The organism is Cohnella terricola, from assembly GCF_007786475.1.
In the GTDB taxonomy this organism is placed as follows: Bacteria; Bacillota; Bacilli; order Paenibacillales; family Paenibacillaceae; genus Cohnella; species Cohnella terricola.
This window is the reverse complement of the sequence record NZ_VNJJ01000007.1, coordinates 121,734-228,536: the sequence shown is the minus strand read 5'-3', so window position 1 is coordinate 228,536 and position 106,803 is coordinate 121,734. Positions and strand designations below refer to the sequence as shown.

Sequence of the window (106,803 nt, the reverse complement as noted above, 5' to 3'; positions counted from 1 at the left end):
GAGATTTCCCAATTCGTAAGACCCCTGGAAGAACACCAGGTTGATAGGCTCGGGGTGGAAGCGCGGTAACGTGTGGAGCTGACGAGTACTAATCGGTCGAGGGCTTATCCTAACAGGTTGGCCTGGTAAGACAAATGATACTTCACCTTTCTTTCGCTCTAAACTTTTGTTTCGTATCCGGTTTTCAAGGCATAAGCCTTGATATAGCGTATCGGTTCAAGTACTGTGCCGAATCGCTTACCATGTGGCGGCGTAGCTCAGCTGGCTAGAGCATTCGGTTCATACCCGGAGGGTCAGGGGTTCAAGTCCCTTCGCCGCTACCAACTATATTCCCATGGAGGCTTAGCTCAGCTGGGAGAGCATCTGCCTTACAAGCAGAGGGTCGGGGGTTCGATCCCCTCAGCCTCCACCATACCTATTTTTATCGCGGAGCCGTGGTGTAGAGGCCTAACATGCCTGCCTGTCACGCAGGAGACCGCGGGTTCGAATCCCGTCGGCTCCGCCATCTTTATCCCCATGCAGGGAGTACGTAAGGCTCGATAGCTCAGCTGGTAGAGCAGAGGACTGAAAATCCTCGTGTCGGCGGTTCGATTCCGTCTCGAGCCACCATTGTTTTATCCGGTATAAGCCATCCAATAGATGCGCAAGCTACCGGCGTGTAATCATGGAGGGTTAGCGAAGTGGCCAAACGCGGGAGACTGTAAATCTCTTCCTTCGGGTTCGGTGGTTCGAATCCATCACCCTCCACCATTTATTCCCTATAAAGCGAAGCAAGGCGTCCGATGACTTTTCGGGGATCACGCAATGCGAGCCATTAGCTCAGTTGGTAGAGCACCTGACTTTTAATCAGGGTGTCGAAGGTTCGAGTCCTTCATGGCTCACCAGTTTTTCAAACGACAAGCGAACGATTATTCGTTCGTTTTTTTGTTTTATCCGCTACCTACTACGAACAACCCCCTTTATTTAATTGTAAAAAGTGCAACTATTCGTGTAACCTACAGCAATTAAAGGAAGACTAGTTGCAAAATATACAACTAATTTGCCCTAGACACGTCCCAAGAAGCGCGAACCTCGTGATTAATTGTACGTTATACAACTATTACCCGATCGGAGCAAAAATTTACTGGAATAGCTGCACTTTCTGCAACTATTTTGTATAGGCGGGGGGGATCATTTTGCTGAATATGTGGTGTCACCTTCAAAGCTGCTGGAATCATCCGGCGGCTTTTTTGCGATTTTGACCATTGATTTTGAGAAATCGTCATCTCTCTGAGCGGAATTCGCCATCCGATTCGAGATTTAGCCTATATCGAAGACTCCAACCGTTCCGCTAGTCTGTAAGCGAGATGCATCTCACTATTCGACTGGCGGAGGTTGGGAAATGAAAAGACTGTTCATCGCTGTCCTTACCCTTGTGATGATCGGCACGCTGTTAATCGCTTGTTCATCTAAAGACGACAAAGCAAACAAAGGGGAAAGCACGCCATCTGCGGCTGCGAATAGCCCATCCGCGACGACGGAAGGCACGCAGAATCAGGAAGAGGGTAACGTCTATCCAATCAAGACGGATAGGACGCTGAGCTATTGGGGAGAAATTACAGGCAACCTGGTAGGCGTAAAAGCGACGCACGATGAAGTTCCGTTTTTTCAAGAATGGCAGAAGGTAACGGGGGTTAAGCTCAAATTCACGGCTCCTCCCGCCGGACAGGCGAAGGAATCGCTGAACATCCTGCTCGCCTCCGGGAATTTGCCGGATATGATCGAGTACAACTTCTTGAACGACTACCCCGGCGGACCGGAGAAGGCCATCGCGGACGGTTATATTTTGAAGCTCAACGATTTGATCGATCAATACGCTCCGAACCTAAAAAAATTCCTCCAAGACAATCCCGACATCGACAAAATGGTGAAGACGGACAATGGCAGCTACTACGCGTTCCCGTTCATACGCGGGGATGAATATCTGCGGGTATTCCAGGGACCGATCATCCGTAAAGACTGGCTTGACGATCTGGGCCTGCCAGTACCGGTGACGATCGATGAGTGGACGGATACGCTGCGCGCATTTAAAGAAAAGAAGGGAGCTTCCGCTCCGTTCGCAGTTAACAGCAAGCCTCGCTTCTTTAACGATTCCGGCAACGGGGCATTCCTCGGAGCATTCGGAGTCACTCGCGGGTTCTACCAGGAAGACGGAGCCATTAAATACGGACCGGCAGAGGCGGGATTCAAAGAATATCTGCGCCTGTTCCAGCAATGGTATAAAGAAGGGCTCCTGGACAAGAACATTGCCACATCGGACGCCAAGTCCGTCGACGGCAATTGGGCTTCCGGCCAGACCGGCGTATCGGTAGGAAACGCGGGAGGCGGTATCGGAAGATGGCAGCCGCTTGTCGAGAGCAATTCCGCGAATGCGGTATTGGTCGCGGCTCCCTATCCGGTTCTGAACAAAGGGGAGACCCCGAAATTCGGCCAAAAGGACAACGCGTATTCCAGCGGAGGGATCGTTGCGGTCACAACGGCTGCGAAAGATCCGGGATTGGCCGTAAAATTGCTCGATTACGGTTATAGCGAGGAAGGCCGGATGTTCTTTAACTTCGGAACCGAAGGCGTCAGCTACAACATGGTAGATGGATCTCCGAAATATACGGATCTGTTGATGAAAAACCCGGATAAACTGGCGCCCGCGCAGGCGATGTCGATGTACATTCGCGGCAGCTACAACGGACCATTCATTCAAGATAAGCGATATGCGGAGCAATTTTTCGCATTGCAAACGCAGAGAGAAGCGATCGGGATCTGGCAGAAGACGGACGTGGCGAAATACGCGCTGCCTCCGATAACTCCGACGCCAGAAGAAAGCTCCGAATATGCGACGATCATGAACGATATCAATACGTTGGTTGACGAGATGACGCTCAAGATCATTCTCGGAACGGAATCCGTCGACAAGTTCGATAACTACGTCGAGAAAATGAAGTCGTTAAAGCTGGATCGGGCAATCGAGATCCAGAAGGCCGCTTTGGATCGTTACAACAGCCGGTAAATCGCAAATAACGGAAGGCGGGGACGGCCGGGCCGTCCCTCCTTCATCCGATCGAGGGGAGAATCGCCCGATATGGCGAACGCGCGAATCGAGCCGGGAATGGCACGGCCGGCCGGAGACCCGAAGAGAACGAATCGGTTCGCTCGGGATTTTGCGATCAACAAGTATTTGTATTTGATGATCATTCCGGTACTTGTTTATTATGTGGTATTTCACTACGCACCGATGTACGGCGCGGTGATCGCATTCAAGAACTATTCTCCGGTAAAAGGAATCCTGGGCAGCGATTGGGCCGGGTTGAAGCACTTTTACGATTTTTTTAACAGCTACTACTTCTTACGTATTCTGAAAAATACAATCCTCATCAGCTTGTATACGCTGCTGTTCGAATTTCCCGCCCCGATCCTCCTCGCCTTGCTCATCAACGAGGTTCGGAGCAAAGCGTTCAAACGCACAGCTCAGACCATTACGTACATGCCGTATTTTATTTCGCTAGTCGTGATCTGCGGCATTATTACCGATTTTACGAATTCGGATGGCGTCATTAATCGTTTGTTCATGCTTTTCGGATACGACGGGCAAGCGATGCTGCAGAAGCCCGAACTATTTCGTCCGATCTATGTTTTGTCCGAAATCTGGCAACGAGTGGGATGGGAATCCATTATCTATATTGCCGCGCTGATGAGCATCGACATGGAGCAATACGAAGCGGCGCGAATCGACGGCGCAAGTCGGTTCAAACAAATGCTCTACATTACGCTGCCGGGAATTCTGCCGACGATCGCGATCATGCTCATTCTGCGGATGGGCAATCTGATGAACGTCGGATTCGAGAAAATCATTTTGCTGTACAATCCGGTAACTTACGAAACGGCGGACGTCATCTCGTCTTTCGTCTACCGGAAAGGATTGCTGGAGTTCGGATGGAGCTACAGCTCTGCTGTCGGATTGTTCAATTCGGTCATTAATCTCGCATTGCTGATAACGGCTAACTGGATCAGCCGTCGGGTCAACAATAGCAGCCTATGGTGAGGTGAACCTATGAAACGGGATAAAGGAATCGCGGACCGTCTGTTTGAATTTATCATCTACTCGATACTTGTCGTTATGATCGTCGTCACCTTATATCCGCTGCTCTACGTTCTGTTCGCCTCTTTCAGCGTATCCGGTGAGTTTATTACGCACAAAGGCTTTCTATGGCGGCCTCTCGGCTTCGATCTTGGAGCCTACGAGAGCGTGCTGCGAAATTCGGGTATTCTGCTCGGCTACCGCAATACGTTCTTCATCGTTACGGCGGGCGTGACCGTTAATCTGATCATGACCGCGCTGGGAGCGTACGTGTTGTCACGCAAAAACGTGTTATGGAATAACGCCATTATGGTCTTTATCGTTTTTACGATGTTTTTTTCTGGCGGACTTATTCCGATTTATTTGATCGTCAAAGGCGTTGGACTGCTTGATTCGCTCTGGTCAACAATTATTCCCTTTGCGGTCAGTACCTTTAACCTGATCATTATGCGCACCTCGTTCATGGGCATTCCCGACAGTCTGGAGGAGTCTGCCAAGATCGATGGCGCCAATCATGCGACGATTCTGCTGCGCATCGTTCTGCCTCTTTCCATGCCGGTTATCGCGGTCATGATCCTCTATTATGCCGTCGACAAATGGAACGGCTGGTTCTATGCGTCGGTGTTTATCAGAACTCGGGAATTGTATCCGCTGCAGCTCATTCTAAGAGAAATTCTAATCGCGAACTCAACGGACAGCTTGTCTGCGGGGGCTGATGCAGGCGACCGCTTCCAACTCGGGGAGACGATTAAATACGCGACCATCGTCGTCGCAACGGCACCGATCTTGTTCATATACCCGTTTGTGCAGCGATTTTTCGTTAAAGGCGTTATGATCGGATCTTTGAAAGGCTAACATCGCCGAGAGGAGAACGAGGATGAATCGAATAAAAGAGGAATTCGACGCTCAAAAAGTTTGGGGGAGGATCGTACCGAAGATCGACCGGATGATCGGTCTGATCGGAGACAAAACGCCACACGTCGCCGGAGCCGACGGCAAATACGACAATACCCGGATCGACTGGTGGACTTCCGGCTTCTGGCCGGGCATCCTATGGATCGCGCACGACATGACCGGGGATTCTCGCTATAAGGAGGCTGCTTGGCCCTGGGACGAGAGGATGGAGCGGTTCATGCTGGAGCCGAACCATTTCGACCACGATGTCGGCTTTCATTTTCTGCCGACGGCGGTGATCAAGCATAGTCTGACCGACGACGAGAACGCTATGCGCCGAGGTCTGTTCGCCGCGAACTTCTTGGCGGGAAGGTACAATCGGGCCGGCGGTTTCCTGCGCGCCTGGAACGGCGAGCATCAACGGGGCTGGTCGATCGTGGATACGGCTATGAACTTGTCACTCCTGTTCTGGGCTGCTCAACAAAGCGGGGACCCGCGATTCGCGCATATCGCGAGGTCGCATGCCGATACGGTCGTCGAGCGATTTATTCGGGAAGACGGTTCCGTGAATCATATCGTCGTGTTCGATCCGCAGACCGGAGAATATGAAGGCTCGCTAGGCGGGCAGGGCGCGGCGCCGGATTCCGCTTGGAGCCGGGGAGCTGCATGGGCTCTGTACGGAATGGCGAACGCATACCGATATACGCGCAACGAAGCATATCTTCATGCGTCGCGTCGCGTCGCGCATTTTTTCCTTGCACATCTGCCGGATGACGGCGTCCCGTATTGGGACTTCCGTCTCGAAGCCGTGCCGGAGGCAGAACCGAGAGACAGCTCGGCGGGGGCGATCGCGGCGTCGGGTTTGATCGAACTTGCGTCTCTATTACCGGAGAAGGAGGCCAGGGTGTACATCGGTGGCGCCGAACGTCTGCTGCGGTCGTTGGACCGGATATGCGGAACATGGGACAACGAAGGGCACGAAGCGATTCTTCGTCACGGCACAGGCCATCGGCCCGTCGGACAGAACGTCGACGTGTCATTGATCTACGGCGACTATTTCTTCGTGGAAGCCGTCGCCAAGTTGAACGGGTGGGTTCATCGCGTTTTCTGAGGAAACGGACACGGCCCTGCAATGCTCCGGTCCGGACGATTCGATCGTCCGGGCTTTTCGGCGTGGACGTATCGTCAATCGGATTAAACTTTTTCAATATGTCCAATGGCCGGGCGGAAAGATATAATAGGGAGCAACAAGGGAGGCGAGGAGATCCGATTGAAAAATCTATGGCGGAAACGCAAAAGCGTCTTGTTCACCTGGATCGTGTCCTATAGCGTCGTCCTGTTCGTGCCATGGGCGATCAGCCTGATTATTTATTCGCAGTCCAGCGACGCGCTGCGGAGCGAAATTCATCGCGCCAACGACTCCCTGTTAAAGCAGGCGCGGTACACGATTGATACTCAAATCGATCTCATGAAGAGACTGAATACCGAGATTACTTGGAATACCAAGCTGCAAAACCTGATGTATTCTACGAAAACGTCCGGTGACGCCCAGTACACGGCTTACCAGTTGGTGAAGGAATTGTTGACCTACCAAACCTCGTACGCTTCCATCGACGAATTTTACGTGATATGGGAGCAGGAGGGCGGAGTGCTCAGGTCTGGTAATGTGCGCGGAAAAGAAATCGCTTACAATACGATCCATGCCACGGGAGAAATCAGCTACGACCAGTGGATCGGCACACTTCGGAACACGCCCAGCAACAGTTTTCTACTGCTTCCTCATAAGGATGCGCTAGCTCCGAAAACCTCCATCGCCTACTTAACGCATTTGCCTAAGGACCTAAACGGTAGGGAGACGGGGACGGTAGTCGTCATGGCGGATCTATCGCGCTTCCAGGAGGCGATCGAAAGCATATCCGGATTCAGCGGGGGACAGGTGCTGGTTCTGACCAAAGACAACGAAGTGTTGTTATCGAATTTGCCGGATTCTTTCGATCGGGAGCGGGTGATCCGCAGTTTGTCCGACGGAGGGACGATGGAGGCGGATGATTTCGAGTTGTTTACGATCTCTTCATCCGTCTCCGATCTGAAATATGCGTTGGTCATTCCGAGCAACGTCTTCTGGGAGAAGGCTGAATACGTCCGCAGATTTACGTATGCCAGTATCGCGATCAGTATGATCGGGGCGATGGTGCTGACTTGGTTTTTCGTGCGAAGAAACTACTCGCCGATTCAACAGCTCGTCCAATCGCTCTCGGACAAAGGCTCGGGCGGATACCGGACCGACGGCAACGAGCTTAACTTTATTCAAAGGGCCATCTCCCAGACGTGGAACGAGAAAGAGCGAATGGCTTTGCAGCTTCAACTGCATCAGCACACGCTGCGCTCCAACATGTTGAACCGCCTATTGAAAGGAAGGACGGATCCTCTCGTTCCTTATGGCGAAGTATTCAAGTCGTTCGACATGAAGCTGATTTCCGATCGATTCGCGGTCATTCTGTTCGTCGTGGAGAACGACGGCAACCTTTCCTCGATCTTGCCGGGGAGCGACGAGGCCGAGCGGAGGAAGCTTGCCCAATTCATCATTACGAATGTCGTGGAAGAATTAACGGAACGCCGTCAGCATGCCGGTTACGTGGCGGAGATCGACGATATGCCGGTTTGCCTGGTGAACCTTGCGAGCGGCTCCCTGTCCGGATACATGGAGGATCTCCGCTCGATCGCATCGGAAGCCCAGCGTTTCCTGCAGCAGTTCCGACTGGACCTGACGATCTCGATCGGAGGCGTTCACGAATCGTTCGCTGGAGTCGCCGAGGCTTACCGGGAAGCGGTGGACGCCATGGAGTACAAAATGGTTCTCGGCAAGCAAGAGATCATTACGTACGAAGACATCCGCATCGACAACGACGGGGATTTGCACTTCGGTTATTACTATCCACTTCAATTGGAGCAACAAGTCATTAATTGGATCAAAGCCGGCGATTTCGCCGAAGCTTCCCGGGCGATGAACGATATCATGGAGCGGAACTTCAATAAACCGGTCGTGACGCTGACGCTCGCCAAATGCCTGATTTTTAATCTCGCGGGAACGATGGTGAAATCGATCAACGAGATTGGGGACGGGGAGAGCAGCGTGTTTGGAGGAAACCCGCTTTGGATGGATAGAATTATCGCCTGCGATACGATCCAGGAAATGCGGCATGAATTGATCGTTCTGCTCAAAGAAGTATGCGCGTTCGCCGCGGCCAAGCGGGAAAGCAACGTCTCGCAAGAGCGCGCCGAATCCCTACGGCATCTTGCCGAAAGCGTCATTCGTCATATCGAGGAATATTACGACGACGCGAACCTGAGCGTGAATTCACTAGGCGAACGCTTCGAATTGAAGGGAAGCTATTTGTCCAAGCTGTTCCGGAACGAGACCGGCGAAGGTCTGCTGGATTACATCAATAAATTCCGAATCGATCGGGCGAAACGAATCATCCGGAGCTCCCGCGATCCGATCTCGGATATCGCCAAGAGGGTCGGCTACAACGAAGCCGCGACTTTCATTCGCGTCTTCAAGAAATACGAGGGGATTACGCCGGGCAAATTCAAGGAGATGGGCTGATCGCTAGAACAAGTACGATTCATCTTGGAAGGAGTCTGTCATGAGGGGAATAACCATACGGACGGTATCCGCCCAGCGGCTGATCATCGTTGCCGTCTTCTTGCTGCTGCTCGGTTCTTGTTCCAGTTCCAACGAGGGGGTGGTCGGTTCCGACGCCTTCGCGCCCGGAACGCAGGCACCGGAAGCCAGTGGCGGGAAAAAGCTGACATACTGGGCAGAGTTAAATGGTAACGCTGCAAGCATCGTGCCACATTTTCAGCAAGTGCCTTTCTTCCGGGAATGGCAGAGAAAAACGGGGACGGAATTGAAATTCATTCAGCCTCCGGCGAATCAGGGGCGGGAAACGTTGAACGTATTGCTGGCTTCCGGCGAATTGCCCGACATGATGGAGTTCGAGTGGGATACTTTTCCCGGCGGGCCGGACAAAGCGATCGCCGACGGTTATATATTGCGGCTGAACGAAGTCATCGAACGCTACGCCCCGAATTTAAGCCGGTATTTGCGGGAGCACCCGGAAATCGACAAACAGGTCAAGACCGGCTCTGGGAATTATTACGTATTCCCTTTTATCCGGGGCGACGATAAATTGCTGACGTACCAAGGGCCAATACTCCGCCAGGACTGGCTGGACGAACTCGGCCTTCCCGTACCGGAGACGATCGATGAATGGCATACGGTTCTTAAAGCGTTTAAGGAGCGGAAAGGCGTCGACGCGCCGCTGACGTTCCTGGGTGTTCCCCAGCCGCTATTCGGATTGGGAGGCGGGGCATTCGTAGGCGCATTCGGCGTCTCGATCGGATTTTACCAAGACGAAGGCCGCGTAAAATACGGTGCACTGGAACCGGGCTATAAGTCATTCCTGGGCTTGTTCAGACAGTGGTACTCCGAGGGGCTGATTGATCGAAATATCGCGACCGTGGATACGAAGACGATGGATGCCAGTATCCTCACGGGCAGGAGCGGAGCCAGCGTCTGGAACGCGGGGGCGGGAATCGGCACATGGCAGCCATTCTTGCAGACGAAAGAACCGAATGCGAGACTCGCGCCTGCTCCATATCCGGTCCTGAAAAAGGGCGAACGTCCGAAGTTCGGACAGCGCAGCTTCGACTATGTCGGAACCGGGGGAGTCGCGATTTCCGCGAAAAGCCCCAACGTGGAAGCCGCAGCCAGGATGCTCGATTACGGTTATAGCGAAGAAGGGCATCTCTTGTTCAACTTCGGGATCGAGGGCCAGAGTTATATGATAAAAGACGGTTATCCGACCTACACCGATCTCATTCTGAACAATTCCGATAAGCTGGCTCCTTCGCAAGCGCTGGCGATGTACACCCGCGCCAGTTATTTCGGGCCCTTCGTCCAGGACGTCCGGTATGTAGAGCAGTATTATAATCTTCCGGAACAGAAGCGGGCAGTGGAGCTGTGGTCCGGAACCGACGCCCGCCTGCATATGCTCCCCCGGGTGCCTATGGAAGAGTGGGAAAGCGCCGAGTTGTCGGCGATAATGCAAGACGTCGAAACGTTGGTCGAAGAGATGTCGCTGAAGATCATCCTCGGCATTGAACCGTTGGACAGCTACGACGATTGCGTCGCGGACCTTCGCGCGCTCGGCGTCGAACGAGCCATTGCGCTTCAAGAGAAAGCGCTGAAGCGGAACGGGTTTCGTTAGGGATGGATATTCGCAGCAACGGATAGAAGCACTTAGCTCGGGGGAAAATTGAGTGCATACCGATGGTGGGAGGACCGCCGATGAATTATCTGTATGCGCTGGCGTTATCTTTTTTGATCGTGATGATACTCGTTCCGCTCTCGCGCCGACTGGCGATTCGATTCGGCTTCGTCGACCGTCCTTCCAAACGGAAGATTCATGAGAAGGCCGTCCCGCTATCCGGCGGAGTCGTCATATTCGTCGGGGCGATGACTGTTACCTGGTTGTTCATGGGCGGTCGTTCTCCGTTGTTCCAAGCTTTGCTCGTCGGCGGCTTGGTGCTGGTCGCGATCGGCTTGGTCGACGACGGCTTCAAAGCCAAAGGGCGCGAATTTCCAGTGTGGCCACGCCTGATCGCCTACATCGGAGTTGCTTGCATTCCGGTCTGGCAAGGCATCGCGATTCAAGGCATCTCTTCGCCATCATCGTCCGCAATGATTTTGTTTTCCCCTTTCGCGTCCGCACTTTTCACGATTCTGTGGATATTCGCCTTGATCAACATGCTAAACTTTATCGACGGGATCGATGGATTGGCTTCCGGCGTGTGCGTGATCTCGTCTTTGACGCTGTTTGTAGCTTCGCTTCTGTCCGCTCATGCGGGGACTGCATTAGTCGCGGTAGCGCTGGCAGGGTCATGCCTGGCTTTCCTCGCTTATAATTTCTACCCGGCTCGAATCTTCATGGGAGATGCGGGGGCGACATTCCTGGGATACACGCTCGCAGTTACGGCGATCGAAGGAACGTTGAAGGGCGCCACGCTTCTATCGCTGTCCGTGCCGATGCTTGCGCTCGGGGTTCCAATCTTGGATACGATATTTGTTTTTTCGCGAAGGCTGATCGAAGGCAAAGGGTTGCATCGGGCGGACAATCTGCATACTCATCATAGTTTGATGAGGTGGGGGCTGACGCAGGTGCAGACGGTTTCCTTCCTGTATCTCATCGCCGCCGTGTTATCGCTGTTATCCATCGTCGTCCTGCTTGCACTGCGCTGAATGTCCCCTTAAATGCGGCAATTGTGGTACAATGACGCATATATCGCAATCTCGCCGACAAGGGGCTTCAACGATGAATAAAACCAGGCTGCAGCAATTAGGGCAACTTCTAAATACGTCCGTCGTTACCAAAGTTCTCACGGAAGCGGAGTGGGTGCGGCAAGGCGGAAAGAAACACCCCGAAGCCGGGCAAATCCTTCAAACACCCGACAAATGCGTGGTTGTCACCCGAGTGCAAGGCTCGGAGCTGGAGTGCATAGACATTGACGGAACTTTATCGCCCCTCGAAGCAGAGCTGTTGGGTTGGGCGGTGAAACAGAACTCCGTTCGGCCTTCATCCGGAGCGTCCGATCTGGAGCGCCAAGCCAGACGTCTCGGGGAATGGATTCAGCAGTCGGTTACCGCCGGAGAATGGCGAGCCGAGGTTCCCGACCGAATGGAGCTTAGAAACCGTTTGTTCGACGGAATGGTCCCGTTTCTTCTATTATGTGAGCAACTGGAGGATAAAGAGCCTTCGTACGGCGAACTGGAGAAAACGATACGTACCTTCCTTGCCGACGATACGCTGCTGATTCCTTTGCGCGAGCATGAATGGCTGGTGCTGAGCAGCGACGGCATTCTGACGGAAGCTGACTCGGACGGAGACGAGATGCTGGGCCACGAAGAAACGAAGGAACTGCTTGCCTCGCTAACTGAAGGATTGCACGAGCTGATCACGAGCGAATGGGGCGGGGAATGCCATATCGCCGTAGGCGAGCCGATCGTTCCGTCGGAGAACGCCGTGCGCATTGTGGCCACGCTCAGAGAGACGATCTTCCTTGGCCGCAAGTTCCATGTCGGCATGCAGATCCATCTGCCTTGGCTCGTTCATCTGGAGAGATTGTTAAGCGGCATTCCGGAGACGGTCAGATCGCGGTTCGTCGAGGAAATGATGGGCCGACCGGATCTGTTCACCGATTCGGAGACGGTCGCGACGCTCGACGCGTTCTTCTCCATGGATTGCAACGTCAGCGAAACGGCCAAAAAATTGTTCATTCACCGCAACACGCTCCTGTACCGATTAGACAAAATCAAACACGAAGCGGGACTCGACGTCCGCTCGTTCAACGACGCGGTATTGGTGCGGATCTTATTGCTATTGTACAAAGTCACGAAAAGGAAATGAATTTTTTGTACGCTTTGTGCATAGTCATTTGGCCCGGCTCTAAGGTAAGATTAGGGAGTACCTTCAAACGAAGTTTAGGGGGAAATGTATTATGGCAGGCGTACGTTTAGAAAGCGTGTACAAAAAATATCCGGGTTCCGACAAAGCATCGGTTACGGACTTTAACCTGGATATCCAGGACAAAGAATTTCTGGTTCTCGTAGGTCCTTCCGGTTGCGGTAAGTCGACCACTCTGCGTATGATCGCAGGTCTTGAAGAAATTTCCGAAGGCAAACTGTACATCGGCGACCGTGTCGTAAACGACGTTGCGCCGAAAGATCGCGACATCGCAATGGTGTTCCAATCGTACGCTTTGTACCCTCATATGAACGTTTATCAAAACATGGCATTCGGTTTGAAATTGCGTAAATTCCGCAAGGACGAAATCGATCGCCGCGTACGCGAGGCAGCTCGCACGCTCGAAATCGAGCACTTGCTCGATCGTAAACCGAAAGCTCTCTCCGGTGGTCAACGTCAACGGGTCGCACTGGGCCGCGCAATCGTTCGCGAACCTCAAGTGTTCCTGATGGACGAACCGCTCTCGAACTTGGATGCTAAGCTGCGTACGCAAATGCGCGCGAACATCTCCAAGCTGATGAAACGTCTGGAAACGACTTGCATCTACGTAACCCATGACCAAACAGAAGCAATGACGATGGGCGACCGTATCGTCGTTATGAAAGACGGCTTCATTCAACAGGCTGCTACGCCTGACGTTCTTTACAACCACCCGATCAACCTGTTCGTTGCAGGCTTCATCGGAGCTCCGGCGATGAACTTCATTACGGGCCAACTGGTTGAAGAAGGCGGCGCCGTTCGTTTCCGCGCTACAGGCTTTAACGTTGAAGTCACTGAAGGCAAAGCGAAAGTGCTACGCGCCAAAGGTTATATCGGCCGCGAAATCATTCTCGGCATTCGCCCTGAAGATCTTCACGAAGAGCCAGTGTTCATCGAAGCTTCCCCGAACACAGTCGTTAACGCGACAATCGAGGTTGCCGAGAACTTGGGTCACGAGCAATACCTGTACCTGAACGGTCTGGGTAAAGATAACGTCATCGCTCGCGTTGACGGACGCTCCGGCCTTCGCGAGAACCAAAACATTAAGCTCGCGATCGACATGAACAAAGTCCACATTTTCGACAAAGACACGGAACTGAACGTGTTCGAGAACTAATATACGCTTAAAGCGGAAACCGTCCGGCCAAAGCCGGGCGGTTTTTTGCCGTCTGCGGCCGGCTTTGCTAAAGTATAAATTGCTTTGTCGGTTTATTTTCGATACGATAAATAGGGGAAATCAGGAAAGGAGCTGTACGATGGCCAAAAAAGTGAGAGTATCCGAGCTCGTGCAGCAATTTCACCTCGAAATTGTCGCCGGCGAAGACGGATTGCGACGTACAATCGTAACGGACGACTTAAATCGCCCCGGCCTTGAGATGGCCGGTTATTTCAATTATTATCCAATGGAACGGGCACAAATGCTGGGCCGTACGGAACTGGCCTTCCTGGAGACTTTAACGACGGAAGAACGGCGCGACCGAATGGGAAGGCTTTGCCACGAGGAGACGCCTTGCGTCATTATTACGCGGGGATTGGAAATACCGACGGAGCTCATCGAGATTGCCAACGAACGGAATTTTCCGGTGCTTCGCAGCTCGGTAGCGACGACGATTCTTCTCAGTCGTATAACGAACTTTCTGGAGAAGAAGTTGGCCCCTTCCGCGACGATTCATGGCGTACTCGTCGACGTATACGGCGTAGGCATGCTGATTACGGGAGGCAGCGGTATCGGCAAAAGCGAAACCGCGCTCGAGCTCGTCAAACGCGGCCACCGCTTGATCGCGGATGATGCCGTAGAAATCCGCCAGACGGCCGACAATCATCTGTTCGGAACGGCGCCCGATCTGATTCGCCACTTGCTAGAGATTCGCGGCCTCGGCATTCTGAACGTCATGACGTTATTCGGAGCCGGCGCTGTCAAAAATCAGACAAGCATCAGTCTGGTCGTCCGCCTGGAAAATTGGCAGCAGGATAAGCAGTACGACCGTCTCGGTCTTGATGAGGAAAAGACGAAAATCATCGAGACGGAAGTTCCGTTGCTTACGGTACCGGTTCGGCCCGGGCGAAACCTCGCGGTTATCCTGGAGGTCGCGGCAATGAATTATCGCTTGAAAAACATGGGCTACAACGCGGCGTTGCAATTCACGAACAAGCTGACCGAAGCCATCTCTGAGGACGACTACGAATAATCATTGGAGGAAAACGATGTTTACCATGCTGCTGAATCCGATCGCGTTCTCGATCGGCCCTCTGGACGTACACTGGTACGGCATCATTCTGGGCACCGCCGCTTTGGTAGGGCTGCTGATCGCTGTGCAAGAAGGCAAGCGCTTTGGGATCAACCCTGATTTTTTCCTGGATTTGATGCTTTACGGCGTTCCTTCGTCCATCATTGTAGCCCGCTTGTATTACGTGGCATTTAAGTGGGGTTACTACAAAAATCATCCTGGCGAAATCATACAGATCTGGAATGGCGGGATCGCCATCTACGGTGCGCTGATTGGCGCGCTGTTGTGCGGATTTTTCTATATTCGAGCCAAAGGGTTCACCTTCTGGCGCATCGTCGATATTTGCGCGCCATCCTTGCTGGTCGGTCAGATGATCGGCCGTTGGGGAAATTTCGTGAATCAGGAAGCGTATGGCGGGGAAGTCGAAAGATCGTTCCTGAGCGATACGCTTCATATACCGTCTTTTATCGTGAATCAAATGAACGTCGAAGGGGTCTACCATCACCCGACGTTCCTGTACGAGTCGTTGTGGAGTTTGGTCGGACTTGTCGTCCTGTTCGTGATCAGACGCCGGAACTTCCTTCGCGCGGGCGAATTGTTCTTTATCTATTTTATCTGGTATTCGATCGGTCGCTTCTTCATCGAAGCGCTCCGGACGGATAGCTTGGCCTTTAAGGGACCGGCTTGGCTCGAATCGCTCCTGAACGCGCTTTGGTCGCCGATGACAGCGTTGTTCGAACAAGGCTATCTGAATCCGGCGGAAGGCAACATCCGCGTATCGCAGTTGTTAGCCATTCTGATCGTTATTGCCGGTATCGTCCTGATTGTCGTGCGTCGGCAACTCGGCTTGGCCAAGGAGAAATACAACGATCCGCTGATCAACGTGAAAACCGGAAAACCAGCCGGCGAGGCGCGAGAAGAAACGGAGAGCACCCAGAATGACACAACGGAAGAAAATCACGACCGTCCTGTTTGATCTGGACGGCACTATCATCGATACGAATGAATTGATCATCCAATCGCACATGCATGCGCTCCGCGGCTCCGTCCCGGAAGGCTTCGGAAGGGAACAGATCATTCCGCTGATGGGGATGCCGCTGACGCTTCAGATGGAATTGTTCTCAGGGAGAAAGGATGTCGCTTCTCTCGTACATGCTTATCGGGAATACAATCTGATAAAGCATGACGAGATGGTGTCCCTGTTCCCAGAAGTTCGCGAGACGTTGGAGGAGCTGCGCGGCGCAGGCGTGCGCATGGGGATCGTGACGACCAAGAAACGCGAAACGACGCTTCGGGCGCTGAAGCTTCTGGAAGTCTATTCGTTTATGGACACAATCGTGAGCCTGGACGACGTCGAACATGCGAAGCCGCATCCGGAGCCGGTGGCCAAAGCGATCGAAGCGCTTGGCGCGGAGCCGTCCAAGACGCTGATGGTGGGAGACAGTTCCATGGACATCGAATCGGCGATAGCGGCGGGAGCCGTTCCTGTCGGCGTGGCCTGGTCCTTGAAAGGGGAACAGGCGCTGCTTGACGTCGGGGCTGCTCACATCCTGCAGCGGATGAGTGAGCTGCCGGCTTTGTGCGGGATCGGAAATGAGGGTGCTTAAGGTTGAGAAACGTTGAGCGGTATCCGGTTGAAGGGCCGAATGCGCTTTGGCAAGTCTATCGTACGGTGTCGCGGGTGAAATCGGTACGGAATTTCGTTTTTATCCAGCTCGCCCGTTATTGTCCGATACTGCCCGTAAAAAATTGGATTTACAGACGTGTCCTCGGCATGAAGGTAGGACGTCATACGGCGTTTGCGCTCATGGTGATGGTCGACGTCTTTTTCCCCGAACGGATCTCCGTAGGCGACAATTCGATCATAGGCTATAATTCGACATTATTGACGCATGAATATTTAATCAAGGAATACCGTTTGGGGGACATTCGCATCGGCTCGAACGTCATGATCGGGGCGAACGTAACGGTTCTTCCCGGCGTGACGATCGGAGACGGGGCCGTGATCGCGGCCGGCGCGGTTGTCCATAAAGATGTGGCGCCCGGCGCCCGCGTCGGGGGAAATCCCTTGCGGGAGCTAGGCGTTACAGGCAACGGTTTGGACGAGGAGAGAAATTAAGAATGCCCGGATGGAAACGCATATGCAAAATCGTCGGTTATTTGCTGCTCGTTCCGCTGCTCCTTTGTTTCACTTACCAGAACCGGTTGAACGAGTCTTCCTATAAATCTTTTCAAGAACCGCTGGATCCCGTGGTCTCCGCGAGCCATATCGCGAGCGAATACGACGTGATCGTGGCCGGAACGGACCCCGAAGGCATTATGGCGGCGGTCTCCGCGGCTCGCAACGGCCTGAAGGTGCTTCTGACCGAAGATCGGGACCGTCCGATCCTTGGCGGCCTAATGACGCTCGGATGGCTGAATTCGCTCGATCTGAATAAGGCCCCGGTGTCGTATCGATTTTGGAACAATCCCGTGTATCTAGATAAGGGACTGTTCCAGGAATGGTATAACGGAATCAGAGGCACATCCTTCGACGTCAATCACGCGGCGAATTTGTTCTATCGGATGGTATCCGCAGAGCCGAATATCGATCTTCTGATGAGGGTTCGGACAATGGAGCCGTTGACGGAGGGTAACCGCGTCGTCGGAATGGATCTAGTTAAGGAGAACGGCGAAGAGATCCGCGTTCGATCCAAGGCGATCATCGATGCGACGCAAGATGCGGACATCGCCGCCGCGGCCGGGGTGCCGTATACGCTTGGGCGCGAGGATATCGGGGAGCCAGACGCTCAGATGGCAGTAACGCTCGTGTTCAAGCTCAGCGGGGTGACCGGCAAGGTATGGCACGGGTTGAAGCAGCATAAAAATACGGGCTTCGATAATCGGAGCATCTGGGGTTACCAGGATGCGAGAGAATACGTCTCGTCCGATCCTTCCAGGGTTAAAATCCGCAGCTTGAATATCGGCCGGGAAGACGGCGATACGGTTCTGATCAATTCCATGCAGATCTATGGTATCGATCCGCTTGATCCCGAGTCGCTTAAAGAAGGTATGAGGATCGGGGAGAAAGAAGCGCCGCTCATCGTCGATTTTCTGAAAAAGAAGTTCAAGGAATTCCGCAACGTGGAGTTCGCGGGTACGGCCCCGGAGCTGTACGTGAGGGAGACACGGCATATTCAAGGCGAATATCGGCTAACGATGGCCGATCTGATGGCGAATCGTGATCATTGGGACGCGATCGCCTACGGATCTTATGAAGTCGATATTCAAAGCTTGAACGCGAACAACAAGGGATCGATTATGTTAGTTCCGGAGCAGTACGGCGTTCCTTTCCGCTGCCTTGTTCCGCTTCAGGTGGACGGCTTGCTCGTCGTCGGCCGCTCTGCGAGCTTCGACACGCTGCCTCACGGCAGCGCCCGGGTCATTCCGCTGGGGATGGCGACGGGACAAGCGGCGGGCGCGGCAGTGAAGCTGGCGCTGGACCGTGGCGTTACGCTGCGCGATCTCTCCAAGTCGAAAGACGGGATCGCCGAGCTCCGGCACCGGCTGACGAAGCAGGGGATGGATCTTACGATGCGGAGCTTCCCGACTCCGGCATACGCGAAACATAAAGATTATAAGGGCTTGCTCGCGGCGACGAGCTTATTCCTCACGATCGGCGGGTACTCGAACGACGGTTGGGATCTGGACGAAGCTTCGAATCCGAAAAGGTTCGCCAGCCAAATCCGTATCGTTCAGAAAAGATATCCGGAAGCGTTCGCCCAGACGCTTACTTCCGAATTTATCGGAGGATCGTCGTCGGACGGCCCGCTTGATCTGGATCAGGCGGCGTATACGATCGCTCTGTCCGGGGGAATTTCCGACGACAAGAAAACCGCCGTTCAGGCGCTCATGGAGCGGGGCTGGATTCGTAAGGAAACGATCGACGGTTTTGCGAACCGGAACAGCCTGACGAACGGGGATACGTTCATGATCGTTCGCGACGTGATGGAATACGGAGTCGGCGTAACATTCGATTAAGGGAAAAGCCGCTCGATGACCTGGAAGTCATCGGGCGGTTTTCGATATCCACCGAAGCTATAGCGGGATTGACTGCGCGGAAACCGCGTGGTAATATACGACTAACTTCTTCAGTTTGGCAGTATGGTAAATTGGTAGCACTTTAGTGTGATAAAGCAATTGTGGGATAGAAACGAGGGCGAGCAACGATGTCGAAACCGAAAGTGTTCGAGAAACCGACCGGCGTGAAGGATTATTTGCCGCACGCGGTCGCCAAGCTCCGCCGCATCGAGCGCAGCGTGCTGGAGTGCATGCGCCTGTGGGGTTACGAGCAGATTATTACGCCGACAATCGAATATTACGATACGGTAGGGGTAGCAAGCACCACCTCCGACCAGAAGCTTTTTAAAATGCTGAATCAGCGGGGTACGACGATCGTGCTGCGCTCGGATATGACGGGACCGATCGCCCGCGTCGTCGGGTCCTTGCTTAAAGACGAACCGTTTCCGATACGCCTCAGCTATCACGGCAACGTGTTCCGCGCGTTCGAGGAAGAGGGCGGCCGGGACGCGGAGTTCTATCAAACGGGCGTAGAGCTTGTCGGGGATGCGTCTCCCGAGGCGGACGCGGAAGTGATCGCGCTTGCCGTCGCTTCCTTGAAGGCCGCCGGAGTGCCGGAATTCAAGATCGCGATGGGGCATGTGGGCTTCTTGAACGGATTGTTCGAAGAGACGCTGCCCGGTTTGGAGAGCGAGCAAGAGGCGTTGAAAGATTGTCTGCTTCAGCGGGATTACGTCGGATACCGCGACATGATTCGCAAGTTGTCGCTTGGCGACGAGTGGAAACGGGAACTGGAAGAGATTCTTCGTCTTCGCGGCGGGCAGGAAGTATGCGACCAGGCGCTGAAACTAAGCAAGAACGAAGGCGCCCGAGCTGCGATCAAGCACCTGTGCGAAGTATGGGATGTGCTTGAAGCTTACGGCATTCGGGAGCATGTGCTGATCGATCTGACGATGATCGGGGATTTCTCTTATTATACGGGTATGACGTTCGAAGGCTATGCTTCCCGCTTGGGATTCCCCGTGTGCAGCGGAGGCAGGTACGACAATTTGCTGGGCCAGTTCGGCAGGCCGGCCCACGCGACGGGATTCGCGATCAAGACGACGCGTATTCTCGAAGTCGTGGAGGACGCGGAAGAGGTACCGGGACGGACGTTGATCGTGTACGGTACTTCGTCGCGCAGAGAGGCGCTGGAGCAGGCCGTCGGCAGACGGGAGAAGGGCGAATCGGTCATTGTCGTCGCCTATCCCCCGGACGATGCCGAACTGCTAGCCGCTAGACGGCAGAATGGAACGGGCGCTTTGGTCTATAAAGGCCACACCTATCGCGACGTCGTATGGATCGGCGCGGAAGAGGGGGGATTGGCGTGACGGATAACGGCGTATTAAAGGTCGCGATGCCCAAGGGGCGTATCTATAAACAGGCAAGCAAGCTGTTCCGCCAAGCGGGACTGCCGATTCCGGAGGATTTCGACGATTCCCGGAAGCTGATCATTCCGGTGCCGCAAGCGAACATGGAGTTCATCATGGCCAAGCCGGTTGACGTACCGACTTATGTCGAATACGGAGTCGCGGATATCGGAATCGTGGGCAAGGACGTGCTCATGGAGGAAAACAAGGATGTCTACGAGCTGCTGGACCTCGGCATTGCGAAATGCCGGATGTCGGTGATCGGGCTGCCGGATTGGAAGCCGGTCATTCATCCGCGCGTGGCTTCGAAGTACGCGAACGTGGCTTCGCAGTATTTCCGCGAGCAAGGCCAGCAAGTGGAAGTGATCAAGCTGAACGGCTCGATCGAGTTGGCGCCTCTGATCGGCTTGGCGGACCGCATCGTCGATATGGTGGAAACCGGGCAGACGTTAAAGGAGAACGGCTTGGTGGAGATGGAGACGCTGTTCCAGGTCACGAGCCGGCTGATCGCTAACCGCGTAAGCTACAGGCTGAAGAACTCGGCGATCCAAGAACTGTGCGACCGATTGGGAACAGTGATCGGGGCTTCGGTGTAAGTGGAAAGGGATAGGAGGGGCCAGGATGTATATGGGTAAAGCGGCCGATTTTCGGCTGGAGCGGGAAAACGAATACGGTTCCCCGGAGCAGAACGCGGCGGTGAAAGAAATCGTGGATGCTGTTCGCAAGGAAGGCGATGCAGCGCTTCTGCGGTATACGGCCATGCATGATAAGGTGACGTTAAAGCCGGAGCAGTTGCGCGTAACGGACGAGGAGATTCAAGGCGCTTACGCTCATGTGGAGCCGGAGTTTCTCGTAGCGCTGAGACAAGCCGCGGCGAATATTACGGCTTTCCACGAGAAGCAGAAGCGCGGCTCGTGGATGGACGTCGCCCCGGACGGCACGATGCTCGGCATGGCGATTCGCCCGCTGCGGCGCGTCGGATTGTACGTGCCTGGGGGCAAGGCGGCTTATCCGTCGTCGGTGCTGATGAACGTGCTTCCGGCCAAAGTAGCCGGCGTACCGGAGATCGTGCTGGTGACGCCTCCGGCGACCGGCGGCCGGGAAGGCATCGACCCTTATATCCTCGTTGCGGCCGCGGAGGCGGGCGTGACGGAGATGTACCGGGTCGGGGGAGCGCAGGCGGTCGCCGCGCTCGCGTACGGGACGGCGAGCATTCCTGCCGTCGATAAGATTTGCGGGCCCGGCAACATCTACGTGGCGCTGGCGAAACGCGCCGTATACGGCGCGGTCGACATCGATAGCATCGCGGGCCCGAGCGAGATTGTCGTGCTGGCGGACGACAGCGCGGATCCGCGGTACGTGGCCGCGGATATGCTGTCGCAAGCGGAGCACGACGAGATGGCGTCGGCGGTGCTCGTGACGCCGTCGCAGAAGCTTGCCGACGCGGTCGCGTCGGAGCTTGAGCGGCAAGTGGCGACGCTGCCGCGGGTCGAGATCGCCCGGAGCTCGCTTGAGCAGTACGGGGCGATCCTGGTCGTGGACAGCCTGGACGAGGGGCTGGACGTCGTGAACAAGCTCGCTCCGGAGCATCTGGAAGTGATGACGGAGGACCCGCTTGACCTGCTCGGACGCATCGAGACGGCGGGCGCGATCTTCCTTGGGCCTTATAGCTCGGAGCCGGTCGGGGATTATTATGCCGGACCGAACCACATTCTGCCGACGAACGGAACCGCAAGATTCTCCTCTCCGCTGAACGTGGACGATTTCCTGAAGAAATCGAGTTTGATCCGATACAGCAAGCAAGCACTGTACAGAGACGCCGCAGGGATCGCGACGCTGGCCCGCCATGAAGGGCTCGAAGGACACGCCCGCGCGTTGGAAATCCGACTGGAAGGCAGGGAAACGAAGTGAGCGAACAAGTACAGGGAGGCCGCGCATCGGCCGTATCCCGCAAGACGAACGAGACGGACATTCAGTTGTCCTTAGGCGTAGATGGAACCGGCGAGGTGTCGATCGAGACGGACGTTCCGTTCCTGAACCATATGCTGGACCTGTTCGCGAAGCACGGGCAATTCGATCTGAAGGTCGAAGCCCGCGGGGACGTGGACATCGACGATCACCATACGGTCGAGGATATCGGCATTTGCTTGGGCCAGACGCTCCGCGAAGCGCTGGGCGACAAGGCGGGCATTAAACGTTATGCCAGCGTGTTCGTGCCGATGGACGAAGCGCTCGCGCAAGTCGTCATCGATATCAGCAACCGACCGCACTTCGAGCTTCGCGGGGAATTCCCGGCGGCGAACGTCGGCAGCTTCACGGTGGAATTGGTGCATGAGTTCCTATGGAAGCTGGCGCTCGAAGCGCGCATTACACTGCACGTTATCGTCCACTATGGGCGCAATACGCATCACATGATCGAGGCCGTGTTCAAGGCGCTCGGACGCGCGCTTGACGAAGCGACTTCGATCGACCCTCGCGTGAAGGGCGTTCCTTCGACCAAAGGAGTGTTATAAGTGATCGCCATTATCGACTACGGCATGGGGAACCTTCACAGCGTCAGCAAAGCCGTAGAGAGAATCGGCTGCGAAGCGGTCGTAACTTCCGATCCGGGGACGATTCTCGCGGCGGACGGCGCGATTCTGCCCGGCGTAGGCGCATTCGGGGACGCGATGGCGAACCTGCGGGAAACCGGCCTTGCGGATACGGTGAAGGCGTTTGCGGCTTCGGGGAAGCCGCTTCTCGGCATTTGTCTGGGCATGCAGTTGTTATTTACGGAGAGCGAGGAACATGGAGTTCACGGGGGCTTGAATCTGCTCCCGGGCCGTGTCGTTCGTTTTCAAGGAGACTATAAAATCCCGCATATGGGGTGGAACGAATTGACTTTCACTCAGGCGAGCCCGCTTTTCGAGGGCGTCAAGCCCGGACATGTCTATTTCGTCCATTCCTACCATGTGCTGCCCGAACTGAAATCGGATTTGCTGGCCGTAACGGACTATCATCAGCCGGTAACCGCCATCGTGGGCCGCGGCTCCGTGTTCGGGATGCAATTCCACCCGGAGAAAAGCGGCGATCTGGGCATGACGCTACTCCGCAAATTCACGGATATGACGGTAAGAAAACTACTATAAATGAGTGTTCAAAAAGTTCGATGTCGAACCCGCTTCTTGAAATTCCTTCGTGATCAAAATCGGACTTTTTGAACTACCTTCACAAAGGACTGAGAGATTTGAAGTTCAGACCTTGTATCGATATTCACCAAGGCAAGGTGAAGCAGATCGTCGGGGAAACGCTTCAAGCGGACGCCTCGAAGGTCGTGGAGAATTTCGTCTCCGAACGGGGGGCGGACTACTATGCTTCGCTATATAAACAAGACGGGTTAACCGGCGGGCATATTATTATGCTCGGCGACGGCAACCGGGAGGCTGCGCTGTCCGCGCTAAGGGCATATCCCGGCGGCTTGCAGATCGGCGGAGGCATCACGGCGGATAACGCGGCAGCCTACTTAAGCGAAGGGGCTTCGCACGTCATCGTCACTTCTTACGTTTTCCGGGACGGTCGCCTGCAGATGGACAACTTGCGGCGAATCGTATCGGAGGTTGGCCGGGAGCGACTTGTACTTGACCTCAGTTGCAAAGAACGGGATGGCAAATGGTACGTGGTGACAAACCAGTGGACGAAGTTTAGCGATCTGGAAGTAAACGAAGCCAATGTCCGAGAGCTCGAAAGCTACTGCGACGAGTTCCTGATCCACGCGGTCGACGTTGAAGGGAAGCGGGAGGGCGTCCAAGAGAAGTTGGCCGCTCAGCTCTCCGAATGGGCGACGATTCCGGCCACTTATGCAGGCGGCGCGCGATCGATCGCGGATTTGGAGCGATTCCGCGAGTTAACGCGCGGCAAGTTGGACATTACGATCGGCAGCGCTCTCGATATTTTCGGCGGGACTCTTCCATATAGCGAAGTTGTGGCCTATTGCGATCCGTCGCGGTCGCCGCGATAAAGGACAATGCGGTAAGAGAGCGTGTTCAAAAAGTTCGATTTTCAGTACCGAGGCTGGTCGTTCGCCTACGGCGAACTGCTCGCCCATGCATCCGGGAAGGTTGGATGAAGACCGGTGATGAGGAAGCGATAGCAAAGTGTAGGGCTACGTGAGTACCGGAAGATCCGGCGGAATTCAAGATTCGATGTCGATTATTCTTCTTGAAATGGCATCGTAATCAAAATCGGACTTTTTGAACTACCTCTAAAAGGGGGAACGACACTTGTTAGCAAAACGAATTGTACCTTGCCTCGACGTGAAAGACGGTCGGGTCGTCAAGGGCGTGAACTTCGTGAATTTGCGGGATGCCGGGGATCCGGTGGAGCTTGCGGCGCTGTATGACCGCGAAGGCGCGGATGAGCTCGTATTTCTGGACATCTCGGCGTCGGTGGAAGGCCGGGCGACGATGGTGGATGTCGTGCGGCGGACGGCCGGGGAGATAACGATACCGTTTACGGTAGGCGGAGGAATCTCGGCGGTAGAGGACATGAAGCGGCTGCTTCGCGCGGGAGCGGACAAAATCGGCATCAATACGGCGGCGATCCGCAACCCGGATTTGATTACGGACGGTTCGCGGACGTTCGGAGCGCAGTGTATCGTGGTGGCGATCGACGCGAAGTTTAACGAAGAGTGGGGCGAGTGGGAAGTGTTCACCCACGGCGGACGCAACGCGACGGGCATCCGGGCGATCGCCTGGGCGCAGGAAGCGGAGCGCCGGGGAGCGGGCGAGTTGCTGCTGACGAGCATGGACGCGGACGGAACGAAGGACGGCTTCGATGTCGCCCTGACGCGGGCGGTGTCGGGCAGCGTCGGCATTCCGGTTATCGCTTCCGGCGGCGCGGGCAACGCGGAGCATTTCGCGGACGTATTCGCGGAAGGGCAAGCGGACGCTGCGCTGGCGGCGAGCATTTTCCACTATAAAGAAGTATCGGTTCAAGAAGTCAAAGCCGCATTGCGCGGCAAAGGAGTGAACGTAAGATGACACAGCAAACGGAATCCGCGCAATTGCAGGAACAGATCAAATGGGACTCGAACGGACTTGTGCCGGCTGTCGTGCAGGACGCGTTAAGCAAAGAAGTGCTTATGCTTGCCTACATGAACAAGGAATCGCTGGCGAAGTCGCTCGAAAGCGGCCAAACCTGGTTCTGGAGCCGTTCCAGAGGAGAATTGTGGAACAAAGGCGCTACCAGCGGCCATACGCAGCAGATCGTATCCCTGCATTACGATTGCGACGGCGATACGCTTCTCGTGAAAGTTAAGCAGAAGGGACCGGCTTGCCATACGGGAGCTTACAGCTGTTTCTACCGGGAAGGATCGGGAACGGCGAACGAACAAGCTTCGAAGGAAGACCGTTTCGGTCCGCTCAGCCGTCTCGAGGAAACGATCGCGCAGAGAGATGCCGAACGTCCGGAGGGCGCGTATACGACGTATTTGTTCGAGAAAGGTCTAGACAAGATCCTCAAGAAGGTCGGGGAAGAAACTGCGGAAGTGATCATCGCCGCCAAGAACCGCGACCAGGACGAGCTTCGCTGCGAGTCCGCCGACCTCATTTTCCACTTGATGGTATTGCTGCGCGAGCAAGGCATTCCGTTCGACGGCGTGCTTCAGGAATTGGAATTCCGGCATCGGAAGCCGGTTAAGAAAGATTAGGTGACAGCTATGACGACGGCCCAATATAAGGGCATGCCGATCGATTACCATACGCATAACTATCGTTGCGGACACGCGGTCGGAACGTTGGAGGAATACATCCTAAGCGCGATCGATAAAGGCATGGAGCAGATCGGGTTGTCCGATCATATGCCGCTGCTTCATATCTCCCACGAGGAGAATCCCGACTCCGCGATGCCGATGGACGAGCTTCCGCGTTACGTTGAAGAGTGCTTAAGCCTGAAGGAGAAATACAAAGGCCGCATCGAGGTTCGCGTCGGTCTCGAGGGAGACTATATCGAAGGCTGCGAGGAAAAGATCGAGAAAATCGTAAACGGATATCCATGGGACTACGTCATCGGTTCGGTCCATTTTCTGGGAACGTGGGACGTAACGGATTTCCGCCAAGTGCATCGGTGGGAAGGCAGGCGCATCGTGGACGTATTCGAACAATATTTCGATGCGATCCGCAAAGCCGCCGCTACAGGTTTTTACGACTACATCGGTCATATCGACGCGATCAAGCGGTTTTCCGGCAAGCCGGAGGAAGACGTAACCCCCTTGGAGGACGCGGCTCTGCAAGCCGTCAAGAAACACGATCTGGCATTCGAACTCAATTCGGCGGGTTATTATGCGCCTTGCAAAGAGATGTATCCGTCGTTAAGCATTTTGGAACGGGCCAATGCCTATGGCATACCGGTAACTTATGGTTCGGACGCCCATCACCCCGACAAAGTCGGACAAAAAGGGCAAGATGCGCAAACGATGCTGAAAAATGCCGGATACTCGCATATTGCGACCTTTGAAGGGCGTAAACGGGTGTTGAAACCTTTTTAAAATTTGGCCGAACTCATGTATAATGAGGTTGACGATAGGTTGACTGACGGTTTTCGACAAATTGCGTGTCGATAAGCTAAATATGGAGGGGCACATGTACAGCAGCAGTAAGCTTCGCATTTTTTCGGGATCATCCAATCCGCTACTCGCCAACAAGATCGCCGATAATCTCGGATTGCCGCTTGGGAAGATCAAACTTTCCCGGTTCAAGAGCGGCGAGGTCTATGTTCACTACGAGGAAACGATTCGCAACTGCGACGTATTCCTAGTTCAGTCTTTATCTCATCCGATCAACGATTATTTCGTTGAATTGCTGGTCATGATCGATGCGGCCAAGAGAGCTTCGGCGCGTACGATCAACGTCGTGCTTCCGTACTACGGATATGCCCGGCAAGAACGGAAAGCCGCTCCGCGCGAACCGATCTCGGCGAAAATGGTTGCCGACGTTCTGACGACGGTCGGCGCGCATCGGATCGTAACGATTGATCTGCATGCCCCGGCTATCCAAGGATTCTTCGATATTCCGGTAGACCATCTTACTGCGCTGGATCTCATCAGCGATTATTTGAAATCGCAAAATATCCGCAATCCGGTTGTCGTATCCCCGGACGCGGGACGAGCTTCGACGGCTGAGAAGCTGGCGAACCAATTGGATTGCTCCTTTGCCATCATGATCAAGAAGCGCCCTGCGCATAACGAATCCGTGATCACTCACGTCATTGGAGACGTCAAAGGGTACACGCCGATCATTATCGAGGATATGATCGATACCGGCACGACGATCGTAAATGTCGTAGAGGGCTTGAAGGAACGCGGAGCCGAAGATCCTTACGTGTGCGCGACGCATCCGTTGTTCTCCGGACCTGCCCTGCAACGCCTGGATCACCCGAGCATCAAGGAAGTTGTCGTGACCGACTCCATTCTGCTGCCGGAAGAACGTTCGTCCCGATTTAATGTGATCTCTGTCGCTCCTATGCTTGCGGAAGCAACCCGCATCATTATGGAAGGCGGCTCGATCAGCACGCTGTTCAAGACGAAAGGTGTGTAGAAATCCTTTCTTGCCGATAAGAGCCATTAACGAATGCTGTTTGCATTCGTTAATGGCTCTTTCCTATATCCAAGGGAGGAAGGGGTGCCTGGGAGTTTTATTTTCGGGATTACTCAGGCTGTGTTATAATCTTGGGTGACGATGTTCAACGAAGTCCAACAACAACGAGGAGGTGCCTTGCGATGAGCCAGCGAAAACGTGCGGTCAAGAACCGGCGACCCAAAGTCATTCCGATGCGTCTGGATGCGACTTTCTTCTTTGAACGAGCCGTGCAGTCGCTGGATCGATATCATTACGACAAGGCGCTCAAATATTTCCGCAGAGCGGTGGAGTACGAGCCGGAAAATCCCGTAAACCACTGCAACATGGCGGGCATTCTGTCCGAGATGGGGCGTTACGAGGAGTCGAACGTCATTCTCCGGTCGGTACTCGATCAGATCGATCCGGCCATGACGGAATGTTATTATTACCTGGCCAACAACTATGCCAACATGGAGTTGTTCGAGGCCGCGGAAGAAGCTCTTGTCCGGTATCTGGAGAACGATCTGGAGGGGCAATTCCTGGAGGAGTCGGACGAACTGCTCGACTTGCTTCACTACGAGCTCAATCGGCCGACAAAGCTAGTGACCATCAAGGCGAAAGAAAACGTATATGCGCACGATAAAGCTAGGGAATTATTGGAAGCCGGCCGCTTCACCGAAGCGGTTAAAATCCTGGAAGAAATTATTAGCCGTCAGCCCGACTTTCTAGCGGCAAGGAATAACCTGGGGTTGGCATACTACTACATGGGGCTGTTCGACAAGTCGGTAGCGACCATCACCGAGGTACTCGCGGTAGAGCCGGGCAATCTGCACGCGCTCTGCAACCTTGCGATCTTCTACCAACACTCCAATCAAGAAGAGCAATTGCGGGCACTGATCGAGAAGCTGAACAAAACGGTGCCGTTTCATCCCGAGCACGTATTCAAGCTGGCGACGACGCTAGGTATCGTCGGTGAGCACCGCGAAGCCTATCAGCATTTCCGTCGTCTTCTGAGGACCGGCGAACTGTCCGGAGAGCCGAGTTTGCACCATTTTGCCGCGATTGCGGCCGTCAACCTGAAGCGTTACGAAGAAGCGAAGAAGTATTGGCAGAATGCGGAACGGCTCGACCCCGAATCGCCGGTGCCGAAATTTTATCTCAAGAGATTGGATGCCGTGCGGGCGGGCGGGGAAAATCCGCCGACGCATTATCACTATCATCTTCCTTTCGAGGAGCAGTTCAAGCAATGGGAGCATAGTCCGGGACAAGTTACGGAAGCGATCAAAAACGATCCGCTGATCCGCTCGTCCTTTTTCTGGGCGCTTCGCCACGGGGACCGTCGAACGAAGGTTCAGGTCATTCAAGCGCTGGGTCTTGTCGCGGACGAAGAAGTGATTGAGGCGTTAAAATCCTTTCTGGTCGATCCGGACGAAGAAGACGAATTAAAGAGGGTAGCGGTATTGGTGCTGCGCTCGATTGGCGTGCAGGATTCGCTTGCGGTCACTTTCAGCGGAAGAACGTTAACGCTTGAGGCTCGGCGGAAATCCGCCAGGCTCCCTGTATGGGATAGCTCTTGGCAAGTCGTTCTCGAACACGCGCTCGAAGGCATGGCGGGCCGATACGACGTCGTACAGCAGCATGATATGATGACGTTGTGGGTCGATTATTTATCCCGGGTGTATCCGGAAGTGCCGAAGCTTCACAAGTCTACCGCTTGGGCGGCGGCTCTTGAATACTGGACGGCAAAGATGCACCGCAGAACCGTGACCTACGCGGATCTGGTCAGCCGTTATGGCGTATCGCAAGCGAGCATCAGTCGCTATGCGAATCGGATCGACGAAGCTTGCGGCATTCGGGAGAAGCTGGACTTGACGAGACAGTCTTTTAACTGAAACGGAACTGCGTGACAGGAGGAAGCATCATGCATAAGACAATCGTAATCGGAACGGGACCGGCAGGATTGACGGCAGCCATCTATTTGGCGAGGGCGAACTTGTCCCCTCTGATCATCGAAGGACCCGAACCGGGCGGCCAATTGACAACGACGACGGACGTCGAGAATTTCCCTGGGTTTCCGGAAGGTATCATGGGTCCGGACTTGATGGCGAATATGCGCAAGCAGGCGGAGCGTTTCGGCGCGGAATTCCGCACCGGCTGGATTAACAAGGTGGACATGTCCAAGCGGCCGTTCACCTTGGAGCTCGAAGGCGGAGAAACGCTGCAGGCGGAAACGCTCATTATTTCGACCGGCGCGTCGGCCAAATATATGGGTATCCCGGGCGAGAAAGACAACGTGGGACGCGGTGTCAGCACGTGCGCGACTTGCGACGGTTTCTTCTTCAGGGGCAAGAAGATCATCGTCGTCGGCGGCGGTGACTCGGCAATGGAGGAAGCGAATTTCCTGACTCGTTTCGCTTCCGAAGTGACGCTCGTACACCGGCGCGACGAGATGCGGGCTTCCAAAATCATGCAAGACCGGGCTCGCGAGAACAACAAGATTTTGTGGGGACTGAACAAGACTCCGATCGAAGTCATCGCGGGGGATCAAGGCGTAACCGGATTGAAGGTCCGCAACAATGCAACCGACGAGGAAGAAGTCATCGATACGCAGGGCTTGTTCGTGGCGATCGGCCATACGCCGAATACGAAGTTCCTCGATAATCAAATCGATACGGACGAACTCGGTTATATCAAGGTGAAACCGGGATCGACGGAGACGAACGTTCCGGGCGTGTTCGCATGCGGCGACGTTCAGGATCATAAGTATCGGCAAGCGATCACCGCAGCCGGCAGCGGATGCATGGCCGCTCTCGATTGCGAGAAGTTCCTGGAAGGTTCCTCGACGCACGATTGGAGCCAGGCTCTCTAATATTTATACCGCTTCCGCCGCCGCTCGGCGGCGAAAGCCGTTCTTTTTGCAAGTTAATACAATATTTTTTATGAGGTGTCGACAAAAATGTCAGAATCATTGTTCGTAGGCGTAGATTTGGGCGGAACCGCTATTAAGGTGGGCTTGTGCAACGCGGCGGGGAATCTGCTTCGCATGCATGAAGGACCTACGCAAGCCGCCGAGGGGGCGGACGCCGTATTAACCAACATTGCGGCCTATGTCCAAGAGCTCGTGCCTCCGGGAACGACAGAATGGGATGCCGTAGAGGGCGTAGGGATCGGCATCGCCGGATTTCTGAATATTCCCGAGGGGATCATCGACTTCACGCCGAACCTTCCTTTCAAGGACGTACCCGTTAAGCGGATTATGGAAGAGAAGCTTGGCAAGCTGGTCAAAATCAATAACGACGCTAATGTGGCGGCGCTCGGGGAAGCTTGGGGCGGCGCGGGCAAAGGAATCGCGAATTGCGTTTGCTATACGTTGGGAACGGGCGTAGGCGGCGGAATCATTTTGAATAACCGGCTCATAGAAGGATTTACGGGTATGGCAGGAGAACTAGGCCACATGTCGATCGTGGCCGATCTCGAAGCGATCCAATGCGGCTGCGGCAAGATGGGCTGCCTGGAGACGGTGTCGTCGGCAACCGGAATTATTCGCATGGCGAAAGACGCGGTAGAGCGGGGCGACCGTACGACGCTTTCCCTTGTGGAAGGCGAATTGACCGCCAAAGACGTAGTCGACGCGGCGAAAGGCGGAGACGAGGTCGCGCAGAGGATCGTCAGCCGGGCCGCGTTCTACTTAGGCAAATCGATGGCGACGGTCGCGATTGTCGTGAACCCTCAACGCTTCATCATCGGCGGAGGGGTGAGCAAGGCGGGAGAGTTCCTGTTCTCCCAAATCCGCGAAGCGTTCGACAAGTATACGCCGGAGAACGCTCGCGCCGGAGTGGAGATCGTCGCTGCCGAGTTGGGCAACAACGCCGGAGTCGTGGGTGCTGCGGGTTTGTTCCTTAGAGCTTAATTAACGCAGACGCTCGGCTCCGTCAGCCTGATGGAGTTCGGGCGTTTTTATTTTGCAGGGATCATTAAACCTCGAGAAGAGAGGGATTGGGATGGAAACGACGATAACGCCGCAGCCGACGCTCGTTATCATAACGGGAATGTCGGGAGCGGGTAAGACGATAGCCGTTCAGAGCTTGGAGGATTTGGGTTTTTTCTGCGTCGATAACTTGCCGCCGGTGCTCATTCCGAAGTTCGCCGAACTCATAGAACAATCCCAAGGACGCATTGCCAAGGTTGCTCTGGTGATCGACTTGCGCGGACGGGAATTTTTCACGGCGCTGTCCGAATCGCTTAACGATATTCGAGAGAATTACACGATCAATTACGAGATTCTGTTCCTAGACGCGACGGATTCCGTTCTGGTCCAACGCTATAAGGAGAGCAGGCGCAGGCATCCGCTTGCCCCGGATGGGTTGCCGCTCGACGGGATACACTTGGAACGTAAGCTTCTGGAAGACCTGAAAGGCTGGGCGAACCAGGTGATCGATACGAGCAGCCTGAAGCCGGCGGCGTTAAAGGAGAAAATCATCGGCCGGTTCTCGAACCTGGATTCGAACAACATCTCGATTAACGTCACTTCGTTCGGTTTTAAATACGGCGTTCCGATTGACGCGGATTTGATCTTCGACGTTCGGTTTCTCCCCAATCCGCACTATATCGATGCGCTTCGTCCGAGGACAGGGGTCGAACAGGACGTGTATGATTACGTCATGAAATGGCCCGAGACGCAGACGTTTCTCGTCAAGCTGCTCGATATGCTGCAATTTTTAATCCCGATGTACCATAAGGAAGGCAAAAGCCAGGTCGTGATCGGCATTGGGTGCACGGGAGGCAAGCACCGTTCGGTGGCGATCGCCGAATATTTGGGGCGTAGATTAGGGGCCAGCGACACGGAGTCGGTGAGAGTGAGCCATCGCGATTCTGAACGCGACCGGCCTAATTGAGGTGAAGGTATGAGCCAACAACCTACGCTCCCGCGCAATCCGCGGATCGTCGTCATTGGCGGCGGTACGGGGCTTTCCGTCATGCTGCGAGGCTTAAAGCAGAAGCCTCTCGACATTACCGCGATCGTCACGGTAGCCGATGACGGCGGCAGCTCCGGCATTTTGCGCGAAGAGCTGCAAATCCCGCCTCCCGGCGACATTCGCAACGTTCTGTCCGCGCTCGCGGACATCGAGCCGTTGATGACCGAAGTGCTGAAGTATAGATTTAACAACGGAACCGGCTTGGCCGGGCATAGTCTGGGCAATCTGATTCTAGCGGCGATGACCGATATTACCGGCGATTTCGTGACGGGAATTACGGAGCTTAGCCGAATATTCGCTGTTCGCGGACGAGTGCTGCCTGCGGCCAATCAGGCGATCGTACTCAAGGCTGAGATGGAGGACGGATCCATCGTCGTCGGAGAGTCGACGATTCCGAAGTCGGGCCTGGCCATTCGCAGAGTATTCCTGGAGCCCTCCGACGTCAAGGCGCTTCCGGAGGCGGTGCAGGCGCTGGAAGAGGCCGATGCGATTCTGTTCGGTCCGGGCAGCTTGTTTACGAGCATTATGCCGAACTTGCTCGTGCCGGATCTGGCGGAGGCGATCGTGAAGTCGGATGCGGTGAAGCTGTTCGTCTGCAACGTCATGACACAGCCCGGAGAAACCGACAACTACTCTGTAAGCGACCACCTGGCCGCCGTTCAGGCGCACATCGGCCATCAGCTATTCGATTATGTCATCGTGAACGACGGAGAAATTCCTCCGCAGGTCGAGTGCTTGTACGCCGAACAGGGCTCCAAAGCGGTGCATCTCGATCTGGATGAGGTCACGCGGCAAGGTTATAAAGTCATTGCGGACACATTGGTATTATTCCGAACTTATTTGCGTCATGATGCAGAGAAACTAAGCGATCATATTTATCATTTGGTCGAGGACTGGATGTTGAGAAAGGGGTGAAAAAGGCATGTCATTTGCGGCGCAAACGAAGAAGGAACTGACTTTGCTGGAGAGCGAGAGCTGCTGCGAGAAAGCCGAGCTGTCGGCACTGATTCGCATGAACGGCACGATCTCGCTATCGAACCGGCGGGTCGTTCTGGATATCGCAACCGAGAATGCCGCGATCTCGCGCCGGATTTACACGCTTCTCAAACGTCATTTTACGGTCGTGACCGAGCTTCTCGTACGCAAAAAAATGCGGCTCAAAAAAAATAACGTCTACGTCGTGCGCGTACCCGCCGGGGCGGAATCGATATTAAGCGAGCTGTCGATCGTATCTGAAGGTTTCCTCTTCCATCCGAGTATCGATAAGGAGCTAGTGCGCAAGCCCTGCTGCAAGAAAGCTTATCTTCGCGGCGCTTTCCTGGCCGGCGGTTCGGTGAACAACCCGGAAGGCTCGTCTTATCATCTGGAGATTGCGTCGATGTACGAGGAGCATTGCAAGGCGCTCGTCGATCTCGCGAATAAATTTAATCTGAACGCCCGGTTTATCGAGCGTAAGAAAGGATTTATTCTGTATATTAAAGAAGGCGAGAAGATCATCGAATTCCTAAGCATCATCGGTGCGCATCAGGCGTTGTTCAAATTCGAGGACGTCCGCATCATGAGGGATATGCGGAATTCCGTCAACCGGATCGTCAATTGCGAGACCGCGAATTTGAACAAAACGATCGGGGCCGCGGTGCGGCAGATCGATAATATTAAGCTTCTAGAGAAGGAAGTCGGCTTGCATAACCTTCCAGACAAGCTGCGCGAAGTGGCCGAAGTCAGACTTCAGCATCCTGATATCAACCTGAAGGAAGTCGGTGAGATGCTGAAGGGGCGGGTCAGTAAATCGGGAGTGAACCACCGGCTCCGCAAGCTCGACGAATTGGCGGAAAAAATCCGAAACGGCAGCGTTTAAACCGTATGGCGCTTTTGATTAAAACAATGTTATAATAGTTAAGAATTGTAGCACGGGAGTCCCGACTAGCGGGATGAATAAAGATAGGGGGTATCCGGTCCATGACGAGACAGCCGGTGATCGTTCGGCTTAAAACGGGTCTTCACGCCAGACCGGCGGCACTTTTCGTGCAAGAAGCCAATAAATTCTCCTCCGACGTCTTCGTGGAGAAGGACGACAAGAAAGTAAATGCGAAAAGCATTATGGGCATTATGAGCCTCGCGATTAGCTCCGGCACGGAGGTTGCAATTAGTGCGGAGGGTTCGGACGCAGAGCAGGCTGTAACCGCTTTAGTTCAACTCGTAAGTAAAGAAGAACTGGAAAACCAATAAGGTTTTCCTTGCATAAAGCTCCCTTGCGGGGGCTTTTTGCGTTTCTGGACAAAATAAGGAATGCATGAAACATTTGGTCGGGTCGTTGCGTCATAAGATCAAAACACTTTGAAAGGAGCTTGATCATGAAGCAACGTGTTATGAAAGTATTAATGGTCGCAACGGCGGCAGTCGTCATCGGGTGGTTTGGTTTCGCTAAAGGGGAGGGAAGCGTCGTGTCTGCTGAGACGGGAGCGGTGTCCGCGCAGCCGTATACGGTGACGGTCGCGGCGAAGGGTTCGGTCATGGTGGAGCCAGATGTAGCGTATTTGAGTTTGGCGGTAGAGAGCCGCGGAGCGAAGGCGTCCGACGCGCAGAAAGCCAATGCGGACAAATTCGCTGGCGTGGAGAAGACGTTGTACGAAAAATTCGGCATCGATAAGAAAGACGTGAAGACAACGGGGTTCGACGTCCAACCGGAATATAATTATACGGAGAAGGATGGCCGGGTGCTGAAGGGGTATGTCGCGACGCATTCGATTCAAGTGACTTACCGGAAGCTTCCGGAGATCGGCAAGCTATTCGACGCCTTGACGGCATCCGGGGCTAACCGCCTGGACGGAGTACAATTTTCTACGGAAAAGAAAGATCAATACGAGCTCGAAGCGCTGAAGAAAGCAATGGACAACGCGGGGGCTAAGGCCGGCGTTCTGGCGACCTCGGCCAAGCGAGAGCTGAAGGGCGTAGTGAATATCGTGCAAGGCGATGTCGTCAGCAGTCCGATTCTGTATGCGACCGCAGCGCAGGCCAAATTGAGCGTAATGTCGGACAGCGGGGGTGCTTCCTCTTCCGTGCAATCTGGACAAATCGAGATCAGCACTCAGGTGACCGTGCAGTACGAGATGAAATAGAGGTCATGTAGGGAAAATAAAAATCCGCCGTCTAGATGGCGGCGGATAATAAAAGAACGAGAGTTATGGATTAAGCCTCTTTGTATTGATGAAGTTGGCGAACGGAGAGCGCTTCTTCCAACAGTTCAATAAACTCGTCCGACAGATTCATTTTCTTGGCTTCTCTGTAGACTTCCAACAGATGCTCATCTTTCAGCGGACGAAGCAGCGAAGCTTTATCGCTTAACCGACGAGCTGCAACCATGTCAACGGAGGGGTAACTTGAACTTCCGGCAGGATGCATGTCTTCAGACGACGTGGTTACAAGGTACGGGTAAGTGCGATCGTGCATACAATTTCCTCTCTTCCGAATTTCCTAAGAGATAGCTATAACTGGGTCTAAATGGAATATCTTTTTTTACAGCATATCATGGTTTGTCCGGCTAGCAGAGAGGGCATTCAAAGTTTTGAATTTTTGTTGACAGGGTTATTGTTTTGTGATATTCACTCCTGGTACCCGCGTAACGTTCTGGCAGACCGTAAGAAGCCTCGTTAACCACCATTTCACCCGTGTAACGTTCCGGCAGACCGTAAGAAGGCTCACCCGCAACCATTTCACCTGTATAACGTTCTGGCAGACCGTAAGAAGCCTCGCTTGCCACCATTTCACCTGTGTAACGTTCTGACAGACTGTAAGAAGCCTCGCTAATCACCATTTCACCCGCGTAACGTTCTGGCAAACCGTAAGAAGCCTCGTTTGCCACGAATTCACCCGCGTAACGTTCTGGCAGACCGTAAGAAGCCTCGCTTGCCACCAATTCACCCGTGTAACGTTCTGGCAGACCGTAAGAAGGCTCACCCACCACTATTCCGCCCGTGTAACGTTCTGGCAGACCGTAAGAAGCCTCGCCCACCACCATTTCACCCGTGTAACGTTCTGGCAGACCGTAAGAAGCCTCGCCAACCACCATTTCACCCGTGTAACGTTCCGGCAGACCGTAAGAAGCCTCGCCAACCACCATTTCACTCGTGTAACGTTCTGGCAGACCGTAAGAAGCCTCACCCACCACTATTCCGCCCGTGTAACGTTCTGGGAGACCGTAAGAGCGGGGGTTGGCGGCAGTTTCGGGTGTGTAACGGTGTGGTAGGCCGTAAGAGTGTGTCCGGGAAGAGGTACTGTGGCATGTGGCGATCATTCGAAAATAAGCAATGGCGGCGCTAGGGAGAGTTTCCCTGGCGCCGCCATTTTAGATTGGTAATGAAGTTACCCGAGCTTCTCGATAACCTTGTCGATCAGGCCGTACTCGCGAGCCACTTCTGCTTCCATGAAGTTGTCGCGGTCCGTGTCTTTCTCGATGCGTTCGAGTGGTTGCCCCGTACGCTCCGAGAGAATGCCGTTGAGCTTATCCCGCAGCTTCAGGATGCGGCGGGCGCGAATCTCGATGTCGCTCGCCTGGCCTTCTGCGCCGCCGAGCGGCTGGTGGATCATCACTTCGCTGTTCGGGAGGGCGAAACGCTTGCCCTTGGCTCCCGCGGCCAGCAAGAAGGCGCCCATGGACGCGGCCATGCCGACGCAGATCGTGGAGACGTCGGGTTTAATGAATTGCATCGTATCGTATATGGCCATGCCTGCGGTGATGGAACCGCCAGGACTGTTGATGTAGAGGTGGATGTCTTTTTCCGGATCCTCGGCCGCCAGGAACAGCAGCTGAGCGATGATGGAGTTGGCAACCACGTCATTAACTTGAGTGCCTAGAAATACGATTCGATCTTTGAGCAAACGGGAATAAATGTCATAAGCCCGTTCTCCTCGATTGGTTTGTTCGACAACCATAGGTACAAAACTCATGTTTGACGTCCCTCCTCATGTGTTGGTTTTCTTATCATAGCGAATTTGCAATCAAAAGTCAAAGAAAGTCAAAGGTGCGTGACGAGAAAAGAAAAAGAAAAAAGGATTCTGATCGCGTGCAGAGGAAAGAGGTGTCCCCGGAGAGTTTACGACCGCCTTTAAAATCGAGTTGCGTCCGCTTAATCTCATTCAGACAACTCGATTTTAACCAGCGGCGGAGGGGATACCTCTTTTCGGCGCAGCCGGTTCCGGAATCCAAGCAATTGAGGTAGCGGGAAACAAAAAAACCGGTCGATTACTCGACCGGTTAGCTGATTGTATAAGTGGCGCGCCCGTGAGGAATCGAACCTCAATCTCAGCCTTCGGAGGGCTGCGTCATATCCGTTGGACCACGGGCGCTCATGTTTGCAGCAAGAGTTATTATAGGCGATATGGGGCGAAAAAGCAAGGGATATCGCGGCATTATTTTTGTATATTCTGTAGACGGGAACCCTTGCAACATGACAGAAATTTAGCTAAAATGAAGGTGGGACTTAAAATGTAGTACTGGGACATTTTTTGTCCAACGGATTTTCGCATCGTTGCCGACGATGGCCATCCGGTATCAGGAGGATAGACGGAGAGAATGCGAAAAATAATCGATATACAGAAAAAGCTGCTACCGGATCTTCTGCAGGTGCTGGAGACCAGGTACGATATCCTGCACCGGATCCATCTTGAAGGGACGGTCGGACGCCGTACGCTCGCCGCAAGCCTGAATATGACCGAACGCGTGCTGCGTTCGGAACTGGAACTGCTGCGGGCACAAGGGTTGCTCGATACCGCCACGTCGGGAATGACGCTCAGCGCGAGCGGACGACAACTGGTGGAGGAAATGGAGCCCATCGTTAAGGAACTGTTCGGACTGTCGGATCTGGAGGAAGAGGTTCGCCGTGCATTTGGGCTGAAGCGGGTGATCGTCGTTCCGGGCGACTCGGACGAATCCGATCACGTCAAGCTGGAGCTAGGCCGGGCGGGAGGCCGCGTACTCCGCGACAGCCTGTCGAGCGGTGACGTCGTCGCCGTTATGGGCGGTTCCACCATGGCTCATATGGCCAGACATTTCTCGATCCCTTCCCAGATGAAGGAAAACTGGTTCGTGCCGGCGCGCGGCGGTCTCGGCGAAAGTGTCGATTACCAAGCAAACACGATCGCTTCGGAGCTTGCCAAGCGGGCGGGAGCACGTTACCGGATGCTTCATGTGCCGGATCACTTAAGCGAAGAAGCTTACCAGACGATCATGCAGGAGCCTAACGTTGGCGAAGTCGTCGATATGATCCGGAGCGCGCGCATTGTCGTCCACGGAATCGGCGACGCGGTGACGATGGCGAGACGGCGGAAGCTGACGGAAGAGACCAGAGACGAATTAGTCAAGGACGGCGCGCTTGCCGAAGCTTTTGGATACTACTTCGATCGACAAGGCAAAGTCGTGCACCGAATGGCGACGGTCGGATTGCGGCTCGAGGATATCGAAGCGGCGGAGCACGTGATCGGCATCGCGGGCGGAGCCAGCAAAGGCGAAGCGATCGCAGCCGTGATGAGATTCGGCCACGACGACGTGCTGGTGACGGACGAAGCGGCGGCGAGGGAAGCACTGCGTCATATTTGACGGGATTCAAGTTATAAAGGCGAGTTTAGGGTAATCCTTACTATAGTGGTCTCGGCGCTTTCGCGCCTTGATATATAGATTCAAATATTTTTTCAATCCAAGGAGGAAACCAATTATGGCAGCAGTAAAAGTGGGTATTAACGGATTTGGACGTATTGGACGTAACGTGTTTCGCGCATCTCTGAACAACCCTAACGTCGAGATCGTGGCAATCAACGACTTGACGGACGTTAACACGCTTGCGCACCTTCTGAAATATGACACGACGCATGGCAAACTGGACGGAACAGTCGAAGTAGGCGAAGGCGCTCTTATCGTAAACGGCAAAACGGTTAAAGTATTCGCTGAGCGCGATCCAGGCAACCTGCCTTGGTCTTCCGTAGGCGCAGAGATCGTCGTTGAATCCACGGGTATTTTCACGGCGAAAGAAAAAGCCGAGCTTCACTTGAAAGGCGGCGCGAAGAAAGTTATCATCTCCGCTCCAGCTACGAACGAAGACATCACGATCGTTATGGGCGTTAACCAAGACAAATACGACGCTGCTTCCCACACGGTTATCTCCAATGCTTCTTGTACGACGAACTGCTTGGCTCCGTTCGCGAAAGTTCTGAACGACAAGTTCGGTATCGTTAAAGGCATGATGAACACGATCCACTCTTACACGAACGACCAAAGCGTACTGGATCTTCCGCACAAAGACCTGCGTCGCGCTCGCGCTGCTGCAGAGAACATCATTCCTTCCACGACGGGCGCAGCGAAAGCCGTATCCCTCGTATTGCCTGAGCTGAAAGGCAAGCTGAACGGCATGTCCATGCGCGTTCCTACGCCTAACGTTTCCGTTACGGACCTGGTTGCCGAACTGAAAGTTAACGTTACGGTTGAAGAAGTCAACGCAGCTCTGAAAGAAGCTTCCCAAGGCGCTTTGAAAGGCATCCTGAACTACTCCGAAGAGCCGCTTGTATCCAGCGACTACAACGGCGATCCTGCTTCTTCCACGATCGACGCTCTGTCCACGATGGTTATCGAAGGCAACATGGTTAAAGTCATCTCCTGGTACGACAACGAGTGGGGCTACTCCAACCGCGTCGTAGATCTGGCTGCATTTATCGCTAGCAAGGGCTTGTAATTCAAAGGCGTTCCCTAAGTCCCGTCCCGGATTTGCTCCGCAAACCGGGACTGAGCTTTACTATCGGCGAGGACGGGGAACATGATAGGAACACGAGGCGGGCTCCCTATAGGAGCCTAGCTTTGCGCAAGGAGATAGAAAGCCATCCGAGGAGGTTTCGACTTTGAACAAGAAAAGCGTAAGAGACGTCGACGTTGCAGGTAAAAAAGTATTCGTACGCGTAGATTTTAACGTTCCGCTAGAGAACGGGGCGATTACGGACGACACGCGGATTCGCGAGACGCTGCCGACGATCAAGTTCTTGATCGAGAAAGGCGCGAAAGTCATTCTGGCGAGCCACCTTGGCCGTCCGAAAGGTGAAGTCGTCGAGGACCTGCGCCTCACTCCGGTTGCCGCGCGTTTGTCTGAATTGTTGGGCAAACCCGTCGCCAAGTCCGACGAAGTCGTCGGCGCGTCCGTGCAAGCTCAAGTGGACGCACTGAACAACGGAGACGTGCTGCTGCTCGAGAACGTTCGTTTCCAAGCGGGCGAAGAGAAGAACGATGCCGAGTTGGCTAAAGCGTTCGCTTCCTTGGCGGATCTGTTCGTGAACGACGCGTTCGGCGCGGCGCACCGCGCGCATGCATCCACGGAAGGCATCGCGCATCATATTCCGGCCGTTGCCGGCTTGCTCATGGAGAAAGAGCTCGACGTGCTGGGCAAGGCGTTGAACAATCCGGAGCGTCCTTTTACGGCAATCGTCGGCGGCTCCAAAGTGAAAGACAAGATCGACGTCATCAATAAAATGATCGAAATCGCCGACAATATCATTATCGGCGGCGGACTCTCCTATACGTTCCTCAAAGCGCAAGGCAAAGAGATCGGATTGTCGCTGTGCGACGACTCCAAGCTCGACCTTACTCTTGAATTCATCGAGAAAGCGAAGAAACTCGGCAAGAACTTCTACCTTCCGATCGATATCGTGATCGCGGACGATTTCAAAGCCGACGCCAACAAGGATATTGTGGACACGGATCACATTCCGGCAGGTTGGGAAGGCGTCGACATCGGACCTAAAACGCGTGAAATCTACGCGGACGTCATCAAGAACTCCAAACTTGTCGTATGGAATGGACCGATGGGCGTATTCGAGCTTGAACCGTTCTCCCACGGCACGCGCGCGGTTGCGCAAGCTTGCGCGGATGCGGCGGCTTATACTGTCATCGGCGGCGGCGACTCCGCTGCAGCGGCCGAGAAGTTCCATCTGGCTGACAAAATGGACCATATCTCCACGGGCGGCGGCGCTTCGCTCGAATTCATGGAAGGCAAGGCGCTTCCGGGCGTCGTAGCCCTTAACGACAAGTAGAGGTGACAACAATGAGCAGAACACCGATTATTGCGGGTAACTGGAAAATGTTCAAGACGGCCGGAGAGGCTGCCTCCTTCGTTGCGGAAGTGAAAGGTAAAGCGGAAGTCGCCGGTGTGGAGAGCGTGATTTGCGCTCCTTTTACGGCTCTGCCGGCTCTGGTAGAAGCGGTCAAAGGCACGACGATCAAAGTCGGCGCACAAAACCTGCATTTCGAAGATAACGGCGCGTTCACAGGCGAGATCAGCGGTGTCATGCTGAAGGATCTCGGTGTAGATTACGTCATTATCGGCCACTCGGAACGTCGCCAGTATTTCGGCGAGACGGACGAGATCGTGAATAAGAAAGCCCATGCGGCGTTCCGTCATGGTCTGACTCCGATCGTCTGCGTAGGCGAGAAGCTCGAAGAGCGCGAAGCCGGCACGACGAACGACGTCGTGCGCGTGCAGACGGAAGGCGCGCTAGCGAACCTGTCCGCCGATCAAGTGGCGGCGACGGTCATCGCATACGAGCCAATCTGGGCGATCGGAACGGGCAAATCCTCGACGTCCGAGGAAGCGAACGAGACAATCTCTTACATCCGTGGCGTCGTGGCGAAGCAATTCGGCACGGAAACGGCTGCGAAAGTCCGCATCCAATACGGCGGCAGCGTGAAGCCGAATACGGTTGCGGAATATATGGGACAATCCGATATAGACGGCGCATTGGTCGGCGGCGCTAGCCTTGAGCCGGCTTCTTATGTGGCGTTAGTCGAAGGGGCGAAGTAAGATGGCAGCTCCAAGACCGGTTGCGTTAGTCATTCTCGACGGTTTCGGCCTTCGCGACAACGTTCACGGCAATGCCGTGGCGCAAGCGAAGAAACCGAATTTCGACAGGCTGTGGGATAACTTTCCCCACACGACCTTGACGGCCAGCGGGGAAGCGGTCGGATTGCCGGACGGCCAGATGGGCAACTCCGAGGTCGGACACTTGAATATCGGCGCCGGCCGTATCGTTTACCAAGACCTTACCCGGATTTCCAAATCGATTCGCGATCAGGATTTCTTCGAAAATCCAACGCTCCTCGAAGCGGTACGCCACGCCAAAAGCAACAACAAAAAGCTTCACCTGTACGGCCTGTTGTCCGATGGCGGCGTGCATAGCCACATCGAGCATTTGTTCGCTCTGCTGGAATTGGCCAAGAAGGAAGGGCTTGAGCAAGTTTGCATTCATGGCTTCCTGGACGGCCGGGACGTATCGCCGGACAGCGCGGTGAACTATTTGGCCCAGCTTCAGTCCAAGATCGAAGAGATCGGTGTAGGACGCATCGCGACCATCCAAGGCCGGTATTACGCCATGGACCGCGACAAGCGCTGGGAGCGTACGGAAAAATCGTACCAAGCGATGGTCTACGGGGAAGGCCCGACGGCCGTCGATCCGATCGCGGCTGTTAAGGAATCCTACGAGAAGTCGGTCTTCGACGAGTTCGTCTTGCCGACGGTTATCGTAGGAGCGGACGGCAAGCCGGTCGGATTGGTCGAATCCGAAGATTCGGTCATTTTCTTCAACTTCCGTCCGGATCGCGCGATCCAACTGTCGAACGTATTTACCAACGAAGATTTCCGTGGTTTCGACCGCGGGCCGGGATTCCCGAAAAACCTGCATTTCGTGTGCATGACGTTGTTCGCGGAAACCGTAGGCGGTTACGTTGCGTATAAGCCTAAGGAGCTGGATAATACGTTCGGCGAAGTACTTGTGCAGCACGGGAAAAAGCAACTCAGAATCGCCGAGACGGAGAAGTACCCGCACGTCACGTTCTTCTTCAGCGGCGGTCGCGACCACGTTCTCGAAGGAGAAACGCGTATTCTGATCAACTCGCCTAAAGTCGCTACTTACGACCTGCAGCCGGAGATGAGCATCTACGAAGTTACGGATGCCCTGGTGAAGGAAGTCGAAGCGGACAAACACGACGCGATCGTCCTGAACTTCGCCAACCCGGATATGGTCGGACACTCGGGCATGCTCGAGCCGACGATCAAAGCGGTGGAAGCGACCGACGAGTGTCTCGGCAGAGTCGTCGACGCCGTTGTCGGCAAAGGCGGCGTGGTTGTCATTATCGCCGACCATGGCAACGCCGATATGGTTATCGACGATAACGAACGGCCTTTCACGGCGCATACGACGAACCTCGTTCCTTGCATCGTGACCGAAGCCGGGCATACGCTGCGCGAAGGCGGCGTTTTGGCTGACGTAGCACCTACGCTGCTTAAGCTGATGCAGCTTCCGCAGCCGGAGCAAATGACTGGCAAATCCTTGATTAACTAACCCATACCCCACTAAAGGAGTGTTCTACTCATGACGATGATTACCGACGTATATGCACGCGAAGTATTGGACTCCCGCGGCAACCCTACAGTTGAAGTCGAAGTTCGCTTGGAATCCGGTGCCCTTGGCAGCGCGATCGTTCCGTCCGGCGCCTCTACCGGCGCATACGAAGCTGTCGAGCTTCGCGACGGTGACAAAAGCCGTTACTTGGGCAAAGGCGTTCTGAAAGCAGTAGAAAACGTAAACTCGATCATCGCGCCGGAAATCATCGGCTACGATGCCCTCGACCAAGTCGAAATCGACCAAAAAATGCTTGAGCTCGACGGCACGCCGAACAAAGGCAAGCTGGGCGCTAACGCGATTCTCGCGGTATCGATGGCCGTCGCTCGCGCGGCTGCCGAAGCGCTGGACGTTCCTTTGTACACATACCTGGGCGGCTTCAACGCGAAAACATTGCCAGTACCGATGATGAACATCGTCAACGGCGGCGCTCACGCTGACAACAACGTCGACGTGCAAGAATTCATGGTTCTGCCAGTAGGCTTGCCGACTTTCTCCGAAGCTCTGCGTGCGGGCACCGAAATCTTCCATGCGCTTAAAGCCGTATTGAAAGCAAAAGGCTTGAACACTGCTGTCGGCGACGAAGGCGGCTTCGCTCCGAACCTCGGTTCCAATGAAGAAGCGCTGTCGACGATCATCGAAGCGATCAAGCAAGCCGGCTACAAACCGGGCGAAGACATCTTCCTCGGCATGGACGTTGCTTCCACCGAGTTTTTCAAAGACGGCAAATACCACCTCGAGGGCGAAGGCAAATCCTTCACGCCGGCTGAGTTCGTGGACCTGCTTGCTAGCTGGGTAGACAAATACCCGATCATCACGATCGAAGACGGCTGCTCCGAAGACGACTGGGAAGGCTGGAAGTTGTTGACCGATAAGCTCGGCGGCAAAGTTCAACTCGTAGGCGACGATCTGTTCGTAACGAACACCGAGCGTCTGGCCGACGGCATCGAGAAGGGCGTAGGCAACTCCATCCTCGTTAAAGTGAACCAAATCGGTTCCTTGACCGAGACTTTCGACGCGATCGAGATGGCGAAACGCGCTGGCTACACGGCCGTTATCTCCCACCGTTCCGGCGAATCCGAAGACAGCACGATTGCGGACATCGCGGTTGCGACGAACGCAGGTCAAATCAAGACGGGCGCGCCTTCCCGTACGGACCGCGTCGCGAAATACAACCAACTGCTTCGCATCGAAGATCGCCTGGGCTCCACTGCGAAATACGCGGGCAAAGCGGCGTTCTATAACCTCAACAACCTGAAGTAAGATATATAGACAACTTGGTCAGACATCACGACGACAAGAAGGACGGACCCTTGCGCTTATGCGCGGTCCGTCCTTTTTATGTTACTTATGCACTAACAGAAGTTGGCCATTGGTTTGTATGGAGGAGATCGCTTCGTCTAAAGATTTCTTGCCCTCGCAGACAAGATCGAGCTCTTCCGTAACGAGCGCGCGGAACGACTCATTAAAGCCGGACGGAAGTTGGTTATCGCTCCACCGCTTGACGGCGGGCTTTAAGGCGAAAAACGGTTCAACGTCGAACTCCGGCTTTGCTTGCGCGTAGGCTTGGCGAGAGGGGATTTGAGCGTGCTCCAAACGGGATTCGAGCTTCGCGACTTCTTCGCCATTAATATATTTGACCACTTCCCATGCCGCTCTCTGATGAGATGATTTGCTGTTGATCGCATAGATCGAGGAGAGAAAAATGGCATCCGTTTTGTCCGGATTCTCAGGGTCGACCGGAACCGTAACGACTCCCCATTCGAACGGTCGGTAATTCTGGATCAGTCTCTTTCCCTGCTCGATCTTCGAATAGAAGTTGTACCCGTCTTTCATCATGGCGACCCGGCCGTTCAGGAATGGATCGTTCTCGATCTGGAAGATACTGCTCTGCAATAATTCCAGCGTAGTTGTTCCCTTGGCTACAAGTAATGTATCCGATTGATAGGCATTCAACACGGATTCGATCACTTTTCTCCAACGATCCGAATCGATCAGGAGATTGCGTCCGTCCGGACTAACCGGTGTCAACCCGAGCGTGTTGCCTACCTCCAGGATCAGATCGCAAACGCTTTGCGCGATTCCCGTTTGGTAGCCGTATATTCGCTCTTGTTCGCTCCCCTCTGCCGGGAATCTCCGCGCCAACTGCAACACGTCGTCCCAAGACATCCGGTTCGTAGGCATCTCGACGCCGTACTTCCGAAACAAGTCCGCGTTATAGAAAAGTGCGTCCGCCGAGAATTCTGGCGCCAGTCCGTACAGTTTCCCGTTTCCTCCCTCTCTTAACAAGTCGATGACCGAAGGATAAATATCGCTTAAATCAAAGTTGTCTTGCTTGATAACAGATTCAAGCTCCATCAAGCTTCCATTGGCGACAAACTCTTCGTACAGAGGGGAACTCAGCAACAAAATATCCGGCTGCTTCTCTTTTACTTGTTGGACTCTATCCTCCTTCGTCGTCACGCCGTTGACGGCAACGGGCTCGATCACTTCGAATTCAATATTCGGATATTTCATGCTAAGCAGAGACCCGAATCTCTGATGAAAGTAGTTTTCGTTGGGGAACATGATTTTGAGTTTGACGGGTTCGTTGGGATCGAAGGCCTCCAAGCCGCCTTTAGGCTCGTCTTTGCAGCCGGTCAGGGCGACGATGCCGAGGACGAGGGCGCAGATGGATAAGTATCGTGTTCGGGCAAATCTGTTCGACAGGTAAATCCCCTCCTTAAAACCAACTTAACTGCGATTGGAACAAATTACAAGCGAATAAATAAATAAAAATTGTATATTTTCCTAAGAAAATCTAATAAATGCGGCAGGTGCCTCCCTGTCTTTTCGACAAAACATTTCCCTGTCCTAGCGATACGAATCGACACCTTTAAACGATACGAAACGTTACAATAGGGTTACTTCAGGCTTTGCCAACTTTTTAATGGGAGGGAAATCTAGTGGCAAACGGCAGACGGGCACTCTTATTTGCGATTACGACAGTTGTATGCGGTTCCATTTTGCTTGCCGGATGTTCCGACAGCAAATCTGGTGGCACCAAAAAAACGATTACGATCACCTATCGGGATGACGGCGCAGGGGAGAACGGGACGCTCTACAAATGGCTTAAAGACGTTGCGGCCAAGTATTCGAACGACAAAGTGGAAATCAAGCAGACGCCGATCCAGGCGTCCGAAGGGGACTATTTTGCCAAGATTGCCCTGGCGTTGAAATCGAAAGATACGGCGCCGGATATCGTAACCGAAGACACCTTCATGATCAATTCGGATGCTAGCGCCGGATATTTGTCGCCGCTCGACGATAGGCTGAAAGACTGGTCCGACTGGACGAACGGCTCCTTCATCGAAGCGATGAAGAAAGGCGTGACCGCGAGCGACGGCAAAATATACGGGGTTCCCTACAATACCGACTCGAGGGGACTTTGGTACAACAAGAACATTTTCAAACAAGTCGGTCTTCCGGAAAACTGGGTGCCGAAAACGTGGGATGAAGTGTTGGACGCCGCGAGAACGGTCCAGCAAAAAGCGGGAAGCGACGTCGTTCCGATCTGGATGAACATGGGCAAGGCGACGGGCGAAGCAACCTCCATGCAAACCTATGAAATGCTCCTCTATGGAGCGGGGGAAAGACTGTACGACGACAAGAGCGGTAAATGGATCGTAAAAAGTCAGGGAATCCTGGACGCGCTTAATTTCGTCGCGACCGTGAACAAGGAGAAGCTGGGGCCGCCGCTGTCCAAAGTGCTGAACGGTCAAGCCGGCAACACTTCCTCCCGCGAATACTTGCCGAAAGGCAAACTGGCGATATCGCTGGACGGCTCCTGGATCCCGGGCAACTACTTGGAGAACGGCGCCGCTCCATGGCCGGAATACAAAGACGTGCTTGGCTTTGCGCCTATGCCGACGAGCAAAGGGCAGGCACCCGGCTCCATTACGCTGGCCGGAGGCTGGGCGCTGTCGATTCCGAAGAATGCCCAGCACAAAGACGAGGCGTGGGACTTCATCAAATTCGCACTGAACAAGGAGAATACAGAGAAGCTGGTCATCGCGTCCGGCAACATCACGGTACGGGCGGACGTCGCGAAAGACCCGGAATACACCAAAATGCCGTTTAACGAAATCGCGACCGATTATTTGAAGAACGCCGAATTCCGGCCCGCGCAGGACAAATATCCGGAAGTGTCGACTCAAATCCAGACGATGGTCGAGTCCGTCGCTTCGGGGACGGCGCCGGATGCGGCGGCGGCCAAATATGCACAGGATGTCACTCGGATCGTAGGCGCGGACAAGACGATAGAGAAGTAACGTTAGGCGGCTATGCTCAATCGGTTCTCGCGTTGCGGAGCCGCTTGGGCATAGCGGTTTTTCCAAACATCGGGCGCGGAGGTTGAAGTCTGCATGAGCGGTTTGGCGATAGAGATCGGGCGCGGGAAAAGAAAAAACAAATCTTGGATTTACTTTTTGTTTCCTTCAGTTGCCGTAATGCTGGTATTTTTCATTTATCCGATTTTGCTTACTTTTTTCTATTCGTTCACGAATCTGGCCTTAACAGGGGAATCCGCGAGGCAGCTCAAATTCATTGGCGTCGACAATTATATCCGAATGTTCGAAGACCCGACGGTCCGGGTCAGCATCTGGAACACGCTTATTTTCCTGGTCGGTTCCGCCGTCATTGGCCAGCAGGTGCTCGGGTTTCTCATCGCGCTGTTGATGAAGCATAAAAATCGGATGTTCCGCCGCGTCATCGGGACGATCGTGCTGGCCGGTTGGGTGACGCCCGAGATCGTCTGCGCGCTGTGTCTTTACAGTTTTTTCGGAGACGAGGGCACGCTGAATTCCATCTTTTCTCTCTTCGGTTTGCCGGCCGTCACGTGGCTATATACCGTCCCGATGATTGCGATTATTCTCGGGAATATTTGGCATGGTACGGCATTCTCGATGCTCGTGTTCCAGGCGGCGCTCGACGACGTGCCGAGCGAAATGGAAGAGGCGGCTGTCGTGGACGGAGCATCCCGATGGCAAATTCTGATCAAGATCGTTCTTCCTTTTATCAAAAGCACCATCACCACCAACATGATGCTTGTGACGCTGCAGACGCTGGGCGTATTCGGACTGATCTATGCGATGACCGGCGGGGGGCCGGGAACGGCTACGACTACCTTGCCGATTTTCATGTACAACCAGGCATTCGTCAATTATCAACTTGGCTACGGAACCGCGATATCGCTATTGCTACTGCTGATGGGGATCGTGCTGAGCTTGTTCTATATCCGCTCGATGAAAGAGTAAACCTACAGGGAGACTTCCTATGAACGCGAATCAACGTAAAATGGTCTACCGGGTGCTGCCGTATGCGATACTGACGTTGATCGGCGTCTGTTTCCTGCTTCCGCTGTTATGGGTGCTGGTCTCGTCGATCGATCCCAACGCGATGCAATCGCTCAAAATGCCCGCGCGGTTCACCGGGGCCAACTATGCCGATGTCATCGCCAGCAGAGAAAATCAGCGCGCATTCCTAATCGGGCTCGTCATGTCGCTCGGCCAAGCCGTCCTGCTCGTCATTTTGGGCTTGCTAGCCGCATATCCGCTGTCCCGATACCAAATGAAATACAAAAAGCCGTTTATGTTGACCATCCTGTTCATGACCTCTTTGCCGATTACGGCCGTCATGGTGCCTGTCTATCAGCTGTTCCTCAGTATCAAATTGTACGACAACACGTTCGGTGTCATTCTGTTCTACGTCGCTTCGGCTTTGCCGTACGGGATCTGGATGCTAAAGAACTTCATGGATTCGGTGCCGAGCGATCTGGAGGAAGCCGCCTGGGTAGATGGGGCTTCCGTATTCGGCGGCCTTCGCAAGATCATCGCCCCGCTCATGGTTCCCGGAATTTGCACGGTCGCCATCTTCACGTTTTCCGGAAGCTGGGGCAATTTCTTCGTTCCCTACATCTTGCTCAACACGCCGGAGAAATTTCCGGCATCGCTGAAGCTGTACCAGTTTTTCGGGCTATACGGGATGGTGGACTACGGCAAATTGGCGGCATTCTCCGTGCTGTACGCGATGCCTTCGGTGATTCTATACATCCTTTCGCAACGGTTTATGTCCAAAGGCTTCGGGCTGCAGGGCGGGACGAAAGGATAAGTCGGCTGATCTCAATGATTAAGATTAGCCGTCGTCTCCCCGGCAAGCTGCTCCTTGATGTAGATCCTGACCTTCTCCGTATCGGGAACGAGGACATCCATGCCGTCGATGATCTCGTTTCTGAAGGCGTTCATCTGCGGGATTTGGATGCCGCCAAGGTTGCTCGTGTCGAGCTGCATGCCGAGTCTAGCGAGCTTGAGCAGGTCGCCGGGCGGAATATTCGTCTCGATATAGGGGGCGACGCCGTTGAGGAGCTGCGGCAGCTTGAATAGCGAAGTTGTGGACTTCAGCTTGCTCGCGATGGCGGTCAGGAACTTCCGCTGGCGCTCCGATCTAGCGAAGTCGGACATGGCGTCGCTGCGATAACGGACGTATTGCAGGGCGGTCAATCCGTCGAGGTGTTGCAACCCTTTTTCCAGGTTGATATTGTACTTGGGATCGTCGCGGTTGTCGGTCCGTCGCATGTTCTTGTCGACCTCGAAGTCGATGCCGCCGAGCTCGTCGATCAGCGAGATAAAGCCTTCGAAGTCGGTATAGACGTAATAATGGATCGGCAGATCCAGCAGGTTATGTACCGTCTCCATGGCGAGCAAAGGCCCGCCGAAAGCGATCGCGGCGTTTAACCGGTTGGATCCGCGCTGCGGGATGCTGACGTACGTGTCGCGTAGCAGGGAGAACAAGTGCGTGCTCTTGTCGACGGGATCGATGGAGACGAGGATCATCGTATCCGAACGCGGCTTGGCTTTGCTCTTAACCCCTCGCGAATCTCCGCCCAACAGTAAAATGTTGATGCGTTCGTCGCCGTCCCATTCCGGGGGCTCGATCACGGCCATGGGCGTCGGCGCGCTTCCGTCCGTGGGGAGGACGACATCCGGTTGATTGTTGGCGGGATCGACGTATATTTTCCCTGCGAACGAGTAAATCGAATAAATATAATAGGCCGCCACGGATGCGAAAATAAGGAACACGCCGAGCGAGCTGTATAAGATGATTTGTTTCCTGGTAAAGCGTTTCTTGATCGGGGGTTTCCCGGCAGGCGGTTCCTGTAGATCGGGTTGAATCGGTTGAGTAGGCTGATCCATACGGTTAGTCCATCCTTTCCGATTAGCTGTCACTTTTAATACGACGAAACCCATAGGAAAGTTGTTCCAAATGGCAATGGATTCTCCAAAATGCATACAAAGAGGACAAAAACTCCTATCGTGGGAACGGATGGTTAAGCCTATAATAGAAGGCGGAAGACGACCAATCCATAGGACGGTGGAAAATCATGAGCAAACCGCAAGTGGGCATTCAATTATATTCCGTTCGTGACCGCAGCGAGAAGGATTTCCTCAGCACGATCAGAGAAATCGGCGAGATCGGCTACAAGAACGTGGAACTAGCCGGGTATTACGGGCATTCCGCGAAAGAAGTGCGTCAAGCGCTGGACGACGCGGGCCTGAATGCACCTTCCGCGCATATCGGTCTGACGGTGAACGACGCGGCGATCTGGGATAATGTGAAGAAGCAAGTGGAGTATAGCTTGGAGCTGGGGTTGAAGCGTTTTATCGTGCCGTGGTATCCGCTTGGAGACAATCCGGCTCTCGACGACGTGCACCGGATGGCGGATACGCTGGAGCAGGCGGCAAAGCTGGTCACGGAATCGGGTCTGGCCTTCGGTTACCATAACCATGCGTTCGAGTTCAAGCCGGTTGAGGGTAAACTGGTCATCGATCACCTGATGGAGAGAATTCCCGCCGAGCTGTTGTTCGCGGAGTTTGATCTGGGGTGGGTGAAAGTCGCGGGACAGGATCCGGCGGAATACGTGAAGAAGTATGCTGGACGCCTTCCCCTCGTTCACGCGAAGGACTTCAAGGAAGACGGCACGGATACGGAGATCGGCAAAGGCTCCGTCGATTGGGATTCCGCGCTTAAGGCCTGCGAATCGGCTGGCGTAGAATACATCATCATCGAGCAAGAGCGTTACGATGTCTCCTCGCTCGAGAGCGCCAAGCTGAACTACGCTTGGTTTAAGGAACGCGGTTGGATTTAATGGACGAATGAAAGAAAGAGGCTGTCCCTCAGTTCCGACTATGGGGGGAGCCTCTTTTTTGTGGCGCTATGTAGGGCGAAGGGGAATTGTATGTGAAATTTCATGTATAATCCGCGGTTTGAGCCGGAAATTTGTAAATGTATGTGAAAAATCATATATAATATGCGGGTTAGCGCCCTAATCCAGTAAATGTATGTGAAATTTCATATACAACATGCGTTTTGAACCCAAATATTAAAAATATATATGAAAAATCATATACATGGGGACAACGTCTTTGCTATGACCCGATTTCTTCGCGAAAGCCGGCGATGAGCACTTTGAAAGCCGTCCGGAAGGTCGGGGTTAATCTCTCCAGCAGCCCTTCGACCGTTTCTTCGGAATGGGCGTAAGTGGCCACGATTCCGTATATAGCGAAGAAATAGATTCGCGAATAGGTCAACAATCGTTCGTCCGCAGGGTCCAAGCTTAAGCAATTCCGAAGCGCGTCCGTCAGCAGATTGAATAGAGAGCCGCGAACCCGATTGATTTCCATCTCGGGAGCCGGATTGTCGACCCTGCCGGACTTGACGTTAATGAAGAGATTGTACGTATTCCGATTGTGGAAGCAGAATTCGATAAATGCCAAGCTCAGGTTCTCCAGCCGGGCATCTAACCCGACTTCCTCTTCCGAAAGCCGCTTCATTTCATCCATCAAGGACAGGAGCGGAGGGAGAGACAATTGCTGCAGCAACGCTTCTTTGTCTTTGAAGTAAATATAGATGGTCGTATGGGAGCATCCTGCTTCCTTGGCGATCTCCCTCATCGTTACGGCTTCATATCCTTTGGCAGAGAACAATCGTCCGGCTGCCGATAGAATGCTCGCTTTCGTTTCTTCCGACCTCTGTTCCTGTCTCGTAGCCACGTCCTCATTCCCCCGCTCTTCCACTATGCCAACATTGTAACCAATGGTTAGACTATCGTCAAACTTACCGTAATCCCTAAAACAACCCCGCAACATCCGTAATCAGAAAGAGAATAAGCAATACTCCCAAGACGGCAGCGGATAAATATGCGGCATTCCTGGACTTTCCTTGCGACGTTCTCGGAATGGACCTGACGTACATCGCAAATCCGACGACGAGCAGCAGAAGCTCCAGTCCGGCGGAGAGCCACTCGTATTTCCATATTCCCAGGCCGAGCAGCGGCAGATTGCCCCAATTGCCCGGCAGCAGCGGCAAGTCGGCGCGATGCACGAGAAGATCGAGCACCCAGTGGCTGAAAACGACCGCCCCGAGAATAACTCCCGCACGTCTGCCCCATTGACGTCTGCCCAGCCAACCGGCGATGAATGCCAGGATGAGCGCACCGAGCAACGAATGCGTATAATCCGCATGAATGATGGCTTCGCCGTAGCCGGTCCCGTGAGACTGGTCCATCGTTTCCGCCCCCGTAAGCAGCAACGGTACGAAGGCGATATCCAGCAATTGCGTTCCTACCATCAGCGCCCATAACGGCACTTCAGGCGCTTTGGCGCGAACTCCCGCGGCCAATCCGAAATGTCCTGTAAACATGGGATCCCTCAACTCCTTATCATTTATAACCATCGGTTACTAACCGTTGGTCATATAATAACCAATGGTTACATTACTGTCAACAAAAAATCCAAACCCAAATCTGGTAATATAGGGGGTGTGGTTCGGCAAAAGAAACGGAGGCGGGAATCCATGGAGATCAGGCAGCTTAAAGTGGAAGATTTCGAAGAAAGAATAGCGTTGTCGCAATTTGCATTTCAGATGAAATTATCGGAACAAGATATCGAAACCCGGCGTAAAGCGTTCCGTCCGGAGCGGGATTGGGGAGCGTTCGACGAGAACGGAGCGCTGATGTCCGCGATGCTGATCATTCCGCTGGAAGCGTGGATTCACGGCCGGAAAATCCCGATGGGCGGCATCGCGGGCGTGGCGACGTGGCCGGATGCGAGGAGACAGGGGTGCGTAAGCAAACTGATCCAGCACGCATATAAGGTCATGAGGGACAACGGGCAGACGATCAGCATGCTGCATCCGTTCGCTTTTGCTTTTTACCGTAAATTCGGATACGAATTGACGATTGAACATAAGAAATATACGCTCGAGGCGAGCCAACTGCCACCCCGGACGGAGACGCCGGGGCAAGTCAAACGCATGGCCAAGCTGGACATAGAACTGCTCGACGGGATTTATTCGGACTACGCCATCCGGTATAACGGGAACGTTGCGCGTACGCCGGACTGGTGGACGGATCGCGTGCTGAAGAAAAAAGGGACGACGGCTGTTTATTACAACGCGGAAGGCAAGCCCGAAGGTTATGTGTTCTACGATGTCGAGAACAAGACGATGACGGTTCACGAGATGGCGGCGACGAACGAGACGGCCCGCAAGGCCCTCTGGACCTATATTGGCAACCATGACTCGATGATCGGACAAGCGACGGTAATCGCGCCGATCGATGATTCGCTTCCGTTCCTGCTCGCGGATCCGAGGATCAAGCAGGAGGTCATCCCCTACTTCATGACGCGTATCGTGGATGCGGAAGCATTCGCAAAGCAATACGCATGGGAGAAGGGCGTGGGCGAGGAAGCAGTAGTGATGAAGCTCGAAGACGCTCATGCGCCTTGGAACAACGGGTTGTTCCGCCTTGCGTGGAGCGCGGAGGGCGAGGGCCGGATGGAGCGGCTGAGTGATTCGGAGGCGGGCGAGGAGACGGTTCGTTGCGACATTCAAACGCTGGTGGCGATATTGACCGGCGGCCGAAAACCGACCTGGCTGGCATCCGTCGGACGGCTAAGCGGACCGGAAGAGAGTCTGCGTTTGCTGGAGCGTCGGGTTCCGGAACGTACCCCTTATTTGATGGATTTCTTCTGAGTAGCAGGGCGCCGGCATGGGAAGTGCCATTTTCTCGCAGAATGATGAGAAGGTTGTCAACAGGATAGAGATTATGATAAAATGAGAATACTGTTTTTGTAACGGGATCTAGGGGGTGTAAGCGATGGACGTCGTACTTAAAATAATCTTGGTTGTCTTCTCTCTGGGACTTATTGCGGTCGTATTGCTTCAGAAGGGTAAGAGCGCGGGCTTGTCGGGCGCAATCTCCGGCGGAGCCGAGCACTTGTTCGGGAAGACGAAAGCTCGCGGGATCGATCTGTTCCTGCAACGTCTGACGATCGGGTTGGCGGTTGGTTTCTTCATCCTTTCTTTGGTGGTTGCTTATTTCGTGAAAAACTAGTACGGGATAAGATGAGGCAGGGAGCGCGAGCTTCCTGCTTTTTTTGTAGGTTGCGCGCGGGGTGGAAGGCTCGTCCGATTGCCAAGGCCGCAATGTGTACATACTATACGTAGGACGAGGTGATACGGATGCCGCTGTGCACGGAGCAGGAGCTGCTCAATTTTATGCGGGAGACCGCTTATAAACCGATGACATACAAAGAGTTGGAGAAACATTTCGGCATCGAGGACGCGGCGGAATTCAAAGAATTCCTGCGGATGTTGACCGAGATGGAGCAAGAGGGCAAAATTCTGCTGACCCGTTCGGACCGCTACGGCGTTCCGGAACGGATGAATTTGTTGCGGGGACGCATTCAGACCCATCCGAAGGGCTTTGCTTTCCTCATTCCGGATGATAAGGAACATCCCGATCTGTACATTCATGCGAACGACATGAAAGGGACGATGAACGGGGATATCGTGCTTGCGCGGGTGTCCGCGAAGAACGAGAACGGCAAGCTTGAGGGCGAGATCGTTCGCATCGTCAAGCGGGCGGTGACGCAGGTCGTCGGCCTGTTCCACAATCACGATAGCTTCGGCTTCGTAGAGCCGGACGACAAGCGAATCACGAAGGATGTCTTCATTAAAAGCGAGAACTTCAAAGGCGCGGTGACCGGACAGAAGGTCGTCGTGAACATTATTACTTACCCGGAAGGGCGTACGGCTGCCGAGGGCGAGATTATCGAAATCCTTGGTCATAAGGATGATCCGGGCGTAGACATTCTGAGCATTATTCGCAAGCATGGCCTGCCGGAGAGCTTTCCCGGCGACGTGCTGGAGGAAGCCGAGGCCGCGCCGGATTCGATCACGGAAGAGGAGATCGTTCAGCAAGGCCGCAGGGACTTGAGGAACCGGGTCATCGTGACGATCGACGGAGAAGACGCCAAGGATCTCGACGACGCGGTGAACGTGGAAAGGTTGCCTAACGGCAATCTGCTCCTTGGCGTTCATATCGCGGACGTGAGCTATTACGTGCGGGAGAAGTCGAAGCTGGACGAAGAAGCCTATAATCGGGGCTGCAGCGTCTATCTGGTCGACCGCGTCATCCCGATGTTGCCGCATCGGCTGTCCAACGGCATCTGCTCGCTGAACCCACGAGTGGATCGGCTGACGATGTCCTGCGAGATGGAGTTCGAGCCCGGCACGATGAAGCGGGTGCGTTACGACGTGTTCACGAGCGTTATTCGGACCGTAGAGAGAATGACGTACACGAACGTGCGTAAAATATTGAACGAAGAAGACCAGGAAGTGACCGAGCGGTACGCGGGACTGGTCGATACGTTCAAGCTGATGAAGGAAATGGCCTTGGGCTTGCGGGATATGCGGATGCGCCGTGGCGCGATCGACTTCGACTTCCAGGAGTCGAAAGTGATCGTGGACACGGAGGGCAAGCCGGTCGATATTGTCAAGCGCGAACGGTCCATCGCCGAGCAGATCATCGAGGAATTCATGCTCGCGGCGAACGAGACGGTGGCGGAACATTTTCACTGGCTGAAAGTGCCATTCATCTACCGGATACACGAAGAGCCGACGAACGAGAAGCTGATGACGTTCATGCAATTTGCGAGCAACTTCGGTTATGCGGTCCGGGGCAAGGGAAATACGGTGCACCCGAGGGCGCTGCAGACTTTGCTGGAAGAGATTCGAGGCAAGAAGGAAGAAACGGTACTGAGCACGATGATGCTGCGATCGATGAAGCAGGCGAAATACGAAGCGGAGAGCCTGGGGCATTTCGGGTTGGCCGCGGAATACTATTCGCACTTCACGTCGCCGATTCGCCGTTATCCCGACCTCGTGATCCATCGCGTCATGCGCGAGGTGCTGGAGAACGGGGGAGCGCTGCCGGAGAACCGTTACGATTCCTTGAACGCCCGGATGCCGGACATCGCGCTGCAATCCTCGGAGCGGGAACGCGTGGCGGTGGACGCGGAGCGGGACACGGCGAAGCTGAAGAAGGCCGAGTTCATGCTCGACAAGATCGGCGAAGAGTTCACGGGTATCATCAGCGGCGTCACGAGCTTCGGGATGTTCATCGAGCTGGAAAATACGGTCGAAGGCCTTATTCGTCTTAGCGATCTGACGGACGACTATTATCATTTCCACGAGCTGCATATGGCGTTGATCGGGGAACGGACGTCGAAGATCTACCGAATCGGCGACGAGGTCGAGATCCGCGTGTCGAGGGTGAACATGAGCGACCATACGATCGATTTCGAGATGGTCAACATGAAGCCGCGCAGCGCGGGACGCGTGAACTGGGTCGACGTTCGCGGCCAGGGTGGCGGTGGCGGCAATGCCGCGCGCAAGCGCAAGAAGCTGAACGCCGCGGGTCGGTTTGTCGGCGTCGGCGGCGATCATGGCGGCGGCCGCGGGGGCAAAGGTCCGGGCAAGAAAGGCGGCGTGCGCGAGGATCGGCGCAAACATAAAGTCAATGACGGCGGCGCAAGAGCCGTCGAAGAAGCGCCGGCTGTGGACTTGGACGGAGGCTTCTATAACAGCGTCGTCTCTGGCGGAGGCCGGAGGAAAAAGAAGGCGAAAGCTCCAGCGCCCGTGGTAGAAACGCAGAAGGCTAAAGGCGCGGCGCCTGTGATCGAGAAGCCGAAGGCTGAAAGCGGCGTGCGTTCCGATAGCAAAACGAGCTCGGTCGCGTCCCCGAAAAAAAGGCGTGGTCCGGTACTGGATATGTGGGGATTGCCTCGTTCGGGCAACTACAAAACGATCGACGACGAGGCTGATGGCGGCAAATCCTATGGCAAACGCAAGGGCCGCGACGGCGGAGATCGCGGTCGCGGCGGCGCGGAGGTTAGAGGGAAGAAGCAGGTTTCCAAGACGGAGGCGGTCGTTCCGAAACCGTCCGAGGGAGATAAGCCGCGGAGACGCAAGAAAAAGAACGACTAACGACAAAAACCTTCCGGCGTATTGCATGATGCCGGAAGGTTTTTCTTCGTTATTTTACCCGATGATCGTAAGCTCTTTCGGATAGGTCGTCAGCACCTCGACGCCGTCGGCCGTGACAAGAACGTCGTCCTCGATGCGGACACCGCCGATACCCGGTACATAGATGCCCGGTTCAACTGTAAACGTCATGCCCGCTAGCACGATGTCTTCGTTGTTGCCGTGAATCGATGGGTACTCATGGATGTCCATGCCGAGACCGTGACCCAGCCGATGATTGAAGTACGGGCCGTAACCGGCGGCAGCGATCGTATCCCGAGCGGCGCGATCCAAGCTGCCGAAAGCGATGCCCGGTCGGATGGCTTCGATTGCTTTCAGGTTGCCGTCCAGTACGGACTGGTAGATGCGCTTCAGATCCTCCGAAATGTCCCCGACCGCGAACGTTCGGGTAATATCCGAAGCATAGCCATCTGCGAACACGCCCAGATCGAAGAGAATCAACTCTCCTTCGGCGACCTTGCGATGGTCTGGATGCCCGTGCGGCATCGCCGTCTTGGGGCCGGTGAGCACGAGCGTGTCAAACGAAGGGCCTTGCGCCCCGAGCTTCTTCATTCGGTATTCCAGTTCGGCGACGAGCTCGATCTCCGTCACCCCGGGTTTGACTTGGGCGACGCCCGCGCGGAGAACGTCTTCGACGATCCGGACAGCTTGCCGCATCCGCTCGGCCTCCTCCGGCGTCTTGATCGCGCGCATCTCGCGCAGCGGCCGGCCGATATCCGCGAAGTTCTCCGCATTGAACGCTGCGGCGATCGCTTCGAAACGGCTGACGCTCAGATCGTCCTTTTCTACGCCGATCCGATTAGCGGATGTGGGAAGCAGTCGTCCTAGAATCTCATAAGCGTTATCCGTGTCACCGTGAGTTTGGATACCCGTTACCGAAGAAGCTGCCTTGGCGGCTTCATAATCGAGAGCCGGTACGAGCAGTTGCGCTTCCTCTCCACGGGGCAGAACCAACGCAAGCAGCCTTTCGTGAGGATCGGAGGCGAATCCCGTCAAATAATAAACGTGTTTGGGGGAGGTAATCAGCATCGCGTCGAGCTGATGGTTTTCCATATAGGACTGAAGCTTATCGATACGAGAAATTGTCGTCATATTTTAACCGCCTTTCGTTTCTTTAATTGTACAGAATCGCGGGCACGGTATCTAGTGAAGGACGGGAGGCGGACGGCCTCCGCCGATCGAACGTTGCGCGATCGTTTGCGAGGTGCTAGTGTGGAAAGATGGAAAGAGATGTGAATGGGTTGCTGTACGGCAAGGAGGCTGAAGTATGGAATCGGTTGGACTCGTTCTAGAAGGCGGGGGCATGCGCTCGGTGTATACGGCCGGGGTACTGGAGTATTTTGCGGAGCAGAATGTTTATTTCCCTTATATAGTAGGCGTATCGGCCGGGGCGTGCGTGGCGTCGAGTTATCTGTCCAGACAGAAGGGGCGCAATAAGAAAGTCAACGTCGACTGGGTGTCGGACCCGCGTTACCTATCTTGGAGGAATTGGTTTAAGAATAGACAGTTGTTCGGCATGGACTTTATTTTCGATGAAATTCCGAATTCGCTTGCCCCGTTCGATAATGAGGCGTTCGCGGCCAGCAGCGAGGAGCTTGCCATCGGTACGACCGATTGCGAGACCGGGAAGGCGGTCTACCATTACAAGAGCGATCCGGACTTCGACTTGCTGAGTGCGCTTCGGGCGTCGAGTTCTCTGCCTTTTATCGCGCCGATCGTGGAATATAAGGGAAAACCTTATCTCGACGGGGGAATCTCGGACCCGATTCCGCTTCGCCAGGCCGAGCGGGACGGATATTCGCGCAACATTCTGATCCTGACCCGGAATTCGGACTACCTCAAGTCGCCGAATCGGATGGCGTGGCTCGTTCGCCGCGCTTATGGTAAGTATCCGAAATTCGTGGACACGATGCTGACTCGCCACAAGGTGTATAACGATACGGTGACCTATATTGAGCAGCAAGAACGCGCGGGAGCGGCGTTCGTCATTCGGCCGGAGCAGACGTTAAAGGTTGGACGAATGGAGCGCGACCCGGTAAAGTTGCAAGCATTGTACGAGCAAGGGTACGAGGATGCGAAGCGGCTGTTGCCTACGTTGCAAGCTTGGGCTTCGCGGTAATTCTGAGTCGCGGAATCCGCTCGACCCGATTCGGGCGGCGGAGCGAAAATGTACGCGGATTGCCAATTTACAATCGCGATCGTATCTTATAGGATAGTATTTAGTGTGCATGGACACGGACACGTATGTCGGGGAGGCTGCTTATCAATGAAACAGTTATATCACGTGCTCGGAGCGAAGCAATTCGAAAGAGACGAGCTCGAGCGCTTATTCGACGCGGCCAAAGACATGGAGAAGGTTGTCGCCAAGGGCGGAGACAGACGGCACGAGGGACGGATCATGACGACGCTGTTCTTCGAGGCGAGTACGCGGACGAGATTGTCTTTCGAGTCGGCGATGCACCGGATGGGCGGAGGAGTAATCGGAACGGAAAACGCCGCGCAATTCTCCTCCGCGATCAAGGGCGAGACGCTGGAGGACACGATCCGCATCGTTAGCGGGTACAGCGACGTCATCGTCATGCGGCATACGGAGATCGGCGCGGCCAAGCGTGCGGCGAAGGTCTCCCCGATTCCGGTCATTAACGCCGGGGACGGAGCGGGAGAGCACCCGACGCAGGCGCTGCTCGATACGTATACGATTCGCAAGGAGTTCGGCAAGATCGACGGGCTGAAGATCGCGATGGTCGGGGATCTGGCTTACGGGCGGACGGTTCACTCCCTCAGCTATATGCTGGCGAATTACCAGGACGTTATGATCTACTACATCTCCCCGGATAACGTTCGGATTCCGGAGAACGTGAAGAAGTATATGGATGAGAAGGGCATTCGCTACGTGGAAACGAATGACCTGAATTCGGTCGCCGGTTCGATCGACGTCCTCTACCAGACGCGGATTCAGAAGGAACGGTTCCCGTCGGTCGAGGAGTACGAGAAAGCTTCCGGCCAGTACATCGTCGATGCCGAGCTGATGTCGCGGATGAGCAAGGACGCGATCGTGCTGCATCCGCTCCCTCGCGCGGGCGAGATCACCGAGGAAGTCGATGATGACCCTCGCGCGGCGTACTTCCGCCAAGCCGTCAACGGCTTGTACATCCGGATGGCGTTGGTCGACAAGTGTATCGTGGAATCTCGGGGAAACTAAGCTCGTACGATCAAACCGCGGGAGAGGAAAGTTATTTTCTTCCGCGGTTTGTTGTCTTGTTGAGTGGGAGATTCAAAAGAAGTTTGAACGAGCGATGTACGGCGTGATATAATAAAAGTCCGGCATTTTCAAATACTAGGTAGGCAGGTGAAGGAAAGTGGGCAAGAAGAGTCAATACGACAAACCTCTCGCGCAGAACAAAAAAGCATCCCACGATTACTTCATCGAAGACACCTATGAAGCCGGGATGGTACTGACGGGCACTGAGATCAAGTCTCTGCGCACCGGCCGCGCGAATCTGAACGATTCGTTCGCGACGATCCGTAACGGCGAGATTTTCCTGCACAATATGCACATCAGTCCGTTCGAGCAAGGCAACCGCCACAATCCGACGGACCCGACGCGCGCTCGCAAGCTTTTGCTTCATAAAGAGCAGATCCATAAGCTTCTCGGACTTACCAAGCGTGATGGATACACAATCGTTCCTCTTCGCGTGTATGTCCGCAACGGCTATGCCAAGTGCCTGATCGGCTTTGGTAAAGGGAAAAAGCTCTACGACAAGCGCGAGTCCGATGCCAAGCGGGATGCTCAGCGCGATATTCAGCGGATCCTTCGGGAGAAGCAGAAGTATTAATGTGCCGGCTGGCATCGCGAGCACAAAGTGCCAATGTTGGCATCAACATTTCGAGTAAAGGCAAGCCGTACGTGTTATAATAGATTTTGCAACACAGCTTAGTTCTAATCATCCGTCGCGGGTGACCTTCCGAGTTCCGGCGTTTAGACGCTCGGCCACTCGAATATTCGGGGGCGTTTATGGATTCGACGGGGACAGGACGAGCGTGGGTAGCGGGTAGTAGGGCTGCGTCTGCTTCACTAACGCGGAAGCCTATTTAAACGGCAAAGCTAAACAACCAACTCTGGCTCTGGCCGCCTAATAACGGTCACCAGGCTCTTACTCTCCATCGCCCATGTGGCGGGCTAAGGGCTCAACTTTAGTGGGATACGCTGTCTAGTCTCCGCCTGGGGCTAGCTGAAGAAGACAATCAGGCTGACCCGAAGAGAATCCGGTGACAGGGAGTCTCTAGGGTGACATCAAATCTGTCACTACACCCGTAGAAGCACATGTGGCGTTGTCTTCGGACAGGGGTTCGACTCCCCTCGCCTCCACCATGCAAATCCACAACCGCACGAGGTTGTGGATTTTTGCTTTTCCTTGACTCATAGTTGGAATCTATTTTAAAGGTTTAAATATAACCTTGTATTTTTGAAATAACTTTAATAAAAAAACAAAAAATCATTTCCATTAGTGTGGTTTTGAATTAAACTAAAGGAGGCTTATTTATTATGAATAGGAGTGATTGATTTGGAGCAATATAAATTTAATTCCGAGCATAATAAAATGATTGTTGAAGCTATTGTGGAAGGTTATCGTGAGTACATTGAACATCGTAAGGATAGAAAGGTAAAAATGAAGATAAGTTCAGCATTTGCTTGGACTAAAGGAAATTTCATTGAAAGTAAAGTTGCAGAAGAGTGTATTGACTATGGCTTTAAATATAAAAAATCTAAAGCAGGCTTAACATGGGACTATCTTCAATTTATTCATGGTGAGTCTAAAATTCTTTTTCTGATTAAGAATGCAGCCTATTTTAACGAGAAATGTTTTTCACAGTCTAAATTACCTGCGAATAAAGGTAATAAAGGATTACATCGAACGTATTTACATGAACTATCTAAAATCAATAAAAACTTGGTGTTTTCAGATTTCCATCAAGTAATAGACGGTGAAACATTTGAGAAATATGAGCAACTTTCGTTTTTTGTTTCTGAGAACCGAGTGAAAGAAGAATTAGAAAACTTTCAATCATCTTATACTGAGTTTCATATCCTTACATATGCCCTTGATGAGGCATATCAGATTGCTGAAGTAAAACATTATTTGCCTAATCCAAGTGATAATGTGGCGTATTTAGTTGAAGATCTATCTGACTTTATATTTGGTGCAGAATTAACCGATGAGGATCGTGAAGTGATAGCACCAGAGATGGGTGAGGAGATTATGGATCCAGCAGCTTACGATATCGGGATATTGGATGATGAGCTACAAATTGAATAGTTAGAGGTAAGGAGGGAGCAAGCATGTTCATTGGTGAAAATCTTGCCAATTTACGAATCATGCAAGGATATTCTAGAAAACAGCTCTCTGAAATGTTAGATGTAACCGAACAAGCGATTTGGCAATATGAAAACTCGTATACAACACCCAAAGTGCAAATTGTAAACGAGTTAAAGCGAATATTTAAAGTGAAGAGTAAATATTTTTATACTCAAGACATGTTATCACTTTATAATATAACTTCAAATGTCGATGTAATGAATATCGCTTATCGTTCAAAGATAATGAATACAATTTCAAAGACGCAGTCAGAAGCAAAGCATGTTGAATTTTTAGATGCATTTGTAGAGCATATTACAGCTAAAATTAGTCTCCCGACATTGAAAATTGTTAAGTTACGGGATGAAGTAATTGATTACTTAAACAGAACAGACGACAATAGGCTGACTCAAATCAATAAAGTGGCTCAGTTAGCGCGGGAAAAACTGGGTTTTTTACAAGATACAAACGATGAGCTCATGTATTTAATTGAAAAGAGTGGAGTTTTCGTATTTGAAAAAGCAATTGGTGAAGAAATTGATGCCTACAGCTTATGGACTCGAAAAAACCGAGCTTATATTATTTTGGGAAATATAAAACAATCTGCTGCACGAAGAAATTTTGATCTTGCACATGAACTGGGCCATTTGTTGCTTCATTTTCGGATTGAATTCACAAGTTTAGACAGAAAAGAACATAAACATTTTGAGAATGAGGCTAATTTATTTGCAGGAGCTTTTTTATTGCCAGAAGACGAGTTTATAGTTGATATGGAAGACATTACGGCTATTACAAATCCAGATGCTTATCTAGATTTGAAAAGAAAGTGGAAGGTATCATTGCAAGTATTGGGTTATCGAGCGAATAAATTAGGGATTATTGAAGCAAAAGATCATCGGAATTTTTATGCTGCATTACATCGAAAAAGCTATTTGGAATTGGAACCACTGGATAAGTCAATTCCACTTCAGAAACCAATGAAAATCAAAACCATAATTGATTTTATTGCAACTAAGAAACTTGTAGATGTCCGTCAGATGATAGAAAAGGAATGGATAGTTGAAATGTCTTTTTTTCATCAAATGACAGGGGTAGATAGTGATTTTTTTGACAAATATGTAAACAGGGATTTGGATTTTGATCTTCAAAAAGTTATCACAATTCCTACACGTATATCACAGTAGCAAAAGTCAATGTTTTAAAACAAGCACATAACTTAATATCGCTCTAACTTTAAAAGCTTAGCCAACCAGAGTAAGACTTAGGTAATCTTGAACGAAGCCGCAATGCCAAACCTGATGAGCGGGAGACGCTGAATCGAGGATTTACATATCCACGGTTCGCCTCCACCATCATCAAAGCCAGTCGCATGAGGCTGGCTTTTTTGCGTGGAGCGAGGGTTTGTCGATTACCCCGAATCCAAAGGAGGGCATTGGGGTTCGTTCCGCGCGCAGGTTTGCGTAGCAAATCGAGCACGGCATCTGATTCTACCGCTAAGATCGTCATCCGTGAATCCGACTTATTAGCAAGTTCAATCAAGAATTGGAAACTCCCCTAGCCTCCACCATGTAAATCCACCACCGCATAAGGTGGTGGATTTTTGCTGTTTCTCAAACATATTGATAAAGAGAAGATGTCTGCGAATTTGTAGTGTGACTGATAAACGATGGATTTTGTATCTAAGAATATTTATCGAATTTGAGGATTTGATTAAACTCCTAGAAGGATAATTAAGGAAGTTGTAGTATATTTAATAGACTACTATAAACGGGAGGAAAAATGTCGAATAATAAGACAATTTCGATAGCGGATACAATACATGGTACAATTCAACTAAGTGTTTTAGAAAAACACATTATTTCTACACAACTGTTTAACCGTCTGCATAATATAATGCAAAACTCAACGGCGTATTTGACATATCCATCGAACAAGACTAAACGATTTGAGCATTCTTTAGGAGTTATGCACTTAGCTGGGAAAATGTTTTATTACTCAATAACGAATGCCGAGTCGGTTGTAAGGGATAAATTTTTTGATCGTATAAATGCAGAAATAGACAGTTATAAATCATCCGAACATGCCGAGACGTTCAGACATACATTAACTGATCGATTCGCTGATCTAATTAATAACTGTCACGAAATTGTGATTGATGACCCGTTGTATAGGCTAAATTCGCCACATATAATTAAAAAAAACCATGTCTTCGCTTATTTAGTTGCATATCAGTCAGTCAGAGTAGCTGCTCTACTTCATGATATTGGTCATCCTCCATTTAGTCACATAACCGAATATGCTTTGGAGGAGGTTTGGAACTATGTCAATGCTCTAGAAGATCGGAATGCAGCTCATAATGAGTTTATGAAGGCGACGAAGTTTTATTCAGAGAGTGATTTTGCTTTGCATGAACAGATTGGAAATAATATTTCCGACAGGTTACTAGAATCTGTTTCATTTACACCTGACAATCAAGAGAAGGCAGAATTAAGACTCTTTTATTGGTTGAACAGACGATTTGTCAAAACAATATTTGAAGAAAAGGGGATATTCAAAGACCTACATCACATCGTTGCTCATTCTATTGATAGTGATCGATTGGATTACATTACAAGAGACTTTCAAAATTCTGGTCTAAACACAGGGAAAATTGAGTACGACCGTTTAATTTCATCAATGAAATTGGTCGAGGAAAAAGACACCTTTTATTTTGCTCCTAGTATTAAAGTACTTAGTACTATCGAAGATTTTTTTCAAAGAAGATGGCTGCTTTATAAAAATGTGATTTTTCATCATAGAATAATCAAAACGGATTATATTTTAGGGAGAGCAATAGTAGCACTTGCCAAGGAATCATTTTCTTCAGGGAATACGCTTCAAGATCAAGTTCTTCCAATGAATATATCGGGATTATGGGAAGCGATAAAGGATGCCAATTCCAATGAAAAGTACTTTAATACTATTATTCAGTGGGATGACTCATGGTTAGTGACAGTGCTAAGAAGACATTATTTTAGTGAGTATCTAACTTTTAGCCCAGCAGGATCAAGTGATGAGAAGAATGTTGTGAAGTTGCAATTAGAAGAATTATTAGCAAACAAGAAAAACTATCAGTCCATGATTAAGGGTATGGACGATTTTGTGATACTAGATAATAGTATCTTTACAAACATTCATATTGATTTTGATAATATTCAAAAAATGATTTCTGATAGTTACCAAAGTTTAATAGATCCTCTTATAAAACATAACATTTCGGAAAATGGTTTCTATTTAACTAAGGTAGTGAAATTTGTTGAAGTGCTTATTGATTTATTCTCTAGTAATAAGAATAAGGGTAAGATTCTACATGAATTGGTACAGAAAGTTGTAACCAGTGTATCTATTAAAAACTATGACATTAGTGATTCCTTTGTTGTTTTTAAAAAAATGAAAACAGGCTTGGAAGATGGTTTTCCATTATTGTATCGTGGGCAGAGAGAATTGGTGTACTTAAATGAGGTTTCAAGAATTCATAATGAGCTAAGAAATAATCAATCGGTGTTTCCCCCATGTTTTATTTATGTCACATGTGAAAAGAACATTAATCATAGTCAGTTCCTAACGGATGTTGGGCTTGAAATTGCTTTAGAATTGAAAATGCTTATTGAAGGTTTATTAGTTACAAAGGAAGAAAAAGAAGAAGTTACTGGTCGATATTGATATAAAGGAGTGTTTATATGGCAGTATTTATGGAGAGTGCAAGTTACAAATTAGGTGAAATAGTCCTATCTAAAAAAGAACCTTTTACTATTGATGAGATATTTAATGAATTAATTTCACTTGGGATTGAGAAAGATCTTTCAGAGCTGAATATGGCAATAAGTCGCTTAAAAGCGAATGGAGTTATTGGACAGTGGGGCTCAACGTATTCTGTATTTAGATGATAACTAATAAATAATACTTACTGAGCCGATTTTATTATCTGGCGTAGTATGGAGCTCGGAATGAAAATGTGATTTAAAATGATTACTAGGTTGTTCGAATCTCCAACAAACTGGATTATAGAACTCTGGCGAGTTGTGGATTTGCCATACCACGCCTCGCCTCCACCATCACGAAAGCCGACCGCATGAGGTCGGCTTTTTTGTGATGGTTGAGAAGTTAGGGGGAGTCGCCCAGTCCGAAGGAGGACATTGGGGTTCGTTCCGCGCGCAGGGAGCGAAGCGGACGAGCACGGCATCTGATTCTACCTATAAGATCGTCCTCGTCGAGTTAGCATCGTCAGCAACTTAATCAATGAAGTCAGATACCACCGAGCCTCCAAATAAATCGCGACACGAGAATCCGACATGAAATAGTCGGATACGATTGGGGAGCTAAGAAGGGTGTTCATCCGGGCTTCGATCGCGCGCAGCGCTCGTCTCCAGCATGAAACAGTCCACATGAAGGCTGTTTTTCTATGTCTTGAAATTGTAGCCGTAAATTCAAACCGGGATATGTATATGTTTAGATGTAGCGCAGAAACGAACTTTAATAGACTTTATTTTGTTTCTACTACTTTCGTATGACTCTTTTTTCTCCCAACCCCCACTATACTAGGGTCAATGTGCAAGACGTTGCAGGGGCACAGACCCAGTATTCGTTTCGAGTGGATGAAAGGAGAATGAAGTTGAGTAAAGTTTTCATTACAGGTGGCACTGGATATGTAGGCAGTCGATTAATTAGTGAAGTGATAAAAGAGGGTAAGGAAGCAGTCGTACTCACTCGGTCGGCAGAAAAAGCTAGAGAACTGGAAGCGAAAGGTGTGGAAGCGATTGTCGGCGACCTTCTGTCAGACGGAGTCTGGCAGAATGTTATTCGGCAGGCTGAATACATCATTCATCTTGCGGCTCCGCCAACATGGGGGAAAAAGGTTACGAAGAAGGTGGCAACCACCTACAAAAAGGGACATTACGAGATGACGGTTCGGTTATTGAATCATGCAAATCCAGCTGTGATCAAAAAAATTGTGTACGTTGCCGGAACGAGCTTCCTTGGCGATACGGGTTCGGATGTACCGAGAGATAATAACTATAGCGATGAGCCAAAGGGCTGGGGGCCTTATATCGCAGATTCCGTCCATGTTTTGGATCGATACTTGGAACAAGGGCTGCCGATTACGACAGCTTTCCCGGCGCAAATCTACGGGCCGGATTCTTGGATGCCGCAATTATTCATTGAACCACTGTATCTTAACAAGCCCGTATACTCGCTGAAAGGCTATGAACCGTATTTTTCTCCCATCCACGTGGCGGACACCGCACGCGCTTGTTTGTATTTAACCGAACATGGCAAAACGGGTGAGCGGTATATATTATGCGATGATCAGCCGATGACTTCTAAGGCCTTTAAACACTTAATCGAAAAAGAATTGAACGTAACGGGGAAGGTAAGGGAAATTCCAAGATGGCTATGCCAAATGATCCTGGGGCCGGTGTTAACGGAATATGCAACCGCTCATACCTATTTCACCAACCAGAAATTGAAGAAAATCGGATTTCAATTCCGTTATCCAACAGCAGTAGAAGGCGTGCCAGGCGTCGTTCGAGAATGGATTTCGAATCAAACATAAACGGAGTGATGAAGGGGTGGTGGGTTTGTTTTTGGGAAGGGTGCTCCACCATAAAAACTCTGACCGTATGCGTATGAGGTCAGAGTTTTTTGTGGTACGAGGGGGCATTAAACCCCGATTCAGTCCGGAGGAGGGCGTTGAAGGCTTAAATTCTTTTAGACGATATTCGATGGGGAGAAGTTCAAGAAAAGTTTCCTGAAGGAGATTGATGGTATCCTGGGGTTCGATTTTATACGGATCGGCCCCACCATCGTTAAGCCAGCCCCATGAGGCTGGCTTTTTGCGTAGAGCCGTAAGGCGACTCGCGCAGGTCATCTTCGTTAGATGCTCCTCTCCCATTCTTTCATTCTCCTTTCATAGGTATTTGTTAAAATTCCAATGGAGGAAGCCTCACCAAGAACCTACTATTTAGAATGAAGGAGCGAATACCTGTTGTTATCGTATAAGTGGAAAACGAAGATTAGTTTTGTTATGAGCATCGTATTGTTGATTGGCTGGATTGTTCCCTACGGTTCGCATTCCGCTTATGCTTCGCAAGTGGGAGTCCGAAGCGTGGAGGGAATACGAATGGCCGCGGGGGCCGACTATGCACTCTTGTTAAAAGCCAATGGTACCGTCGTAGGATGGGGCAACAACATTAGCGGCCAATTGAAAATTCCAGCGGATTTGAATGATGTGATGGCGATCGCTGCTGGCGCCGGACATTCGCTAGCGCTGAAATCGGATGGCAAGGTTGTCGCATGGGGGAATAACAATGAGGGTCAAACGACCATTCCGGAAGAAGCGGCAGCAGGTGGAGTGGTAGCGATTGCCGCGGGAGGCACTCATTCGCTTGCCCTTCTGTCGACAGGAACGGTCCTTGCGTGGGGCGGCAATAATTCCGGTCAAACCACCGTCCCGACGGGTTTGTCTGATGTGGTAGCAATAGCTGCCGGCTATGACTATTCGCTTGCGTTGAAGTCCAATGGTACGGTTGTCACATGGGGCTATAATCTTCATGGCAGCTTGAACGTACCTCCCGGACTTAGCAACGTGATAGCAATCGCAGCAGGAACCACTCATTCGCTTGCCCTGAAGGCGGATGGTACCGTTGTCGGATGGGGAAACAACACTAAGGGTCAAACGACCATACCAGCAGCATTAGCAGCGGGCGGCGTAATCGCAATCGCCGCAGGAGACAATCATTCGCTGGCGCTCAAGGCGGATGGGACCGTCGTGGTATGGGGAGACAATAGCGTGGGGCAATTGAACGTACCCTCGGGTTTAACCGATGTAGCGGCGATTAGCGCTGGATGGAACTATTCGCTAGCGTTACGGTTGGACGGTACGGTCGTCGCATGGGGAGACAATCGTTCTGGCCAGACGACCGTGCCGGCCGGAATTACTGAACCTATCAAGGCAACGAGGATAGCAGGAGGAGCCTACCATTCGCTTGCTTTGAAATCGGATGGTACGATCGCTGCTTGGGGTGATTCTGCACTATCGACAATACCTGTTGGATTGACAGCGGACAAAGTAGCCTCGATCGACGGCGGAGCCCAACATTCGCTCGCAGTGAAGTCGGACGGCACCGTCGTTGCCTGGGGAAGCAACAATTATCATCAAAGTACTGTACCCAGCGGACTGAGCGGTGTGGTGGCGGTTGCTGCGGGCGATTTCCATTCGCTCGCCTTAAAGTCGAATGGCGCTGTCGTTGCCTGGGGATACAATGTTTATGGTCAAACCAACGTGCCCGCTGGGGCGCAGACCGAAGTGCGTTCAATCTCCACCGGCGCGCACCATTCGCTCGCCTTGAAGGCGGACGGTACCGTCGTCGCCTGGGGGCTTAACGATCAACATCAAACCGACGTGCCTACCGGATTAAGCGAAGTGGCGGAGGTTGCTGCCGGCGGGTTCCATTCGCTCGCCTTGAAGGCGGACGGTACGGTCGTCGCCTGGGGACTCAACGCATATGGTCAAAGTAAAGTGCCGAATGGACTAAGCGGAGTGATAGCGATTGCCGCGGGACAGTACCACTCGCTTGCTTTGGAATCGGACGGTACGGTCGTTGCCTGGGGGAGAAACAATTATGGTCAAAGTGCGGTGCCCTCCGGATTGAACGGAGTGGTGGCGATCGCCACGGGATACAACCATTCACTTGCCCTGAAATCGGATGGTACAGTCGTCGCATGGGGACACAATATTGCTGGTCAAATTGACGTGCCGGGCAATGCGAATTTGAGCGGATTAACGTTGCAGGAAGGAGACTTCACGGAGCCCTTTGACCCTTCTGTGACGTCCTACACGTATTATTATGACGGTCAATCGCCGTCCAGCGTGAACGTAACGCCGACGCTGGCGAGTACGACCCAAGATGACTTGTACGTGAACAATGAACGGCTGCCGAGCGGCGGCACGAAGACGATCAGCACGGCGGGAGCGACGACGGATACGATTATTCCCGTTCGCGTCGAACCCTACCTGCTGCCTGGCCGAACCTACACAATTACGCTCGCGATCGATTCAACAAAACCGGTCGTGCAGTTCGGCACGAACGGACGGTCAACGGCCGCGACATCCGCGGCAAGCAAGGTAACGGTTAGCGATACGCAAAGCGGTGTCGACGACGCTTCCTTGCAGTATGCATGGACGCAGAGCACGGATGTTCCATCCGGGGGGTGGACGCCGTTCAGCAATGAGGATACGTTAAGCCGGACAAGCGGCAACGGCAACTGGTACTTGCACGTTCGGGCAAAGGACAAAGTAGGGAATGTTACCGATGCCGTATCCAACCGCTTTGTGCTGGACAATACCGCGCCGACAGCAGTTGTATCCAGTTCGGCAGGCAGCACGGTGAATGCCGCATTCCCAGTAACGATTACCTTCAGTGAAGAGGTTAATGGTCTTACTGAAGGAGATCTTGCGGTCACGAACGGCACAGCGTCTGACTTGGCCTCCGTAAGCGCGGCAGTCTACACAGCGACGATTGCGCCAACGACGAGCGGTCAGGCTGTGACCGTAGCGGTTCGAGCAGGAGCGGCGACAGATGCCGCGGGCAATGGCAATACAGCGTCCAACACGCTGTCACGGCAATACGATACGACGAAGCCGGTCGTTACTTTCGGCGGCTTCACCGATCAACAGAAATTCGCCGCGCCGCCTGCCGAAGTCTCCGTGACGGTCAGCGAAGCCGTCTATTGGGTCGCTGGGGGAGCTGAGCTGGATTCTGCCAATGCACGGCCTCTTGTCAGCATGAAGAAGGATGGCAGGACCTTCTCCGCCTATACGCCAAGCTATGACGGGCCTTCCCGAACGCTTACCTTTAGCTTTAGTGACGCGCTTGAAGACGGCGCTTACGAGGTTAACGTTGCGGGCGGATTGGTCGAGAATAGCATTCATAATACGCTTGACGCGGCGAATGCAAAGTTTATCGTAGCCGTTCCTTCGGTTGCGAATATGGCGGTTAGCCCAACCAGCTTGCCAAGCGCCGGAGGCGATATAACCGCAACAATTACGGGCATCAACCTGACTGGGCAGACAGTGAAGGTATACGTGGACGGAGTTGAAGCCGTAACGGCGACGATCACCGGCGACACGAGCGCGACGGCCACCGTAGCTCTTCCCCGCAACGCAGCCGGTACCGGTAAGGAACATAGGATAACGATTTATCTCAATGGGGCGGAAGTTGCCGGCCAATCTTCTACAGTTACAGTGAGCGCGGCGCGGGCGCCAACAACAACAACAACAACGACAACCCGCTCCAGCAACGCAGATCTAGCTGACTTAAACGTGGATACATCCGGCAAGGCGCTAGCCTTATCCCCTGTATTCGCGCCCGGAACGACGGCTTATGCTGCAGAGACAGACGCGGAGCAGATCGAGCTGAAGGTGACTACTGCTCATTCCAATGCCGTTGTTACGTTAGGGGGCAACCGCATTGGAGAGAAGACGATCGTTCCACTGGCAAAAGGGGCGAATGTGCTCACGATCACAGTTCAAGCTGAGGATGGCACCCTCAAGACGTATACGTTAACGATTCATCGTGTGGCAAGCAGCCAAGAAGAGACTTCCCCTTCCGCTCCTGTCTGTGCCTTTACGGACATCGAGAACCACTGGGCCAAGCCGGATATTTGCGAAGCGGCGGGGCTAGGGATCGTGGAGGGAGTAAACGCTCGCACCTTCGTGCCGAATGGCTACGTGACGCGGACAGAGTTCGCCGTTATGCTGCTGCGGACGCTTCAAATTCCCATCAATAATGAAGCAAGCGAGATATCCTTCAGCGACAGGGGAAGCATCCCCGAGTGGGCGCGACCGGCGATTCGGACCGCGGTAGCCGAGGGTATTCTCACCGGATATCTAGACGGGACATTACGGCCCATGCAAACGGTAAACCGGACAGAGATGGCTGCAATGGTCTCCAGGGCAATGAATTGGAAGGCAGGCAGCGCGGAAAGTCCCTTCTTCTCTGACGATGCGGTGATCCCGGCCTGGGCTAAGACTTACGTCGAAGCGGCCCGCGAGCGCGGGATTCTAGTAGGACGAGCAGGCAACGAATTCAAGCCGAATGGATTAACAACAAGAGCCGAAGCCGCCGTCGTTCTGTTGCGGCTGCGGAAAGTTCTTGATTAACCCCATAGTGAAACGTAAAGGATAAAGACTGGCCCAGAATGTCATTCATCATGACAGGACGGGCCGGTCTTTTTTGTCGATAATTGTGATGCTGCGCCTTGCGCCTCATGATGCCGTATATTATATTGAGAGAAACGACGATAACCCAGTAATTTACTTTTAACAGACATAAAGGGATATACCTCATGAATTCCACTGTAGAGCTTGTATTTATGATTGCTTCGTTGATCATGATGGGCATCATCTTATTCTCCGTATACGGATTTAGAAGAGAACGCGGCGTGCGTTATCTCATCGGCGTGATTGTGTGCCGGATTATTTATTCAAGCGGTGTCATTATGGAGAGAAATAGCGATTTATTAAATGACAAGCTGTTTTTCCGTAATATTCAGAGTACGGCGCTTAATTTAATGGTCCCTTTCTTTCTCCTATTCGTGTATCAGTTGATCGGTCGCGACAAATTAGTAAAGGCTCGATGGAAGATTATGCTGATCGCGGTATTTGCGCTCTGGTCGCTGCTGTCGTGGCTAGATCCCGTGCTTCATATGATCTATCGCAAGATGGAGATCTACAATGGACATTTAATGACGACGAGGACCCTCTATTCAGTCGCTTTCTCGATTACTTGTTACAGCATTTTGGTTGGATGTCTATTTTTTCTTTTCCAATATATACGGAACATCCGTAACGATTTTCGCAAACCGGGAATGTGGGTCCTGTTGCTGGCCACGTTGCCGATTGTTCTTGAGGTCGTAAAACTCGCAAGTCCCGCGTCGTCATCCTGGCTGCACCCGTTCTCGGTTTATTGCGGATTTACGGGGACGGTTATGCTGGCGATTACCTTGCAGATCAAGTTTTTCAATACCGTGCCGATTGCTAGAAATATTGTGCTCGATACGCTTCAGGAAAGCATTGTAATCGCGAATGCTTCAGGGAAGATTATCGATAGCAATAGAAGGGCTTCCGAGTGGTTCTCGGAGATCGGGCACGGAGCTATTAATGGTCGGAATGTCGCGGAGGTTTTGGCAGCTTGGCCGGAATGGCATCAGTTGTGCAAGTCGATGCAACAGGGTCGAGTGGAGATTGATACACGGCTGGACGGAGAAAGAAAGATATACAACGTGAACGTATATCCGTTGCATATTCTTCGTAGACAGGGGCAGGGAAGCATCTCTCTTATCGTTGATATTACGGAGAAGCAGCGGCATCTGGAGCAGATTGCACAGCTGGGTCAGTTGAAGGATCAGCTCATAGCGATCGTGTCGCATGATATTCGCAGTCCGCTGGCGGCACAGTTTCAACTCGTTGAACGGTTGGAGGAAGATAGAGAGAGTTTCGATGCGGACCATCGGGAGATCATTGAGACGCTGGGCGGCCAAATTCGTCAGACGCTTGGTATGACGACGAATTTGCTAGAGTGGTTTCGCAGCCAGCGGGAGGATATGGCTCTTCGTCCGCAATTGCTGGAGCTGGCAGAGGTTGTGGAGGAGTGCTTCGATAGGCTGCTTATTACAAGCGAGGCCAAACAGATAAGCATGAATAACAGGATTGACAGAGGCACTCGCATATATGCGGATCGGGAAGTGCTTGGATTAATTCTTCGTAATTTGTTATCCAACGCCATTAAATTTACCGGACTGGGGGGGACGGTCGATGTGTTCGCCCAGTTATCGGGGGAAATGGTGACCGTATCCGTCCGAGATAACGGGGTTGGGATGGAAGAAGAGCGGATTCGTCGATTATTTGGCGAGACGCAGCTTCGCTCATTATCGGGCACTATGGGAGAGAAGGGTGCGGGGCTCGGACTGCTCGTAAGCCGGCAGTTCGTTGAGCGAAGCGGCGGGCGTATAGGGGCGGATAGCAAAGTAGGACATGGAAGCACATTTTACTTCACCATGAGAGGCGGAGCAGAGGAATGAGAGTTCTCATCGTTGACGATGAGCCCGCCATGCTGCTCGCTATGAAGCGGCTGCTGTCTAGTATGGACGGCGTGGAGCTTGTTGGGAGCTTTCAGAGCGCGCAAGAGGCGCTAGACTTCGTTCAGGACGGGGAGGGAGAGGTGGATCTCGCGTTCCTGGATATTCAGATCGCCTCGGACGATGGATTAGAACTAGCTCGAAGCTTGCGTTCGGTTCGGGCGGAGCTTGATATCGTGTTTACGACTTCTCATGCCGAATATGCGATGGATGCCTACGATGTCTATCCGCTGGATTATATGGTTAAGCCAATTTCCAGGAAGCGCCTAGCCCAGACGATCGCTAGAGCGGCAAGCAGACGCAGCGCCTCTTCCGATAAGCCTGTCGACCTCGCGCATAATCGGCTGACAGTTCGGGGACTGGGGTCCTTCGAGGCAAGCAGCAAGCAAGCGGGAGTAGTCAAGTGGATTTCCAAAAAAAGCATGGAGCTGTTCGCCTATTTGCTCGTTAATCGGGGGCGAAGTGTAGGCAGAGACCGGATTTTGGAGGATATTTTCCCGAGAATGCCCCTTAAGAATGCGGAATTGTATCTCAATACGGCCGTCTATCAGCTTAGGAAAGCGTTGACAGTTCATGGGTTCAAGGAGATCGTCATATCAGCGCATGATCAGTATCGTGTTGATGTGGATCAGGTCGATGTGGACTTTATTCAATTTGAGCAAGGCTTGGAGGATTTATCCGAGATCAACGTAACCAATGAAACGGCGGCAATCGATCTTGAGAAACGGTTTGCTGGCGAACTGATTGAGGATAAATCGTTTGAGTGGGCAACGGTGGAACGCGAGCGGTTAGCGATATTGTACGATTCCTTAGCCAAGCGTCTAGCTAATTGGCTGCTAGCACAAAAGCGATATCGAGAAGCGGCGCAAATAGCGAGAAGAATGGTATCCCGCAATGAATTTGAAGAAGAGTCCAATCTGCTGCTGCTGAATATACTCGGAGCCATGGGAGATCGACAGGGGTTATACAGCTATTATGAGCGCTATAAGCAATCGCTGCTTCAAGAGCTCGGCCTGCAGCCTTCGGAAGAATTTTATCGGCTTATTGAACAATTTCAGTGAGCGCCTCTCGACGATCGAGAATTTGAACGCCCGCGGTTCGCCTCCACCAACCTTACTAAAAACGAACACAATATACTTAGTTGATGGTTTTTCAGTAACAATTTGGATCAAATGAATCAGCAAAAGGACAGCAATTGCCATTGAACTTGCCAGAGAAGGCGTCAATGTCCTCGTTAATGGACGGAATAATGAAGAGGTAGAACGAATAGTAAATGAATTGAAGTTGGAGTTCCCGTCTACCTCTCCTCAGAATGCTACAGCCGACATTGTAGATATTCAGCAAAGAGAAGCTCTATTTGAGAAATATCCCCTTGTCGATATTCTGGTTAACAACATGGGTATTTATGAAATCATGTCATATGAGGATATTGACGATGAAGTATGGGAAAAATATATCCGAACTAATGTCCTTGCTGCTAATGGATTATCTAAATTTTATCTGCCTAAAATGTTGAAAAACAATTATGGACGAATAATCTTTATTGCAAGTGAAGAAGCAATTATGCCTTCAGGAAAAATGCCTCAGTATTGTATAACCAAATCTATGTTATTATCACTATCAAAGAGCTTATCTAAACTAACGGTAGGAACGGAAGTCACATCCAATACGATCATGCCGGGACCAACGCTATCCGAAAATGTATATCAAATCATTGAAAGTATGTTTCCTGATGATATGTCTTTTTCGGATAAAGAGAAAAAATTTTATGCTGAAAACCTGCCCCAATCCGAAATACAGCGGTTTATCAAGCCTTTTGAAATAGGCAGGCTGGCTGCTTTCGTATGCAGCCCTTATGCATCCGCATTTAAAGGTTCTCCAATCCGTATGGATGGGGGCTTGGTGCCTACAATTTTTTAATGATGAGAAGTACCGTTCCACGTTGGTCAATGTATTCGCACAGCTTGATCGAGGAAATAGAGCCAGTAATGAGGATTTCGTGGTTTCGGTTTTAGGTAAGGATGCGCCACCATCACGAAAGCCGACCGCATGAGGTCGGCTTTTTTGTGATGGTGGAGGCGAAGATAGGGGGAGTCGCCCCAGTCCGAAGGAGGACATTGGGTTTCGTCCCGCGCGCAGGGAGCGAAGCGGACGAGCACGGCATCTGATTCTACCTATAAGATCGTCAACCGTGAATCATCTTCGTAACAACTTGAATCAAAGAAGTCAGATACCCCCGAGCCAACAAATAAATCGCGACACGAGAATCCGACATGAATGGTCGGATACGATTGGGGAGCTGCTAAAGGAGAAGTTCTCCCTGTTTGTGGATTTTGTTTTATCCGCAACACGTTTTTATAGCAACGGAAAGAACGCCGGCCTCTCGGAACTGCTCCGGGTGGCCGGCGTTTTTGCGTTTCCGGACGTTTTTGGGATAGAGGCCTAATAAATGGGCATTCGGCTCAGTAACAAGTGCGGAGTGCTGCCCATAAATTGTTATCGAGTGTCGAAACCGCTCCATTTCGATTGTTTCAATGATCGTCGACAAAACTACTGGAGGTTTATCACATGACCAATTTCCAAAATGAGCTTCAGCAGTTGGGAGTCTCGCAGTTCCAGGCCAGCGAGATGGCTCCTTGGGAGCAGCAGGCTGCGTATCAAGCCGGCCAGTTTCCGAACGGCCAAACGCCGGTGGATCCGGCTCGTCTGTGCGTCGGCTTCGGATTTTGTGCCGGAGTATGCGCCGGATTTTGTGCCGGAGCATGCGGCGGGTTTTGTGCCGGAGTATGCGGCGGATTTTGCGGCGGGTTTTGTGGAGGCGTTCGCTGCGGCGGCTTCCACTGCGGCGGTTTCCACTGCGGGGGGTTCTGCCACCGCTGCCGTTGACGCATTTGTCTTCTCTCTATGCTTGCAGTAAAGCGATTGCCCCTGCACGGCGCCGTGCAGGGGCAAACTCCATTCTTTAAGAGGATAAACAGACATGTGGGACATAGAGACGTACATATGATATGTAGAACTGCGTCGCGAGGTGTACTGCGTTTACGGCAAGGAGGGCTGAAATGTCAAAGTTGACCCCGTCTGCGTGTCTACGGGTAAAGGCGGATACGTTTTTTTTGCCGGTTCCGAACGACGGCGTCTATTTTCGGAACAACATCGGCACTTTCCACATGAAAGGCGAGATGATCGACCGCTGGCTGGAAAAGCTCATCCCCATGTTCAATGGGGAGCACACGCTGGCGGAATTGACGGACGGACTATCCGGCCCGTACCGGGACCGGGTGTACGAAATCGCGGAAGTGCTGAGGCAGAAAGGCTTCGCCTGCGATGTGAGCCAGGACCGCCCGCACCTTCTTTCGAAGGAAACGGTCCGTAGGTATGCAGGGCAAATTGCCTTTCTCGATAGCTGCGGAGATTCCGGCGCTTACCGGTTTCAGTGTTATCGGCAAGCTGAAGTGCTCGTGGTCGGCTCCGGCCCGATCTTCGCCGCGCTTGTGTCGGCGCTGCTTGAGTCAGGCTTGCCCCGGTTCTGCATGCTGATTACGGATTCGCTACCGACGGACAGGCAACGACTTATGACTTTGGCGGAGAATGCCCGCTTGACGGACCCCGAGGTGGCAATCGGGGAAGTGACGCCGCCGCGCATGGAAGGTAACGCTTGGCAGGAAGTCGTACGGCCGTTCGAAACGGTCCTCTATGTGTCCGAAGCGGGAGATGGAGAGGAACTGCATCTTCTTCAAAAGGCATGCCAAGAGGAACGCAAAACGCTGCTTCCCGCCGTGCGCCTGCATCAGGCCGGTATCGCAGGTCCGCTCGTGCAGCCAGGGAGCGCGGTCTGCTGGGAATCAGCATGGCGGCGTATCCATGAGTCCGAAGTGTTTAAAGACCCGGAGCACTTCGCCTTCTCCTCCACTGCGGGGGCGCTGCTCGCGAATGTAATTGTGTTCGAGCTGTTCAAGATGGCGACAGGCGCTGTCGAGCCGGAGTCAAGACACTCGCTGTTTCTGCTTGATTTGGAAACGCTGGAAGGAAGCTGGCATTCGTTCCTGCCGCATCCGCTTCCTGCCGGAAAAGCGAAAGTTCAAGCCGAATGGGTGGATGAACCAGAGCTTAGGCTCGAGGAAAGGCCGGGTGGCGGAGCTGCGAACGGTCTATTTCCGTATCTCAGTAAGTTGACTTCGGCCCGGACGGGAATTCTTCATAGATGGGAGGAAGGAGAGCTTGGACAGCTGCCCTTGTCGCAATGCCGGGTTCAGGCTGCCGATCCGCTGTCGAAAGGGCCGGCCGGTCTACTGCCGGACATCGTCTGTTCGGGGCTGACGCACGAGGAGGCTCGGCGGGAAGCGGGGCTTTCCGGGCTTGAGGCGTATGTGATGCGACTCGCGGGTGTTCTCATTAATACCGAGGAGTTTATCGGCGTCGGTGTCGGAGAGACGGCCGCGGAAGGCATGGCGCGCGGACTTCAGGCTTGTTTAGCGCAGCGAATGGGGGTTCGGCTGATGGGCCGAACGCCGTCTGTCGTTCGGGCGAGACTCGGTCCGGTAGACGACGAGAGATGCCAGTTTTATTTGCAGGCGTTGACCACGATGCGGGGCGCACCGACGATCGGGCTCGGGGAGGAAGTGTACGGGTTTCCCGTTATATGGGCGGGTACGGGGGACGGTTGGTTCGGCTGCGCTGGCTTGACCGTGACAATGGCGCTCCGTAGGACATTGCAGGCGGCACTGCTGAAGGCGCAAAACGGGTTGGCTTACCGCTTGCCGCAGGCTGCCGAGGTGAGTTCCGTGCTGCTCAGTTCGGACGTCCAGCCGGAGTTGTTGGTCCCGGCCGAGGAGATGACGGTGCAGCCGAATGTGGTCAGGCATGCGATACGGAAGCTGAAAACAAGCGACCGGGAGGTTTCCGTCGTCGATCTGGCGGCAGAGCCATTTTTGCGTGATGGTCCTGCAGCCGCGTTCGGCGTGCTGCTGCGAGAGGGGGAAGCCGGGTGAGCGCGGTCGTAGCCGTTGTCGGTGAAGGAGATCTGGCGGAGCTGGTGTGCGGGGAACTGATCTCCGAGTGCCAAATCGTTCGTTTGGCCGATTTCAGGGAGGAAATGCCGGCTGCTGCGGAATTCGCCTTGGTATTGCACGATGCATGGCATCCCGCCGTTCACCGCGAGGCGGAAACGAATCTGCGGGCGGCCGGGATTCCATTCCTGCGCGGTTTCATCGCCTTCGGTGAAGGCGTGATCGGGCCGCTCGTCAGGCCGGGATTGGCTGGGTGCTCCAGGTGCGCCGACACCCGGCAGCTTATCGCGGGACGCGACCGCACGGAGAATTGGGAGCTCCAGCAGCGTTTGACGGAGACCGGGGGACAACAGTCCGACGCGTGGGCATCGCGCACGGGACTGATTCAGATGGCGCGTCTGGTTGCAGCGGAATCGCTGAGCGTACTGCGGCGCAGTAGCTCCCGCACGGAAGAGCGTATCATTTTCGTCAATCTGAAGACGCTGAATTGCACCAGCCATTTCTACTTTCCGGACCCGCTGTGCCCTGTATGCGGCCGTCTGCCCGACGATTCGCGGGACGCGGCCCGGATATCGCTGGAGCCTCGCCCTAAAATCGGCGAGAACATTTATCGCTGCCGATCGCTCTCTGAATTGAAAGCATTTTTGGTCAGGGACTATCTCGATTACAAGACCGGATTTTTGAACGGAAAAATGTTGGATCTGGTGTCGCCTTTCGCCGATGCGAGCGTGAATCTTCCAATGTTCGAGCAGGATGAGGCGGCGGCGGGCCGGACGAATAGCTATGCTGACAGCGAGTTGACGGCCATCATGGAGGGCTTGGAGCGCTACTGCGGCATGGAGCCGCGCGGCAAGCGGACAGTAGTGCGCGGCAGCTACCGTCAATTGGCGGGAGAAGCACTCGATCCCGTTACGGTCGGGCTGTATGCAAAGGAGCAGTATGAACTGCCAGGATTTCCTTTTCGGCCGTTCGATCCCGATGCCGAGACCGATTGGGTCTGGGGGTTCTCGTTTGCGCAGGAACGCCCGATCTTGGTGCCCCAGTGGCTTGCGTACTACAGTTCACCCTGCCGGCAAGGCTTCGTTTACGAGACATCCAACGGCTGCGCCCTGGGCGGAAGCTTGGAGGAAGCGATCTTGTACGGCATGCTGGAGGTAGTGGAGCGCGATTCGTTCCTACTGACATGGTATGCGCAGCTGCCGCTTCCGCGCCTGGACCCCCGATCCGCCGGTGACCACGACTTGATACTCATGGTGGACCGTCTACGGGCCGTTGCCGGCTTTGACGTGCTCTTGTTTAACGCGACGATGGAGAATGGCATTCCTAGCATTTGGGCGATGGCGAAAAACATTAAGCCGAATGGAATTAATCTCATCTGCGCGGCCGGAGCGCACCCGGATCCTGTGCGGGCGGCAAAAGGAGCGGTTCACGAGCTGTCGGGGATGTTGCTGACGCTAAACGACAGGTTCGAGACGAATCGGGAGGACTATGTGCGGATGCTCCGCGATCCTTCACTGGTTCGGAGCATGGATGACCATTCCATGTTATACGCTCTGCCGGAGGCAGAGCCGCGGCTGCGTTTTTTGCTGGAGGAAAACCGGCCGCTGCGAACGTTCGGTCAGGAATTTGATCCCGCGCCTAAGCACCGGGATTTGACGGAAGACCTGAAGATGATGATCGGCATATTCCGCCGGTTGCATTTGGATGTGATCGTGGTGGACCAGACGACGCCGGAATTGCGAAGGAACGGGCTGCACTGCGTGAAGGTGCTGATCCCCGGTATGCTGCCGATGACGTTCGGCTTTAATTTTATCCGCTTGGCGGGAATGGAAAGAGCACTTCGGGTGCCGGCCGAGCTCGGGTACAAGGAGCGAACGCTGCGTCAGGAGGAGCTCAATCCTCATCCGCATCCGTTCCCTTAATGAGCCGGCAGATGCCATGCTGCGATTTCACTCTAGGTACGACAGGAGGAAGCAGAATGAGTCCGGAAGCGTTTATACGCCAACTTCATGCCGACGGCTACCAGAACGGGCAGCCCGGATGGGAGGTTGATTGGGACGACGCGCCGCTTCCCTATAAGCTGTATCGCGGCCTGCCGGCTTTTTCGCTATCCTCGGATATCCCACTGACGCTGGAAGCGCGGGAAACGCCCGCGGAACCAAACCTGAAAGACATCGGCCATTTTCTCTGGTACGCCTACGGACTGACGCAAGTAAGCCATTCTTTTGCCGTACCAGTGGAGAAGTGCCGCAGGTTCGTCCCGTCCGGCGGAGGACTGTACCCGAACGAATTGTACATATATCTCCGCACGGCCGGCATTGCTCCCGGCGTATACCATTACGATGCAGCGCATCACCGACTGGTACTGCTGCGCGAGGGCGATTACGATTCGTACTTGGCCCGGGCTCTCGGCAACCGTTGCGATATGTCCTCCTGCTTCGGCGTTGTCTTGGTATCAACGATGGTTTGGAAAAATGCTTTCAAATACAACACATTCGCTTATCGTCTGCAAGGGCTCGATTCGGGCGTGCTGCTCGGGCAGATGCTTGAGGCAGCGAAGCGATTCGGCTACACGTCAAGCGTGCATTTCCGATTTCTGGACCGGGCAGTTGGCCATATGCTCGGGCTATCCCCTCGGGAGGAGAGTGTGTATGCGGTTGTGCCGCTTTCAGCGCGGCGCGGCAACGCTTGGATCGACGGCGGCAGCATTGCGCCGGTGCACGTGACGGCTGATGAGCTGTGCCGCGAGCTGCCGGTTGTTCGACTTGATTACCATCTACGTTCGCGAACTGTCAAGGAGCTCCCGCAGCTGACCGGGATGAACGAAGCGTCGTCGCTTGATACGCTGCTGTCGATTCGCCGTTTCGAGCCCGCCGGGCGGGCGGAAAGCGGACTGCAGAGCGTCTTTTTGCCTTTGGTGAAGAGGCTGACCTACGATCTGGCGGCGGCCAGCCGAGCGAGGTATTCTCCTGAGAGCGAATTCGTCTTGCATCGAGTAACGGAGCAGCAGTTGGCCGCCCTGCTCCACGAAGCGACGGCTTCCTTCGCGTATCGCAACGATTTGGACGGTGCGGGAGAGATGCCTCCGACTCGTGTCGCTCTATACGGATGCTTCCATAACATCGAAGGAGTGCCGGACGGAGCTTACCGCTATGACGCCTCCTCCCACGCGCTTCGGCGCGCGCTTGCCGGAGATCATCGGCTCCGGCTGCAACAGGGGATGACCCTGCACAACGTCAATTTGTTTCAAGTACCGATCTGCTTGCACATAGCCGGTGAAGCCGATCATCTGATTTCCCAATTGGGGTTTAGGGGATATCGCATCCAGCAGATGGAAGCCGGGATGCTCCTGCAGCGCTTGTTGCTCGCGTCGGTCGCACTCGGGATGGGCGGTCGTCCGCTTCTCGGTTTTCACGCCGGATCGTGCGACGAGCTCTACCGGATGTCCGTGCATGGACGAACTAGCCTTGTCCAAATCCCGATCGGCTACTACCGTCCTCATCCCAGGGTGGAGATGGGCTTGCACGACTAGGGTTATGCAGGATGTCGACGGAATGGGGACGACCGCATGAGGTCGGCTTTATGCTATATGACTAGCATCCATATGGATGATTCCGATACGGAGAATGGCTGCCTAAGCATCATCCCAGGAAGCCATAAGAATGGTCCGATGAAGCATGTCGGCGCTCATTATCTGAATCATGTCGAATACCCGATTTCCATGGGAACGCCGTGTCCCGCTAGCGCCGGCGACGTATTATTTTTCAACTATTTAACGATTCACGGCTCCGACGTAAACAGAAGCACGCGACCGAGAAGGAATGTGCTCGTTCAGTATCGCGATCCGGAAGATTTGCCGACAGAAGAAGTGCATGTGAACTGGGGTCAGGGACTGATGGTGTGCGGCCACAATCCGATCTTTCAGGAATATAAAGGGGCGCACTAATCGTATAGCCAATCAGAGAGCGCCGTTGGGGGTGCTCTTTTTCGTTTTCGGAAATTGCCCCTGAATGAATTTTTCCCCCCATTCACATAACTGATCCAATATCCCTTTAAGCGACTCTCCTACCTCAGTCATTTCATAGACGACTTTCGGCGGTACTTGATTGTAGACTGTCCTGAAGATAATGCCGTCGTTCTCCAATTCTCTAAGTTGCTGTGTTAACATTTTTTGCGTAATGCCGGGCATTGCTTTTTTGAGCTCATTCGTTCGTTTGGAACCATAGGACAAATGACATAAGATCAGTGTTTTCCACTTTCCTCCAAGGACGTCGAGCGCAGCTTCTGCCGGGATGTTGTATGTGCTCTTCGGTTGTGTTTCCATGAATTCCCCTCCTGTCAATGGCAGAACTCTTATTAAAAACATAGGTACTTTTTGGTATCTATATCACCATTCGGTGCTAATAGCACAATAAAGTGCGTTCTTCCCTAATGTTATTATATGGAACATAATTTTCATATTCCAGCAATCAACTCAAAAAGTGGAGGGAAACCAAATGACAGAACGCCTATTAATTGCCGGAGGATACGGTGTTGTCGGCAGCGCCATCGCTCAACATGTCCGTAGAATCAACAAAGATGTAGAAATCGTACTTGCAGGACGAAATCCGCAGCGAGGCATCGCGCTCGCAAATGAACTTGGAAATGCCAAAACAGCTTATTTGGACTTGGAGAATACCCATAGCATTGAAAATCTGGGGGAAATCGATCTCATCGTTTCTTCCTTGCAGGATCCTGCCGATAGATTGATCCATTTCGCTTTGCTGAAGGGAATCGCCCATATCGGTATTACAAAACTTGCCGACGAAGTTGCACCTCTTACCTTTGCTGCGCTTAAGACTCCTCCGAAGCGTCCGATTGTCCCGCTAGGGCATTCGCAATCCGGGGTTATGACCCTCGTTGCACTGAAAACCGCTGAAGATTTCAAGCAGATCGATTCGATTGCGTTGGCAGGACTTTACGATGATCGAGAACAGATGGGGCCAATGACGGTTGGCGATTCGGAGAGCTTCATTGGCAGGGCGCTTATTCGAGAAGGCGGCAAATGGATTTGGGTCGATGCGAGTCAGCATCCGAGACAGGTCAAACTTGCCGACGGAAGCGTCCTGGAGGGGCTTCCCATGGGGCTGCTCGATGTCCCAAGCTTAGCGGCTGCCACTGGTGCACCGAATGTTCGGTTTGATTTTATACTGGGTCCATCAATTGGGACGCAAGCGGGGGGGCAGGCTTCCCAGGATCTTTACATCGAAATTGAAGGCATTCTGAAATCGGGCCAGCCGGCCAAGCGCCGAACGATCGTATCCGATCCGCAAGGGCAAGCACACCTTACGGCTCTCGGCGTTTTGATCTCCATTGAGCGAGTTTTCGGTTGGAACGGCTATTCCGCTGCTCCGGGAGGAATTCAGCTCCCTGAGACGTTGGTCCCTGTGGATGCGGCTCTCGCACGTTTGGAGCAATTCGGTGTACGGATTATTGACCAGTTATGAACATTCATTTCTATCTATACTTAGGAGAGTAGGGGGAAGAAGATGAAAGTGTTAATCGTTGTAAGCCACCCGAGAACAAGCTCTTTAACGTTTGCGGTCGCGGAGCGTTTCGGACAAGGCCTTCAAGCTGCCGGACACGAAGCTGAGGTGCTCGATCTGCACCGCAGCGGATTTGGCCCGGTCCTGTGGGAGGAAGACGAGCCGGACTGGTCCGGTAATCATAAAGTATATTCACTTGAAGTGGAGAAGGAAATCGATCGAATGAAGCAGTACGATGCGTTGGCTTATATTTTCCCGATTTGGTGGTACACCTTGCCGGCTATGTTAAAAGGGTACATCGACCGTGTGTGGAATTATGGTTTTGCATACGGAACCGGCAAGCTTCATCATGAACAGGTATTATGGCTTGGACTCGCAGGTGCTTCATTAGAGCATTTCGAGAAAAGAAACTACGACAAGATGCTCGCTCATCAGCTCAATGTTGGCATGGCCAATTACGCGGGAATAGTCAATTCCAAGGTGGAAATCTTGTATAACACCCTGGATGCCGACCATAACGATATAGAGAAGTTATTAAAGCAAGCATATGATCTGGGCTTTCATTATTCCCAACTGAACAGAGACGTATTTCATGCTGCGAACTATACGCAATAAGTATCTTCGGCGGATTGTGGTTTTGCAGAGCCACGATTCGCCTCCGCCATAAAAACTCCGACCGCATGAGGTCGGCTTTTTTTGTGATAGTGGGGAAGTTAGGGAGAATCGCCTCAGTCTGAATGAGGACATTGGGGTCCGATTGTGGTATTCCGGATGATCTTATTACTGCCAGCGAACTCAATTGATGAGATGCTCCTGTGCATCAAATCTGTCATTACACCACCCGTAGAAGTTTATGCGGGGGTTATTGTATAATAGAGTGGCTGGTTGATTTATCCAAAATGAATAGGGTTTTTGGCAAAATTGTCGAAAGGCAGTGACGCAAAGCCATGGGTCGTCGATTTCCGAGGAGGAGATACCGATTGCCAGGTTGCAAGTAGTGGAATGTGTCAGAACCTCTATCTTTTTCGGAGGTTTTTTTATTTGATTTTTGAAAGAGGGGCGAAGGAGCGGAGAGGACTTTCAACTCGAAAAAGCCAAATGTACAAAAGAGTTTATCGCAATGGTTGTAGCAATCTAAAATGGCAGCAGGAGGATTTCATCATGAAGATAAACAATAGAATAATGATAACAGCATTATTGTTACTAGTATCTTTCTTAGCATCATCTACAGTTTCATACGGCTATACAACTGTAACAGAATTGGATAATGAGACCGTCATACAATTAGATAAAGCATCTTCGTTAGGAAACGAAACTTGGTCGATGAGTAATTCAAACCTTCTTGCTGCACCCACTGGTTTTGTCTATGGGAAGAACGAATATGTTGTTACAAGTGGAAGTGGGACAATTGCAGTATCCCCTAATGGAAGAGATTGGTCAACACTATCGAGTATGGGGAACTATCTTCTAAATACAATTGAATGGAACGGCTCTGAATATTTGATTATCGGTTTTCAATGTAAAAAGATTCGTTGTGAATCTGCTCAATATGGTGATCCGATTGCATTTATCTCTAAAGACGGACGTAACTGGAACAAGCGTGCAACAAACCTGAAAAGTGAACCAGTTATGGATGTTGTATGGACGACGAATAAATATATTGCAATAACGCAGTATGGGAAAGCGTTGTCGTCCGTAGACGGAATAAAATGGAATGAAATTTCTGGATTATCTTCAAAATACAAATGGAACTCAATTTATACTTCTAACGGGAAAACTATTCTTACTACATGGGGAAGCAAAGATATTGCTGTGTCTCAAGATGGTGTAAACTGGGCTGTAAAATCTAACAGCTCAAATTCCATTCATATTTCCAATGTGATATGGAATGGTAAGCAATTTATTGCTGGTGGAGAGGGCGGAGTCTATTCCTCAACAGATGCTTTGAATTGGAAGCTACTATCTTCAATAAAAGATTCAAAATTCAATGTAATTGCCTATAACGGTTCGAAATATGTCGGAATAGGATTGGTCGGATCAAATAAAGTTATATTTACTTCTTCTGATCTAAAGAAATGGACTCAAAAACCGTTACAGGGTTCTGAGATGACAGCGGGTTTATTGGCAACCAAAGACGGATTTGTGGGAATTTCGGCGTACAATCCAGATTCCCCAAAAAACTGTCTTTACTATTACTCAAAAGACGGACAAGACTGGAGTATCGATTTTGTAAGTACAACAGGTTATCATGCGATTGCTACAAATGGAAATAGAACTGTGGTTGTTGGTAATAATGGCTCAATTATATATACAGATGACGGCGTGAAATGGAATAAATCATCAATTGTAACTGTCATAGATAATGGATATACCAAGAGCATGCCAGGTTTAGCTGATGTTGAGTGGGGGGCAGGAAAATTTGTTGCCGTTGGGAACGGAGGCATTTACACATCAAAGGATGGCAGGACATGGACTAGATCATTGAATAAATTTGGAATTGGACAAGTGGTCTGGACGGGAAAGTTTTTTGTTGCAGTAGGATCCATTGATCCTGATATCTACGTTTCGCAAGATGGGGTTTCGTGGAATGAAAAGAGTATTGGGGTTAAGAATAAATATAACTATAGTGTTCGTAATATGATCTCTGCGAATGGTAAAGTATATTTGATTGTTCAAAATTTCTCTAATAGGAATGACATTCACTTTGAAGTTTTATCGAGTAGTGATTGGTTAAAATGGACACAAACAAGACTTCCAAGTAGCATAATGGATGTTCTAAAATTCGCCTGGAATGGGGAAAATTTCATTGTTGGCGATATTGGTGAAAAAAAAGTTTATCTATCTAAAGATGCAGTTCATTGGAGCATGAAACAGACGAATATAGATGAAAAAACGCCGCATTATACGAGAATGATTATGAACGATCAAAACATGTTTGTTTTGACGGGTGCTAGGGGGTTGTGGATTTCGAAAAATGGAACGGAATGGGAACACAAGCCGCTATTTGGATCCGATTTTGAAAACGATGAATACGGCCCTGGATTTTTCATGTTAGGTGATATGGTGAAAGCACACGGGAAATACATATTTGTAGCGGGCAGTTCCATATACACGATAAAGGACATTAAAAATATAAAACCTTATAATACAAAGGTTATTAGTGAAGTGACATATGGGCTTTCTATCGATGGAATTGAAACCAATGCCCAACAAGGTGAGCCTGTTAAACTTGATGGTGTACTCTACGTACCTGTAGAGCCTATCGTGACAGGTATGGGGGATACATTCAAGTACATCAGCAAGCCAGATGCGGCGTTGTTAACCAAAAAAGATGGAACCACCATTCAAATCAACATCACAAAACCAACTGCTGTTGTCAATTTTTCAGATATAGTACCTGTATCTTCTTTGTATAGGAGCAGCATGGGGGAGTCAGTGCAAGCGCAACCTGCTGTTGTAAAAGGAAAAATCTATGTTCCATTTGACTTCGTCCCCACTGTGCTTGGTTATGAAGCGGGAACGTATAAGCAAGGAACGAAAGATGTTGTCTATGTCGGTATGAAGCCAGAGGAGAAGAGCACAGAATCTTAACGAGTTAAACTTTGCAAAAAAACAGATCCCGCCCGCGCCTCTTAACAATGCGAAACTGAGCGGGCTATTTTATTTTATAGAGGAGTCTAAGAGAAGTTTACATTAATCATAAATAGAGTTTATATAGCCTCCCAAGTCATTTTATATACTGAGATGGTCTGAGAATCTCGAATCATAAGGTGTAGGGTGGTAGTTCACATAATTAAAAAACATGATCTGCATGAATGTCACTCACTGTATAACTTAATGGTGGATCCTACCGTCTTTCCTTACGTTCGGTATAAATGCCAATCCTACGAAGAATATTTATTCGTCACCCAACAGTTGATCGACCAAGAACTGCAGGGGACTTTAATTTCAAGAACGATTATGAACGATCTTGGGCATCCGATTGGTACGATTCAGTTATACGATATTGTGAATAAAACGGGATTCTTAGCAACATGGATAGGAGCCCCTTATTTTGGCCAGGGGTACAATAGGCGTGCGAAGGAATCTTTCTTTACTGAACTGTTTCTTGAACATCATATCGAAACGGTATATTTGAAGATTCGCAAGCACAATATTCGTTCAAAGAAGGCGGTTGAGAAGCTACCGTACGTACAATTAGCGAATGATCATAACCCGCAAATCTATGAGTCGATCAATTCGACGCAGCAGATCTATGATCTATATCAAGTGGAGCGGGCAAGCTTTCTAGAAAGCCGCAATCGAATCATCCATTGCCGGATGACAAGAGGATGGTCCGATTGTCGGCTTCAGCGACAGCATGCGGCAGGAGAAGAGTATTCGTCCTTACATCTGTGGTGAATCATAGTATACTTGATAGGATCAATGGGATGGTATGATATGAGAAAACGGAAAGGATGTTACATGAATTGAGTCGGCGTCTATTTTTCCTAGATCACATACGAGTGTTCCTGACCATACTGGTCATCATATTCCATACATCTATTGCTTACGGAGCGGCTGGATCTTGGATTCTAGAGGACGTCGATAAGAGTGAGGTCAATGCATCCGTCGTTCTGTTAACGATCTTTACGGCGGTATGTCAGTCTTTTTTCATGGGACTCTTCTTCTTTATTTCTTCGTATTTTATCCCGACATCATATGAGAAAAAAGGAGCTTTCCGATTTCTTTGGGGGCGACTTGTACGTCTAGGGATTCCAATGCTTATTTATTATTTTGTGATTGGCCCTATGACGGTATGGTTTGCAAAATTTCGAGATCAACAAACTTGGGTTCAGTTTTATAAGGATAACGTTTGGAGCTTTCGTTGGACGTTTTTTGGTCCGACTTGGTTTCTGGAAGCCTCAATATACTTCACATTGTTCTATGTTCTGTTTCGAATCGTTACAAGAGATAGGCTTAAGAAGAAATCAATTTTATTTCCAAACGGTAAGACATTGGTTGTCGTGGCGATTGCTCTTGGATTAATAGCTTTTGCAGTACGTCTGGTTTATCCCACGGGCACAGGCCCATTGGAATTGCAGTTGGGTTACTTTCCATCCTATATCTTGCTATTCATTGCAGGCATCATCGCACAAAGACAAGGATGGTTAGAACAAATTCCGGCGAGTGTACAGCGGATTTGGAAATGGGTCGCAATGGGTATGGTTCCCGTTTTGCCTATCGGACTGATCTTAACCGGGGGATTAGAGGGAAACGTTCATTTTGAGGGAGGCTTTAACATCCAGGCACTCCTCTACGCGATGTGGGAGCCATTTATCTGTTTAGGGATTATGATATCCCTGCTTTCATTATTCCAAAGTAGATTTAATACGACGAATGGATTTTCTAAATGGTTATCCGATAATGCTTATACGGTCTATTTGATTCATCCACCCGTTATCGTCGGATGGACAATCGCTTTTCATGGAATCGACATACCTGCGATGATAAAATGGGTTATCGTTTCGGCTCTTTCTGTCGCCGTTTGTTTTGTTATCGCAAGTGTTATTCGATTGCTGCCTTACGCCAGACGAGTGCTTTAATCATCCGGTGTCATTCTTTTCGGACTCCCTTAGTGTGCTAAGTTTTTTTTCATCAACTCGGCTATTTTTTTTGAATGATCATCATTTTGATGCAAGAGCGCATTTATCACGCCTTTTTGTATTTCAATCGAGTAATCTTGATGAAGTTTCCAAGCAGCTTCCCAATGGGTCACACGAATTTTGAAACCAACGATATGTTTAGTGAGTTGGCTCACGTATTTAACATCCACTTTATCCAATGTCCATGGTTCAGTAAATTCGGATTCATAATAATCAACAGTATTCGAAAGGATCTCTGAAGTCTCAGCATCATCGGATACAAGCTGAAATTCACCATATAGATGGGCGGCTAAGTAGTTCCAAGTTGGAACCTTTGGCTCTGCATACCAGGACGGGGATATGTATCGTTGTGGTCCGGAAAATACGACGAGAACTTCTCCTTCTAATCCCATCCATTGAGGATTTGCTTTCGCCATGTGGCTATAAAGATATATGTCTTCACCGATTGTTTTTACTAGAAATGGAAGGTGGGTTGCGGTTATCTTGTCTAGTTTTGAAATAAGTACCCCGAAACTGTTTTGTTTAATAAATTCGAGGAGAGTGTTTTGATCCTTCATTTGATAAGCTTGTGGGATATACAAAATGATCATTCCTTTCTCATTTGATAATAAATGAACTATTTTTTTCGATTGTAACACTTATCTTATGTTAGGTATTTGGACGATATAGTTAATCTTTTAGAAGATTTTCGCCTCCGCCATCACGAAAGCCGACCGCATGAGGTCGGCTTTTTTAGACTTTACTTCAACCTTTCCAACCAAGAAGCAAGAGCTTTCCCGATCTCATCGGGCGCATCTTCCATTGGATAATGAAGTCCCGGCACCGTGATTTCTGTCTGCTCGGGCCAACTGCGGCAAAAATCTAGGTGGGATTGCGGGGTTCTTCCCGGTTCTGTATGGATGAATAGCTTGGGGATGGAACTTTGCGCTAACCAATCTCCATAAGCTGTGACAATGTCAATTACATCCGGTGAATCGCCTTGTCGCGCCCAAGTTAACATCGGACGACGCCCTTCGCCTGGTTCTATAAAGGGTCGGTGATATTGCGCCACTTCTTCCTTCGTCAACTCGCGTAAAACATTGATGGGAAGATTGACATTGAGGAAGGAGTTTTGTTCCAGTATCATCTGTTCTCCTTCTGGAGATCGCAATGCCTGAAAGATCTTACGGCCTTGTTCGGGTATCTCGCTTAAGCTAAGTGGTTTGATCATCGCTTCCATATAGACGATACCGTCCACGGCACCTGGATGCCGCCGAGCCCAATCAAAGCCCAAAGCCGAACCCCAATCGTGTACCACGAAGATAATATTTTTATGAATTCCAAGTTTGTCGAGAAGCTCATCGAGATGTTTCCGGTGCTCAACAAAGGTGTAGGAGTCCGGACCGCTAACCGGTAATTTATCGGAATCTCCCATGCCGACTAAATCAGGGGCGATGCAGCGTCCATATTGTTGTGCATAAGGAATGATATTGCGCCATAGATAAGAGGACGATGGATTTCCGTGCAGGAATACGATCGGATTTCCACTGCCAACATCTACATACGCCATTTCTAACCTGAATACTTGAGCTCGTTTTTTCTCATAGGGGAACGTTTCGTTAATCACTTTTCATCTCACCCTTCATTTTGATTTGATCGTATTTTCTAAATTCGCAGCTCGTTTTGTAACTACTTACGTCTTCTCCTGTTCAGTCAGATTTCGAAGCACGATTTTCAGCAAGCTTATTAACAAGCCGTACTCCTCATCGGTAATATCTTTCCGGGTTTTGTTCTTCACGCGGGCCAGTGCTTCTTGTACATGAGGTACCACCTCGCGTCCCAAGTCCGTTAAATAGAGCAGGTGATAGCGATTGTCGGCGGGATCGGCTTCCCTCCGCACATAACCTTCTGCTTCCAGCTTGGCAATCGCTTTGGCGGTAGTCGTTTTGTCAATGAGCAGTTTCTCGCTTAGCGCCTTCTGGGTGATGGGTTGCTGAAACGCAATCGCCATCAGGAAAATGTACTGTCCGCTTCCGATTCGATATGGCGCCAGCTCGGCTGAGATCAGTATCTGCATGTGTCGGTTGATGGCTGAGATGTATTGACCGTGTGATTCCGCTTCCTTGTCATTCCGCTGCCAATGCTCGCTCAAAATGATCTCCTCCTTCAATAGGATGCTATTGCAACTAATTGCATGATACGCCGAATAGGATGTTATTGCAACTATTATTTTTTGTGAGTTGCCCTAGTTACCCGACTTTAGATATTTTTTAAGAGGAATGGGGCGAAAAATGTCGAAAGAACTAGTGATGATTAGGAAGAAAATTCAGGAGGTTCCATGAAATGTTGCTGAAGTCCGTCAAGATTACGCTATTCTTCACCATGTTAGTGGCCATTTTTGCAAATCCCGTACATGCCGCAACCCCGCCTAAGATCGCGCTCGGTGAGGCGCTCAGCGTGCAGACGAACAATGATAAAGCCGCCAACCGGACTGACCAGACTAGGAACGCCACAATGCCGAAGCGAGTTGCGCTGGACCATAAGCGGAACGCCTTCCAGGTCGATAACGATTATTACGAATTAGGCAAGGGGACGCCAGCCGAACTGCCTAATCTTTTCGAAGGCCATCTCCTCATTCCGATCAAGCCGCTCGCGAGCATCTTTCAGGGCACCTATTCGCTCGATCAGAAGACGAAGACGGCAGTGCTCACTATCGACCAGGTTAGATTTGAGTTCAAGTTGTACAGCAAATCGGCTAAAGTCAACGGCAAATCGATCACGCTCCCATATGAAGCACGATTGGATCAAGGGATCGTGAAAGTGCCGGCGACTGTATTCGAAGGCAAGCTCAATCGATACGATGTGATCGTATATGATAACAAGGCAATGGTGTTCCGAGAGAAAGGCAAAGTCGATTTCTTCGACGCGAAGGGCAAAAAAATTGGATTAACCGGTACGTTCCTCGAAGCGCCTTGGGCGGAAGAGGTGAAAGCGTCCGTCCTGCCTGTAACCCGCCAAGTGGATAAAATTGCAGATCGGATTGTTGCTCAGATCAGTACCCCGGGTATGACGGATTACGAGAAAGTGTTGGCCGTCAACAAATATCTGGTCGAGAATGTCAAATACAACCGTAAGTACGTGGGGGCTCACGATGCGCTGTTGCACGGAGAGGCGGTCTGTAACGGCTTTGCCTACGGAGCGAAAATTTTGCTGGAAAAGATGGGCGTGGAAGTCATATACATTAGCGGTATAGTCAACGCGTACGGCGATATAGACCGATATGAGCTGTTAAACTATTCCGAGCAGCTACATGCCTGGAACTTGGTGAAGCTTGGCGGCAAGTACTATCATCTGGATACGACTTGGAATCAAGGAAATATCAACGGTGAAAATATCGCCTCTGCGCAATACGACAACTTTCTGCTTGCCGATTGGCAAATAGAGAAGCACCATATTTGGAGAAAAGGTTTTTATCCGGCGAGTCCGGATGCGTTCAACGATCCGCAAACCGTGCAGCAATTGAAAGAGAAAGGTTACCCCGTCGTTGTCGGAACGATTAAGCTGAGCGGCAATGAAGCGGCGAAGGAAGATGTTTATGCGAACATCTCAATCTCTTCGCAGGGACGTCCGGCTCCGGGAGCTCGTTTTCTGAAATACAATCAGGTCGTGAAAATCAAAAAAGGAGCCCGCGAGTCCGGCTTCTCCCTCATATTGGATAAAGGCTATGCCCAAGAACAATTGCAAATCTCAGGAAAAAACGTTGTGCCTGATGGGAAAGGCGGTTTCAAGCATGGCGTCTACTATTCTGCAGCCACGGACGGGACGACGGACAACTTCCAGATTGTACTATCGCCGGAAGCGACCCAGAGCATACAAGGCCGTATGGTGCTGCCGGCAGGGGTAACCTTGAAACAACCGCTTCCATATACGGTTAAGGTGATGATCTATGAACCGCAAAACGGCGGTTACTCTATTCATGAGAATGCGATGATGGAAGCGGTGGGCACGATTCAACCTGGCGAGCAAGAAGCCAAGCTTTCATTCACGGGTGCTCCGCTGCCGAACGGCCCTTATTTCTATAACATCCGGTATTTTTTCGCAGAGACGTATGCCGGCGAAACGCTTGTTCAGCTTCCCGTGCAGCATAGCGGAGCCATAGACGGGCGCGGCAATGCGGTGGCCGAGGATTACAAGGTTGATGGCAGCGCCTTCCCATTGCAAAATATCGTCATACCGCTTCCTGTAAACAGCGCCTGGAGCCCCGCCAGCCCAGATGCGGGCAAGGTAAAGATCGATACGGGCATCGTGGAAGAACTCAAGGAGAAACTCAAAGCGCATCACATCGGTAATCATGCGTCGTTGGCCAAGCTGAAAACGGTACAGGACGCCCAAGCTTTGGAGAAGGCGAAGCCGGTCGAAGTGGACCGCAACGGGACGATCTATTACAGCGAGCAGAGTCCGTCGGGGATCGAAGTCTTCCGCTCTTACGGGGTCAGCTCCCAGACGAAGGCGTTGCAGTACAATATCAGTTTCAATCGTTTAAACTTGACGAAGGACAATTATGCGGAAGTGATACGGGCGTTAAATAAGTACCACCGGGATGCATTAGGAATGCCGAACGAAGCTGAAATCCAAGTGAACAAGGACAATCAAACGAAAAAGTTCGATGCGGTCGATAAGGCCGATTTGTTTGAGCAAATTCAAAAAGGGTACGCACAGGTTTCGTTCGTCTATAAAAAGGATAACATGACCTACCAGGTGACGTTATACGGGTTCTCTTATGATAAATCGGTTTCGATATCGACCAACGTTTTGATTCCAGTAGGCAAATAGCCGTCCGGAAAGGAAAAGCTTTAAGGCCGATGAGCAATCATCGGTCTATTTTTATAACTATTGCTCCAACAAGTCACCTCATTAATTCGATAATTTTCAATTTTCGCCTAATTTCCCATCCGATTGCCATTTTACATCTGTACGAAACGCGCACAATGAGCTAAAATAAAAATATATAATTGATTGTGAATAATTTCACATCTCAGCCGCTAACGGTCTGCAGCCAAAGCTGGCGGTTTGATAATTTCATCTGGGGGAGGAAACAAAATGTCGGAAACAACAGCAGTGATTGATCAAGGAACTTCAATTACGGATGTGGCAGCGAAGCTCGAAGTGTTGGACCAGCTTATGAAACCGGAAGTGCAGCAAGCGATCACCGCACTGGTGGATCAACTGCCGAAATTAGCCGAAATGATGACCGTCATGTCCGGCATCTACGATCTCGCGCAAAAAGTCGCCAAGGACAGGGTCCTCATACAGGATACGCTCGACGGATTCCAATCGGTACTAAAGCCACTCGGAGAAAAAGTGAAGGATTACGCTTCTGCGGCAATTGAAGCGAACGATCGTGCGGATCAAGGCGGACCTACGATTGGCGTATTCGGCATGGTCAAATTGCTGAAGGATCCGGAGTTGCAGCGTATGCTCCGCTTCGGGCAAGCCTATCTAGATATCCTGGGCGAAAGAAGATCACAACAATAATAGCGACCGTCATTTGGCGACGAATGGAGGAACACAGATGAGTAAGGAAATTCTGATTCTCGGCGGCGGTTACGGCGGTTTGCTGGCAGCGCAATCCGTAAGAAACCATCTGACAGCCGGTGAAGCGAACGTTACGATCATCAACCGCTCGAGCACACACCAAATCATCACCGAACTGCACCGCCTGGCCGCAGGCAATGTGTCCGAAAAGGCAGTGGCGCTCCCTCTCGAGAAGCTGCTTAAGAAAAAGAGTGTCAACGTCATCGTTGGCGAAATTCAATCGATCGATGTTCAAGGTAAGAAAGTCGGCCTGAGCAATGGTTCTTCCTACCGTTACGACGCGCTCGTGCTCGCTCTAGGCAGTGAAACGAACTATTTCGGCATTCCCGGACTGCAAGAAAACAGCTTGATCCTGAAGTCCGTCAACGACGCGAACAAGATTTTTGCGCATGTCGTGGATCGGTTAAAAGCATACGCCAAGTCCAAGGCTCCGGAGGACGCTACGTTCGTTATTGGCGGCGGCGGCCTGACGGGCGTCGAGCTTGTTGGCGAGCTGGCTGATGAACTGCCGGCGATCTGCCGGGCGAACGGTGTAGACTTCGCGGACATCCAGTTGAAGCTGGTCGAAGCAATGCCTACGATTCTGCCGATGTTCTCGCCGGACTTGATCGACCGCGCGATGACGAGCCTGCAATCCCGCGGCGTAGAATTCCTGACGAGCCTGCCGATTACGGAAGTAAAGGGAAATGTTGTTACGTTGAAGGACGGCCAGACGATTACGTCCAACACGATTGTATGGACCGGCGGCGTTCAAGGCAACTCGCTCGTAGCGAACTGCGGCATCGAAGTGAATCGCGGCCGCGCAACAGTCAACAGCGCACTGCAATCGACGTCGCACCCTGATGTCTACCTGGCTGGCGACTGCGCAGTTGTCTTCGGACCGGAAGGCCGTCCATATCCGCCGACTGGACAACTCGCTTGGCAAATGGGCGAGTTGGTTGGCGTCAATATCGCGGCAACCTTCAAGGGCATGAAGCCGGACGACTTCAAACCGGTATTTTCCGGCACACTGGCGAGCCTCGGCCGCAAAGACGGCATCTGTTCGATTGGCGAGACGGGCATCGAGCTGCGCGGTACGCCGGCATCGTTGATGAAGAAGGCGAGCAATGTACGCTACCTGGCGCACATTGACGGCCTCTACGCGCTGGCTTATTAAGAGCTGCTTGGTTCGGCACAATGATGCATAGGCTGGTGAGTATGAATGAATGGAAAATTCCGGTTAGTAGTGCAATATCCTCTGAAAAGTGCAAAAGGCAGCCAACGTGATAACTGGTTAAGAGATAAAGTAATGGAATACTTGGACTTATCTCTAACAGAGGCCAACTTAGGCTGTGTTGATGGCTTTGATATGGGTAAATACATTTCCGACCCGAAAAAATATGCTCTTAATATATTTTGTATCATTACGGAAGAAGATCGGAGTATAGCCTTGGTGAAAAGAGTTTTAAGAGATAGCAGGCTTGACTATACTCGTATAAAAATTGCTACAATGCCCTATGGAAAAGATGAAACATATACTCTGAAATTTTCCTATAAAAAAGGTGTTACCGATTTTTCACTATAGAACGGTTGTGTGATTAGAATTGTAACTAACGATAAGTGCTGATTTTTTTGTTAAACTATCGGTTAGGATAGTTCATGTAGGGGTGGGCACAAATCCTAACGGAGAACGATAATTCAACCAACCGCCCATCAGTAGGCGGCTTTTTTTTGTCGAAAATTATTAACATAGCCGTAGTCAAAAATCAACGATTGGAAGGGTTAGGAATACTTTATTCAGAATGATCAACACCACAAGAACAAGCCCTGACTAAATGTTAGGGCTTGTTGCTTTACATATGACAAAATATCAAATCCCCGAACGGTTATGAAAATAAATTATGTATCCATGCAACAAGCGGAATAGAATAACAACTAATTATCATGATATGTCCCCTGTAATACTTTGGTTCACAACGATAAGATTTAAAAGGTTACTATTTACCATAATTTATAAAAACGCGTAAGCCGGGGGAGTGTCTATGAAGAGAAAATTCATGATTGGATGGATAGGCATTGCAGTCTTACTCTCAACTCAGGCTTGCACCAAGGTAGAGAAGATCAAAGAGCCGGTTACGCTAAAGGTTTGGAGCTGGGAAGGCAATTATGGTGACTACGCAACGGATTTCGCGGGGGCTCATGAGGGCATTCGTTTAGTACGTGTAGCTCCTATAGACGAAACGAATCCCATGAACGGATACGACCCGGAAAAAATGAAACAAAGGTTTGAGCAAACGCTGCAAGCCATTGAAGAGCTACAGCCAGATGTTCTACTTCTGGAGATACCTCAGTACATAAAGCTGGCAAGAGAGGGGAAACTGGCATCTTTAGAGCAGAGAGTGAAGAGGAAAGATTTTAACGAGGCAACGTATTCACCGTCTCTACTGACAATGTTACGCATACAAGGCAGCGATGAGCTATACGGGCTTGCGGATAATCTGTACAGCGAAGCGATCTATTATAACAAAACGCTTTTGAACAAGAATCAAATACCTCTCCCGCAGAGCTCGATGTCATGGGAAGAAACTTTGCGCTTAGCTGACCGGGTATCCAATACCAACGCGGGAATCGCGGGTTACTTTGCCGGTACGGATGAGAGAACGAGAGCATGGGCTATCATTTCCGGGATCGGAATGACCTCTAAGCTACAATATGTAAATGCCAAAGACAAGATAGTAACAATTCATACGCCTGCATGGGCAAAAATATGGCAGATGGTTCTTGATGGGTATAAATCAGGGGCTATCATCGAAAATACGCAAGAAATGTCCGTTAACCGTGGGGGCCACAATTACTATAAGCCTGAGGATTCATACGGTTTATTCTTATCGGGTAAAGCGGCGATGATTAAGGCGAGCCCTGGGTTCAAGGATATTTTGAGCGAACAGAAGGTTGGATTCGAATGGGGAGTTGTAGCGGAGCCAAGCGATCCGACTCTGAAAGAGGGGATTTCCATGCAGCCCTTAAACATTTACGCCATAAGCGCTGCATCTCCCTACAAAGATGAGGCTTGGCAGTTAATTGATTATTTGATTAGCGAAGAGAGGCAGAAACGGCAAGCTGCTGCAGTCATGAGTATGGGGGGGCTTCCAGCTCGAATAGATGCGAATCAAGGGGAGGATAGCTTCATTAAGCCTTTTGTAGAGCTACCACCATCGCCTGAAGGACAGTTCGTTGAATTTTACCGGGACGACATTCCCAATTCGTTCATAGACAGCTTCTCCCTTTTAGCTGATGCCTACTTCCTTAAGCTGCTGGATGGAACACTAAGCGTGGACGAAGCGCTCAAGCAGCTTCAGGAGGAAGCGCAAGCGGAATTTAACAAGTTCAAGTAGATCAAGGGGGTAGCCCATGTACAAAAATTTGGCTCTAATCTCCTTCTTGTTAATCGGCATGTTTCTGTCCGGATGTCAGATAATCTCAAAGGAAAAGCATAATGAACAAGGAACATTAGTCGTTCTAGATACGGATGAACAGCGATTCCGCACAGAATATCTCGGAACAATTAATAGGTCGTACCCGAAGCTGGAGGTCGTGCTCGTTCCGTATGAGAACTATAGGAATGAACAGACGAAGCAAGGCAACCTAACTAATCAGGAGATATTAAGTGGTGCTATTGAATATTATTTACCCGATATCATAATCGCTCGGGAGCGAGCCGACTTTAAGAAGCTGATGAGCGACAATCGGTTAGCTCCGCTTGATAGAGGAATTAAATCAGACAAATACGATCAAGATCCATTAGATCCGAAACTCATTTCCTCGTTACGGGGGGATGATGGACTGCAGTACGCGTTATCCTCTCATTTTACGAGTACTGTGCTTTATTATAATCAATCAGCCTTCCAGCAAGCCGGTGTAGCAACGCCTAACGATGGGATGACATGGGAGGAAGTTTATTTAACTGCCGCTCGTTTCTCAGGCAATAGCATAAATAATAATAAAGAATATGGGCTATATCTTCCCAATGCGAACAGCACGTTTTCAGCGGTTTTGAACCTGGCCTATGAACAGGGAATTGGCTTTTTTACTCCGAAAAAAGAGCTTGCCCTGCGTACGCCGGAATGGGTCAAAGTATGGGAGACGGTGACAAAGGCGGTTACCTCAGGGGCCTTATTTCCTTTTGGCCAAGATGCGGCAGGTGAAGATCCGATTAAACAGTTTAGTGAAGGGAAAATCGCCATGATCTACGGTGACGATAGGCTGATCGCCCAAATCATCAATCGGAAAGCGGATTGGGCGATGGTCTCGGAGCCTATTCATTCGAAACAGCCTGATGTCGGAAACAATTATCGCTATCTTCAATATATGGGGTTATCCGTAAATGCCCCGCATCGGGATTTGGCTTGGGAGGTCATGAAGCTACTGAACGGGGAAAAAGCCGCTTTGTCCTTTTCCGGTCAGGGAATTCCCATTCGTAAGGCGGTTGCCAATATTCGCTATAATCATCTCGATCTAAAGGCTTTTTATTCCTTGAGACCCCGCGATTCTGAATTCGAAGACCCTGCTCCAACCGGATTAGATCCGGAGTTTTATTTGGATTTGTATTCCGAAGGCGATAAGAAAGTGAAAGAGGTCATAGAGAATAAGGTAACGATAGATCAGGCATTACTTGAATTGGAGGAGCTAGGGCAGGTCTTGGTAAAACGTTATACGAAAGTAGAGTGATACCGCGCAAGCGCTTTGTCTGCCGATTCTCTCATGCGATCTTTAAGGTGGTCGCCATCAACGATTTTTACGCGTAGGCCGAGGAAGCGGATTTTGGACAACAGGAATTCGCTTTCGTCGCCCAGATAGGAAACATGCACTCGGTAGACGTTTGAAGCTTCGTCATACGAGACGGACTTTTCAAAGCAGGAGAAGGCATACAAGATGCGTGAAAGCTCGGCGTTATAGGTTTGTACGACTTGGATGACGGCGAGTTGTTTGCGTTCTTCTAGCAGACGGTTCAGCAAGTCTTTCAAGGCATCTACCCGCTCCGTGGGCAGCACAGCCTCCTCGATCGCGACAATGCTTTGCAGCTTGGTGGACATCAAAGTGTGGTGGCGCGTGTTATACCAGAGCAGATACCATTCTCTTTTGACCATGTTGTACTCCAGCTTGTATGGGAAGCCGATCTGGTTGGATTTGATGCCTCCGTGTTTAATCCCGTAAGTGAGACGGATACCGAGATTCTGCATGATGATCCGCCGGAGCGTACGTAGAAGCGGATGGTACACTTGCCGCTCCCGGCTTTTGGCCTTCTCGATAATGATGCCGCGAATGTCCGTGGCGTCTTCGGTTTGTAAGAGCTCGTCCAATTTGCCCAGCGTATCCGGGGTAAAGGCTTCGGTCGATGCGCTGTGTCCCAGCATCATTTTGAGCCATGTCCGTTCCTGGGTCGTCAGCGCGAAGGAGCCTGTCTCGTCGAGACGGGAAATAATCTGGTAGTTAAAGATTTTCTCGAACAGATTCATAGTAGTCTCGGATCTCCTTCCACTCCGCAATGAACTCCTGGCGAAGCCATGCAGGCTCCAACACTTCGCAGCTTGAGCCGAAGCTTCTCAGCCATGGTTTGATCTCGTAAATCCCGTTCACTGTGATTTCATATAGGAATGTTGAATCGGATTCATCGGTAATCGATCCCCATTGTCCTTGCGCTTCAACCCGCTCTCGCACGAAATTCGCGCCGGAACGGTCGGGGTTAAAGAAGCGTGCAATTATTTTGACAGGGCGAAGCGTATCGATAACCCAACTTTGCTGCAACTGTGTTTGTGCCGAGGCTAGCCGATCGGCAAACTCTTCCTCCGAAACCGACTCGCCTTCCTCGATCTGGGTTAGCCCCTCCATCCGAAATTTCATGAGCCCCAGCCGAGGGCCGTGTCCGATCAAATACCAGCGCCCATATTGATGGTCATATATGACTCGAAGGGGGAGCACCGATTGTGCAACGCCCTCGGACTCCCGCTCAAATAACGGGTTTGTATTTTGAGAAGCGTAGTTTTTGCCTTTCTTCGGCGACAGGTAGAGGAAATTCAGCTTCCTGCACTGTCGGATTGCTCGGAAAATGGTGTACAGATGCGCTTCGTCGAGAATGCGCGAGTGGTAATGGTACTTGTAGCGGTGAATTTCCGTGGCCTCCGGATCAAAGCCCCGTTTCAATAGCGCTTTCTTCAAGGTGGCCCGTAGCAGGTAGCCTTGAACGGAAGGAACCTGTGTATTGGCGATAACGTCGACATAATCGAACAGGTCCAGCAGTTCATCGTCGGACAGCCGATCGATCAGATCGTTGGCGGCTTTGTATCGATAGGGGCGGCCGCCGTTAAGACGGACGATAACACCGACTTCCACCAAATATTTCAGGTCGCCGCGTACCGTTTTCTCGTCAGGCAACGGAAAGTCGGCAGGCAATTGCTCGCTGCAGATGTCCTGTAAGTCTTTGGCTGTTAGTTCTTGAGTCTGAAGCGCAGTCAACAACAGCGTAAGCCGAGCGCTTTCCGTTTCCTTCAGCGACTTGGCGCGGAACAGGAAAAGGAGCAGTGGATCTGCGGATTCGTAGTAATTGTAGCGAAGTCCTTCGGATAATTCGGTTCCGTGCTCTTGCGACCCATCCTGTTGAAGCGTGCTAAGCATCTCCTTGAGATACCTGAGCGTTTTGTCATAGGTATGGACGGAGATGCCAAGCCGATCGGCGAACTGCTGCCTGCTGTACGCGCCTCCGGCCAGAGCCAGCATGCGAAGGAATTGAATTTCTTTGTCGAAGCTTTCTCGAGCCATCTGCGTCTCCTCCAACTTATTCCGAAAACCATTATGCAGTTTATTGTATCAAGCCCGGAGGCAGGAGGAAATGGGAAAAATTTAATTTGTCGCCATACTTTCGCCCTGTTCGCAGGCTGTTTTTTCGGGCAAAATCAGGTTATGAATACGAGGCCGCAAGGTGATCGGGTTCACGTAATTGCAGAGGCGCATGGAAGGGATACTTCGGTGGCGTAAAATTGGTTCGAATCCAATCTGCTGTTTTCACTTGATTGCGAGGGCAGCATGCAAAAGCCTTTCCAAAATCTTTCCTCTGTAACTGGTTTTATAATTTATGGTTGACATGGTTAAACGTGGGATGTTAGGATTACCAGCATACATTCAAACCGAGAAAGGAGTGCAGAAGCATGCACGAGAACAATCGACTCCATTGGGAACAAGAAATAACGAACAATGCTTATCCGATTAAACGTGAGCAGCAAGAGAGAAACGATTGGCATGACTTCTACATCCAATTTCATACGAGTATTCTTTACAGACGCAGATCCGTATCGGTTCGTCGGTTGTTTTCCACAGCCTGACACCGTTCGAGATTGACCTACATAGGCGTTTTTGTAAAGACTGCTTGAAGCTAAGCGGTCTTTTTCTATGGCTAAATCAGCTGTAGGAAAGGATCTCAGGCGACAGGGGTCTTTTTTAGTCCCCTGCAAAGTACATATCGTAGTGAAAATAACGGCCGTGCTACGGTCAAACGAAAGCGAGGTGAAAGTGATGAAAAACAATCTGCAGGGGTATGCACTGGAGTGGCAGCGTCCGGATCATAAGCCGGAGACGATTGCCCTGGATAGCCGATTTATACGATTGAGGTGCGGCCCACCTAAAGGGTGGGCAGGATGATCTTTACCCATCGGGTAAGGTGTACTCTCATATATGAATCGAGCTATCTGGAATCCGAACTATCCATTCTCTGTTGTTGACAGGGGAGGGGGGCGGAAACAGGTAGCTTTTTATTTTGGAGGCCATGGCGAAAAGGCAAACGCGGCGGATTGTGACTCCGCAAGTACCAGTTCGAGTCTGGTTGGTCTCCCCAAATATTGCTCGGTAGCCAAGCGGCAAGGCAGATGACTTTGACTCATCGATCGCAGGTTCGATTCCTGCCCGGGCATCCATTTTCTCATAAGGGTCCATAGCTCAGTTGGCAGAGCAACCGTCTTTTAAGCGGTCGGCCGAAGGTTCGAGCCCTTCTGGACCCACCAAACTTCACATGGATGGGCAATATCAAATAGGCTGCTGTTTGTGGCGGCCGACAGATCGGCGGGGAATACCCGCTCCTATCCTCCATCGGGACGTAGCTCAGCTTGGCTGGAGCGCTTGCCTTGGAAGCAAGAGGACGCAGGTTCGAATCCTGCCGTTCCGACCATCATTTGGCGTGGTGGTGAAAATGGTATAACACACGGGCCTTTCACGTCCGGATATGCGGGTTCGAACCCCGTCCACGCCTCCAAATGGTCTCATAGTTCAGTGGGATAACGCCGCGTTGTCAGCGCGGAAGTCAGGAGTTCAATCCTCCTTGGGACCGCCATATAGGGACATAGTTTAGCAGGTAGAGCACTCGACTGATATTCGAGAGGTCGCCGGTTCGATTCCGGCTGTCCCTACCATAGGGTTGTAGCTCAGACGGTAGAGCACCTGACTGTTAATCAGGTCGTCGCAGGTTCGAGCCCTGCCAACCCTGCCATCGGGACGTAGCTCAGCTTGGCTGGAGCGCTTGCCTTGGAAGCAAGAGGACGCAGGTTCGAATCCTGCCGTTCCGACCATCATTTGGCGTGGTGGTGAAAATGGTATAACACACGGGCCTTTCACGTCCGGATATGCGGGTTCGAGCCCCGTCCACGCCTCCAAATGGTCTCATAGTTCAGTGGAAGAACGCCGCGTTGTCAGCGCGGAAGTCAGGAGTTCAATCCTCCTTGGGACCGCCATATAGGGACGTAGTTCAGTAGGTAGAGCACTCGACTGATATTCGAGAGGTCGCCGGTTCGATTCCGGCTGTCCCTACCATA

At 51.7% G+C, this 106,803-nt stretch carries 85 protein-coding genes, 19 tRNA genes, 1 rRNA gene, 1 other RNA gene, 2 pseudogenes and 1 riboswitch; of the genes and pseudogenes, 93 read left to right on the top strand and 15 right to left on the bottom strand.

The genetic code is table 11. The features are described 5' to 3' along the window. The 39 genes from FPZ45_RS14770 to FPZ45_RS14580 form a co-directional block, all read left to right on the top strand. Positions 1–112 (top strand): 23S ribosomal RNA (locus FPZ45_RS14770); the annotation flags it as partial. A gap of 134 nt (positions 113–246) precedes the next feature. Further along, a tRNA-Met gene (locus FPZ45_RS14765) sits at positions 247–323 on the top strand. Positions 324–336: 13 nt separating this feature from the next. Then, positions 337–412, top strand: a tRNA-Val gene (locus FPZ45_RS14760). Between the two features lie 16 nt (positions 413–428). After that, positions 429–505: transfer RNA gene (locus FPZ45_RS14755), tRNA-Asp, on the top strand. Positions 506–533: 28 nt separating this feature from the next. Then, a tRNA-Phe gene (locus FPZ45_RS14750) sits at positions 534–609 on the top strand. Positions 610–666: 57 nt separating this feature from the next. After that, positions 667–750: transfer RNA gene (locus tag FPZ45_RS14745), tRNA-Tyr, on the top strand. Between the two features lie 58 nt (positions 751–808). Continuing rightward, positions 809–884, top strand: a tRNA-Lys gene (locus FPZ45_RS14740). A gap of 497 nt (positions 885–1,381) precedes the next feature. Continuing rightward, the gene (locus FPZ45_RS14735) at positions 1,382–3,043 is read left to right on the top strand and encodes a type 2 periplasmic-binding domain-containing protein (RefSeq protein WP_144703180.1); all 1,662 of its coding nucleotides are present in this window, start codon (positions 1,382–1,384) and stop codon (positions 3,041–3,043) included. A gap of 72 nt (positions 3,044–3,115) precedes the next feature. Next, on the top strand, positions 3,116–4,075 hold the full coding sequence (locus tag FPZ45_RS14730) for an ABC transporter permease (protein WP_425457003.1): 960 nt from the start codon (positions 3,116–3,118) through the stop codon (positions 4,073–4,075). Positions 4,076–4,084: 9 nt separating this feature from the next. Continuing rightward, positions 4,085–4,966 (top strand): carbohydrate ABC transporter permease, encoded by an 882-nt coding sequence (locus FPZ45_RS14725; RefSeq protein ID WP_144703177.1) that lies wholly within the window; start codon positions 4,085–4,087, stop codon positions 4,964–4,966. 22 nt (positions 4,967–4,988) lie between these two features. After that, positions 4,989–6,116, top strand: a complete 1,128-nt coding sequence (locus FPZ45_RS14720; protein WP_144703174.1) for a glycoside hydrolase family 88 protein — start codon at positions 4,989–4,991, stop codon at positions 6,114–6,116. Positions 6,117–6,275: 159 nt separating this feature from the next. Further along, positions 6,276–8,612 (top strand): helix-turn-helix domain-containing protein, encoded by a 2,337-nt coding sequence (locus FPZ45_RS14715; RefSeq protein ID WP_246120457.1) that lies wholly within the window; start codon positions 6,276–6,278, stop codon positions 8,610–8,612. 40 nt (positions 8,613–8,652) lie between these two features. Then, a complete protein-coding gene (locus tag FPZ45_RS14710) occupies positions 8,653–10,278 on the top strand; it encodes an extracellular solute-binding protein (RefSeq protein WP_144703168.1) in 1,626 nt (541 codons plus the stop codon). Between the two features lie 80 nt (positions 10,279–10,358). Then, entirely contained in the window at positions 10,359–11,309 is a 951-nt protein-coding gene (locus FPZ45_RS14705; RefSeq protein ID WP_144703165.1) for an MraY family glycosyltransferase, read from the top strand. A 73-nt stretch (positions 11,310–11,382) separates the two neighbouring features. Beyond that, positions 11,383–12,474, top strand: a complete 1,092-nt coding sequence (locus FPZ45_RS14700) for a PucR family transcriptional regulator (RefSeq protein ID WP_144703162.1) — start codon at positions 11,383–11,385, stop codon at positions 12,472–12,474. 91 nt (positions 12,475–12,565) lie between these two features. Then, positions 12,566–13,687, top strand: coding sequence for an ABC transporter ATP-binding protein (locus tag FPZ45_RS14695; protein ID WP_144703159.1), 1,122 nt, complete (start codon positions 12,566–12,568; stop codon positions 13,685–13,687). A gap of 139 nt (positions 13,688–13,826) precedes the next feature. After that, a complete protein-coding gene (gene hprK, locus FPZ45_RS14690) occupies positions 13,827–14,759 on the top strand; it encodes an HPr(Ser) kinase/phosphatase (RefSeq protein WP_144703156.1) in 933 nt (310 codons plus the stop codon). Between the two features lie 16 nt (positions 14,760–14,775). Further along, positions 14,776–15,774 (top strand): prolipoprotein diacylglyceryl transferase, encoded by a 999-nt coding sequence (gene lgt, locus FPZ45_RS14685; RefSeq protein WP_144703153.1) that lies wholly within the window; start codon positions 14,776–14,778, stop codon positions 15,772–15,774. After that, positions 15,737–16,405, top strand: a complete 669-nt coding sequence (gene ppaX, locus FPZ45_RS14680; RefSeq protein ID WP_144703150.1) for a pyrophosphatase PpaX — start codon at positions 15,737–15,739, stop codon at positions 16,403–16,405. Before lgt ends, ppaX begins: the two co-directional genes overlap by 38 nt. 2 nt (positions 16,406–16,407) lie before the next feature. After that, entirely contained in the window at positions 16,408–16,917 is a 510-nt protein-coding gene (locus FPZ45_RS14675) for an acyltransferase (protein WP_144703147.1), read from the top strand. 2 nt (positions 16,918–16,919) lie between these two features. Continuing rightward, on the top strand, positions 16,920–18,818 hold the full coding sequence (locus tag FPZ45_RS14670) for an FAD-dependent oxidoreductase (RefSeq protein ID WP_144703144.1): 1,899 nt from the start codon (positions 16,920–16,922) through the stop codon (positions 18,816–18,818). Between the two features lie 188 nt (positions 18,819–19,006). Then, complete coding sequence (locus tag FPZ45_RS14665; protein WP_144703141.1) at positions 19,007–20,227, top strand: ATP phosphoribosyltransferase regulatory subunit; 1,221 nt, start codon at positions 19,007–19,009, stop codon at positions 20,225–20,227. Positions 20,228–20,253: 26 nt separating this feature from the next. Beyond that, a complete protein-coding gene (gene hisG / locus FPZ45_RS14660) occupies positions 20,254–20,862 on the top strand; it encodes an ATP phosphoribosyltransferase (RefSeq protein WP_246120458.1) in 609 nt (202 codons plus the stop codon). Positions 20,863–20,887: 25 nt separating this feature from the next. Continuing rightward, positions 20,888–22,177, top strand: a complete 1,290-nt coding sequence (gene hisD / locus FPZ45_RS14655) for a histidinol dehydrogenase (RefSeq protein ID WP_144703135.1) — start codon at positions 20,888–20,890, stop codon at positions 22,175–22,177. Continuing rightward, the gene (gene hisB, locus FPZ45_RS14650) at positions 22,174–22,779 is read left to right on the top strand and encodes an imidazoleglycerol-phosphate dehydratase HisB (protein ID WP_144703132.1); all 606 of its coding nucleotides are present in this window, start codon (positions 22,174–22,176) and stop codon (positions 22,777–22,779) included. The genes hisD and hisB overlap by 4 nt, the downstream gene beginning before the upstream one ends. Beyond that, positions 22,780–23,394, top strand: coding sequence for an imidazole glycerol phosphate synthase subunit HisH (gene hisH, locus FPZ45_RS14645; protein ID WP_144703129.1), 615 nt, complete (start codon positions 22,780–22,782; stop codon positions 23,392–23,394). Positions 23,395–23,492: 98 nt separating this feature from the next. Continuing rightward, positions 23,493–24,263, top strand: a complete 771-nt coding sequence (hisA, locus tag FPZ45_RS14640; RefSeq protein ID WP_144703126.1) for a phosphoribosylformimino-5-aminoimidazole carboxamide ribotide isomerase — start codon at positions 23,493–23,495, stop codon at positions 24,261–24,263. Between the two features lie 262 nt (positions 24,264–24,525). Further along, positions 24,526–25,284, top strand: a complete 759-nt coding sequence (hisF, locus tag FPZ45_RS14635; RefSeq protein WP_144703123.1) for an imidazole glycerol phosphate synthase subunit HisF — start codon at positions 24,526–24,528, stop codon at positions 25,282–25,284. Next, the gene (gene hisIE, locus FPZ45_RS14630; protein WP_144703120.1) at positions 25,281–25,952 is read left to right on the top strand and encodes a bifunctional phosphoribosyl-AMP cyclohydrolase/phosphoribosyl-ATP diphosphatase HisIE; all 672 of its coding nucleotides are present in this window, start codon (positions 25,281–25,283) and stop codon (positions 25,950–25,952) included. The genes hisF and hisIE overlap by 4 nt, the downstream gene beginning before the upstream one ends. A 33-nt stretch (positions 25,953–25,985) precedes the next feature. Beyond that, positions 25,986–26,789, top strand: coding sequence for a histidinol-phosphatase HisJ (gene hisJ / locus FPZ45_RS14625; RefSeq protein ID WP_144703229.1), 804 nt, complete (start codon positions 25,986–25,988; stop codon positions 26,787–26,789). 94 nt (positions 26,790–26,883) lie between these two features. Then, positions 26,884–27,837 carry a ribose-phosphate diphosphokinase gene (locus FPZ45_RS14620; RefSeq protein ID WP_144703117.1) on the top strand — a complete coding sequence of 318 codons (954 nt, stop codon included), beginning with the start codon at positions 26,884–26,886 and terminating at the stop codon, positions 27,835–27,837. Positions 27,838–28,019: 182 nt separating this feature from the next. Beyond that, positions 28,020–29,750: a tetratricopeptide repeat protein gene (locus FPZ45_RS14615; RefSeq protein ID WP_144703114.1), complete on the top strand. Its 1,731-nt coding sequence runs from the start codon at positions 28,020–28,022 to the stop codon at positions 29,748–29,750. A 29-nt stretch (positions 29,751–29,779) separates the two neighbouring features. After that, a complete protein-coding gene (gene trxB, locus FPZ45_RS14610) occupies positions 29,780–30,727 on the top strand; it encodes a thioredoxin-disulfide reductase (RefSeq protein ID WP_144703111.1) in 948 nt (315 codons plus the stop codon). 87 nt (positions 30,728–30,814) lie between these two features. Next, entirely contained in the window at positions 30,815–31,768 is a 954-nt protein-coding gene (locus tag FPZ45_RS14605; RefSeq protein ID WP_144703108.1) for an ROK family glucokinase, read from the top strand. Positions 31,769–31,859: 91 nt separating this feature from the next. Continuing rightward, entirely contained in the window at positions 31,860–32,753 is an 894-nt protein-coding gene (rapZ, locus tag FPZ45_RS14600) for an RNase adapter RapZ (RefSeq protein ID WP_144703104.1), read from the top strand. 9 nt (positions 32,754–32,762) lie between these two features. Continuing rightward, positions 32,763–33,749 carry a gluconeogenesis factor YvcK family protein gene (locus tag FPZ45_RS14595; RefSeq protein WP_144703101.1) on the top strand — a complete coding sequence of 329 codons (987 nt, stop codon included), beginning with the start codon at positions 32,763–32,765 and terminating at the stop codon, positions 33,747–33,749. A gap of 7 nt (positions 33,750–33,756) precedes the next feature. Then, the gene (gene whiA, locus FPZ45_RS14590; protein WP_144703097.1) at positions 33,757–34,692 is read left to right on the top strand and encodes a DNA-binding protein WhiA; all 936 of its coding nucleotides are present in this window, start codon (positions 33,757–33,759) and stop codon (positions 34,690–34,692) included. Between the two features lie 101 nt (positions 34,693–34,793). Beyond that, positions 34,794–35,063, top strand: a complete 270-nt coding sequence (locus tag FPZ45_RS14585) for an HPr family phosphocarrier protein (RefSeq protein WP_144703094.1) — start codon at positions 34,794–34,796, stop codon at positions 35,061–35,063. A gap of 125 nt (positions 35,064–35,188) precedes the next feature. Then, positions 35,189–35,953: an SIMPL domain-containing protein gene (locus tag FPZ45_RS14580; RefSeq protein ID WP_144703091.1), complete on the top strand. Its 765-nt coding sequence runs from the start codon at positions 35,189–35,191 to the stop codon at positions 35,951–35,953. 70 nt (positions 35,954–36,023) lie between these two features. Here the strand turns inward: FPZ45_RS14580 and sda are convergent, their stop codons facing one another. From sda to FPZ45_RS14560, 4 genes are all read right to left on the bottom strand, one after another. Continuing rightward, positions 36,024–36,284, bottom strand: a complete 261-nt coding sequence (gene sda / locus FPZ45_RS14575; RefSeq protein ID WP_246120456.1) for a sporulation histidine kinase inhibitor Sda — start codon at positions 36,282–36,284, stop codon at positions 36,024–36,026. 91 nt (positions 36,285–36,375) lie between these two features. Beyond that, positions 36,376–36,999, bottom strand: coding sequence for a hypothetical protein (locus tag FPZ45_RS14570; RefSeq protein ID WP_144703089.1), 624 nt, complete (start codon positions 36,997–36,999; stop codon positions 36,376–36,378). Positions 37,000–37,196: 197 nt separating this feature from the next. Beyond that, on the bottom strand, positions 37,197–37,781 hold the full coding sequence (gene clpP, locus FPZ45_RS14565) for an ATP-dependent Clp endopeptidase proteolytic subunit ClpP (RefSeq protein WP_144703086.1): 585 nt from the start codon (positions 37,779–37,781) through the stop codon (positions 37,197–37,199). Positions 37,782–38,105: 324 nt separating this feature from the next. Further along, positions 38,106–38,180 (bottom strand) — tRNA-Arg (locus FPZ45_RS14560). A gap of 226 nt (positions 38,181–38,406) precedes the next feature. Between FPZ45_RS14560 and FPZ45_RS14555 the strand changes: the two genes are divergently transcribed. The 6 genes from FPZ45_RS14555 to eno all read left to right on the top strand — a co-directional run bounded on the left by FPZ45_RS14555 (position 38,407) and on the right by eno (position 45,527). Further along, positions 38,407–39,429 carry a sugar-binding transcriptional regulator gene (locus FPZ45_RS14555; RefSeq protein WP_144703083.1) on the top strand — a complete coding sequence of 341 codons (1,023 nt, stop codon included), beginning with the start codon at positions 38,407–38,409 and terminating at the stop codon, positions 39,427–39,429. 115 nt (positions 39,430–39,544) lie between these two features. Then, positions 39,545–40,555: a type I glyceraldehyde-3-phosphate dehydrogenase gene (gene gap, locus FPZ45_RS14550; RefSeq protein ID WP_144703080.1), complete on the top strand. Its 1,011-nt coding sequence runs from the start codon at positions 39,545–39,547 to the stop codon at positions 40,553–40,555. 163 nt (positions 40,556–40,718) lie between these two features. Further along, positions 40,719–41,900 (top strand): phosphoglycerate kinase, encoded by a 1,182-nt coding sequence (locus tag FPZ45_RS14545; RefSeq protein WP_144703077.1) that lies wholly within the window; start codon positions 40,719–40,721, stop codon positions 41,898–41,900. Between the two features lie 11 nt (positions 41,901–41,911). After that, positions 41,912–42,667, top strand: coding sequence for a triose-phosphate isomerase (tpiA, locus tag FPZ45_RS14540; RefSeq protein WP_144703074.1), 756 nt, complete (start codon positions 41,912–41,914; stop codon positions 42,665–42,667). A gap of 1 nt (position 42,668) precedes the next feature. Then, entirely contained in the window at positions 42,669–44,204 is a 1,536-nt protein-coding gene (gpmI, locus tag FPZ45_RS14535; protein WP_144703072.1) for a 2,3-bisphosphoglycerate-independent phosphoglycerate mutase, read from the top strand. Positions 44,205–44,234: 30 nt separating this feature from the next. Beyond that, on the top strand, positions 44,235–45,527 hold the full coding sequence (eno, locus tag FPZ45_RS14530; RefSeq protein ID WP_144703069.1) for a phosphopyruvate hydratase: 1,293 nt from the start codon (positions 44,235–44,237) through the stop codon (positions 45,525–45,527). Between the two features lie 81 nt (positions 45,528–45,608). Here eno and FPZ45_RS14525 read toward each other — a convergent pair whose 3' ends face one another. After that, positions 45,609–46,874, bottom strand: a complete 1,266-nt coding sequence (locus FPZ45_RS14525; protein ID WP_144703066.1) for an ABC transporter substrate-binding protein — start codon at positions 46,872–46,874, stop codon at positions 45,609–45,611. Between the two features lie 335 nt (positions 46,875–47,209). On the opposite strand from FPZ45_RS14525, the gene FPZ45_RS14520 reads away from it, so the two are divergent. From FPZ45_RS14520 to FPZ45_RS14510, 3 genes are all read left to right on the top strand, one after another. Beyond that, entirely contained in the window at positions 47,210–48,574 is a 1,365-nt protein-coding gene (locus FPZ45_RS14520; RefSeq protein WP_144703063.1) for an ABC transporter substrate-binding protein, read from the top strand. A 93-nt stretch (positions 48,575–48,667) separates the two neighbouring features. Next, positions 48,668–49,558, top strand: coding sequence for a carbohydrate ABC transporter permease (locus FPZ45_RS14515; protein WP_144703060.1), 891 nt, complete (start codon positions 48,668–48,670; stop codon positions 49,556–49,558). Between the two features lie 19 nt (positions 49,559–49,577). Beyond that, positions 49,578–50,411: a carbohydrate ABC transporter permease gene (locus FPZ45_RS14510; RefSeq protein ID WP_144703057.1), complete on the top strand. Its 834-nt coding sequence runs from the start codon at positions 49,578–49,580 to the stop codon at positions 50,409–50,411. 11 nt (positions 50,412–50,422) lie between these two features. On the opposite strand, the gene FPZ45_RS14505 is transcribed toward FPZ45_RS14510, so the two are convergent. Continuing rightward, the gene (locus FPZ45_RS14505) at positions 50,423–51,493 is read right to left on the bottom strand and encodes an LCP family protein (protein WP_144703054.1); all 1,071 of its coding nucleotides are present in this window, start codon (positions 51,491–51,493) and stop codon (positions 50,423–50,425) included. Positions 51,494–51,681: 188 nt separating this feature from the next. On the opposite strand from FPZ45_RS14505, the gene FPZ45_RS14500 reads away from it, so the two are divergent. After that, positions 51,682–52,446 (top strand): sugar phosphate isomerase/epimerase family protein, encoded by a 765-nt coding sequence (locus tag FPZ45_RS14500; RefSeq protein ID WP_144703052.1) that lies wholly within the window; start codon positions 51,682–51,684, stop codon positions 52,444–52,446. 280 nt (positions 52,447–52,726) lie between these two features. On the opposite strand, the gene FPZ45_RS14495 is transcribed toward FPZ45_RS14500, so the two are convergent. Further along, the gene (locus tag FPZ45_RS14495; RefSeq protein ID WP_144703049.1) at positions 52,727–53,350 is read right to left on the bottom strand and encodes a TetR/AcrR family transcriptional regulator; all 624 of its coding nucleotides are present in this window, start codon (positions 53,348–53,350) and stop codon (positions 52,727–52,729) included. A gap of 76 nt (positions 53,351–53,426) precedes the next feature. Continuing rightward, on the bottom strand, positions 53,427–53,999 hold the full coding sequence (locus FPZ45_RS14490; protein ID WP_144703046.1) for a metal-dependent hydrolase: 573 nt from the start codon (positions 53,997–53,999) through the stop codon (positions 53,427–53,429). 153 nt (positions 54,000–54,152) lie between these two features. Between FPZ45_RS14490 and FPZ45_RS14485 the strand changes: the two genes are divergently transcribed. From FPZ45_RS14485 to rnr, 3 genes are all read left to right on the top strand, one after another. Continuing rightward, the gene (locus tag FPZ45_RS14485) at positions 54,153–55,331 is read left to right on the top strand and encodes a GNAT family N-acetyltransferase (protein WP_186438407.1); all 1,179 of its coding nucleotides are present in this window, start codon (positions 54,153–54,155) and stop codon (positions 55,329–55,331) included. A gap of 124 nt (positions 55,332–55,455) precedes the next feature. Then, a complete protein-coding gene (secG, locus tag FPZ45_RS14480) occupies positions 55,456–55,692 on the top strand; it encodes a preprotein translocase subunit SecG (RefSeq protein ID WP_144703040.1) in 237 nt (78 codons plus the stop codon). A 134-nt stretch (positions 55,693–55,826) separates the two neighbouring features. After that, a complete protein-coding gene (gene rnr, locus FPZ45_RS14475; RefSeq protein ID WP_186438408.1) occupies positions 55,827–58,628 on the top strand; it encodes a ribonuclease R in 2,802 nt (933 codons plus the stop codon). A 54-nt stretch (positions 58,629–58,682) separates the two neighbouring features. On the opposite strand, the gene FPZ45_RS14470 is transcribed toward rnr, so the two are convergent. Next, positions 58,683–59,777, bottom strand: a complete 1,095-nt coding sequence (locus tag FPZ45_RS14470; protein WP_144703034.1) for a M24 family metallopeptidase — start codon at positions 59,775–59,777, stop codon at positions 58,683–58,685. A 175-nt stretch (positions 59,778–59,952) separates the two neighbouring features. On the opposite strand from FPZ45_RS14470, the gene FPZ45_RS14465 reads away from it, so the two are divergent. The 18 genes and pseudogenes from FPZ45_RS14465 to FPZ45_RS14380 form a co-directional block, all read left to right on the top strand. After that, complete coding sequence (locus FPZ45_RS14465; RefSeq protein WP_144703031.1) at positions 59,953–60,804, top strand: patatin-like phospholipase family protein; 852 nt, start codon at positions 59,953–59,955, stop codon at positions 60,802–60,804. 147 nt (positions 60,805–60,951) lie between these two features. After that, complete coding sequence (pyrB, locus tag FPZ45_RS14460) at positions 60,952–61,887, top strand: aspartate carbamoyltransferase (RefSeq protein WP_144703028.1); 936 nt, start codon at positions 60,952–60,954, stop codon at positions 61,885–61,887. 157 nt (positions 61,888–62,044) lie between these two features. Next, positions 62,045–62,521, top strand: coding sequence for an SsrA-binding protein SmpB (gene smpB / locus FPZ45_RS14455; protein ID WP_144703025.1), 477 nt, complete (start codon positions 62,045–62,047; stop codon positions 62,519–62,521). 169 nt (positions 62,522–62,690) lie between these two features. Continuing rightward, positions 62,691–63,057, top strand: a transfer-messenger RNA (tmRNA) gene (ssrA, locus tag FPZ45_RS14450). Between the two features lie 193 nt (positions 63,058–63,250). After that, positions 63,251–64,003, top strand: coding sequence for a spr1630 family ClpXP-sensitive toxin (locus FPZ45_RS14445; protein WP_144703022.1), 753 nt, complete (start codon positions 63,251–63,253; stop codon positions 64,001–64,003). Between the two features lie 23 nt (positions 64,004–64,026). After that, complete coding sequence (locus tag FPZ45_RS14440; RefSeq protein ID WP_144703019.1) at positions 64,027–65,226, top strand: spr1629 family repressor/antitoxin; 1,200 nt, start codon at positions 64,027–64,029, stop codon at positions 65,224–65,226. A gap of 595 nt (positions 65,227–65,821) precedes the next feature. Continuing rightward, positions 65,822–67,744: an HD domain-containing protein gene (locus tag FPZ45_RS14435; protein ID WP_144703016.1), complete on the top strand. Its 1,923-nt coding sequence runs from the start codon at positions 65,822–65,824 to the stop codon at positions 67,742–67,744. Positions 67,745–67,761: 17 nt separating this feature from the next. Further along, entirely contained in the window at positions 67,762–67,968 is a 207-nt protein-coding gene (locus tag FPZ45_RS14430) for a hypothetical protein (protein ID WP_144703013.1), read from the top strand. Positions 67,969–68,693: 725 nt separating this feature from the next. Continuing rightward, positions 68,694–69,635 (top strand): NAD-dependent epimerase/dehydratase family protein, encoded by a 942-nt coding sequence (locus FPZ45_RS14425; RefSeq protein WP_186438406.1) that lies wholly within the window; start codon positions 68,694–68,696, stop codon positions 69,633–69,635. A 471-nt stretch (positions 69,636–70,106) separates the two neighbouring features. Beyond that, on the top strand, positions 70,107–74,243 hold the full coding sequence (locus tag FPZ45_RS14420) for an RCC1 domain-containing protein (RefSeq protein ID WP_144703007.1): 4,137 nt from the start codon (positions 70,107–70,109) through the stop codon (positions 74,241–74,243). 185 nt (positions 74,244–74,428) lie between these two features. Continuing rightward, the gene (locus FPZ45_RS14415; protein WP_144703004.1) at positions 74,429–76,162 is read left to right on the top strand and encodes a sensor histidine kinase; all 1,734 of its coding nucleotides are present in this window, start codon (positions 74,429–74,431) and stop codon (positions 76,160–76,162) included. After that, entirely contained in the window at positions 76,159–77,280 is a 1,122-nt protein-coding gene (locus tag FPZ45_RS14410) for a response regulator (protein ID WP_144703001.1), read from the top strand. Before FPZ45_RS14415 ends, FPZ45_RS14410 begins: the two co-directional genes overlap by 4 nt. Before the next feature lie 130 nt (positions 77,281–77,410). Beyond that, positions 77,411–78,139 (top strand): annotated as a pseudogene (locus FPZ45_RS14405) (SDR family NAD(P)-dependent oxidoreductase); the annotation flags it as partial. A 648-nt stretch (positions 78,140–78,787) separates the two neighbouring features. Further along, positions 78,788–79,105, top strand: a complete 318-nt coding sequence (locus FPZ45_RS14400) for a heterocycloanthracin/sonorensin family bacteriocin (protein ID WP_144702995.1) — start codon at positions 78,788–78,790, stop codon at positions 79,103–79,105. 173 nt (positions 79,106–79,278) lie between these two features. Further along, a complete protein-coding gene (locus tag FPZ45_RS14395) occupies positions 79,279–81,207 on the top strand; it encodes a putative thiazole-containing bacteriocin maturation protein (RefSeq protein WP_144702992.1) in 1,929 nt (642 codons plus the stop codon). After that, positions 81,204–83,147, top strand: a complete 1,944-nt coding sequence (locus FPZ45_RS14390; protein ID WP_144702989.1) for a TOMM precursor leader peptide-binding protein — start codon at positions 81,204–81,206, stop codon at positions 83,145–83,147. Before FPZ45_RS14395 ends, FPZ45_RS14390 begins: the two co-directional genes overlap by 4 nt. A 56-nt stretch (positions 83,148–83,203) precedes the next feature. Then, positions 83,204–84,757: a SagB family peptide dehydrogenase gene (locus FPZ45_RS14385; RefSeq protein ID WP_144702986.1), complete on the top strand. Its 1,554-nt coding sequence runs from the start codon at positions 83,204–83,206 to the stop codon at positions 84,755–84,757. Between the two features lie 63 nt (positions 84,758–84,820). Next, positions 84,821–85,171: pseudogene (locus tag FPZ45_RS14380) on the top strand (phytanoyl-CoA dioxygenase family protein); the annotation flags it as partial. 12 nt (positions 85,172–85,183) lie between these two features. On the opposite strand, the gene FPZ45_RS14375 reads toward FPZ45_RS14380, so the two are convergent. After that, entirely contained in the window at positions 85,184–85,549 is a 366-nt protein-coding gene (locus FPZ45_RS14375; RefSeq protein WP_144702983.1) for a winged helix-turn-helix transcriptional regulator, read from the bottom strand. 172 nt (positions 85,550–85,721) lie between these two features. Between FPZ45_RS14375 and FPZ45_RS14370 the strand changes: the two genes are divergently transcribed. From FPZ45_RS14370 to FPZ45_RS14350, 5 genes are all read left to right on the top strand, one after another. After that, positions 85,722–86,711, top strand: a complete 990-nt coding sequence (locus tag FPZ45_RS14370; protein ID WP_144702980.1) for a saccharopine dehydrogenase family protein — start codon at positions 85,722–85,724, stop codon at positions 86,709–86,711. A gap of 42 nt (positions 86,712–86,753) precedes the next feature. Further along, positions 86,754–87,365, top strand: a complete 612-nt coding sequence (locus FPZ45_RS14365; RefSeq protein ID WP_144702977.1) for an NAD(P)H oxidoreductase — start codon at positions 86,754–86,756, stop codon at positions 87,363–87,365. Between the two features lie 289 nt (positions 87,366–87,654). Beyond that, positions 87,655–87,746, top strand: a riboswitch (cyclic di-GMP riboswitch). 165 nt (positions 87,747–87,911) lie between these two features. Continuing rightward, entirely contained in the window at positions 87,912–90,341 is a 2,430-nt protein-coding gene (locus FPZ45_RS14360; protein ID WP_186438405.1) for a stalk domain-containing protein, read from the top strand. A 198-nt stretch (positions 90,342–90,539) separates the two neighbouring features. Continuing rightward, positions 90,540–91,151 (top strand): GNAT family N-acetyltransferase, encoded by a 612-nt coding sequence (locus FPZ45_RS14355; RefSeq protein ID WP_144703223.1) that lies wholly within the window; start codon positions 90,540–90,542, stop codon positions 91,149–91,151. A 68-nt stretch (positions 91,152–91,219) separates the two neighbouring features. Further along, complete coding sequence (locus tag FPZ45_RS14350; RefSeq protein WP_186438404.1) at positions 91,220–92,335, top strand: acyltransferase family protein; 1,116 nt, start codon at positions 91,220–91,222, stop codon at positions 92,333–92,335. Between the two features lie 29 nt (positions 92,336–92,364). Here FPZ45_RS14350 and FPZ45_RS14345 read toward each other — a convergent pair whose 3' ends face one another. The 3 genes from FPZ45_RS14345 to FPZ45_RS14335 all read right to left on the bottom strand — a co-directional run bounded on the left by FPZ45_RS14345 (position 92,365) and on the right by FPZ45_RS14335 (position 94,526). Further along, on the bottom strand, positions 92,365–92,985 hold the full coding sequence (locus tag FPZ45_RS14345) for an FMN-binding negative transcriptional regulator (RefSeq protein WP_144702968.1): 621 nt from the start codon (positions 92,983–92,985) through the stop codon (positions 92,365–92,367). A gap of 149 nt (positions 92,986–93,134) precedes the next feature. Then, positions 93,135–94,001 (bottom strand): haloalkane dehalogenase, encoded by an 867-nt coding sequence (locus FPZ45_RS14340; protein ID WP_144702966.1) that lies wholly within the window; start codon positions 93,999–94,001, stop codon positions 93,135–93,137. Positions 94,002–94,067: 66 nt separating this feature from the next. Then, entirely contained in the window at positions 94,068–94,526 is a 459-nt protein-coding gene (locus FPZ45_RS14335) for a MarR family winged helix-turn-helix transcriptional regulator (protein ID WP_144702963.1), read from the bottom strand. A gap of 191 nt (positions 94,527–94,717) precedes the next feature. On the opposite strand from FPZ45_RS14335, the gene FPZ45_RS14330 reads away from it, so the two are divergent. The 6 genes from FPZ45_RS14330 to FPZ45_RS14305 all read left to right on the top strand — a co-directional run bounded on the left by FPZ45_RS14330 (position 94,718) and on the right by FPZ45_RS14305 (position 102,676). Next, the gene (locus FPZ45_RS14330; protein WP_144702960.1) at positions 94,718–97,207 is read left to right on the top strand and encodes a transglutaminase domain-containing protein; all 2,490 of its coding nucleotides are present in this window, start codon (positions 94,718–94,720) and stop codon (positions 97,205–97,207) included. A 267-nt stretch (positions 97,208–97,474) separates the two neighbouring features. Continuing rightward, positions 97,475–97,909 (top strand): helical membrane plugin domain-containing protein, encoded by a 435-nt coding sequence (locus FPZ45_RS14325; RefSeq protein WP_144702957.1) that lies wholly within the window; start codon positions 97,475–97,477, stop codon positions 97,907–97,909. A 37-nt stretch (positions 97,910–97,946) separates the two neighbouring features. Further along, on the top strand, positions 97,947–99,125 hold the full coding sequence (locus FPZ45_RS14320; RefSeq protein WP_144702954.1) for an NAD(P)/FAD-dependent oxidoreductase: 1,179 nt from the start codon (positions 97,947–97,949) through the stop codon (positions 99,123–99,125). Positions 99,126–99,170: 45 nt separating this feature from the next. Further along, entirely contained in the window at positions 99,171–99,533 is a 363-nt protein-coding gene (locus FPZ45_RS14315) for a hypothetical protein (RefSeq protein WP_144702951.1), read from the top strand. Positions 99,534–99,990: 457 nt separating this feature from the next. After that, positions 99,991–101,343 (top strand): ABC transporter substrate-binding protein, encoded by a 1,353-nt coding sequence (locus FPZ45_RS14310; protein ID WP_144702948.1) that lies wholly within the window; start codon positions 99,991–99,993, stop codon positions 101,341–101,343. A gap of 16 nt (positions 101,344–101,359) precedes the next feature. Then, positions 101,360–102,676, top strand: a complete 1,317-nt coding sequence (locus FPZ45_RS14305; protein WP_144702945.1) for an ABC transporter substrate-binding protein — start codon at positions 101,360–101,362, stop codon at positions 102,674–102,676. Here FPZ45_RS14305 and FPZ45_RS14300 read toward each other — a convergent pair. Together FPZ45_RS14300 and FPZ45_RS14295 are read right to left on the bottom strand one after the other, a co-directional pair. Then, positions 102,658–103,464 carry a WYL domain-containing protein gene (locus FPZ45_RS14300; RefSeq protein ID WP_144702942.1) on the bottom strand — a complete coding sequence of 269 codons (807 nt, stop codon included), beginning with the start codon at positions 103,462–103,464 and terminating at the stop codon, positions 102,658–102,660. The genes FPZ45_RS14305 and FPZ45_RS14300 overlap by 19 nt on opposite strands. Then, positions 103,439–104,764, bottom strand: a complete 1,326-nt coding sequence (locus FPZ45_RS14295) for a helix-turn-helix transcriptional regulator (RefSeq protein ID WP_144702939.1) — start codon at positions 104,762–104,764, stop codon at positions 103,439–103,441. The genes FPZ45_RS14300 and FPZ45_RS14295 overlap by 26 nt, the downstream gene beginning before the upstream one ends. 994 nt (positions 104,765–105,758) lie before the next feature. On the opposite strand from FPZ45_RS14295, the gene FPZ45_RS14290 reads away from it, so the two are divergent. From FPZ45_RS14290 to FPZ45_RS14235, 12 genes are all read left to right on the top strand, one after another. Further along, positions 105,759–105,833: transfer RNA gene (locus tag FPZ45_RS14290), tRNA-His, on the top strand. A gap of 5 nt (positions 105,834–105,838) precedes the next feature. Further along, a tRNA-Gln gene (locus tag FPZ45_RS14285) sits at positions 105,839–105,912 on the top strand. Positions 105,913–105,923: 11 nt separating this feature from the next. Beyond that, positions 105,924–105,999: transfer RNA gene (locus tag FPZ45_RS14280), tRNA-Lys, on the top strand. An 86-nt stretch (positions 106,000–106,085) separates the two neighbouring features. After that, positions 106,086–106,163 (top strand) — tRNA-Pro (locus FPZ45_RS14275). 6 nt (positions 106,164–106,169) lie between these two features. Continuing rightward, positions 106,170–106,247, top strand: a tRNA-Glu gene (locus FPZ45_RS14270). A gap of 3 nt (positions 106,248–106,250) precedes the next feature. Further along, positions 106,251–106,325 (top strand) — tRNA-Asp (locus tag FPZ45_RS14265). 3 nt (positions 106,326–106,328) lie between these two features. After that, positions 106,329–106,404, top strand: a tRNA-Ile gene (locus FPZ45_RS14260). A 1-nt stretch (position 106,405) separates the two neighbouring features. After that, a tRNA-Asn gene (locus tag FPZ45_RS14255) sits at positions 106,406–106,481 on the top strand. 1 nt (position 106,482) lies between these two features. Then, a tRNA-Pro gene (locus tag FPZ45_RS14250) sits at positions 106,483–106,560 on the top strand. 6 nt (positions 106,561–106,566) lie between these two features. Beyond that, positions 106,567–106,644: transfer RNA gene (locus FPZ45_RS14245), tRNA-Glu, on the top strand. A gap of 3 nt (positions 106,645–106,647) precedes the next feature. Further along, positions 106,648–106,722, top strand: a tRNA-Asp gene (locus tag FPZ45_RS14240). A 3-nt stretch (positions 106,723–106,725) separates the two neighbouring features. Next, positions 106,726–106,801: transfer RNA gene (locus tag FPZ45_RS14235), tRNA-Ile, on the top strand. Positions 106,802–106,803: the final 2 nt, after the last annotated feature.

Excerpts from the sequence above, each read along its gene's own strand:
- FPZ45_RS14420 (WP_144703007.1), top strand. The coding sequence starts at position 70,107 with ATGAGCATCGTATTGTTGATTGGCTGGATTGTTCCCTACGGTTCGCAT.
- FPZ45_RS14605 (WP_144703108.1), top strand. The coding sequence starts at position 30,815 with ATGTCAGAATCATTGTTCGTAGGCGTAGATTTGGGCGGAACCGCTATT.
- FPZ45_RS14510 (WP_144703057.1), top strand. The coding sequence starts at position 49,578 with ATGAACGCGAATCAACGTAAAATGGTCTACCGGGTGCTGCCGTATGCG.
- FPZ45_RS14300 (WP_144702942.1), bottom strand. The coding sequence starts at position 103,464 with ATGAATCTGTTCGAGAAAATCTTTAACTACCAGATTATTTCCCGTCTC.
- FPZ45_RS14470 (WP_144703034.1), bottom strand. The coding sequence starts at position 59,777 with ATGACGACAATTTCTCGTATCGATAAGCTTCAGTCCTATATGGAAAAC.
- FPZ45_RS14325 (WP_144702957.1), top strand. The coding sequence starts at position 97,475 with ATGTCGGAAACAACAGCAGTGATTGATCAAGGAACTTCAATTACGGAT.
- FPZ45_RS14330 (WP_144702960.1), top strand. The coding sequence starts at position 94,718 with ATGTTGCTGAAGTCCGTCAAGATTACGCTATTCTTCACCATGTTAGTG.
- ppaX (WP_144703150.1), top strand. The coding sequence starts at position 15,737 with ATGACACAACGGAAGAAAATCACGACCGTCCTGTTTGATCTGGACGGC.
- FPZ45_RS14375 (WP_144702983.1), bottom strand. The coding sequence starts at position 85,549 with ATGGAAACACAACCGAAGAGCACATACAACATCCCGGCAGAAGCTGCG.
- clpP (WP_144703086.1), bottom strand. The coding sequence starts at position 37,781 with ATGAGTTTTGTACCTATGGTTGTCGAACAAACCAATCGAGGAGAACGG.
- FPZ45_RS14360 (WP_186438405.1), top strand. The coding sequence starts at position 87,912 with ATGAAGATAAACAATAGAATAATGATAACAGCATTATTGTTACTAGTA.
- FPZ45_RS14305 (WP_144702945.1), top strand. The coding sequence starts at position 101,360 with ATGTACAAAAATTTGGCTCTAATCTCCTTCTTGTTAATCGGCATGTTT.
- FPZ45_RS14720 (WP_144703174.1), top strand. The coding sequence starts at position 4,989 with ATGAATCGAATAAAAGAGGAATTCGACGCTCAAAAAGTTTGGGGGAGG.
- pyrB (WP_144703028.1), top strand. The coding sequence starts at position 60,952 with ATGAAACAGTTATATCACGTGCTCGGAGCGAAGCAATTCGAAAGAGAC.
- FPZ45_RS14485 (WP_186438407.1), top strand. The coding sequence starts at position 54,153 with ATGGAGATCAGGCAGCTTAAAGTGGAAGATTTCGAAGAAAGAATAGCG.
- FPZ45_RS14315 (WP_144702951.1), top strand. The coding sequence starts at position 99,171 with ATGAATGGAAAATTCCGGTTAGTAGTGCAATATCCTCTGAAAAGTGCA.
- FPZ45_RS14365 (WP_144702977.1), top strand. The coding sequence starts at position 86,754 with ATGAAAGTGTTAATCGTTGTAAGCCACCCGAGAACAAGCTCTTTAACG.
- FPZ45_RS14670 (WP_144703144.1), top strand. The coding sequence starts at position 16,920 with ATGCCCGGATGGAAACGCATATGCAAAATCGTCGGTTATTTGCTGCTC.
- FPZ45_RS14730 (WP_425457003.1), top strand. The coding sequence starts at position 3,116 with ATGGCGAACGCGCGAATCGAGCCGGGAATGGCACGGCCGGCCGGAGAC.
- FPZ45_RS14400 (WP_144702995.1), top strand. The coding sequence starts at position 78,788 with ATGACCAATTTCCAAAATGAGCTTCAGCAGTTGGGAGTCTCGCAGTTC.
- FPZ45_RS14395 (WP_144702992.1), top strand. The coding sequence starts at position 79,279 with ATGTCAAAGTTGACCCCGTCTGCGTGTCTACGGGTAAAGGCGGATACG.
- FPZ45_RS14665 (WP_144703141.1), top strand. The coding sequence starts at position 19,007 with ATGTCGAAACCGAAAGTGTTCGAGAAACCGACCGGCGTGAAGGATTAT.
- sda (WP_246120456.1), bottom strand. The coding sequence starts at position 36,284 with ATGCACGATCGCACTTACCCGTACCTTGTAACCACGTCGTCTGAAGAC.
- FPZ45_RS14615 (WP_144703114.1), top strand. The coding sequence starts at position 28,020 with ATGAGCCAGCGAAAACGTGCGGTCAAGAACCGGCGACCCAAAGTCATT.
- FPZ45_RS14320 (WP_144702954.1), top strand. The coding sequence starts at position 97,947 with ATGAGTAAGGAAATTCTGATTCTCGGCGGCGGTTACGGCGGTTTGCTG.
- FPZ45_RS14385 (WP_144702986.1), top strand. The coding sequence starts at position 83,204 with ATGAGTCCGGAAGCGTTTATACGCCAACTTCATGCCGACGGCTACCAG.
- FPZ45_RS14515 (WP_144703060.1), top strand. The coding sequence starts at position 48,668 with ATGAGCGGTTTGGCGATAGAGATCGGGCGCGGGAAAAGAAAAAACAAA.
- lgt (WP_144703153.1), top strand. The coding sequence starts at position 14,776 with ATGTTTACCATGCTGCTGAATCCGATCGCGTTCTCGATCGGCCCTCTG.
- whiA (WP_144703097.1), top strand. The coding sequence starts at position 33,757 with ATGTCATTTGCGGCGCAAACGAAGAAGGAACTGACTTTGCTGGAGAGC.
- hisJ (WP_144703229.1), top strand. The coding sequence starts at position 25,986 with ATGCCGATCGATTACCATACGCATAACTATCGTTGCGGACACGCGGTC.
- secG (WP_144703040.1), top strand. The coding sequence starts at position 55,456 with ATGGACGTCGTACTTAAAATAATCTTGGTTGTCTTCTCTCTGGGACTT.
- hisD (WP_144703135.1), top strand. The coding sequence starts at position 20,888 with ATGTATATGGGTAAAGCGGCCGATTTTCGGCTGGAGCGGGAAAACGAA.
- FPZ45_RS14585 (WP_144703094.1), top strand. The coding sequence starts at position 34,794 with ATGACGAGACAGCCGGTGATCGTTCGGCTTAAAACGGGTCTTCACGCC.
- eno (WP_144703069.1), top strand. The coding sequence starts at position 44,235 with ATGACGATGATTACCGACGTATATGCACGCGAAGTATTGGACTCCCGC.
- FPZ45_RS14500 (WP_144703052.1), top strand. The coding sequence starts at position 51,682 with ATGAGCAAACCGCAAGTGGGCATTCAATTATATTCCGTTCGTGACCGC.
- hisG (WP_246120458.1), top strand. The coding sequence starts at position 20,254 with ATGCCCAAGGGGCGTATCTATAAACAGGCAAGCAAGCTGTTCCGCCAA.
- FPZ45_RS14580 (WP_144703091.1), top strand. The coding sequence starts at position 35,189 with ATGAAGCAACGTGTTATGAAAGTATTAATGGTCGCAACGGCGGCAGTC.
- FPZ45_RS14700 (WP_144703162.1), top strand. The coding sequence starts at position 11,383 with ATGAATAAAACCAGGCTGCAGCAATTAGGGCAACTTCTAAATACGTCC.
- gpmI (WP_144703072.1), top strand. The coding sequence starts at position 42,669 with ATGGCAGCTCCAAGACCGGTTGCGTTAGTCATTCTCGACGGTTTCGGC.
- trxB (WP_144703111.1), top strand. The coding sequence starts at position 29,780 with ATGCATAAGACAATCGTAATCGGAACGGGACCGGCAGGATTGACGGCA.
- FPZ45_RS14430 (WP_144703013.1), top strand. The coding sequence starts at position 67,762 with ATGGCAGTATTTATGGAGAGTGCAAGTTACAAATTAGGTGAAATAGTC.
- FPZ45_RS14620 (WP_144703117.1), top strand. The coding sequence starts at position 26,884 with ATGTACAGCAGCAGTAAGCTTCGCATTTTTTCGGGATCATCCAATCCG.
- FPZ45_RS14555 (WP_144703083.1), top strand. The coding sequence starts at position 38,407 with ATGCGAAAAATAATCGATATACAGAAAAAGCTGCTACCGGATCTTCTG.
- gap (WP_144703080.1), top strand. The coding sequence starts at position 39,545 with ATGGCAGCAGTAAAAGTGGGTATTAACGGATTTGGACGTATTGGACGT.
- FPZ45_RS14595 (WP_144703101.1), top strand. The coding sequence starts at position 32,763 with ATGAGCCAACAACCTACGCTCCCGCGCAATCCGCGGATCGTCGTCATT.
- FPZ45_RS14505 (WP_144703054.1), bottom strand. The coding sequence starts at position 51,493 with ATGGATCAGCCTACTCAACCGATTCAACCCGATCTACAGGAACCGCCT.
- hisIE (WP_144703120.1), top strand. The coding sequence starts at position 25,281 with ATGACACAGCAAACGGAATCCGCGCAATTGCAGGAACAGATCAAATGG.
- FPZ45_RS14695 (WP_144703159.1), top strand. The coding sequence starts at position 12,566 with ATGGCAGGCGTACGTTTAGAAAGCGTGTACAAAAAATATCCGGGTTCC.
- FPZ45_RS14710 (WP_144703168.1), top strand. The coding sequence starts at position 8,653 with ATGAGGGGAATAACCATACGGACGGTATCCGCCCAGCGGCTGATCATC.
- FPZ45_RS14410 (WP_144703001.1), top strand. The coding sequence starts at position 76,159 with ATGAGAGTTCTCATCGTTGACGATGAGCCCGCCATGCTGCTCGCTATG.
- FPZ45_RS14415 (WP_144703004.1), top strand. The coding sequence starts at position 74,429 with ATGAATTCCACTGTAGAGCTTGTATTTATGATTGCTTCGTTGATCATG.
- FPZ45_RS14435 (WP_144703016.1), top strand. The coding sequence starts at position 65,822 with ATGTCGAATAATAAGACAATTTCGATAGCGGATACAATACATGGTACA.
- FPZ45_RS14345 (WP_144702968.1), bottom strand. The coding sequence starts at position 92,985 with ATGATCATTTTGTATATCCCACAAGCTTATCAAATGAAGGATCAAAAC.
- FPZ45_RS14370 (WP_144702980.1), top strand. The coding sequence starts at position 85,722 with ATGACAGAACGCCTATTAATTGCCGGAGGATACGGTGTTGTCGGCAGC.
- hprK (WP_144703156.1), top strand. The coding sequence starts at position 13,827 with ATGGCCAAAAAAGTGAGAGTATCCGAGCTCGTGCAGCAATTTCACCTC.
- FPZ45_RS14725 (WP_144703177.1), top strand. The coding sequence starts at position 4,085 with ATGAAACGGGATAAAGGAATCGCGGACCGTCTGTTTGAATTTATCATC.
- FPZ45_RS14465 (WP_144703031.1), top strand. The coding sequence starts at position 59,953 with ATGGAATCGGTTGGACTCGTTCTAGAAGGCGGGGGCATGCGCTCGGTG.
- FPZ45_RS14310 (WP_144702948.1), top strand. The coding sequence starts at position 99,991 with ATGAAGAGAAAATTCATGATTGGATGGATAGGCATTGCAGTCTTACTC.
- FPZ45_RS14295 (WP_144702939.1), bottom strand. The coding sequence starts at position 104,764 with ATGGCTCGAGAAAGCTTCGACAAAGAAATTCAATTCCTTCGCATGCTG.
- FPZ45_RS14705 (WP_144703165.1), top strand. The coding sequence starts at position 10,359 with ATGAATTATCTGTATGCGCTGGCGTTATCTTTTTTGATCGTGATGATA.
- FPZ45_RS14440 (WP_144703019.1), top strand. The coding sequence starts at position 64,027 with ATGTTCATTGGTGAAAATCTTGCCAATTTACGAATCATGCAAGGATAT.
- rapZ (WP_144703104.1), top strand. The coding sequence starts at position 31,860 with ATGGAAACGACGATAACGCCGCAGCCGACGCTCGTTATCATAACGGGA.
- tpiA (WP_144703074.1), top strand. The coding sequence starts at position 41,912 with ATGAGCAGAACACCGATTATTGCGGGTAACTGGAAAATGTTCAAGACG.
- FPZ45_RS14735 (WP_144703180.1), top strand. The coding sequence starts at position 1,382 with ATGAAAAGACTGTTCATCGCTGTCCTTACCCTTGTGATGATCGGCACG.
- FPZ45_RS14490 (WP_144703046.1), bottom strand. The coding sequence starts at position 53,999 with ATGTTTACAGGACATTTCGGATTGGCCGCGGGAGTTCGCGCCAAAGCG.